The sequence below is a fragment of the Streptomyces doebereineriae genome, assembly GCF_031845645.1.
In the GTDB taxonomy this organism is placed as follows: Bacteria; Actinomycetota; Actinomycetes; order Streptomycetales; family Streptomycetaceae; genus Streptomyces; species Streptomyces canus.
In genome coordinates this window covers 115,344-230,686 of sequence record NZ_JAVREZ010000006.1, presented here as the reverse complement: position 1 = coordinate 230,686, position 115,343 = coordinate 115,344, and the positions used below count along the sequence as shown (strand labels likewise).

Sequence of the window (115,343 nt, the reverse complement as noted above, 5' to 3'; positions counted from 1 at the left end):
GCCGCCGAGGCCAGGCCCGTCTTGTTGAAGCGGAAGGCCAGGTTGACCGTCTGGATCACGAAGGTCTCGGTGCCGGTCGCGCCGCCGGTCATGATGTACGGGATCTCGAAGACCGACAGCGAGCCGGAGATCGAGAGGATCACCGTCAGAGTCAGGACCGGCTTGATGCCCGGCGCGATGATGTGGCGGAACTGGTGCCAGCGGTTCGCGCCGTCCAGCTCCGCGGCCTCGTACAACTCCCCCGGGATGGACTGGATCGCGCCCAGGAAGAGCACGAAGTTCAGGCCGAGATAGCGCCAGACCGATACGCCGGCCAGCGAGGTGTTCGCGGAGACCGGGGTGCCGAGCCAGGCGTGGTCGGTCTTCACCCCGAACAGGCTCAGCACCGAGTCGAGGGTGCCGCCGTCCTGGAAGAAGTAGAGGAACACGAAGCCGATCGCGACGCCGTTGATCAGGTACGGAAAGAAGAGCACGCCCTTGAAGAAGTTCCGGAAGCGGACGTTGAAGCTCAGGATCGTCGCGAAGTAGAGCGCGAGGACGATCTGGACCACGGAGGCGGCAAGGTAGTAACCGCTGACCCAGAAGACCTCGAAGAGATCCGGGCGGGTGAACACCTCCCGGTAGTTCTCGACGCCCGTGGAGTGCAGTTCGGGGCTGACACCGTCCCAGTCGGTGAAGCTGTACGCGATCATGTTGGCGATCGGCGCGTACGTGAAGGTGATCAGCAGGGCGAGCGGGGCGATCAGGAACAGCCAGGGGGTCACGCCCCGCCGGAGGCGGAGCCGGCGCGTGGGCGGTGCCGGGACGGGGGCGGCCGGGATCACCTCCACGGCCGCCTTCTGTGTGGTGTCCGTCATCAGGACCCCAGGTTCTTCTGGGTGTCCGTCCAGCGCTTGCTGAGGTCGGCGAGGAAGTCGTCGAGGCTGCCCTTGCGGGCCCCGCGGGCGAGGTCGACGAGCTTCTGGCGGTACTCCGGGGCGTAGAGGCCGACCTCGGACTCGTTGTCGATCTGCTTGACCTTCGCGCCCTGGGCGTCGTCCAGTTCGATGAACTTCACGCCCTGGTCGTCGTACGGCTGCAGGACCGACGGCAGCGGCGCGTCCTTGAGCGGGGAGAGGGCGAGATTGTCCTCGACATAGCCGGACTTGTCGGTGAACCAGTCGATCCAGGCCCGGGCCGCCTCCTTGTGCGGGGAATGGACGTTGACCGCCTGGTTGTAGTCGGGGCCGATGGTCGCGCAGAACTTCCCGTCCGTCTGGGCCGGGAAGGGCATGAAGCCGATGTCGTCGGGGTTCACGCCGGCCTTCTTCGCCGCGTCCTGGAACTGCACGATCGCCCAGGTGCCGAGCCACTGCGTGGCGATCTCACCCTTGGCGGTCCGGGGCTTGGACTCCTCCCAGTTGCTGGTGGTCGGGTCCTTCTCGATCAGCCCCTCGTGGACGATGTCGTACAGGAGCTGGTCACCGACGCGCAGGTCCGCGCCCTTCGCCCAGGGGTCCCCCTCGGCGAGCTTGTCCGTCGCCTTCGGGTCACAGGTCACCGCGCCGTCGACCTGCGTCCACTGCGACAGCGGCCAGCCGGCCGAGAAATTGGTGTAGTACGGGACCGCGTCGGTCTTCGCCTTGATGGCCTTGAGGTCGGCGACGAACTCGGCCGGTGTGGTGGGCCATTCGGTGACTCCGGCCTCCTTCCAGATCCGCTTGTTGTAGACGAACCCGGGACTCACGGCGACGGGGCTCTGCCCGTACACCTTGCCGTCGACGGCGGTGAAGTCGGTGAAGCGGTACTTCTTTGCGCGCTCCTCCTGGGTGCCCAGGGAGGCGAAGAACCTCGGGTAGTCGCTCTTCTTGATGACGGCCGGGATCAGCAGGACATCGCCGTAGTTCTCGGTGTTCATCCGGATCTTGACCTCGGCCTCGTAGTCCGTGATGCCCTCGAACTCGACCTTCACCTTCGGATAGGTCTTGCTGAACTCGGCGGCGTACTTCTTCAGCGTGCCGTCCTGCACGAGGTCGGTGCGGACGGTGAGGACCTTGATGGTGCCGGTGACCTTCGACGGGTCGGTGGGCGCCGCTGCGTCGGCGCCCTTCGTGGATCCTCCGGTGCCGGTGCACCCCGGGACCAGCAGGGCGGCACCCACGACCACGGCCAGGACTGTACGGCGGTTCATGTGCATCAGCTCCGTTCTCGGGACGGACGAGCACTTGCGGGTTGGCTGGTTCCGAACTCTGACAACGTTTTCTTAACCGGTAAAGTCCCTATCCCGCCAACGATGACGAGTTGTTTCCCGGCGCTGGACTCGATCGGTTTAGGAGCTTGCATGCTTCAGGCCACACCGCTCACCGAGGGATGGATCCTGCGGCACGAGGGGGGTGAACTCCCGGCCGTCGTACCGGGATGCGTGCACACGGACCTGCTGGCGGCCGGGGCGATCCCGGATCCCTTTCTCGGGCGGAACGAGACCGACCTGGCCTGGGTGGGGCGGCGGGACTGGACGTACGAGACCGAACTGCCGCCCGTGGACGGGCACGAGCAGACCGACCTCGTCTTCGACGGTCTGGACACCGTGGCCGAGATTCTCCTGGACGGCCAACTCCTGGGACGGACCAGGAACATGCACCGCTCGTACCGCTTCGACGTGACCGGCATGGCGGGACGGCTCGCCGTGCGGTTTGTCTCCGCCTACGCCGAAGCCGAGGCCGTGCGGGGCAAGCTGGGCGAACGACCCGCCGCGTATGCCGAGCCCTACCAGTACCTCCGCAAGATGGCCTGCTCCTTCGGCTGGGACTGGGGGCCGACGCTGGTGACGGCCGGAATCTGGCGGCCGGTGCGGATCGAGCGGTGGTCGACGGCCAGGATCGCCCGGGTGCGGCCCCTGGTGACCGTCGGCGAACAGGGCCTGGGCGTCGTGGAGTTGGCTGTCGAGGTCGAGCGGGCCCGGGTCGAGGCGCCGCTGAGGGTCGAGGCTTCCGTGGGTGGGGTGCGGGCGAGTGCCTCCCTTGACGGCACTGAGGGGGTCGTACGCCTCGAAGTGCCCGACGTGGGGCTGTGGTGGCCGCGTGGGTACGGTGAACAGCCTCTGTACGACGTCGAGTTGACACTTCTGCACGAGGACCGCCCGCTGGACGTGTGGCGGCGCCGGGTCGGCTTCCGTACCGTCGAGCTGGACCGTGCGGCCGACGCACACGGCACCGGGTTCACCCTCGTCGTCAACGGTGAGCGGCTCTTCGCACGCGGCGTGAACTGGATCCCGGACGACGTGTTCCCCTCCCGGATCACCCGTGAGCGGTACCGGGAGCGGCTGGGACAGGCGGCCGCCGCCGGCGTGGACCTGGTGCGGATCTGGGGCGGCGGGATCTACGAGAGCGAGGACTTCTACGACGCCTGCGACGAGCTCGGGCTGCTGGTCTGGCAGGACTTCCCGTTCGCGTGCGCCGCCTACCCGGAGGAACAGCCGCTGCGGGGCGAGGTGGAGGCGGAGGCCCGGGAGAACGTCGTACGGCTGATGCCGCATCCCTCGCTCGTGCTGTGGAACGGCAACAACGAGAACCTGTGGGGGTTCCGGGACTGGGGATGGGAGGCGCGGCTCGCCGGGGACTCCTGGGGCGAGGGGTACTACCTGGGCGTACTGCCTCGCGTGGTGGCGGAGTTGGACCCCACGCGGCCGTACACGGCGGGGAGCCCCTGGTCCGGGTCGTGGGAGCACCACCCGAACGATCCGGCGCACGGGACGCACCACTCCTGGGAGGTGTGGAACCGGGAGGACTACGCCGAGTACCGCCGTGAAGTGCCACGTTTCGTGGCCGAGTTCGGCTGGCAGGCACCGCCCGCGTACGCCACGCTGGCGCGTGCGCTGCCCGGGGAGGTGCTCGCGGCGGACTCCCCCGGTGTGCTGCACCACCAGAAGGCCGACGACGGGAACGGCAAGCTTCGGCGTGGTCTGGAGCGGCATTTCGCCTTTCCCGAAGGGGACTTCGACCGCTGGCACTACCTCATGCAGGTCAACCAGGCGCGGGCCGTGGCCGCCGGGATCGAGCACTGGCGGTCGCACTGGCCGGTGTGCGCGGGGACGGTGGTGTGGCAGCTCAACGACTGCTGGCCGGTGACGAGTTGGGCCGCGATCGACGGGGACGGGCGGGAGAAGCCGCTGTATCACGAGCTGCGGCGCCTGTACGCGGACCGGCTGTTGACGCTGCGGGGGCGGGTGTTGGCCGTCGTCAATCAGACGGCCGAGGAGTGGGCGGGTGCCGTGCGGCTGCGGCGGATGTCGGTCGCGGGGACGGTGATCGGCGAGGCGGACGTGGAGTTCCGTGCGGGGCGGCGGGCCGTCGCCGAGGTGTCGGTGCCGCGGGAGCTGGACCCGGTGGGGCCGAAGGAGTTCCTGGTGGCGGACGCGGATGGGCTGCGGGCCGTGCACTTCCCTGTGGCGGACCGTGAAATCCCTTACCCCCAGCCCGAGTTCGACGTGTCCGTGGCGCCGGGGGCCGTGACGGTGACGGCCCACACCCTCGTACGGGATCTGCTGCTCCAGGCGGACCGGCTGGATCCGGCGGCTCGGGCCGACCGGGGGCTGGTCACGTTGTTGCCCGGGGAGCGGGTGACCATCGGGGTCAGCGGCTGGAAGACTCCTGATCCGGACGCCGCTCGATCCGCCCTGTACTGCATGGAGCCCAGCCGATGACAGCCCAGCCGACGTCGCGCGTCACGATCAAGGACGTCGCCGCGCGTGCCGGTGTGTCCAAGGGGGCCGTCTCGCTCGCCTTCAACCACAAGCCGGGGCTGTCGGAGGCGACCCGGGACCGGATCTTCCTGGCCGCGCGGGAGCTGGGCTGGGCGCCGAACCTCACGGCACGGACGCTGGCAGGGTCGCGGGTGGACGTGGTGGGTCTCGCGATCTGCCGGCCGGCGCGGCTGCTGGGGCTCGAACCCTTCTACATGGAGTTCGTGTCGGGCGTGGAGAGCGTGCTGATCGAGCGGAACTGCTCGCTGCTGCTGCGGCTCGTGCGGAACGTGGAGGAGGAGGTCGGGCTGCAGGAGTCGTGGTGGCGGGGACGGCAGGTCGGGGGGTCGATCCTGGTCGACTTCCGTGCGGACGATCCGCGCGTCGCGGCGACCGAGCGGCTGGGCCTGCCGGTGGTGGCGGTGGGGCATCCCGCGTTCACCGGCAGCCTCACGTCCGTGTGGACCGACGACGCCACCGCCGTGACGGAGGCCGTGCGGTATCTGGCGGCGCTGGGGCACCGGCGGATCGCCCGGGTGGGGGGTGCGGCGGCGCTCGGGCACACGGCGATGAGGACGGCCGCGTTCGACGAGGCGGCGCGGAGCCTGGAGCTGGCGGGGGCCTGGCAGGTGACCACCGACTACTCGGGAGAGGCCGGGGGGCGGGCCACCCGGTCCCTGCTGACCGCCCCGCCGTCGGACCGGCCGACTGCGATCGTCTACGACAACGACATCATGGCGGTGGCCGGACTGGCGGTCGCGGCGGAGATGGGGCTGAACGTTCCGCGTGACGTCTCACTGCTCGCCTGGGACGACTCCCAGCTGTGCCGGCTCACTCATCCCACGCTCTCCGCGATGAGCCATGACGTGCACGGATTCGGTGCGGAGGCGGCTCGGACGCTGTTCGGGGTGATCACCGGGGAGGGGCCGGGATCGCACCCCGTGCCCACTCCGGTACTGACTCCGAGGGGCTCCACCGCGCCTCCGGCGGTGTGACCTTCGCCGCTCCGGTCTCCAGGGGTGGGCAGTCACGTTACTCATAAGTAGCATGGGTCTGAGCGCGCGCTCAGCGCATCGCAGCAGTGCAGATCCCGCATCTGGAGGAGAGCCATCGTGCCTCGTACCGTCAGGGACGTCGTCTTCGTCGACGGCGTCCGCACCCCGTTCGGCAAGGCGGGCCCGAAGGGCATCTACCACGAGACCCGCGCCGACGACCTCGTCGTGAAGGCGATCCGGGAGCTGCTGCGCCGCAACCCGGGTCTCGACCCGAAGAAGATCGACGAGGTCGCCATCGCCGCGACCACGCAGATCGGTGACCAGGGGCTCACCATCGGCCGTACCGCCGGGATTCTCGCCGGTCTTCCGCAGTCCGTCCCGGGCTACTCCATCGACCGCATGTGCGCCGGCGCTCTGACCGCCGTCACCACGGTCGCGGGATCGGTCGCCTTCGGCGCCTACGACATCGCCGTCGCCGGTGGTGTCGAGCACATGGGCCGCCACCCCATGGGCGAGGGCGTGGACCCGAACCCGCGGTTCGTCAGCGAGAAGCTGGTCGACGAGTCGGCTCTGTTCATGGGCATGACCGCCGAGAACCTGCACGACCGCTACCCGCAGATCACCAAGCAGCGCGCCGACGAGTACGCCGTGCGCTCCCAGGAGAAGGCCGCCAAGGCGTACGCCAACGGCAAGATCCAGGCCGACCTGGTGCCGATCTCGGTGCGCCGCACCAACCCGGAGGCCGGTGAGACCGGCTGGGGTCTGGTCACCGCCGACGAGCCGATGCGCCCGGGGACCACCCTGGAGAACCTGTCGGGCCTGAAGACGCCGTTCCGTGTGCACGGCCGGGTCACCGCCGGTAACGCGGCCGGTCTGAACGACGGCGCCACCGCCTCCCTCATCGCGTCCGAGGACTTCGCCCGCGAGAACGACCTGCCGGTGAAGATGCGCCTCGTCTCGTACTCCTTCGTGGGTGTCGAGCCGGAGGTCATGGGCTACGGCCCGATCCCGGCCACCGAGAAGGCGCTCGCCCAGGCGGGCCTGTCCATCTCCGACATCGGCCTGTTCGAGATCAACGAGGCCTTCGCCGTGCAGGTCCTGGCCTTCCTCGACCACTACGGCATCGCGGACGACGACGAGCGCGTCAACCAGTACGGCGGCGCGATCGCCTTCGGTCACCCGCTGGCCTCCTCGGGTGTGCGTCTGATGACGCAGCTGGCCCGCCAGTTCGAGGAGCAGCCCGAGGTCCGCTACGGCCTGACCACCATGTGCGTCGGCTTCGGCATGGGCGCGACGGTCATCTGGGAGAACCCGAACCACAAGGACGCCGGAGGCAGCAAGTGAGCACCACTGAGCTCTTGAAGGGTGCGGCCGAGCTGTTCCCGGACGAGGTAGTCACCCAGGCGCACGTGCGTCACCTGGACCTGCCGTTCAACGCGGGCCGCTTCGCGCTCATCACGCTGGACAACGGCTTCGACCACACCAAGCCGACCACCTTCGGCCCGGCCTCGCTGGCGAACCTCGACACCGCCATCGACCAGGTCGAGAAGGAGGCCTCGGCCGGCGAGATCGTCGGTGTCGGCATCACCGGCAAGCCGTTCATCTTCGCCGTCGGCGCCGACCTCAAGGGCGTCGAGCTGCTCAAGGAGCACAAGGACGCGCTGGCCATCGGCAAGGGCGGCCACGAGGTCTTCAAGCGCCTCGCGGGCATCGCGGTGCCGACCTTCGCGTACTACAACGGCGCGGCGATGGGCGGTGGCGTCGAGGTCGGTCTGCACTGCACCTACCGCACGGTGTCCGCGGCCCTGCCCGCCTTCTCGCTCCCCGAGGTCTTCCTCGGTCTGGTCCCCGGCTGGGGCGGCTGCACCCTGCTGCCGAACCTGATCGGCGCCGACAAGGCCGTCTCGGTGATCATCGAGAACTCCCTCAACCAGAACAAGCAGCTCAAGGGCGCTCAGGTCTACGAACTGGGCATCGCCGACGCGTTGTTCGAGGGCGCGGACTTCCTGGAGCAGTCCCTGCTGTGGACGGCGTCCGTCCTCAAGGGCGAGATCGTCATCGACCGCCCGGTGATCGACCGCGGTGAGGCCTGGGACCAGGCCGTCGCCAAGGGCCGTTTCATCGCGGACTCCAAGGTGCACGGGGCCGCTCCGGCCGCCTACCGCGCCCTGGACATCATCGAGGCCGCGAAGAACGGCGACCTCCAGCAGGGCTACGACGCCGAGGACAAGGCCCTCGCCGACCTGATCATGGGTGGCGAACTGCGCTCCGGCATCTACGCGTTCAACCTGGTGCAGAAGCGCGGCAAGCGTCCCGCGGGCGCCCCGGACAAGAACCTGGCCCGCCCGGTCACCAAGGTCGGTGTGGTCGGCGCCGGTCTGATGGCCTCCCAGCTCGCGCTGCTGTTCCTGCGCCGCCTCGAGGTGCCGGTCGTGCTGACCGACATCGACCAGGAGCGCGTCGACAAGGGTGTGGGCTACGTCCACGCCGAGATCGAGAAGCTGCTCGGCAAGGGCCGTATCAACCAGGACAAGGCCAACCGCCTCAAGGCCCTGGTCACCGGTGTGCTGGACAAGGCGGAGGGCTTCTCCGACGCGGACTTCATCATCGAGGCCGTGTTCGAGGAGATCGGCGTCAAGCAGACGGTGTTCGCGGAGGTCGAGGCGGTCGCCCCGGCGCACGCGATCCTCGCCACCAACACCTCCTCGCTGTCGGTCACCGAGATGGCGTCGAAGCTGAAGAACCCCGAGCGGGTGGTCGGCTTCCACTTCTTCAACCCGGTCGCGATCCTCCCCCTCCTGGAGATCGTCCGCGGCGAGCAGACCGACGACGCGTCGCTGGCCACCGCCTTCGCCGTCGCCAAGAAGCTGAAGAAGACCGCGGTGCTGGTCAAGGACGCCCCGGCGTTCGTCGTGAACCGCATCCTCACCCGCTTCATGGGCGAGATCCAGAACGTCATCGACGAGGGCACCCCGGTCGAGGTGGCGGAGAAGGCGGTGGAGCCCCTGGGCCTGCCGATGTCGCCGCTGGTTCTCCTGGAGCTGGTCGGTCCCGCGATCGGTCTGCATGTCTCGGAGACCCTCAACCGGGCCTTCCCGGACCGCTTCACGGTCTCCCCGAACCTCGCGGCCGTCGTCAAGGCGGGCAAGCGCGGCTTCTACGTCTACGACTCCGGCAAGCCGGAGCTGGACCCGGAGGTCGCCGCGCTGCTGAAGCAGGGCGACTCCGTGCTGACCGAGGAGCAGGTCCGCGACCGCGTCCTCGACGCCGTCGCCCAGGAGATCGGGCTCATGCTCGACGAGGGTGTCGTCGCCGAGGCCCAGGACATCGACCTCTGCCTGATCACGGGCGCCGGCTGGCCCTTCCACCTGGGCGGCATCACGCCGTACCTGGACCGCGAGGGTGTCTCCGAGCGCGTGAACGGCAAGAAGTTCCTGGCTCCGGGCGTGGCGTCGGTACCGGCGTAGCGACTGGTCGTACGACGGTGAAGAGGGCCTCCGCGGCGGCGGAGGCCCTCTTTTCACTCACCGGACGCGTCGGCCGCTGTCAGTCGCGCCTTCAACTCGGCGTTCTCCGTCTCCAGGTGCGCGATGCGCTTGCGGGCGAAGTACAGCTCCATGACGGCGTCCTGGAACTCCGCGACGAGCTGTTCGGGGGTCAGTTCCATCGTGGCCCCCCTACGCCGGTGCGAGCAGCGTGGGCTTGCCGCTGCCGCCCTTCCAGTACAGTGCGCCGTTCTGGGCGTAGAGGGAGCCGCCTCCGAGGTCGGCGGGCGCGTTGCTGGGCTCCTCAGCGATGTTCGCGAGCCGCACCGAGCCCTCGGCGAGGATCGCAGAAGCCGCCTGCGGCGCCACCTGGACGACGTGGAGCTGGGACTGTGGTGTGTCCCCGACACCGATACCGACACCGACGCGGCCGCTGCCCTTCACCACGAAGTCGTCCAGACCGGGGTTGTTGCGCAGGACGAGCAGGGCGCCTTTGGTCGCGCCGGTGGTGGCGGTCAGGAAGATGCCCTGGGCGGCGGTGCCGCCGCTCCGGTCCGTGACGCCGTGCGTCTGGAGGTCGATGGACAGGGCGGAGCCGTCGGCGTCCGACCGTAACCGTCGTGGGTGATCTTCACTGTGCCGCGGGCGTTCTCCACGCCGGTGACGTTCAGGGCAGAGGTCTGCGGGTTCACGGAGGCCACGTTGAGTGCGGCGCCGGACCCGGAAGTGGCCGCCATGACGGCGGTGACCGCGTGCGCGGTCGTCGACTGGGTCCAGAACCGAGCGGGCGCCGTGTAGTCGGTGTAGTCACCCACCGCGACCGCCTCCGTGCCGTTGGCGGCGACGGTCACTGCCCCCGCCGTGAACGCGCCGAGGAACAGTCTTCGTCCCACTGCCATGGGGATCCCCCTTGTCCGTACCGGATTGGATCACCATTCCATCACGGGCCCCGCACACACGTGCGACGCTTGGCTGTTCGAGTCAGGGCGGGCTCAGACTTCCTGCCAGGCCGCCAGCGCCAGTCCCGGCTCGTCCTTCTGCCGGGCGATCCGGAGCTCCCCGTCGGGGGTCACCGTCGCGGCGACGATACGGCCGTCCGCGTCCTCGGCGAGGGCCACGGCCGTGCCCACCGGCAACTGCGGCCCGGACTCCGTCCACCACAGGCCCGCCGACTCCTGCTCCGTCGGACACGCGGCGAAGGCGACCCGGCCGGAGGCCGAACGCTGGGCGAGCAGCGTGCAGTCGTGGCCGTCCAGGGTGCAGCGGAGCAGGGCCGCCGGGCCGGGGCCGGCCGCCGCGAGCAGGGGGGTCGGCTCGGTGTCCGGGCGCCAGGCGTAGAGCATGCCCTCGGGGTCCGCGAAGAACAGCGTGGTGTGTTCCTTGGAGGTGGACAGCGCGCTGAGGGTGCCCGGCTCGACGCGAACGGGCAGCGGGTCGGCCGGCACGGGAGGCGCGCCCGCTTCCTCCTGGAGCCAGCGCAGGATGCCGTCCGGGTTGGTGCCGTACAACTCGACCCGGCCCGACTCCCCTGTCACGGCGGCCAGTTCCTCGTGCACGTCGGAGCCCTTCAGGCCGGACCAGGCGTTCCAGCCGCCGCGTTCCTTCTGGATGAGGGCGTGCACGCCGTTGCCACGGTTGCCGACGAAGACATGCGCCCGGCCCTCCGCGTCGACGGCCACGGCGGGGACACCGGTGCGGGCGCCCGTCCTGTCGGGGTGGCCGACCGGGCTCCAGTCGAGGGCGGCGAGGTGGACGCGGAAGTGGGTGGAGTGCGCGAGGCCCGCTTCTTTGGCCTTGGTGGGGCGCCAGGAGACGAGGTGTGCGTAGCCGTCGGCGCCGTGTCCCACGGCGAGTCCGGGGTGCAGGCGCTGGTCGCCGCCGACCTTGCGCCAGGGCAGCCAGGTGCCGCCGCCCGGGCGGCGCTCCGCCCTGCACCACACGGCTTCGTCGCGGGTGGCGTAGACGCCGAGTCGGCCGTCGCGGGCGCGGATGAGCCAGTCGCCGTTCACTGTACGGACCATTGACACGGGCCCACTCTAATCGGGCGGTCGGCGCCGCCTTCGGGCGGGCCGGTCGTGGGACGCTGGACGCATGAGTGACGTGCTGCTGGTCGTCGTGGACGCCGCGAATGTCGTCGGGTCGGTGCCGGACGGGTGGTGGCGGGACCGGCGGGGGGCGGCGGAGCGGTTGCGGGACCGGCTGGCGGCGGACGGAGTGCCGGGGCGGGATGGTCCGATGGAGATCGTGCTGGTGGTGGAGGGTGCGGCTCGGGGGGTGGAGTCCGTGCCGGGGGTCCGGGTGGAGTCGGCGGTGGGGAGCGGCGACGACCGGATGGTGGAGCTGGTGGGGCAGGCGGGTGAGCGGCCGGTGCTGGTGGTCACCGCGGATCGTGAACTTCGGCGGAGAGTCGGGGAGTTGGGGGCGGAGGTGGCGGGGCCGCGGACGGTTCGTCCGTGAGCGCCATCCGATGTGCCGCGCTGTGTCGTGTTGCGGCTGGCGGCCCGGTGGGGGCTGGTCGCGCAGTTCCCCGCGCCCCTGGAGGTGGGTCCAGTGCACGTACCTCAGGGGCGCGGGGCTGTATCGATATGCGGCTCCGCCGCGTGGGCGCGACCGGCCACGACGCACCCGCGGCCGACAACGCACCCCTACCGCCGTTTCACATACAGCACCGCCCCATCCACCGTCCCCACCTCCTCGTACCCCACCGCCAACAACCGCCGGAGGCCCCGCACCCGTTCCGGCGCGTACGGCTTTCCGCGGGAGTCGTCCACCACCAGGGCCGCCGAGACCGCCTCCCGCCGGAACACCGTCCACGCACCCCGCACGGCATACCTCTCCCCCACCCGCCCGCCGTCCCGGCCCCCGCTGTAGTTCGTGAGGAGACCCGCCGTCAGATAGCGGGTGGCCGGGGCACGGTCCGCCAGCCAGTACGTCTCCGGGTGCATCCCCCAGATCAGGACCGGATCGCCCGACGGCGTACGGGACGACACCGCCTGCGCGACACGGTGTGCGTGGTCGAGGTCGGTGCGAGGGGCCAGCGCACCCCACGTCAGGAACAGCGCGCACGCGCAGGCCGATGTGAGCACCGCCGTGACCGTGCGGTCGTAAGGCAACGCGCGAAGCGCCCCCGTGGTCAGGAGCGCGACCGGCGGGAGGAGTTGGAGGTAGTAGTGGCCGAAGAAGTGGAGGCCGAGCAGCACCGCCCCCGCCGACGCGAGCAGCCACAGCCACAGATCGGTGGTCGGTGCGCGCCGGGCCCGTACGACGGGCGCGATGAGGCCCGCGCAGGCCACCGCCACGATCCCGGTGTTGGCCAAACCCCTTGCCAGTACGTGGAGTTCGGAGCCGGTCAGCGTCGCGTACGCCTCCGAACCCGTCACCGTCCAGAACAGGAAACCCGCCGGGTCGGTCAGCAGCGCCGCGCACAGTACTGGCGTCAACGCCCCCGCCACGAGCTGCCGCACGCCCCAACTCCCCGCGCCCGAGGCGACGTAAAGCCAGAGCACGGGCAGCAGCACCGCCCCGCCCGTCTGCTTCGTGAGGAACGCGCAGACGACCGCCGTTCCCGCCGCACCCCAGCGCCGCCGGTCCGCGCACCACATCGCGGCGGCCGTGCAGGGCAGGAGGAACACCTCGAAGGTCGCCGCTTGCGCGTCCTCGGGGTTCAGGCCGACGGAGATCAGCAGGTACAGCACTCCGGCGGTACGGCCGGACGTTTCGCCCCAGCGGCGGCGGGCCAGGGAGGCCAGCAGGGCGGCGGTGAGGAGTTGGGCCAGGACCGCCAGGACCCGCACCCCGGCCAGCGTGCCGGAGCCCGTCACCGTGAACGCGGCCTCGTAGAGCCACGGCACGAACGGCGGCTTGCGGTCGACGACCGTCTCGTAGAGCTGTCCGCCCTGCGCCAACAGCCGTGCCTGTACGGCGAGATAGCCCTCGTCCGGGTTCCAGAGGGGGCGCGTGAAGGACGGGACTCGCGTCACGCAGGCCAGGGCCGCGAGCGGGGGCAGCAGTCGGCTCCAGTATGCCGTACGGGAATCGGATACGGAACGTGACGGGAGCAGGAGCTCTGCGGGCATGAGCAGCACGCTATCCGGCCCCGCACATCCTGACCGAACAGGACATACAGGGCCGGGGAGGTGGAACGTATGTGTTACTCCGTGTTGTCGGCCGTCGCCGCTGTGCGCTGTCCGAGACGGCTGTGGCTACGGCCGTAGAGGAAGTAGACGAGGAAGCCGATGACCATCCAGAGCGCGAACCGCAGCCAGGTCTCGGTCGGCAGGTTGAGCATCAGCCAGAGGGAGGCCAGGACCGACAGGATCGGGACGACCGGCACCCAGGGGGTGCGGAAGGCGCGGGGCAGGTCGGGGCGGGACTTGCGGAGGATGACCACGCCGATGGCGACCACCACGAACGCGAACAGGGTGCCGATGTTGACCAGTTCGGCGAGTTCGCTGAGGGGTGTGAAGCCGGCGACGATCGCGATGATCACGCCGAGCAGGATGGTCGGACGGTGCGGTGTCCTGTACTTCGGGTGGACGTGGGAGAAGAACGTCGGCAGCAGTCCGTCGCGGCTCATCGCGAAGAAGACCCGGGTCTGGCCCAGGAGCAGGATCATGCAGACCGTCGTCAGGCCGACGGCGGCGCCGAAGCTGATGAAGCCCGCGAACCAGGGGTGGCCGGTGGCCTTGAAGGCGTCGGCCAGCGGGGCCGTGATGGACAGGTCGGTGTACTTCTGCATGCCCGTCACGACGATCGAGACGGCGACGTAGAGGGTCGTGCAGATGAGGAGGGAGCCAAGGATGCCGCGGGGCATGTCGCGCTGCGGGTTCCTGGTCTCCTCGGCGGCCGTGGCCACGACGTCGAAGCCGATGAACGCGAAGAAGACGACGGAGGCGGCGGTGAAGATGCCCATCACGCCGAAGTTGGAGGGCGCCCAGCCGAACATCAGCTGGATCAGCGGCGACTGGAGACTGTCGCCGGCCGGCACCTCCTGCGCCTTCGGGATGAACGGGTCGTAGTGGTCGCCCTCGATGAAGAAGGCGCCCGCGATGATCACGGTCAGCACGACCGTCACCTTGATGGCGACGACGATCGACGTCACGCGCGCGGAGAGCTTGGTGCCGAGCACGAGGATGCCGGTCAGCACCAGGACGAGCGCGGCGGCGAGGATGTCGAAGCCGAAGCCGTCGGCCCCGTCGCGGCTGCCGAGCGCCTCCGGCAGATGCCAGCCCGCGTTGTCCAGCAGCGAGGCGATGTAGCCGGACCAGCCGACGGACACCACCGCCGTGCCCAGCGCGAACTCCAGGACGAGGTCCCAGCCGATGATCCAGGCGGGCAGTTCACCGAGGGAGGCGTAGGAGAAGGTGTACGCCGATCCCGCCACCGGGACGGTGGAGGCGAACTCGGCGTAGCAGAGCGCGGCGAGCGCGCAGACGACACCGGCCACGACGAAGGCCAGAGCCACCGCCGGTCCGGCGTTGTTCTTGGCGACGGTGCCGGTCAGGACGAAGATGCCGGTGCCGATGATGACGCCGACACCGAAGACGGTCAGATCCAGCGCGGACAAGGACTTCTTGAGCGCGTGCTCTGGCTCCTCGGTATCGAGGATGGACTGCTCGACCTTCTTCGTCCGGAAGAGGGTGCTGCTCACGGGTACCTCCCACGCTGTGTCGTCCTCGACATGATCGAGAGGGGGCGTAGGTCGTATGCCCCGGCGCGGGGGGATTCACGCGAATGGGCCGGCCGTACCACTCGTGACAGTGGTACGGCCGGCCCATTCGGCCGTGTCAGTCGCGGGCGGGCTCCGCCTCGGCCGCGCTGTCGCTGTACCGCCCGTCCAGCTTGGAGACCAGGCCGGTGACCTGGCGGGCGATGTCGGGGGCGGTGAGCCCGATCTCCGCCATGACCTCGGCACGGGAGGCGTGGTCGAGGAAGCGCGGCGGGATGCCGAAGTCGCGCAGCGGGACGTCGACGCCCGCGTCACGCAGGGCCTGTGCGATCGCCGAGCCGACGCCGCCGACCCGGCTGTTGTCCTCGACGGTGACGACCACGCGGTGCCGCTCGGCGAGCGGGGCCATGGCCTCGTCGACGGGCTTGACCCAGCGCGGGTCGACGACGGTGGTGGAGATGCCCTGCTTGTCGAGGAGCGTGGCGATCTCCAGGCACATGGGGGCGAGGGCGCCGACCGAGACGAGGAGCACATCGGGCGTGCCGGTCCCCGATTCGCGCAGGACGTCCATGCCTCCGACGGTGCCCACGGCGGGTACGGCGGGACCCACGACGCCCTTGGAGTAGCGCACCACGGTCGGCGCGTCGTCGACCTGGACGGCCTCGCGCAGCTGGGCGCGCAGCTGTTCGGCGTCGCGCGGGGCGGCGAGCCGGAGCGTCGGGACGACCTGGAGCATCGACATGTCCCACATGCCGTTGTGGGAGGCGCCGTCGTCGCCGGTGACGCCGGCCCGGTCGAGCACGAAGGTCACACCGCACTTGTGCAGGGCGACGTCCATGAGGACCTGGTCGAAGGCACGGTTGAGGAAGGTGGCGTAGACGGCGAAGACGGGGTGCAGGCCGCCGGTCGCGAGGCCCGCCGCCGACACGGCCGCGTGCTGCTCGGCGATGCCGACGTCGTAGATGCGCTCCGGGAAGGTGTCCGCGAACTTCTTCAGCCCGACCGGCTGGAGCATGGCCGCGGTGATCGCGACGATGTCCTCGCGCTCCCGGCCCAGCTTGACCATCTCGTCGCCGAAGACGGAGGTCCAGCTGGCGGCGGAGGCCTTGATCGGCAGGCCGGTGTCGGGGTGGATGGGGCCGATGCCGTGGAAGCGGTCGGCCTCGTCCTGCTCGGCGGGCTCGTAGCCGCGGCCCTTCTCGGTGAGGCAGTGCACGATGACCGGCCCGCCGAACCGCTTGGCGCGGGCCAGCGCCGACTCCAGCGCCTCGAGGTCGTGGCCGTCGATGGGGCCGACGTACTTCAGGCCGAGGTCCTCGAACATGCCCTGGGGCGCGATGAAGTCCTTGAGGCCCTTCTTGGCCCCGTGCAGGGTCTCGTAGAGGGGCCTGCCGACGACGGGGGTGCGCTCCAGCAGGTCCTTGCCGCGGGCGAGGAAGCGCTCGTAGCCGTCGGTGGTGCGCAGGGTGGCCAGGTGGTTGGCGAGGCCGCCGATGGTCGGCGCGTAGGACCGCTCGTTGTCGTTGACGACGATGACCAGCGGCCGGTCCTTGGCGTCGGCGATGTTGTTCAGCGCCTCCCAGGCCATACCGCCGGTCAGGGCACCGTCACCGATCACGGCGACGACGTGGTCGTCCCGTTTGAGCACCTGGTTGGCTTTCGCGAGCCCGTCGGCCCAGCCGAGGACGGTCGAGGCGTGGCTGTTCTCGATGACGTCGTGCTCGGACTCGGCGCGCGAGGGGTAGCCGGACAGGCCGCCCTTGGAGCGCAGCCTGGAGAAGTCCTGCCGCCCCGTGAGCAGCTTGTGCACATACGCCTGGTGGCCGGTGTCGAAGAGCACCCGGTCCCTGGGCGAGTCGAACACCCGGTGCAGGGCGATGGTCAGCTCGACCACACCGAGGTTGGGGCCGAGGTGGCCGCCGGTCTTGGAGACCGCGCCGACGAGGAAGCTCCTGATCTCCTCCGCCAGCTGGTCCAGCTCCTCAAGGCTGAGCCGGTCCAGATCACGCGGTCCCCTGATGCGGGTCAGCAGCGGCACCCGTGCCTCCTTGCAGTAGAGCTGATCGAGCTTTGCCGGGCGTGTCGAGTCTAATGTTCTACGAGAACAAATCTTGCCCGGCACCTTGTGGGTGCCGGGCAAGAGGATCGACCCGAAGGGGCGCGATCAGGCGCTATCCGCGACCGGCCGCCTTCTGAGACTTTCGAGACACCGAGTCGATGACGACCGCTCCCAGCAGAACACCACCGGTGATCATGTACTGGATCGACTGGTTCATGTTCAGCAGGTCAAGACCCGTCTGGATCGACTGGATCACCAGCATGCCGAGCAGCGCCGACCACACCGAGCCACGCCCGCCGAACAGCGACGTACCGCCGATGACGGCCGCCGCGATGGCGAGCATCAGCGTGTTGCCGCCGCCGGCGCTCAGCGTCGCGCTCGCGGTCTGACCGGCGAAGAACATACCGCCGATCGCCGCGAATCCACCGGAGATGGCGAACACGGTGATACGGATCAACGGCACGTTGATACCCGCACGGCGGGCCGCCTCGATGCCGCCGCCGACCGCGAAGACCTTGCGGCCGTACGTGGTGCGACGCAGCACGAAGTCCACGATCACCAGCGCCGCCAGGAAGATCACCAGCGCGTTGGAGACACCGGCGGCGTCGTTCAGCACGTACGCGGCGAGGAAGGACGCCAGCGCGAGCACCCCGACGCGCAGCAGGATCTCGCTGGTCGGCCGGAACGGCACGTTTGCGGCCTTGCGGCGGCGCTGATCATTGATGTTGCCGACGAGGCTCAGTACGACACCGAGGCCCGCCAGCAGGTACGCGCCGATGATGGCCTGGTCCATGAAGAACGAGCTCTGGCCCAGCAGGTGGATCGGACCGGAGTCGGACGGGATGTTGATGGTGCCGCTGGAGCCCAGCAGCCACAGCATCAGGCCGTTCCAGCCGAGGAAGCCGGCCAGGGTCACGACGAACGCCGGTACGCCGATCTTCGCGAAGAACCAGCCCTGCAGCGCGCCGATGCCGATACCGACGAGGACCGCCAGGACCAGCGACAGCCAGACGCCCACGCCGTGTTCCACCGAGAACACGGCGAACAGGGTGGAGGCCAGACCGCTGACCGAACCGACCGACAGGTCGATCTCACCGAGCAGCAGGACGAACACCAGGCCGATGGCGAGCATGCCGGTGGCCGACATGTAGTAACTGATGTTCGAGACGTTGTCGGCGCTGAGGAAGCGGTCGTTCTGCAGCTGGAAGATCGTCCAGATGACGATCAGGCCGACCACGACCGGCAGCGAGCCCAGCTCACCGCCCTTGACCTTGCGCGTGAACTCGGTCCAGTAGCCCTTGAGGCCCTCTTCGCGGACCAGCAGCCGGGGGTCGACCACCGAGACCGGCGCGGCGGTGGGATCGTCGGAGGGGGCGACCGTCGACTGGTGCGCCTGCCCCTTCGTCCCGGCATCCGCCTTGGAAACCTTGGATGTGTCGCTCACTTCGCGGCCTCCGTGCTGCGACGCCCCGCACGACGGGTCACGGCGTTGTCCGTGGCACCCGTGATCGCGGAGATGATCTCTTCCTGACTGGTGTCCTTCACCGAGAAGGAACCGTTGTTCCTGCCCAGCCGCAGCACGGCGACGGTGTCGGCGACGGCCTTCACGTCGGCCATGTTGTGGCTGATGAGGATGACGCCGAGGTTGCGCTCGCGCAGCCGCTCGACGAGGTCGAGGACCTGTGCGGTCTGCTCGACACCGAGGGCGGCGGTGGGCTCGTCCAGGATCACGACCTTGGGGTCGCCGATCAGGGCGCGCGCGATGGCGACGACCTGGCGCTGACCGCCGGAGAGGCTCGCGATCGGGATGCGCACACTCGGGATGCGGATGGAGAGCGTGTTCAGCAGCTCGCGGGCCTTCTGCTCCATCGAGACCTCGTCGATGATGCCGCGGCGCAGCAGCTCGCGTCCGAGGTAGAGGTTGCCCACCACGTCGAGGTTGTCGCACAGGGCGAGGTCCTGGTAGACCGTCGCGACGCCGAGTCCCTGGGCGTCGTGCGGCTTGTTGATGCTGACCGGGCTGCCGTCCCACTCGATGATGCCCTCATCGATGGGATGCACACCGGCGATCGTCTTGACCAGCGTGGACTTTCCAGCGCCGTTGTCGCCGACGAGGGCGACCACTTCACCGGCGTGGACCTCCAGTTCGACATCGGTGAGGGCCTGCACCGCACCGAATCGCTTGGAGACTCCGCGCAACGCCAGCACGGGCGTAGCGGACACGTTAACCATCTCCTTCGCCGCCTGACCGGCGGGGATGCCGCGCTTGGGGTAAGGCGCGGAAGGGTGTGCTTTTAGCACTTACTTACGAGTTGTGCTGTCAGCACGGATTTACAAGTCGAACATGCGCGCGGCCGATGCCTCTTGGCAACGGCTGCGTCCGCCATGCTTCCGTCCGGCGCCCGCCCCGCAGCGGGGTATGAAGGCGGTGCGGGCGCCGGACAGGCTCTGTGCCTGCCTGTCGGGGCGGGTCCGTGGAAGGACTCGCCCCGGGGCTCAGCGGCTCTTACTGAAGGCCGGCCTTCTTGCACGCGGCGGCGTAGTCCGCGGTGCAGATGTCGGCGACGGTGTACAGACCGTCCTTGACGACCGTGTCGTTGATGTTCTTGACGGTCACCGAGACCGGGGTCAGCAGCTTGGCCTGGACCTTGTCACCGGAGCCGCTGGTGACCTCGGTGTCGGCCAGGGACTTGATGTCCTTGCCCTGGAGCAGGTTGACCGCGAGCTCGGCGGCGGTGTCGGCCTCCGGCTTGTAGGCCTTGTAGACCGTGGCGGACTGGGTGCCGGCGACGATCCGCTGGATGGCCGCGAGCTCGGCGTCCTGACCGGTCAGCGGGATGGTGCTGATGCCCGCGCCCTTGAGGGTGTTGGCGATACCACCGGCCATGCCGTCGTTGGCGGCGTAGACGCCCGCGATGTTCTTGGCGCCCAGCTGGGTGATGGCCGCGGACACCTTCTGCGCGGCGACGGTGTCCTTCCACAGGCCGGACTGCTCGTAGGCGATGTCGACCTTGCCGTCGAGGACCTTGTGCGCGCCTTCCTTGAACTGCGCGGCGTTCGGGTCGGCGTCGTCACCGTTGATCATGACGACCTTGGACTTCGGGGTCGCCTTGGAGCCGAGCGCGTCGAGCAGGGCCTGACCCTGGAGCTCGCCGACCTTGACGTTGTCGAAGGAGACGTACGCGGAGACCGGGCCCTGGGCCAGACGGTCGTACGCGACGACCTTGACGCCCTTGCTCACCGCGGAGGCGATGGAGGACTTGATGGCGGCGGAGTCCTGCGCCGAGACCACGATCACCTTGACGCCCTTGGTGACCATGCTGCTCATCTGCTGGGCCTGCTTGGCCGGGTCGGCCGCGGCGTTGGCGTAGGAGACGGTGCAGTCGCTGCACAGCTCCTTGACCTTGTCCTCGAAGTACGGCTTGTCGAACTTCTCGTACCGCGCCGTGACGTTGTCGGGCAGGAGCAGGCCGATCGACTTGCCGCCCGAGCCCGAGCTGCTGCTGTCGCTGCCGTTGTCGTCGTCGCCGGCCTTGCCACAGGCGGCGGCCGAGACGGCGAGCGCCGAAATCGCTACGGATACGGCCACACGACGCATGAGCGTGTTCACTTTTGAAACCTCCCTGACGAGGCCGCGTCGTTGCGGCCGAGGTGGCTGGAAGTCAACTCGGCCGCACGTGCGACGTCAAGAAGTAAATACTTAACGAGATGGCAACGGCGTCCTGCGTTCTCTAAGTGAAGGCAGGTGTCGCTGCATGCAGCGTGCTGTCCAAAAGGGTCGAATCACCCATCTCGCTGAGGGCGAGGGCGAGTGCTCCGAGCACCTCCGCACGACCTCCAAGTGCCCCGGGAAGCACGCTCAGTTGACGTGCCGCACTGGGGATCGCATAGCGGCCGACGGACTCCCTGATCGGCCCGAGCACCAGCTCACCGGCCTCGGCGAGATCACCGCCCAGGACGACTCGGCTCGGGTTCAGCAAGTTGCAGAGATTGGCGACTCCACTGCCGATATGTCGGCCGACGTCGGCGATCACCCGACGGCAGCCAGGATCTCCGTCCCGTGCGAGTCGAACAACGCCCTCCATGGTGAGATCGGTGCCGTGGCTGGACTGGAGGAGCGGGAGCACATAGCGCGCTGCCGCGAAGGTCTCCAGACAGCCGCGGTTGCCGCAACGGCAGACGGGCCCGGACTCATCAAGAGTAATATGCCCGATTTCTCCCGCTGTGCCACCCGGGCCCCGGTAGATCGTGCCGTTGATCACCAGTCCGGCACCCACACCGCTCGCGACCTTGATGTAAGCCAGGTCCCGCACTCCCCGGCCGCTGCCCCAGACCAGCTCACCGAGGGCGCCCAGGTTGGCGTCGTTGTCCACGTGCACGGGCACGCCCAGGCGCCCCTGGAGCTCCTCGGCGGGCTTGGTGCCGATCCAGCCCGGCAGGATGGCGGAGGAGCCCAGGGAGCCGGACTCCAGGTCGATGGGGCCGGGCACACCGAGGCCCACCCCGGCGATCTTCGAGCGGTCCACGCCGGTCGCCTCGATCAGCCGGTTGACCAGCTGTTCCGCCCGGTCGAAGCCCTGGGTGGAGGAGGCGTCCACGTCCAGCGGCTCGGACTCCTCGGCCAGCACCTGATGGGCGAGGTTCCCGACCGCGACGCGCAGATGGGTATGCCCGAAGTCCACCCCTATGACGATGCCGGCGTCCCCGCTCAGGGAGACCGCGCGGGCCCGCCTGCCACCCGCCGAGGTGGGCGTGACCTCGACGGTTCCGCCCTCCTTGAGCTCGCGGACGATGTTGGAGACGGTCGCTGCGGACAGTCCCGTGGTGCGTGCGATCTCCGCCTGCGTGAGCGACCCGGCCAGCCGGACGGCACGTACGACCCGCTCCAGGTTGGCTCGGTGCAGTGATGACTGCGACCCCGGAGTCTCCACGACGACCTCCTGCGCGCGGGACCGCAGCGATGAGGCCCCGTCTATGTCCAACTAGTGAACTCTAAGCTGAGCCGTTAGGGTCGCCTCCCGTCAAGAGGTTGAACAGTATCTGCGTTCTTGCCCATGCCGAGGGGGCGCCGCCCGTTCAAGATCCGGACCTTGAAGGGGTGACGCCCGTGCGGGCGGCCGAGGTCTACTTCAGGGCGCCCGCCGTCAGCCCGGCCACCACCTGTCGCTGGAAGATGATGTAGGCCACGAGGACCGGGATCATCGCCATCACCAGACCGGCGAACAGGCCCGACCAGTCGCCCTTGTAGCCCTGGCTGGCCGCGAGTTGCACCAGCCCCTGGGTCAGCACCCGTTTGTCCGGGTCGGTGTTGAGCACCGTCGGCAGCATGTACTGGTTCCACTGTCCCAGGAAGTTGAAGATCCCCACGCTGATCAGGCCCGGCTTGGCCATCGGCAGCATGATCTGGAAGAACGTCCTGGAATGCGAGGCCCCGTCCACGAAGGCCGCTTCCGCCACCGAGGTCGGCAGGGTGCGGAAGAACGCGGTCAGGAAGAAGACCGTGAACGGCAGTGAATAGGCGATGTAGACCAGGATCAGCCCGTGGATCGTGTTCAGCAGGCCCATGTTGTTCACGACGTAGAACAGCGGGACCAGCGCCAGCATGATCGGGAAGCTCATGCCGCCGATGAACAGGAAGTAGATGAAACGGTTGCCCGGGAAATCGAACCGGGCCAGCACATACGCCGCCATCGAGCCGAGCACCAGGGTGCCGATGAGCGAACCCGCCACCACCAGAATGGTGTTGAGGAAGTAATCGCTCATGTTGGCGTCGGTCCAGGCCCGCGACCAGTTGTCGAAGTGCAGCTTGTCCGGCAGCGCCCAGGGCGAGTTGAAGATGGCGCTGTCGTCCTTGAAGGACGTCATCACCGCCCACAGCAGCGGCATCACGACCATGAACGCCCACAGGATGAGCATTCCGTGCGAGAAGACGTTGAGGACGCCGCCCTCCTTCTTCTCCTTCCGGGCCGGGCCACTTCGAGTGTCGGTCTTGGCGACGGGAGCACCGGACTCGGCCGGTACGGGGGCAGGGGTTTCGGTCGTCTTCATCGGATCAGTACTCCAGCCGCTCGCGCCGGCCCAGCCGCATCACCAGGGCGGCGAACGCCAGCGTGACGACGAGCAGGGCGACGCCGATGGTGGTGGCATAGGCGGCCTGTCCGTCACGGAACGCCTTCTGGTACACGTACAGGACCATGACGGTGGTCGAGTAGTCGGGGCCGCCGGGCCCGGTCGTCATGATCTGTACGACCGCGAACGACTCGGCGCCGAGGGCCAGGATGCCCATGTAGACCCAGCCGGACTGCACGGTGTCCCACAGCAGCGGCAGGGTGATCCGGAAGAACGTGCTGGCCCGCCCCGCACCGTCGAGCAGCGCGGCCTCGTACAGGTCCGCCGGGATGGAGGCCATACCGGCGCTGAACAGGACCACGAAGAAGCCGACCGTGGACCACACCAGGACCGCCATGACGGCCCACAGGGCGAGGCTCGGGTCGCCCAGCCACAGCGGCTGGATGCTGCCGAGCCCGATTCCGCGCAGGATCGAGTTGATGGCACCGCTGTCCGGGTTGTACGCGAAGGCGAACAACAGGGCGACGATCGCGATCGAGAGGACCTGCGGGAAGAAATACACGATCTTGTAGAAGGAGGAGCCCCGGACACCGGTGACGACCGGGCCTCCCCTTCTCTTCCGCCCGCCGACATTGATCATGAAGGAGAAGAACAGCGCCAGGCTGATCGTCACCACCGGCAGCACGAGCGCGAAGATCAAGCTGTGCTGCAAGGACTTCCAGAAGATCGGGTCGTCCAGCATCCTCCGGTAGTTGTCCAGGCCGACCATCTTGAATTCGGGGCTCAGGCCGGTCCAGTCCGTGAACGAGTAGTAGATGGACTGGATGAACGGCCAGACCACGAATAGCGCGTACAGTCCCAGGGGCAGCGCCAGAAACCCCACGATGAACCGGTACTTGCCGTGCTGCATCGCCGCTCCGTTGCCGTTACTGGTGCTTGTAGTGCTTGATCGACGAGTCCTTCGCGGCCGCGTCGGCGTAGCCCTGGATCTTCTTGATGGCCTCCGCCGGCGTGAGCCGCCCGGCCATCATCTCGCCGAGGCCCGCCACACCGATCTGCTCCTTCTGGAGCTGGACGTACCAGTCCTGCAGACGCGGGTTGACCACGTTGTCGCCGGCCTTCTCCAGCGCGGCCACACCGGACTTGAGGCCCGGGGTGAGGGTGATGCCGTCGGTGCCGCCGTTGTAGGCGGTCAGGGACTTCACCTTGGACGTGAAGTTCTTCGAGGACGCCTCGCTGAGCATGATGCGCAGCTGCTCCATGCCGCCCGCGGTGTTCTTCGCCTTGGCGGGGACGATGAAGGGCTCACCGCCGGAGGCCCAGATGGTGCCGAAGGGCATCTTGTCGGAGGAGTCGATACCGGTGGGCGCGGAGACCGCGAGGTCGAAGTCCTTGGGGATGACGTTGGCCGACTCGTTCTCCACCCAGGAGCCGTTCGGGATGAACAGCGCCTTGCCCTGGGCCCAGGCGGTCTGCGACTGGATGTGGTCGAGGCCGGGGGTGCCCTTCAGGACGTAGCCCTTCTTGTAGAGCTCGTAGTAGGCCTCGAAACACGCCTTGACCGCCGGGTTCTTCCAGGCGTTCGGCTCCAGGTTGTCGATGGCGTCGAGGACCTCGACACCGCCGACCTTGGCGATCATCGGGTAGAGCGAGAAGGGGAGGTAGTACGGGTACTTGCCCGCGTACGTCCAGCCCGCCATGCCCTTCTTCTTGGCCTTCTCGCACACCGCGAGCATCTGGTCCCAGGTCTCCGGGTACTGCTCGTCGAGCGAGTCGAGGGCCTTCTGGGAGTACCAGACGCCGTAGACCGTGTAGGCGTAGTACATGATCCACACCGGGTCGCCGTCGAACTGGCCCATCTCGACGATGCCGGGGCGCAGGGTGTCGCGGACCTTCTTGCTCGGGTCGTCGTAGGAAGGGGCGTCCAGGAGCGGGGTGAGGTCGGCGAGCTGGCTCTTGCCGACCAGGACGCCCATGTCCATCTGCTCGGCGCCGGAGTTGTCGATGAGGTCCGGCGGGGTGCCCTGGTTGAAGCGGGGCTGGAGCGTGGACTGGATCTTCTGGGTGGCGGAGAACTTCACCTTGGCCTTGGGGAAGTTCGTCTCGTAGATCTTCACGGCGTCCTCGGCGTACTCCTTGCCGAAGCCGCCGTCGAACAGGACGAACTCCATCTGGGCGGTGTCGTTGACGGCCAGGGGGTTCTTCGCGGTCTTCTTGCCCGCCTTGGCCTTGTCGCCGCTGTCGTCGCCGCCGCTGCTGGCGCACGCGGACAGAAAACTCATCGTCGGGACGGAGATCAGACCGAGTGCGGCCGACCGCTTGATCAGATCGCGGCGGCCTACACCCGCGCTGCCGTTGTTGCTGTTCTCGGCGGAAGTGGATCCCATGCTCAAGTCCTCGCCTTCTCCAGGACTCAGGCGGTGAACCGGATCCTCCCCGGCACCGCGGTCAGGTCAAGCAGGTTCGTACAAGAGGGGTGAATCGCCGACAGGTATAGTCCACTTCCGGTGGGCCAAGCAAGATCGAACGCAATGTTGGCCTTGGGTGTTCTCTAGTTGAGACCTCGCGGAAATATGAGCGCCCTGTGCGAAGCTTGCCGGAAAAATCCGCGACATACGCCCCGAATGCCACACCCAACCCCCTTGACACCACTGTCCACTTGGGCCACTACTGATCCTTGCACGGATTGTTTGACAACGTTGTCCGTCCTTGTGCAGGGAGGGTACTCGCCGATGGATCGGTACAGAACTCGGCTCAGACGTAGTGCGGCGGTCGTGATCACGGCCGCCTTTTGCGTGACCGTGGGCTCGCAGGGCGCGGCGGTCGCCCTGCCCGAGGCCCCGGCCCCGGCGGACCGGGGGTTCACCTCCTCTTTCGAGGCCGGCGAACCGGCACCCGACTGGACCAGCAGCGTCGACGGCGACCGGGCTTCCGGCGTCGACGGCGGCTACAGCACCGGCATCCCGGGCAATGTCACCGACCAGGTCACGGACGTCCGGGCGAGCGCCGAGAACACCGGCGGCGGCGAGGTGAAGGAGAATCTCGTCGACGGCGAGCCCGGCACCAAGTGGCTGGCCTTCGAGTCCACCGGCTGGGCCGAGTTCGACCTGGCCAAGCCGCTCAAGGTGGTCACCTACGCGCTGACCTCGGCCAATGACTTCGCCGAGCGTGATCCCAGGGACTGGACGCTGAAGGGCTCGACGGACGGCAAGGACTGGAAGACCCTCGACACGCGCGCCGGCGAATCGTTCGGCGAACGGTTCCGGACAAAGTCGTACGACATCGCGGATCCGGCCGAATACCAGCACTTCCGGCTCGAGATCACGAAGAACAACGGCGCCTCCGGCATCCTCCAGCTGGCCGATGTGCAGCTGTCCACCGGCGGCGGCGAGGGGCCGGTGCCGCCGGACATGCTCTCGCTGGTCGACCGCGGTCCGAGCGGATCGCCCACCGCGAAGGCGGGCGCCGGATTCACCGGAAAGAGAGCCCTGCGTTACGCCGGACGGCACACCGCGGACGGGCGGGCGTACTCGTCCAACAAGGTCTTCGACGTGGACGTGGCGGTGGATCCGCTGACCCGGCTGTCGTACCGGATCTTCCCGTCGATGGCGGACGGCGACCGGGACTACGACGCGACGAACGTCTCCGTGGACCTGGCCTTCACCGACGGCACCTTCCTGAGCGACCTCGGAGCGCGTGACCAGCACGGATTCACGCTGTCACCGCAGGGACAGGGCGCCGCCAAGGTGCTCTACGTCAACCAGTGGAACAACGTGGTCTCGCGGATCGGGTCGGTCGCGGCCGGGAAGACCGTCGACCGGATCCTCGTCGCGTACGACTCCCCGAGCGGGCCGGCGAAGTTCCGGGGCTGGCTGGACGACGTGACGCTGGAGCGGGCCGCGCCGGAGAAGCCGAAGGCGCATCTGTCGGACTACGCGCTCACCACCCGCGGCACCAACTCCAGCGGCGGCTTCTCGCGCGGCAACGACTTCCCGGCGACGGCCGTGCCGCACGGCTTCAACTTCTGGACGCCGGTGACCAACGCGTCCTCGCTGAGCTGGCTCTATGACTACGCCCGCGCGAACAACGCGGACAACCTGCCGACGGTCCAGGCGTTCAGCGCGAGCCACGAGCCGAGCCCGTGGATGGGCGACCGGCAGACCTTCCAGGTGATGCCGTCGGCCGCCTCGGGCACCCCGGACACCGGCCGTGAGGCGCGGGAGCTGGCGTTCCGGCACGAGAACGAGACCGCGCGGCCGTACTACTACGGGGTGCGGTTCGAGAACGGGCTGAAGGCGGAGATGACGCCGACCGACCACGCGGCGGCCCTGCGCTTCACCTACCCGGGCGACGACGCGAGCGTGCTCTTCGACAACGTGACGGACCAGGCGGGGCTGACGCTCGACAAGGACGCCGGGGTGATCACGGGGTACTCGGACGTGAAGTCCGGCCTGTCCACCGGAGCGACCCGGCTCTTCGTGTACGGCGTCTTCGACAAGCCGGTGAAGGACGGTTCCGCCGCCGGGGTCAAGGGCTATCTGCGCTTCGACGCCGGTGCGGACCGGACCGTCACGCTGCGGCTCGCGACCTCGCTCATCAGCCTCGACCAGGCGAAGGACAACCTGCGCCAGGAGATCCCGGACGGCACGTCCTTCGAGACGGTCCGGGACCGGGCCCAGCGGCAGTGGGACCGGCTGCTCGGCAAGGTCGAGGTGGAGGGCGCCACGCAGGACCAGCTGACCACGCTGTACTCCAGCCTGTACCGGCTGTACCTGTACCCCAACTCGGGCTTCGAGAAGATCGGTTCGAAGTACCAGTACGCCTCGCCCTTCTCCCCGATGCCGGGCCCCGACACCCCGACGCACACCGGGGCGAAGATCGTGGACGGCAAGGTGTACGTCAACAACGGTTTCTGGGACACCTATCGGACGACGTGGCCCGCGTACTCGCTGCTGACGCCCACTCAGGCCGGCGAGATGGTCGACGGGTTCGTCCAGCAGTACAAGGACGGCGGCTGGTCCTCGCGCTGGTCCTCCCCCGGGTACGCGGACCTGATGACCGGTACCTCGTCGGACGTGGCCTTCGCGGACGCGTACGTCAAGGGCGTCGACTTCGACGCGAAGTCGGCGTACGACGCGGCCCTGAAGAACGCCACCGTCGTGCCCCCGTCGTCCGGCGTGGGCCGCAAGGGCATGGAGACCTCGCCCTTCCTCGGCTACACCAGCACCGACACCCACGAGGGCCTGTCCTGGGCGCTGGAGGGCTACCTCAACGACTACGGCATCGCGCGGATGGGACAGGCGCTCTACGCGAAGACCGGCGAGAAGCGCTACAAGGAGGAGTCGGAGTACTTCCTCAACCGGGCCCGCGACTATGTGAACCTCTTCGACTCGAAGGCGGGCTTCTTCCAGGGCCGGGACGCCGACGGCAACTGGCGTGTGGAGTCGTCGAGTTACGACCCGCATGTGTGGGGCTACGACTACACCGAGACCAACGGCTGGGGCTACGCCTTCACCGCCCCGCAGGACAGCCGGGGCCTCGCCAACCTGTACGGCGGCCGCTCCGGGCTCGCGGAGAAGCTGGACGAGTACTTCGCGACACCCGAGACGGCCTCGCCGGACTTCGTCGGCTCCTACGGCGGGGTCATCCACGAGATGACGGAGGCGCGGGACGTCCGGATGGGCATGTACGGGCACTCCAACCAGGTCGCCCACCACGTCAACTACATGTACGACGCGGCCGGTCAGCCGTGGAAGACGCAGCGCAATGTCCGTGAGGTGCTGTCCCGGTTGTACGTCGGCAGCGAGATCGGTCAGGGCTATCACGGTGACGAGGACAACGGCGAGCAGTCGGCCTGGTATCTGTTCTCGGCGCTGGGCTTCTACCCGTTGGTGATGGGCAGCGGCGAATACGCGGTCGGCTCACCGCTGTTCACCAAGGCGACGGTCCATCTGGAGAACGGGCGTGACCTGGTGGTCAGGGCGCCCAAGAACAGCGCGCGGAACGTGTATGTGCAGGGGCTGAAGGTCAACGGCCGTGCATGGACGTCGACTTCACTGCCCCACTCCTTGCTGGCCCGCGGTGGTGTCCTGGACTTCGACATGGGTCCCCGTCCGTCGAAGTGGGGCACGGGGAAGAACGCGGCTCCGGTGTCGATCACCCAGGACGACGAGGTGCCCACGCCGCGTGCGGACGTGCTCGTCGGTGACGGGGCGTTGTTCGACAACACCTCGGCGACGGACGCGGCCGTGACCTCGGTGGATCTGCCGGTGTCCAGGCAGGTCAAGGGCGCCCAGTACACGGTCACTTCGTCCTCGGAGCACACGAAGGCGCCGAGCGGCTGGACCCTCCAGGGCTCGGACGACGGGACCAAGTGGAAGACGCTGGACCGGCGGTCCGGGGAGTCCTTCGCATGGGACCGGCAGACACGGGCGTTCACCGTGAGGTCTCCGGGTACGTACGGGAAGTACCGCCTGGTGTTCGACGGCGAGGCGGTGGTGTCGGAAGTCGAACTGCTCGCCTGAGCAGCAGCGTTGGGGGTCTCATGCAGGGTGTCGATCCGGCCTGGCTGCCGGACGGGGCGTTCCGGCCGATCGGCACCCGGCGGACACTGATCCGTGGCTCGGGTCCGCTGGTGGACACGGTCCACGGGGAGGTGGCCAGGGCCTGCGAGCGGTTCGGGGGGAGCGTCTCGCGTGAACCCGGGTCGTACGACCTGGTGTTGGAGCTGGACGGTGACGACGGCTCCGAGGGGTTCGTGTACGAGCGGGGTGACGGGCGTACGACCGTCACCGCGTCCGGCGCGCGCGGGCTGCTGTACGGGTTCTTCCATGTCGTACGGCTCGGCGAGACGGCGTTCCTCGATGACGCCCGACGAGCTTCGTATCAACCCGAGTCGGCGCTGCGGATGCTCGATCACTGGGACAACGTGGCCGTGCATCCGGTCATGGGGCAGGTGGAGCGCGGGTACGCCGGCGGGTCACTGTTCTGGGAGGACGGGCGGGCGCGCGGGGACCTGGAGCGGGTGCGGGCCTACGGCAGGCTGCTGGCGGCCTGTGGGATCAACGCCGTCGCCGTCAACAACGTCAACGTGCACGCGACCGAGGCACGGCTGCTGACCGACCGGATCGGTGAAGTGGCGGACATCGCGGGCGCGTTGCGGCCGTACGGCATCCGGACGCATCTGTCGGTCACCTTCGCCGCGCCGGTCGTGCTGGGCGGGCTTGCGAGCGCGGATCCGCTGGACGAGTCGGTGCGGGCGTGGTGGGCCGAGGCGACCGCCCGGGTGTACGCGACGATCCCCGACTTCGGCGGGTTCGTGGTGAAGGCCGACTCCGAGGGGCAGCCGGGCCCGTTCGCGTACGGGCGCAGTCACGCGGACGGCGCGAACTTGCTCGCCGCCGCGCTCGCGCCGCACGGCGGTACGGTCCACTGGCGTGCCTTCGTCTACAACCACCACCAGGACTGGCGGGACCGCTCGACGGACCGGGCACGGGCCGCGTACGACCATTTCGTACCGCTGGACGGGGAGTTCGCCGACAACGCCGTCCTCCAGGTCAAGCACGGGCCGATGGACTTCCAGGTGCGGGAGCCGGTCTCCCCGATGATCGGGGCGATGCCCGGCACCCGGCTGGCCGTGGAGCTGCAGGCGACGCAGGAGTACACCGGGCAGCAGCGGCATGTGTGCTGGCTGGGGCCGATGTGGAGCGAGGTGCTGCGGTTCGGGATCGACGGGGAGTCCTCGGTGGGCGCGCTGGCGCGTGGCGGGCTCGTCGCCGTGGCGAACGTCGGGGACGACCCGTTCTGGACGGGTCATCCGCTGGCTCAGGCGAACCTGTACACCTTCGGCCGGCTGGCCTGGGATCCGAACGCCGACCCGCACCACGTCCTCGACGAGTGGATCCGGCTCACCTTCGGGCCCGGGCCCGGGCTCGCGGCGGGGCTGCGCTCGATCCTGGACGGCTCGTGGCGGACGTACGAGAGGTACACCGCTCCCCTCGGTGTGGGGTTCATGGTCCAGCCGGGGCACCACTACGGGCCGAGCGTCGACGGCTACGAGTACAGCCCCTGGGGCACCTATCACTTCGCCGACCGGGACGGCGTCGGTGTCGACCGGAGCGTGGCGAGCGGGACCGGGTACGCGGGGCAGTATGCGAAGCCCTGGGCCGATGTGTACGAATCGCCTCTCTCGTGCCCCGACGAACTGCTGTTGTTCTTCCACCACGTGTCGTACGGGCACATGCTGCACAGCGGCAAGACGGTGATCCAGCACATCTACGACACGCACTTCGAGGGCGTTGCGGAGGTCGAGGCGGCCCGGGAGCGGTGGGCCTCGCTGGTGGACCTCGTGGACCCGGCGCGCCACGCACGGGTGGCGGAGCGGTTCGAGGAGCAGCTCCGGAGCGCCCGCGAGTGGCGCGATCAGGTCAACAGCTACTTCTTCCGGAAGTCGGGGGTGGCGGACGAGCGGGGGCGGACGATCTACTGAGCACGGAGCACGGCGACGCCCAGCGGGTCGAGGGTGAGAGGGTCGCCCGCCTCCACCTTCTTGCCGCTGAGCAGGTCGGTCGCGGTGGTGTGGGCCGTCAGCCCGGCCGGCTGTGCCGAGTGGTTGAGGAGGAAGAGCAGGCGGGTTCCGTCGGGGGCGACCCGGGCGGCCGTCTCCAGGCCCTCGTGGTCGGCGTACGGGCCGATGAGGTCGTGGCGGGCCAGGACGCGGCGGACCACCTGGTCGACGCCCGGCTGGTCGAGGGCGGTGGCGACGTACCAGCCCTCGCCCCGCCCGTAGGCGTTGCGGGTGACGGCGGGGGTCCCCGCGTAGAAGTCGGAGCCGTAGGTGGCGACCGTCTGGGCACCCCGGGGCTGCACGATCTCGAAGACGAGCCGTCCTACTGAGGCGAGTTCCGGGATCGGCTGGGCGAACTCCGCCTGGCGGGAGTCCCATTCGTCGATCCGGATACCCATGAGCGGGGCGAGGGGACCGGGGACGTCGGTGAGGAAGGCACGGTCGTGTGCGTCGACTCGGCCGGAGAGGAAGGTGGCCAGGACCGTGCCGCCGCGTTCCGCGACCGCTTCGAGGCGGGCGGCGAGGTCGCCCTTGGCCATGTGCAGGGCGGGGGCGAGGACCACGTCGTACGGGGTGAGGTCGGCGGTGTGCGGGACGACGTCCACGTCGGCGCCGGCCTCGCGGGCGGCCCGGTAGTAGGCGTGGACCACCTCCTGGTACTTCACCAGCCGCGAGGGGCCGTCGGAGATCTCCAGGGCCCACCAGCTGTCCCAGTCGAAGAGCAGGGCGGTGCGGGCGGGAGTGCGGGCGTCGAGGGTCGCGTCGCCGAGCGTCTCCAACTCCGCTCCCAGTGCGGCAACTTCCCGGAACACCCGGGTGTCGTCGCGGCCCGCGTGGCCGATGACCGCCCCGTGGTACTTCTCGCAGGCTCCGCGGGAGGCGCGCATCTGGAAGTAGAGGGCCGCGTCGGCGCCGTGGGCGATCGCCTGGAAGGTGGCCAGGCGCAACTCGCCCGGCCTGCGCAGGGGGTTGACGTCACGGCAGGCCGTCGTGGACGGGGTCTGCTCCATGAGCCAGAAGGGGGCTCCGTCCTTGAGGCCGCGCATCAGGTCGTGGGCCAGGGCCGGCCAGGTCGGCGGTGCGTCCAGGGGCGGGTAGCTGTCCCAGGACGCGAAGTCGAGGTGGGGTGCCCAGCGGTGGTAGTCGAGGGGGCGAAACATGCCCATGAAGTTGGTCGTGACGGGGGTGACCGGATCATGGGTGCGGATCACCTCCTTCTCGGCGAGGAAGCAGCCGAGCAGTGCGTCGGTGGTGAAGCGGAAGTAGTCGAGCGTGATGCCCTGGAAGGCGGTGTGGTCCGGGCCCCGCCAGTGCTCGGTGAGGGCGCTGGGTGGCTCGATCTCCTCGAAGGAGGTGTAGCGGTGCGACCAGAAGGCCGTCCACCAGGCGTCGTTGAGGGCATCGAGGGTGACGTACTTGTTCCGCAGCCAGTCGCGGAACGCGTCGGCACACAGGTCGCAGTAACAGACACCGCCGTACTCGTTGTTGATGTGCCAGGCGAGCAACGCCGGGTGCTCCGCGTAGCGTTCGGCGAGCCGTGCCGCCATCGCGGTGGATAGTCGGCGGTACGCCGGTGAGCTGGGGCAGAAGTTGTGGCGCTGGCCGTAGCGGTGGCGGCGGCCCTCGAAGTCGGTGCGGTTCACCTCGGGGTACGCCTTGGCCAGCCAGGGCGGCAGGGCTGCCGTACCCGTGGCCAGACAGACCTGTCGGCCCTCGGCCGCCGCTCGGTCGAGGACGCGGTCGAGGACCGTGAAGTCGTAGGTGTCCTCGGCGGGTTGGGTGAGCGACCAGGAGAAGACGCCCACGGTGAGGGTGTCGATGCCGGCCCGGGTGAACAGTCGGTGGTCCGCGTCCCAGAACTCCTGCGGCCACTGCTCGGGGTTGTAGTCGCCGCCGTACGGGATCTTGGCGCTCGACGGGCTCATGCGGTGAAGTCCTCCTGGGTCTCGGCGATCACCGGACGGCTGCTGTGCAGCAGGGACAGCAGCAGCGGGGCGGCCAGCAGCGCGGGCAGGGCCTCGGTCAGTACGGCGGTCCCGGCGGCGGTCAGGACGAGCAGCGAGGCGGCGCCGAGCGTGGCGCTGACGTGCCGGAACAGGAAGTGTCCTGCGAGACGTGCGGTGTCCCTCGCCCGGAAGGCGAACAGGGCGGTGAGGACCAGCGCGTGCGCGCCCCAGAGAAGGGAGCCGGCGCCGATCACCGCGAGCAGCACCGCCCACCAGCCGGGCAGGCCGGTGGCGGTGAAGTGGGTCAGCGTGAAGGCGATGACCGTGAGCCAGGCCAGCAGGGGTGTCCACAGCTTCAGGGAGGGGACGGCGTTGAGGCGCCAGCCGCGCCAGTAGGCACGGGCCGGGTGGAGCTCGGTGAGGTCGCGGTCGCGGTGCCGGAGGGCGTACAGGGCGGCGGCCGTCGCCGGTCCGAGGGGCAGCAGGCATACGGCGGCGAGGGGGAGGTTGGCGGGGGCGGGGCCCAGCAGGAGCAGACCCGCAAGGCCCGGGGAGGCCGCGACGAGGAGCAGGGCCTCGACGGTGACGAGGGTGTGGATGAGGGCGGCGGCGCGGGAGAGGGAGCCGGTGCCGAAGGAGGGAGCGGCGGAGGGGGCGGGGTAGGAGGCGGGGGGTTCACGGTTCACCGGCGGCCGCTGCCCGGCAGGTGAGCGGCGTGGGGCGGTGCCGGGTCGGTCGTCGCCCACCGTGGATGTGACGCCGTGCCCGGGGGTGGCGGCAGGGACGCCGGGCGGCCGCACTCCTGACCCTCCCGCGCGGCTCACCGGCGCAGGACCGGGTCGGTCGGCGGCCGGGGCGGCTTGGGACCCCGCCCTGGTGCGAACGGCCGCCGCCCGCGCTCGGCTCATTCCGGTCACTGCGCCCCCGTTCCCAGCAGTCGGCGTTCGTCCCACCACTCCGGTGCCTCCTCCACGACCGGGGTCACCTCCACGAGCGTGATCTCGTGGCGGGCCAGCGTCAGGTCCAGTACGGTCCGGTCGTCCTCCACCGGCAGCCGCAGGTGCTGCCGGCCGGGCTCGGCGGCCTCGTGGAGTACGTCGAGCTGGTGGGGGCCGGGTGAGCGCGGGCTGCCCATCCGCTGCCAGGCGGTGCGGGCGTTGCCGTGCTCCTCGTCGACCACGGACCGCCGTACGAACGCCTCCCGCGCGCCCCGCACCGGCACGGACAGGCGCAGCCGGTGCCGGGACGGCCCGGGTGTCTGCCCGCTCGCGTCGACCGGCGCCCAGGCGAGGACGGTCACCCGGCCGTCGGGGTGCCGGGTGACCAGGTGGTCGGCGCCGCGGGTGAGGAGGTCGGGGCCCATGCGGGCCATGAAGGCGTACAGGTGGTACGTCGGCTTCTTCACCTGTCGGTGCGTGAGCAGACCGAAGCCGCCGTGGAAGAGAGCCGTGGGAGGCCCCGCCTCCTCGAACATGTCGCTGAAGGTCCAGTACGAGAAGGAGTCGGCGTGGTCGCCGCCGCGGGCGAGGACCGGTGCCAGGTATGCCGCGTGGAAGGCGGTGTCGTGGACCGGGTTGTCGGGGCGGTAGGAGGAGTTGAACTCCGTGATGTGGACCGGGAGTTCGGCCAGCCGTGTGCCCTTCAGACGCTCGCGGGGCGTGGCGAACTGGTCCAGGAGGTGCTGGGCGGGTTCCAGTGTCTGGTGGACGCCGAAGGGGACGTGCTGGGCGGGGCCCGAGGTGTAGGCGTGCTTCGACACGAAGTCCACGGGGACATCGCGCTGTTCGGCGAACTCCGCGAACCGGTCCAGCCATGCGTCCGCGCCGGGTGAGATCGCGGGTCCGCCGACCTGGAGGGACGCGTCCACCTCCTTCACCACGCCGGCTGTCACCTCGTAGAGGCGGTGGTACGCCTTCTCGTCCGCGCCCTGCCAGAAGTCGGGCAGGTTCGGCTCGTTCCACACCTCGACGGACCAGGTGCGCACCTCGTCGAGGCCGTAGCGGCCGATGAGATGGGTGAGGGTCGCCCGGACCAGGTCGGCCCACTCCCCGATGTCCCGGGGCGGGGTGACGTTCCCGTGCCACCAGAACACGGTCTGCTCCCCCGACGCCAACTCCGTCGGCATGAAGCCGAGTTCGAGGAAGGGCCGGATGCCGAGTTCCAGGTAGGCGTCGACGACCTGGTCGACGTATGTGAAGGAGTGCCGGATACGGCGGGTGCCCTGCCACTCGTAGGGCCGGTACACGCCCATGCCGTCGCTCAGCAGTCCGTGTCCCCGGATGTACCGGAAGCCGATCTCGCGCTGGAGCAGCCTCAGGGAGTCCTGGTAGTCGCGGCGCAGGGCGAGTTCGATCCGGCCCGTACCGACGCAGTGCCGCCAGGCGTCGGACAGGGGGCCGGACGGCTCGGCGGGGACGCGGAAGATCACCCGTTCTCCTTCTTGAACCGGTCGTGCGCCTTGTTGTGCAGGTCGACGAGTTGCTGCATGTTCTTCGCCTTCAACTCGGCGACGAACGCGTCCCATTCGGACATCGGGCGCTTGCCGAGCACGAACTGGAGGGTGTTCTGGATGGCGTGGTCCTTGAGCGGGGTGTCCCAGAGGGTCGCCTGCTCCTGCTCGAAGGACTGCAGCGGGTGGGCCGGGTCGACGGGCAGTTCCTTGCGCTGGGACATGACGTCCTGGAACTTCTTCTCGTCCGGGCTGAAGTTGGAGGACACCAGCTCCCAGCTGCCGCCGTAGGTGAACACGCCGTTGAAGAAGCCGTAGTCCTTCTGGAGGTCCTTCGGGGCGTCCGGGTCGGAGCCCATCAGTGAGATCCCGGGCTTCAGCGTGTACGTGCCGCCGGACTCGGTGTAGGTGACGCCCTCCACGCCCCACTTGCAGAACTTCTGGCCCTCGTCGGAGTACCAGAGCCAGTCCACGAACTGCATCATGGCGACGAAGTCGGCGCTCTTGAGGGCCTTACTGGAGATCATGACGCCGTTCTCCAGCCGGATGCCGCTCAGGAGGATCGGGCCGGCCGGGCCCAGCGGCACCGGGACCATCTCGATCTTCGAGCCCTTGACCTGCTTGCCCAGGTTGTAGCGGTAGTTCTGCACCAGCTCCTGCGGATTGGCGCTGATCACATAGGACTTCTCGGCCAGCAGCTTCTGCACGGCCTGGTCGTCCTGCTGGGTGAAGCTCTCGGGATCGAGGAGCTTCTCGGCGACGATCTTTCTCAGGTACTCGATCATCTGCCGGTAGGCGTCCTGGGCCGCGGTGAAGACGAACTTCTGCGCCTTGGTGTCGAAGCTGATGTTGTCGTACGTCCAGCCCGCCTTGACGCCGTACGCCTGGCCGAGGTAGCTGAACAACGCGCCGCACGGGAATGGGGTGTTGGTGCTCCAGCGGTCGGTCCAGGGGTATTTGTCGGGGTACTCCGCCTTGAGCGCCTTGAGGACGTCGTACACCTCGTCCCACGTCATGGGCAGGGCCAGTCCGTGCTTGTCGAGGATGTCCGTGCGGAAGGACAGCGAGTAGCCGGCCTTGGGCCTCTCGTGCAGGCCGGGCAGCAGGTAGTACTTGCCGTCGGACTGGCGGATGGAGTCGAGCTCGGGCTCCAGACTCCACTTCTTCACCTTGTCGCGGAAGTTGGGCATCAGGTCGACGTACTCGCTGACGGGGAGGATCGCGCCCGAGGACACGAACGCCACCTCCGCGGGGTGGTACGTCTTAGGGATCAGGAAGGGTGCGTCACCCGCGCCGATGAGGACGCTGCGCTTCTTCTCGTAGTCGGCCAGCGGGACGTCGAGGGGTTTGACGGTGATGCCGGTGCGCTTGGTGACCTCCTTCCAGAACAGCCAGTTGTTCTTGAGGGGGTAGACCGGGTTGTCGTTGTGCAGCATGGAGAAGGACAGCGCCTTGGTGGCCTTGAACTGCTGGCCGGCCCGGTACTCCTTCATCGCGCCGTTCTGCTTCTTGGAAAGGTCCTTGGAGTCGCCTCCGTCCTCGCCGCTGCCGCAGCCGGTGAGCGTGGCGAGGCCGATGAAACCCGCGGCGGCCAGGATCTGACGCCGCGACAGCTGTCCGGTGTTCTCCACGGATACTCCCTTGTTCCGTAGGTGAAATGACGGGCTGTCAGCCCTTGACCGCGCCGAGCATCACGCCCGAGACGAAGAAGCGCTGGACGAACGGGTACACGCAGATGATCGGCAGCGCGGTGAGCACGATCGTGACCGCCTGGATGCTCGCGCCGACCTGGCTGAGCTCCGCGGTGCCGGCGCCCGCGTTGCCGCCGCCGGTGGCGCCCGCGATGAGATTGCGCAGATAGACGGTGACCGGCATCAGGTCGGAGTGGTCCATGTAGAGGAACGCGCTGAACCAGGAGTTCCAGAAGGACACCGTGTAGAAGAGCACCATGGTCGCCACCACCGCCTTGGACAGCGGCAGCACGATCCTGAGCAGGATGCCGTAGGTGCTCAGGCCGTCGATCTGCGCGGCCTCCTCCAGCTCGGTCGGCAGGCTCTCGAAGAAGGCCTTCATCACCAGCAGGTTGAAGACGCTGATCGCGTTGGGCAGCGCGATCGCCCAGACGCTGTTCTTCAGTCCGAGCTCGGTGACCAGGATGTAGTTGGGGATCAGACCGCCGGTGAAGAACATCGTGAACACGGCGACGCCGACGAGCAGCCCGCGCCCCCTGAGCTGCTTCTTCGACAGGACGTAGGCGTAACAGGTCGTCAGGACCATGGCCACGACCGTCGACACGGCCGTGTAGAACACGGTGTTGCCGTAGTTCCGCCAGAACATCGAGTCCTGGAACACGATCCGGTACGTGGTGAGGTTGAAGCCCTTGGGCCACAGGGTCACTTCGCCGGCCCGGATCTGCCGCTCGCCGCTGAAGGACCGGGCGACGATGTTGGCGAAGGGATAGAGGGTCACCAGCACGACGAGGGTGAGGATCACCCCGTTGACGCCCTGGAAGACCCGGTAGGAACGGCTCGGCTTCACCACAGGCTGGTCCCCACTGTGCGGCGCGAGAGCGTGTTGGCGGTGGTGATCAGGACCAGGCCGATGACCGCCTCGAACAGCCCGATGGCGGCGGCGTAACTGAAGCTGTTGGACTCCACGCCCGCCCGGTACACATACGTCGAGATCACGTCGGCGGTCGGGTAGGTCAGCGGGTTGTACAGGAGCAGGACCTTCTCGAAGCCGACCACCATGAACGTGCCGACGTTGAGGATCAGCAGCGTGATCATGGTGGGGCGGATGCCGGGCAGGGTGACGTGCCAGATCTGCCGCCAGCGATTGGCTCCGTCGATGCGCGCGGCCTCGTAGAGGTCCTCGTCGATGGTGGTGAGGGCGGCGAGGTAGAGGATCGTGCCCCAGCCCGCGGTCTGCCAGATCTCCGAGCCGACGTAGATCGTGCGGAACCAGCCGGGTTCCTGGATGAAGCGGATCTCGTCGTGGCCGAGCCAGCCGAGGGCGTGGTTGACCGGACCGTCCGTGGCGAGCATCTGCAGGGTGAGGCCCGCGACGATCACGATCGACAGGAAGTGCGGGAGGTACGACACCGACTGCACGAACCGCTTCAGTGAGCGCCGGCGCACCTCGTTCAGCAGCAGGGCGAGGACGATCGGGATCGGGAAGCAGAACACGAGCGTGAGCCCGCCGAGCCACAGGGTGTTGCGGAACACCTGCCAGAAGGTCGGGTCGCTGAGGAACATGCGCACATAGCGCAGCCCCACCCAGTCCTCGCCGAACATCGAGCCGCCGGGCTCGAAGCGCCGGAACGCGATCACGTTGCCGATCATCGGCAGATAGCGGAAGACCAGGAAGAACAGCAGCGGCAGGACCGCCAGCGAGTACAACTGCCAGTCCCGGCGCAGAGACCGGCGCCATCCGCTGCGCGGCGCCGGGCGGGCGACTGCTGCGGGCGGGTCTTCGATGCCGGGTGGTGGAGAGGCCGACTTGACGGATGTGCTCATGCTCGGTCCTCTCAGACGGAGGCACGGAACCGAAACTTTCGAGCTCTTACCGGTAACTGCGCGGCAACTTAGAGGCACGAAGAAAGCGCTGTCAATGGGTCAGACGTGAGATACCTGAGGCACGTGTGGGGTAGGACAGGAGGGCCAAGACCCGGCGCCGTCCGCAAGTTTCACTGTTTGGACCGACTCATGCGAGGTGTCCTGTGCCTGCGTTCGACCTGCCGACGAGGGAGCTGGAGCGGTACCGTCCCGAGGTCCAGGAGCCCCCGGATTTCGACGGGTTCTGGCGTGACACCCTCAAAGCGGCAGCGCAGAGGGACGTGTTGGTGTCGGTGCGCCCGGTGGAGAGCGGGCTGCGGCTGACGCAGACCTGGGACGTGACCTTCCGCGGCTTCGCCGGCGATCCGGTGCGCGCCTGGTACAGCAGACCGGCCGGGGTGGGCGAGCCCCTGTCCGCGGTCGTCGAGTACGCCGGTTACGGCCGCGGGCGCGGCCTGCCGCACGAGCGGCTGACCTGGGTGAACGCCGGGTACGCGCATCTGCTGATGGACAACCGCGGGCAGGGTGACCAGTACGGCAACGGCGGGGCCACCCCCGACCCGCACGCCTTCGCACCGGGCGGCCCGGGACCGGCGGCACGCGGCCTGCTCGACCCCCGCGACTACCACTACCGGCGGCTGATCACGGACGCGGTGCGCGCGGTGGCCGCTGTGCGCGCGCTTCCGGGTGTGGACGCGTCCCGCGTCGCGGCCGTCGGCAACAGCCAGGGCGGCGGGCTGGCGCTGGCCGTCGCGGGACTGGTGCCGGACCTGGCGGCGGTCCTCGTCACCGCGCCCTTCCTGTGCGGCATCCGACGGGCCCTGGATCTGACCGACGTGAGTCCGTACGGCGAGATCAGCGCGTACCTCTCCGTGCACCGTGGCGCGCAGGAGGCCGCGTACCGCACCCTCGCGTACATGGAAGGCGTCTCCTTCGCACGGCGCGCTGCCGCCCCGGCCCACTTCGGGGTCGGCCTGCGCGACACGGTGTGCCCGCCGAGCGGGGCGTACGCAGCCTTCAACCGCTACGGCGAGCTGACCGGCGTGGACCCCCGCAAGGAGATCCACGCCTACCCGTACAACGGCCACGAGGGAGGCGACGCGGTGCAGGTGCGGCGCCAACTCGACTGGCTGGTCCAGGTGTTGGAGCCCGGCCCGGTCAGCTCACCGCCAGGGTGAACACGTACAGGTCGGTGTTGTTCGGCAGCTTCACGCCGGCGTTGCTCTTGCCTTCCGGCGCCTTGAACGACCGTCCAGTCGGTGAAGGCGAGCCCGATCATGCCGGTGCTGCCCGCGAAGGACAACTGGCTGACTGGTGAGCCCAGTTGGACGGTCCGGCCGGATGCCGTGGCGTTGCCGGGCCGACTGCTCGGCGAGTTCGGCCAGGTGCCCCAACTGATTTGACATCGTTGTCTGTTGACGCGGTAGAGTCATGTATAGACCACTCGACAACGTTGTCGCGCGTCGCGTCGTCATAAGCCATGCACCATCCGCGCCGGCCACCACCCCCCTGCGCCGGCACGGCTCGCGGACCCGGTGGCGCACAGCCCCACCGGGTCCGCCCTGAGCGGAAGGTTCGAGCGTGTTCTGACGGTGACTCAGCCGACCCGGCAGGGAAGGGTCGTGACCGTGTCGCCTGCGGAGCCGGTGACGACGTAACCGAACGTCGTACTCTGCCCCGGACTGAGCGAGCCGTTCCAGTTGGCGTTGTGGACCATCACGTCCTGGCCGGTGTAGGTGGCGTTGCCGTTCCAGAGACTGTCGACCTTCTGGCCGGTCGGCAGGGTCCAGTCGACCATCCAGCCCAGCATCGGGACGTCACCGGAGTTGGTGACGGTCACCTCGGACTGGTAGCCGCCGTTCCAACTGCCCGTGGTCTTACGGGTGGCCGTGCAGGTGCCGGGCACCGGTTCGCTCGGGTTGCCCGGCTCGTGGATGCCGGTGACCTCGCCGTTGCCGCCGTCGAAGACGACGTCGGAGCAGGAGTAGAAGGTCTCCGCGCTGTCCGAACGCTGCCAGACCATGTAGATGATGTGGCGGCCGGACTTGTTCGCCGGAAGCTGCCCCGTCCAGGAGTAGTTGGCCTCGACCGTGCCCGGACTGCCGTTGAGCGGCGGGTGGTCGACGCTGAGGAACGGCTGGGCCTCCATGTCGTCCCAGGTGAGCGTCTTCTTCGGGTCGAAGCCGTCCTTGGTGACGTAGACGTAGAACCAACCCGGGTGCGCGGCCCAGGCGTTGTAGGAGAAGTCGACCGTCTTGCCCGAGGTGAGGTGGGTGAGCGGCCAGTCGTCGCGGGCGGCGTTGAAGCCGGTGAAGTTGGTGTTGCCGCCGCTGCACAGCTCGCCGTCCGGCACGAAGCCGCGGGTGCGGCCGGCGCCGTCCGAGCGGAGCACGGAGAACCAGTTGTAGAACGGCGTGGTGCCGCTGACCGCCTGCGCGTTCTTGCAGGCCGGGTTGACCGGCTTGATCTCACCGGTGTCGGTCAGCCCGTCCTGCCAGCACAGGAAGGTGCGGCTGGCGGGCTTCATCGGGGTGCCGTGGGCCTCGGCCTTGCCGCCGGCGGTGACGACGAGGCTGAGGGCGGGGATGGTGGCGAGCAGGGAGAGGAGGACCAGGAAGAGGACTCTGGGGCGGGTCACCCTCGATAACTTTGTCAGGATCATGACAATCCAGTCCGTTCCTTGAGGTACGGGCCGTTGCGGGTGTGTGAGGTTGCCGTGGGGTGGGGGCGGCACGCGGGCGGGTTCCGGTCCGTCCGAATGGGAGCGCTCCCACCCCACTTCTGCGGAAGGTAGCGGTATGTGGCGCAGTTGTAAACGGGGGGCGCCGGGGTCAATGGCGTGGCGTGGCGTCGTCGGTTCGGGTGGCGGTGTCTTCGTACGTACGATCACGCCACGTGACGGCGTCCACATTGGCGTTCATGGGAGCAGTCAGCGTGGAGCTGGAACAGGACCAGAAACTCGCGGTGCACGAGTACTGGCTCAACGCGGACACCGTTGTTGGGGACTGAGCGGGAGTGAGTCCTGTTGCCAGGTCTCATGCTCGGCCGAACGCCCCGAACGGTGTTGGGCGTTCTGGTTGCCCGCGTTCGCTCCGCGTCCGGGCGGCACGGATCGTGTCCATGGTCCGGGCATGCGGGGGCGGGTTCCCTCACGCCCAGGACCACCTGGTCCGGCCTGGACGGTCCGATGCCCCTGCTCATCACTCCGGTGAACAGGGGGCGGTGCCGTCCGTCGCCGGACCGGGTGTCCCTGGGCGCGCCTTCCGATCGCCACGGCAGCAGCATCGTGGCGAGTGGTCTTACGGTTCTTCGTGGCGAGGGGCTTCTGCCAGTGCTGGGCGCCCCACTTCGAGGTGTAGGCCGGGTCGACGGCGATGACCGCGATGCCCGTCCGGTCGGCCATTGATGACAATCGGGCGCGAAGTCTGGCGGTGGGCATGCCGGAGATCAGCTGCCGGAAGCGTTTGCGGCGGCCGTGTTTCTCACCAGAACCCTCTTGACCGAACTTCCACGGCGGCAGCTCCAAACCCTCGCCTATTTACCCGCGCCATCCCACCCGGTCCACCACGACCAGCTGGTCACCGAGCTGCCGTTCCCCGTCGAGGTCGATCTCGACGCGCTCGTGGGGTTCTGAGCCCGGGGCCCGGTGACGGTCACACCGGGTAGGTCGCCTGGAAGGCCAGCCGCTCCTCCGCGCCTTCTCCTACGGTCGTCAGCGCGTCGTCGAACTCCATGAACTCCTCCCACACCGTCCGCCCGCTCGTCCCGGCGAGCCTCCTGACCACGAGGTCCTCCAGTTCGGGGACCCGCTTGTTCTTCCAGATCTTGTCGGCGACGCTGACCAGCAGGTCTTCGAGGCCTATGTCCGGGAGGGTCCAGGTCGCGTGGGTGGCGGCGAAGCGGGCGAGGTGCGCGGGGACGCCGTGGGCCAGGAGGAGGTCCTGGCCGGCCTTCTCGTGTGCGGAGCCCGGGCCGGAGAGTTCGCAGGCGTGCGCGGTCTTGCCGATGTCGTGCGTGGCGGCGCCGAACAGGACGGCGTCGCGGTCGAGTTGGAGCGTGGGGTGCTGTTGTGCCAGCCATTCCGTGAGCTCGTACGCCACGTCGTGCACCAGCCTCAGGTGGGCAGCGAGGCGGGGCGGGGCGTCGAGGGTCCGGAGGAGGCGAGCCGCCTCGTCGGGGAGGGGGCGGGGGCCGGGGTCGTGGAGGGCGCGGTGGAGGAGGTCGGGGGTGGTCACGCGGTAAGGGTAGGGGTGGGGGCGGAAGTTGGCGGGCGGCGCAGGGTGGGGGCGCAAGTCGGGGCTCGACACAGGGTGGGGCTGGGGTGACCTCTCAGGAGCGGTCGGATGGGCGGGGGTCGCGGTGGCGGGGCTCGTCGGGTCCCATCGGGGCTCACGCCTGGAGCCGGCCGGCCCAACGGCAGTCTCGGTCCTACGGCCCGCTCAGCCTCTCCACGGGATCGACGCCGTGGGCATCGCGGCGGAACGGCACGGTCGGGCTACGTCTGACCAGAGCCAGTTGCGGCTGTAGATCTTGTTCGTCGCTGATCTCGTATAACTCCCGCCGCAACCGGTGCGGGTGGAGAATCGGTGCCTCCTCACCGTTGGATATGGGCGTGCCGAAGAGCGCTGACCATGCGAGAACCAGTGCTCGACTGACCGTCTGGGGCTGTCTTGCCGGACTGGCCGTAGCCCTCCCCTATGAGCATTACACCGAGGCCGTACTTCCTGTGACCGCTCGCTCCCCCAGGCCGGCCTCCGTGGCCTTCGGGAGTTCGATCGTGAACTCCGTACGGCCCGGGGTGCTGTCCACCTGGATGCGGCCCCCGTGGGCGCCCGTGATCGCCGCCGCGATGGCCAGGCCGAGCCCGGATCCGCCGGACTTGGCGTCGGCGCGGGAACGGGACGTGTCTGCTCGGGTGAAGCGTTCGAAGACGGTGGGGAGAAGGGCGAGCGGAATGCCCGGGCCGTTGTCGCGGACTCGGATCACGCAGCGCTCGTCCGTCGACTCCACCGACGCCACCACCTTCGTGCCCGCCGGCGTGTGCATCCTCGCGTTGGACAGCAGGTTGGCCACCACCTGGTGCAGGCGGGCCTCGTCGCCGGTGACCAAAGCCGGGGTGTCCAGGCTCAGTTCGAGCTGCCAGTCATGGCCGTCGGCTGCCGCCCGCGCGTCCCACACCGCCTCCGCGACCAGCGCCGCCAGGTCGACCTCGCGGGACTGAAGAGGGCGGCCCTCGTCGAGGCGGGCGAGCAGGAGCAGGTCCTCCACCAGACCCGTCATCCGTGCCGACTCCGCCGAGACCCGGCGCCAGGCCAGCACCGGCTCGATCCGGTCGGTGCCACGGTTCATCAGCTCGGCGTATCCGGCGATCGAGGCGAGGGGCGTACGGAGTTCGTGGCTGGCGTCGGCCAGGAACCGCCGCATCCGCTCCTCGCTGCGCTGCCGTTCGGCGAGGGAGGACTCCACGTGGTCCAGCAGATGGTTGAGCGCGGCGCCGACCTGGCCGGCCTCGCTGCCGGGGTCGGTGTCCCGTTCCTGCACCCGGGTCAGGCCGGTGACCTCGCCGTGTCCGAGCGGGGCGCGGGAGACCTCGGCGGCGGTGGCGGCGACCCGGCCGAGGGGGCGCAGTTGCCGTCGTATGACCACCGTGCAGACGCAGCCGGCGGCGGCGAGCCCGGCCACGGCGACACCTGTCTCGATCATCACGAGTCCGCTGATCATGTCCTGGACGTCGTCCATGGGCAGGCCGGCGAGGACCCGGACGTCTCCGTCCACGAGGACGGTGACCCGATAGGTGCCGAGGCCGGGCACGGTCCGGGTGTGCATCGCGCCGTCGGCCCGGATCCCGGCCAGGGCGGCGCGCTGGTCGGTGCCGAGGTTCTGGGTGGGGGCGTCCTGGACGACGACGGCCGCGGAGACGATGGCGCCGTCCTCGTCGAGCCGGGCGGCGAGCATTCCGGCGGGCTGCCCGGTCTCCCTCAGGAACGTCAGGTCGTCCTCGATGTCCTGGTGCAACGAGGCCCCGCCCAGGGCCCGTTCGACGGTGCCGAGGACGCGGTCGTCCAGGTTGCCCATCAGATAGGCGCGCTGGAAGAGCGTGGTGATCAGGCCCATCGCGACACAGACGACGACCAGGGTGGCAGTGACGAAGACGAGCAGGCGGGTGCGGAGGGACCGGGTGCGCATCCTCGCGTTCGGTCGCCGGCTCATCTCCCGTCCTCCGCGGCCCTGATGGCGTACCCGAGGCCGCGCACGGTGTGGATCATCGGTGCCCGTCCCTTGTCGATCTTCCTGCGCAGACTGGAGATGTAGACCTCGACGAGATTGCCGCCGCCGTCGAAGGAGCTGCTCCAGACGTGGTCGAGGATCTGCGCCTTGCTGAGCACCTGTCGTGGATGGCCGAGCAGCAGGCTGAGCAGGTCGAACTCCTTCGCGGTGAGCTGGACGGGCACACCCGCCCGGCGCACTTCGAGGGTGTCCCCGGTCATGACGAGGTCGCCGAGCACGTGGACGGAGTCGTCGGTGCGGCCGTCCCGGGACGCGGCCCGGCGCAGCAGTCCGCGCAGCCGCAGCACGACCTCCTCCAGGGAGAAGGGCTTGGTGACGTAGTCGTCGGCGCCTGCCTCCAGGCCGTCGAGGCGGTGTTCGAGGGCGTCGCGGGCGGTGAGCATGAGGACGGGCAGCTTCGGGTTCTCGAGGCGCAGCCGGCGCAGCACCTGGAGGCCGTCCAGGTCGGGCAGCATCCCGTCGAGCACGACGGCGTGCGGTGCGCAGCCGCGCGCCGTACTCAGTGCGCTGCGCCCGTCGAGCGCCGGATAGGGACGCCAGCCCGCCTCGGTGACGGCGACGGACAGCACTTCGTTGAGTGCGGGCTCGTCGTCGACGATCAGCACTCTTACGCGGCCGGTTCGGGACCCGGGGCTGCCAGTCATGTTCCGATCGTGTCCCGGTGGGCTGAGGGAATCCTGTGTTCCACCTGAGGGTGGGTGATGACCTGCGGCGGCGGGGTACGGCGAAGGGCCGCACCCCCGTCACCGGGAGTGCGGCCCTCAGGCGCCCGAAAGGACTTACTTGCGGATCAGGCTGCGCAGCACGTACTGCATGATGCCGCCGTTGCGGTAGTAGTCGGCCTCACCGGGGGTGTCGATGCGGACGACCGCGTCGAACTCCACGCCCGTGTCGGTGGTGACCTTGACCGTGCGCGGCGTGGTGCCGTTGTTGAGCTCCTCGACACCGGTGAAGGAGAAGGTCTCCTCGCCGGTCAGGCCGAGGGACTCGGCGCTGGCGCCCTCCGGGAACTGCAGCGGCAGGACGCCCATGCCGATGAGGTTCGAGCGGTGGATGCGCTCGTACGACTCGGCGATGACGGCCTTGACGCCGAGGAGCGCGGTGCCCTTGGCGGCCCAGTCGCGGGACGAGCCGGAGCCGTACTCCTTGCCGGCCAGGATGGCCAGCGGGGTGCCCTGCTCGATGTAGTTGCGCGAGGCGTCGTAGATGAAGGAGACGGGGGCGTCGTCCTTCGTGAAGTCGCGGGTGTAGCCGCCCTCGGTGCCCGGCGCGATCTGGTTGCGCAGGCGGATGTTGGCGAACGTGCCGCGGATCATGACCTCGTGGTTGCCTCGGCGGGAGCCGTAGGAGTTGAAGTCACGACGCTCCACACCGTGCTCGGTGAGGTACTTGCCGGCCGGGGTGTCGGCCTTGATGGCACCGGCCGGCGAGATGTGGTCCGTCGTCACCGAGTCGCCCAGCTTGGCGAGCACGCGGGCGCCGATGATGTCGGAGACCGGGGTGGTCTCCATCGTCATGCCCTCGAAGTACGGGGGCTTGCGGACGTACGTCGACTCCGCGTCCCACTCGAAGGTGTTGCCGGTCGGGATCGGCAGCGCCTGCCACTGGGCGTCGCCCGCGAAGACGTCGGCGTAGGACTTGTTGAACATGTCCTCGCCGATGGCGTTCGCCACGACGTCGTTGACCTCGGCCTCGGAGGGCCAGATGTCCTTGAGGTAGACCGGGTTGCCGTCCTGGTCGATGCCCAGGGCGTCCTTGGTGATGTCCACCTTCATGGAACCGGCGAGGGCGTACGCGACGACCAGCGGCGGGGACGCCAGGTAGTTCATCTTGACGTCGGGGTTGATCCGGCCCTCGAAGTTCCGGTTGCCGGAGAGGACCGAGGTGACCGCGAGGTCGTGGTCGTTGACGGCCTTGGAGACCTCCTCCGGCAGCGGGCCGGAGTTGCCGATGCAGGTGGTGCAGCCGTAGCCGACGAGGTTGAAGCCGACCTTGTCGAGGTAGGGGGTGAGCCCCGCCTTGTCGAAGTAGTCGGTGACGACCTTGGAGCCCGGGGCGAGGGTGGTCTTGACCCACGGCTTGCGGGTCAGGCCCTTCTCCACGGCCTTCTTAGCGACGAGCGCGGCGGCGACCATGACGTACGGGTTGGAGGTGTTGGTGCAGGAGGTGATGGCCGCGACCGTCACCGCACCGTGGTCGACCTCGTACGTCGAGCCGTCGGGGGCGGTCACGGTGACCGGGTTGGACGGGGCGCCGTTCGGTGCGACGGCCGGGGCGTCGGAGGCCGGGAAGGACTCCTGGCCGGCCTCGTCCACGCTGTCGACGTAGTTACGGACGTCGACCTTGAACTGCTCGGCGGCGTTCGCGAGGACGATGCGGTCCTGCGGGCGCTTCGGGCCGGCGATCGACGGGACGACCGTCGACAGGTCCAGCTCCAGCTTCTCGGAGAAGTCCGGCTCCGCCTTCGGGTCCAGCCACAGGCCCTGCGCCTTGGCGTACGCCTCGACGAGCGCCAGCTGCTGCTCGGAGCGGCCGGTGAGCTTGAGGTACTTGATGGTCTCGTCGTCGATCGGGAAGATCGCGGCGGTCGAGCCGAACTCCGGCGACATGTTGCCGATGGTGGCGCGGTTCGCGAGGGAGGTGGCGGCCACGCCCTCGCCGTAGAACTCGACGAACTTGCCGACGACACCGTGCTTGCGCAGCATCTCGGTGATCGTGAGCACCAGGTCGGTGGCGGTCGTGCCGGGCTTGAGCTCACCGGTCAGCTTGAAGCCGACGACGCGCGGGATGAGCATCGAGACCGGCTGACCGAGCATCGCGGCCTCGGCCTCGATGCCGCCGACGCCCCAGCCCAGCACACCGAGGCCGTTGACCATCGTGGTGTGCGAGTCGGTGCCGACGAGGGTGTCGGGGTAGGCCTGGCCGTTACGGACCATGACCGTGCGCGCCAGGTGCTCGATGTTCACCTGGTGGACGATGCCGGTGCCGGGCGGGACGACCTTGAAGTCGTCGAAGGCGGTCTGGCCCCAGCGCAGGAACTGGTAGCGCTCGCGGTTGCGGCCGTACTCCAGCTCGACGTTCTGCGCGAAGGCCTCGTTGGTGCCGAACTTGTCGGCGATGACGGAGTGGTCGATGACCAGCTCGGCCGGGGAGAGCGGGTTGACCTTCGCCGGGTCGCCGCCGAGCTCCTTCACGGCCTCACGCATGGTGGCGAGGTCGACGACACAGGGCACGCCGGTGAAGTCCTGCATGATCACGCGGGCCGGCGTGAACTGGATCTCCTGCGACGGCTGGGCCTGGGAGTCCCAGCCGCCGAGGGCGCGGATGTGGTCGGCGGTGATGTTCGCGCCGTCCTCGGTACGGAGCAGGTTCTCCAGGAGAACCTTGAGGCTGTACGGCAGGCGGGCCGAGCCCTCCACCTTGTCCAGCCGGAAGATCTCGTACGACTCGTCGCCCACGCTCAGCGTGGCGCGGGCGTCGAAGCTGTTCGCCGACACGACAGTCTCCTTCATTTTTGTGCGCTTACCACCGCATCCTGCCGCCACGCCGTCTTGGCCGATCCGCTAAGGTAAGGCTAAGTTAGGTATGCCTTACTGCCAGACCCAGCGAAAGCGTGCGACTGCGGTACGCCTCGGCAGATATCTCGATGTCGAGATAACTCTAGTACATGAGGCCGGGATGGTCATGCCCGGCGTCCTTGTGATGTCCGCCGCCACGACCCCCGGGCGACGCGCTCGCGGTCATCAGTTCGCCAAGTCGGGGTAAACGGAGGGAGTTGGGAGCACCAGACCGACCCGAGGGGAGACCCACATGGGCCTCACGTTCCGCAAGAGCTTCCGGATCCTGCCCGGCGTGCGGCTGAACATCAACCGGCACTCCTGGTCCATCACCACCGGCGGTGGCAAGCACGGCCCGCGGCACACGCACAGCAGCACGGGACGTCGTACGACATCGATGGATCTGCCCGGACCTTTCGGCTGGCGTCGCACCCGTACCGCCAAGCGCCACTGAGGCTCCCTCAGGTCCGCGGGGGTCCTTCACTCGAATGGACCACCCGGAATGCGCCATCTCATATCTGAGATAGCCTCGAGCTCATGGCAGACGACTACCTCGTACGCATCGGCAAGCTCATCCGTGACGCCCGGCAGCACCGGGGCTGGACACAGTCGCAACTTGCCGAGGCGCTCGGCACCAGTCAGAGCGCCGTCAATCGCATCGAGCGCGGCAACCAGAACATCAGCCTTGAGATGATCGCCCGTATCGGTGAAGCACTGGACAGCGAAATCGTCTCTCTGGGCTACGCGGGCCCCATGCATCTGCGCGTGGTCGGCGGTCGCCGGCTGTCCGGCGCGATCGACGTCAAGACGAGCAAGAACGCGTGTGTGGCCCTGCTCTGCGCCTCGCTCCTCAACAAGGGGCGCACGGTGCTGCGCAGGGTCGCCCGCATCGAGGAGGTCTACCGCCTCCTGGAGGTGCTGAGCTCCATCGGGGTCCGCACCCGCTGGATCAACGACGGAGTCGACCTCGAACTCGTGCCGCCGGCCGAGCTGAACATGGACGCCATCGACGCCGAGGCCGCCGTCCGCACCCGCTCCATCATCATGTTCCTCGGTCCGCTGCTGCACCGGATGGACGGCTTCAAGCTGCCGTACGCCGGCGGCTGCGACCTCGGCACCCGGACCATCGAGCCGCACATGATCGCGCTGCGCCGGTTCGGTCTGGAGGTCGCGGCGACCGAGGGCCAGTACCACGCGCGCGTGGACCGGGCGGTCCGCCCCGGCCGTCCGATCGTGCTGACCGAGCGCGGCGACACCGTGACGGAGAACGCGCTGCTCGCGGCCGCCCGGCACGACGGTGTCACCGTCATCCGCAACGCCTCCTCCAACTACATGGTCCAGGACCTGTGCTTCTTCCTGGAGGCCCTGGGAGTGCAGGTCGAGGGCATCGGCACCACCACCCTCACCGTGCACGGTGTGCCGGACATCGACGTGGACGTCGACTACTCCCCCTCCGAGGACCCGGTCGAGGCGATGAGCCTGCTGGCCGCGGCCGTGGTGACGGAGTCGGAACTGACCGTGCGCCGGGTGCCCATCGAGTTCCTGGAGATCGAGCTGGCGGTCCTGGAGGAAATGGGGCTCGACCACGACCGTACGCCGGAGTACTTCGCGGACAACGGCCGTACCCGGCTGGTCGACCTCACGGTCCGGCCCTCCAAGCTGGAGGCGCCGATCGACAAGATCCACCCGATGCCGTTCCCCGGGCTGAACATCGACAACGTCCCGTTCTTCGCGGCCATCGCGGCGGTCGCGCAGGGGCAGACCCTGATCCACGACTGGGTCTACGACAACCGGGCGATCTACCTGACGGATCTGAACCGGTTGGGCGGGCGCCTCCAACTCCTCGACCCGCACCGGGTGCTGGTGGAGGGCCCGACCCGCTGGCGTGCCGCCGAGATGATGTGCCCGCCGGCCCTGCGCCCCGCCGTGGTCGTCCTGCTGGCGATGATGGCGGCCGACGGCACGTCCGTGCTGCGCAACGTCTATGTCATCAACCGCGGTTACGAGGACCTGGCCGAGCGGCTCAACTCGGTGGGGGCGCAGATCGAGATCTTCCGGGACATCTGACCGCGCCACGAGAAGCCTCGCGGCCGGCTTCACCGTGGTGTGCCGTACCCGTGGATCCCCGGGATGACGAGCTGTCCGCCGGTCTGTCCGGCCTGGTCGATGTCCGCGTCGACCAGGCTGAGTCGGAGCTTGAGGCCAAGGTTCCCGATCGTGTCGTAGAGCCACTCCGGCACGGTGTCAGGGGTGAGGTGCAGGCGGAGGACGGGCGGCGTGGGAAGGCCTTGGACGCCGGCGAGGGTGCCGGTCAGGCTTTCGACATACATGGTGATGTCGCCGTCTCGCAGCGTGGAGGTGGAGCCCGGTGCTCCGTCGATGTGCTGGATCTGCGGGCCGACGGGCACCGCCATCTTCAGATCACGGATCTCGACAGCGGCTGCGGAGAACTTGAGCACCCGCCTGGGGCCGGCGGCCGTGTCCACGGTCACCACTCCGTGGAAGACGAGGTCGTGCAGTTCGAGGCGGCTCCCCCTCATCTTCCACGGCTCGTCGGAGAAGCGGCCGGCACTCGTCTCCTCGGGTGCCTTGAGCTCGCTGATGTCGCAGGCGCGGGCGGTTCCCCGGGCGGTCCCGGACGTGGACTCCGGCGGGAGCGACGGCTCGGCAGCCCGGTGGCCGGCAGGTGGCGCCGGAGTCGTGGGCAGCAGCGGGTCGGACGGTGCGGTGGCCTCGGGTGTCGGGGTGACCGAGCTCGGCGAGGGGCTTGCGTGAGGAGCCGGACTTTGCTGCTCGGCCTCGTCGTCGAGGAGGCCCAGGGGGGCGAGGATGCCCGCGAGCCCCGTGGGGGCGGAGGTCGCGCCGGCTGAAGGAGTGGGGGTGGCGGTGGCGGTGGGCGGCGGGCTCGCCGACTGGTCGGCCGCGCGTTCCGACGGCTTGCCCGACCCGACGCCGGAGTCGGTGCCGGACGTGCTGGGATCAGCGGATGACGTGGGGCTGCTTGCGGGAAGCTCCGTCGCCGGAGTGTTCTCGGGGCGGTCGCAGTCGACGCCTGCGGCCTCATCCACTTCGGAAGCGGAATGAGCCGCGATCGCGCTCGTATCGGCGGCGGGCAGGCGTTGGCTTCCGAGGATGAGGGCCGTCGGCAGCGCGGTCAGCGCGAGAGCCCTCCCGACCGGCAGGCGAAGACGCGTCAGCGGGGACGTACGGGGACCGGCGTGCCGGCCTCTCGGCGGCCTGGCGAAGCGGGGTTCCGCGGCCTGGTCGCGGGTGTCGTGTGACTGGTCCGTCATTCCCCGGCCCCCTCTTCGGGTCCGGCAGCGGCCGACGCCCCCTCGGTGGCGCCGGGCATCTCCACCGGGCGTACGTCCACCGGACCCCAGGCCAGGGCCAGGAGTCCGCCCGTGGCCGCGAGCAGCGTGCCGACGAAGAAGCCGCCGAAGTTGGAGATGGGGAGCGACAGCACGCCGAGGAATACGGCGACACAGCCGGCGAAGAACCTGATGATCGGCTGGAACCACAGGAGTCCCGCCAGGACGATCAGGGTCAGGCCGATGACCAGGGAACCGGCCCCCGCCATGGTGGACATCGCCACGGACAGGCCGCCCAGGGACAGGTTGAAGTACGGGAAGTAGATGATGGGCGCGGCGGCGAGAAGGACCAGCAGGCCGGCCCAGAAGGGGCGGGTGCGCCGCCAGGTCCTGAAGTCCCGGCGAGCGCGGGTGAAACCGCTGTCACCGTGGGCGTACGCGGGTGCGCCTGCACTCGTCATGGGGCAGCTCCCAAGTCGTGAGTGGGGGGATGGAGTTCGTGAGGGGGGATGGAGTGCGTGAGGGGGCGGGGGCGCCCTGCACCCCGGGTCGTCGCCGGTCGCTTCCGCGCACCGGAGACGACGAGGGTGGGAGCGGCCTCAGAAGCAGTCGTGGCGGCCGGCCGTGATGTTCATGTGCAGGCCCGCCAGTTCGAACGTTCCCGCGGTCGTGGCCCAGACCTTCTGGTGGGCATCGATGATCTCGACCGAGTCCGCCTGCTGGGCGTAGCCGTCGGGGTCGACGTGGTCCTTGGGGTTGACCTGACCCTTGGTCATCGACCCGGTGGCGACGCCGATGTCGACGTTGCGGAAGGTGCCCGTCTTCGCCTGGAGGTCGGTCATGTCGATGTACAGGTCCTTGGCCTTGACCGGCGTACCCGACCCGCCTGCCTTGAGCGTCATCGTGTAGGTCCCGAGCACGGGTATGTCCACCGGGACGGACTGGCACATGTCGGTGACCGTCGCGTTCTTGATCGACGAGACGGAGACGGGCACGTGCTTGCCGTTCTTGGCGACGTCCACGGTGGCGTAGTTGCCGAATCCGGTGCCGCTCAGCTTGCCGGCCGAGACCTGGAAGTCGGAACCGGAGATGCTGAACGAAGCGGCCAGTGCGCCCTGAGCCATGGAGACGGCGACTGCCGCCGTGGCGGCCACCGTCGGGACCGCACCGACGGCGAAACGCTTCCAGTGGGTCTTGCCAATGCGCTGGGACATTGTGTGGCTCTCCATTGTCGAGGCGTACGAGACGACCGGACCCGGGCTCACTGACCCGGGTCCGGGGGCGGGAGAAGAACTACGGCCGGGTGCGGCCGTGGCGACGCCGACGGCTTCCGCAGGAGCATGTTGTCCACGCGTACGGAGGAAGCGGGCACGCCGAAAGTGGCACTCGATAGCGTTACTACCGAGTACCTGATAGTGGCACTATCGAGACGGGTGGGGCAACCCTTGGTAACGCGATACTGGTGGGACAGTTGAGCGTGAGGGAGCGCATGAGGATTTCAGAGCTCAGTCGGCGGTCCGGAGTGCCGGTGGCGACCATCAAGTACTACCGACGGGAAGGCCTGCTTCCCGAGGGCCGCGCACTGAACCCGACGGCGGTCGAGTACGGCGAGGAGCACATCCAGCGACTCCGCCTGATCCGTTCCCTCATCCAGCTCGGCGGACTGTCCGTCGCCCGTACCCGTGAGGTGCTCGAAGCGGTCGACCGTCCGCTGGACGCGTTCGAGACGCTGGGCGTCGTCCACCACGCACTGCCCGTACCCTCCGCCGACAAGGCCGGGAAGGGCAGTCAGGGCAGCGGGCAGGGGGGCGGTCAGGGCGACTCCTCGCCGGACAGCGCCGCCGACGAGACGACGTCGGACGAAGGATCCGCAGCGAGGGTCGAGACCCTCATCAACAGCATGGGCTGGCAGATCTCCGGCGGGTCGCCACACCGTCCGGCGCTCGCCGAAAGCCTCGCGGCGCTGACCCGCCTCGGCGCCGACTACACCACCGACGACCTCATCCCCTACGCACGGCTCGCCACCGCCACCGCGGACCTGGATTTCATGCGACTCGAAGGGATCGACGACCGCATCGCCCTCGCCGAGCGGGCGGTGTTCCTCACCGTGCTCTTCGAGCCGGTCGTCAGGCTCCTGCGACGACTGGCCCAGGAGGACGCGAACCATCGCCGCCACCATCGCCGCGCATCGGGTGGGAGTGAGCCTCCGGCGGAATGAGCGGGACGCGGCCCGGGGACACCCGCCGCGTCGACCCCCTCACTTGCACTGTGGAAACCGATCTGTTTTCCTATCTGGAAACAGATCGGTTTCCTACCGGTGCTCGGGCATGACCAGCGACAGAGGGAAAAGATGACCACCACCTACGACCGTGGGGCGCCCGCCTCCGGGAAAACAGACCCGGGCCGCCGCGGCTCACACGCCGTCCGCTGGTGGGTGCTCGTCGTGCTGGGCGTGGCACAGCTCATGGTCACGCTCGATGCGACCGTCGTGAACATCGCGCTGCCCGCGGCGCAGCACGATCTCGGTTTCAGCGACGGCAGCCGGCAGTGGGTCATCACGGGTTACGCCCTGGCGTTCGGCAGCCTGTTGTTGCTCGGCGGCCGACTCGGCGACCTGTTCGGCCGGCGTACCACCTTCGTCATCGGCCTGGTCGGTTTCGCGGCCGCGTCCGTCGCCGGCGGGGCGGCCGGCAGCTTCGAGATCCTCGTCGCGGCACGCGTGGCCCAAGGCCTCTTCGCCGCGCTGCTCGCGCCCGCGGCCCTCTCACTGCTCAGCGTGACCTTCACCCAACCGTCCGAGCGGGCGAAGGCCTTCGGCATCTTCAGTGCGCTGTCCGGTGCGGGCGGCGCGGTCGGACTGCTGCTCGGCGGCATGCTCACCGAATGGGCGTCGTGGCGCTGGGTGATGTACGTGAACGTCGTCTTCGCGGCGGTCGCGCTGGTCGGCGCGGTGCTGCTCCTGGCCAAGCCCGCGGTCACCGAGCGGCCCAAGCTCGACATTCCGGGCACCCTCGTGGTGAGTGCCGCCCTGTTCGCCGTCGTCTACGGGTTCGCGCACGTCGAATCCACCAGTTGGACCAACCCGGTCACGCTGGGCTCCATGATCGTCGGCGTGGTGCTGCTCGCCGTATTCGTGTGGGTGGAGTCGAGGGTCGCGCATCCGCTGCTGCCGCTGCGACTCGTGCTGGACCGGACCCGCGGCGGTTCGTTCCTGGCCGTGTTCGTCGTGGGCATGGGGATGTTCTCGATCTTCCTGTTCCTGACCTACTACCTGGAGGCCAGCGTCGGCTACTCGCCGATCAAGACCGGTCTGGCGTTCCTGCCGATGGTCGGAGGGATCGTTGCCGCGGCGACCACGGCGCCTTCACTGCTGCTGCCCAGGACCGGTCCGAAGATCGTGGTCTCCGCCAGCTTCCTGGTCTCCGCGAGCGGTATGGCCCTGCTGACCCGGCTCGCGCTGGACAGCGGCTACGTCGCCGACATCATGCCCGGGATGATCCTGCTGGGTCTCGGCCTCGGCGGGGTGATGACCACCGCGTTCCAGGGCGCGACGGCAGGTGTGCACCACGAGGACACGGGCGTCGCCTCGGCGCTGATCAACACCAGCCAGCAGGTGGGCGGCTCGATCAGCACGGCCCTGCTGACCACCGTCGCCTCATCGGCCACGGCCGACTACCTGTCCTCACACAAGGCCGGCGCGCTGACCGTGGCGCAGGCCGGGGTCGAGGGCTACACGGCCACCCTGGCGTGGGGCGCCGGGTTCTTCGTGGTCGGTGCGGTGCTCGCGGCGCTCCTGATACCGAACACGCCTCTGGCGCCGTCGGAAGGCGAGCCCGTCATCGCCCATTGAGCTGCACATCGCGGGAAGTTCCGTCAACTCGGCGCCAGATCGGCGAGGTTGGCCGATGCGCCGAGGCTGACGGACACGCGGGGCAGTGCGGCGCGCGCAGCCCGGCTCCTTCCGGGGGCGAGCGCCGTAAACCGATCAGTTTTCATTTGCTCGGAATCGGGTTAACCTCGCGGTATGACCACCGAGGCGAAGTCAAGTTCCAGGGAGCGGCTGCTGGAGGCGGCGGCCAGGCTCACCTACCGGGATGGTGTCGGCATCGGTGTCGACGCGCTGTGCAAGGCGGCGAGGGTGTCCAAGCGCTCCATGTACCAGCTGTTCGAGAGCAAGGACGAACTGCTGGCCGCGAGCCTGGAGGAACGCGCCGCCGCCTTCGTGGCCGGGCTCCTGCCGCCGGCGGACGACGGCCGCTCACCGCGCGAGCGGATCCGGCACGTCTTCGAGCAGTTGGAGTCGCAGGCCGGTGCCCCCGAGTTTCTGGGCTGCCGGTACCTCACTGTTCAGGTCGAGCTCAAGGACCAGAGCCACCCCGCGAGCCAGGTGGCCCACCGGATCAAGGCGAACCTGACCGGCTTTTTCCGTTCCGAGGCCGAACAGGGCGGCGCGAGCGATCCCGACCTGCTGGCCCGCCAGCTCATCCTGGTCTTCGACGGCGCCAGCGCCCGCGCGGGAATCCAGGCCGACAACCTGACCGGGCTCGTGGCACCCACGGTGACGACGCTGCTCGACACGGCAGGCGTGCGCTGACGCGATCCTCACGGGGTCACGCCCTCGCCCCCAGCCGAATCCCGTCGGCCGTAAGGGCGTTGATGAGCATGCCGTAGGCGACGGGATGCCGAAGCTGCGCTGCACCGCCGGTTCCGGGGCCTTCCAGACCAAGCCCGGAGCAAGCCCAGTGCATCGAAAGCGACTGACCGGCAGGCCGCCAATCTCTCCCCCGATCGACGCCCCGTACACGAAGTGACAGGCCCTGGTCAAAGGCTTCCCAAGTGCCGGACACTCCCTTCCACCCATGGTCGGGTCCCAACGAAGGCCGTACGTATGCCTGTTTGGGAGGACCCCGTGTCAGCACCGACCCGTAAGAGACGATGGCTCACGACCTGGGCCATCACCGCATCCGCCGCACTCGTCGCGATACCCGCAAGCGCCGCGTCCGGCCAGAACAACAGCCCCTTCGGCGCCCGCACGCTCGCCCAACTCGCCTCCGGACGAGCGGACTCGGTGGGCGCCATGAGCCCCAAGGCGAAGGACGGCGACGGTGACGGCGACGACGGCAACGAGGCCGACGAGATAGCCGAGGGCGCGGACCAGTACGCCGAGGCGCGCACCTCGCCCGGCATCGTCGCGCCGGGCGCCTACGGCGCCGCTTGGTCCGACCTGACCAAACTGCCGAGCAGCGGCGGCAGTTGGCGCAACGTCACCGACCTGCCGTACAACTCCGACGACTCGCGCTACCGCGACATCGACTCCAACTCCAGCGGCGGCTCCGGCAACGTCACCGGCCGGATGGCAGCGATCGCCGCCGACGACGACGGGTACGTGTACGCGGGCAGTGCGGGCGGCGGCGTGTGGCGGTCCCGGTCCGGCGGCGGACACTGGCAGCCGATCAGCGACCCGCTGCCGGCCCAGTCCACCGGCGCACTCGCGCTCGACGGGACCGGCCGGCTGTGGCTGGGCACCGGCGAGGCGACGACCAACGCGGACGCCTACCTCGGCAGCGGCGTCTACGTCCTGTCCCACCCGCACCAAGGCACCTTCTCCACCCGCAGCCGGGTCGGCGGCGACGAACTGGAGTCCACTTCGATCCACGAGCTGCGCTTCGGCGGCGGCAAGGTGTGGGCGGCGACCAGCGAGGGCGTGTGGAGCCACTCCACGAAGACGCTCAAGGGCGCCTGGAAGCTGGAGTTCGCGCCCAACCCCGACTATCTGCCGGGCCGTTCGGAGGCGGACGACCCCGACGCCCCGTACAAGAACATCGCCAACGACATCGCGATCGACCCGAAGGACCCGAGCAAGGTCGTTCTCGCGGTGGGCTGGCGCAGCGGTGACGACTACAACGGCTTCTACACCAAGGGCGCGGGCGGCGCCTGGACGCGGATCACCAGCGGCCTGGGCGACCTGCCCGCCGACGCGGACGACGTCGGCAACGTCACCTTCGCCCGCTCCGCCGACGGCTCCCGCTACTACGCCATCGACCAGTCACCGGAGCAGCTGAACACCAACCCGGACAGCGGCCTGGAGGGCATCTACGTCTCCAAGTCCGGCTCCCCCACCGGCCCTTGGACGAAGATCGCCGACTACCAGGGCCTGGCCGCCGACGGCTCCGCGCTGACCACCAGCGGCTACATGCCGGGGGTGCAGGCCTGGTACAACCAGTTCCTGACGGTCGACCCGGCGAACGCGGAGCACGTGTACGCGGGTCTGGAGGAGGTCTACGAGACCAAGGACGGCGGCAGTACCTGGTCGACCGTGGGCCCGTACTGGAACTTCTCCTTCCCCTGCTGGAACATCGACCCGGCCAAGCAGACCGGTGACTGCAACCCGACCACCCACTCCGACCAGCACGGCGTGGCGATCGGCAGCTACCACGGCAAGAGCTTCGTGTACGTCGGCAACGACGGCGGCGTCTACAAGCGGCCGGTCAACGGCTCCCAGGACACCTCCGGGCACGCCACCGACTGGACCTCGCTGAACGACGGCACCATCGACACCCTGCAGTACTACTCGGTGGGCATCGGCAAGGACCTGGACCACGGCGGCGTCTCCGTCACCGGCGGCCTGCAGGACAACGGCCAGTCCCTGTTGCGCAGCAACGACAAGGTGATGGGCTCCAACTTCGGCGGGGACGGCGGCGACACGCTCACCGACCCGGCCAACGGGTGCAACATGGCCGAGGAGTACGTCTACCTCTCCATCCAGGTGACCCAGAACTGTGCCGTCAACGACGGAAGCTGGATCGACGACGCCGCCAAGGCCACGTCGTACAACGTCGCCCCGGCCGACAACGCGACCGGCGAGGCCCGCTTCATCGCCCCGCTCGCGGCCGACGCCAAGAACCCCTCGACCTGGATCGCGGGCGGCCGCCACGTGTGGGTGCAGACCCACGGCTACGCCATCCGCAGCGGCAGCGAGTGGACCAGCCTGTACGACCTCGGCGAAGGCCGCACCGCGACCGCCGTCGCCACCTCCGGCGGCAAGGTCTACGCGGCCTGGTGCGGGCCCTGCAACAACCAGGGCTTCGCCCGCGGGATCTCCGTCGGCAACACGGACGGCACCGGCTGGCACGACATCGCCCTGCCGGTGGACGGGACCGTGCCCAACCGCTACCTCAGCGGCTTCGCCGTCGACCCGAAGAACGCCGACCACGTCTACCTCACGGTCAACGGCTTCTCCCGGCAGTGGACCGAGGGACCGGGCGCGGGCGTGGGTCACGTCTTCGAGTCCAAGGACGGCGGTACCACCTGGAAGGACATCTCGAAGAACCTCCCCGACGTGCCGGCCGACTCCGCGGTCGTCACACCGAACGGCGGTCTCGCCGTGGGCACCGACCTCGGCGTCGTCTACCGGGCGCCGGGACGTACGACCTGGCAGCGCGTCGGCAACCTCCCGGCGGTCGCCGTGCTCCAGGTGAAGCTGAGCCCCGACGGCAGCACGCTGTACGCGGCCACCCACGGCCGCGGCATCTACACGATCAAGGTGCGCGACTGCGGCTGACACGGCCTGACAGGGGTGGCCCCGGCTTCCGGGGTCACCCCTGCGTCGGGTACGGCAGCACGTCCACGTGCAGCGTGAAGGCGACCCGCGCCGCGCCCGCCACGTCCGGCGCCTTCGCCCGCGCGGTGACCTCGGCCGTACCGCCCCGGGTGCCCGCGCACCGCAGCGAGGCGCGAGCCGTGCCGTCCGCGTCCACCCGCCGGCCGGACACCAGGACGAAGGCCGGCGCGGAACTGAGCACGGCCGTCCAACGCCTGTCGTCCGCCCGGGGCTCCAGGACGAGCGACACGACGGCCCCCGGCCGCAGGCACAGCCGCTGGACGACCGCGTCACCGGGGCTGAAGTGAACCTCCGCGCGCCCGGACACACAGCTCGCGGCCGAGCCGGACGGGCTCCCTCCGGTCGGGCTCATGGACGAGGACGGGGACGGAACGGCGGACGCGCGAGTCGACGCACCCCCCGACGGCTCTGTCGCACCGCCGCTCCCTCCCGAAGGCCCCGAAGGCCCTCCCGCCGATGTACCGCACGCCACCAGGACGGCCACCCCGGCTGCCGCCCACACTCCGGCCCACCATCGCATTCCGGCACCTCCTGACCCTCGTACGGACACCAGCATGCCCCTTCGACGCGGATCCGGGCCCGCTCCGCCGTGGTCAGAAGCGCTCGTGGAACCGGTCGTCCTGTCCAGGACCTCGGTGGCCTCGCGGACCCGGACGCCGGCCTGCTCGATGGCCCCCGGGCGGGAAAGCGCGGCTTCGCGCGATGATCCGGGGCGCTCCCGCCGGTGTTGATCGCCTATCTTGGCGCGTATGCAGTCCTACACGATCGGCCAGGCGGCACGTCTGCTCGGAGTGAGCCCGGACACCGCGCGGCGGTGGGCGGACGCCGGCCGGGTGGCCACCCATCGGGACGACACCGGGCGACGCCTCATCGACGGGAAGGACCTGGCCGCGTTCTCGGTGGAATTGGCCAAGAGCGGTGGCGACGAGGAGACCTCGTACACCTCGGTCCGCAATGCCTTTCCCGGCATCGTCACGGCCGTGAAGCTGGGCGATGTCGCGGCCCAGGTGGAGATCCAGGCAGGCCCGCACCGGCTGGTGTCACTGCTGACGCGGGAGGCCGTGGAGGAACTCGGCCTGGAGGTCGGGGTGGAGGCCACCGCCCGCGTGAAGTCGACGAACGTGCACATCGACCGCGCCTGAGCGGGAGTCCTGCGGGGTCAGAGGGTGAGCAGTTCCTCGTGGAAGCCCCCGAACCGCCGTTCCGTGTCGACGAGATGGATCTCCAGGATCCAGTGGCAGCGGCGTCCGGCTTTGTCGGTACGGCGCAGTGGAGTGCCGTTGGCGGGCGCGATGTACGACTCCACGTCGGCGCCGTCGATCCACTCGTGCGGGAACTCGCCGACCAGGTGGCCCGCATGCCAACCACCCAGCTTCCAGCCGGACTTGGCGGCCAGCCGCTCAATCTCGGCGTACAGGCGTGCGCCGGTGATGTCCGGGTCGGCCTCGAAGCGGCTCCGGCCCTCGGCGAAGATCTTCGGCAGGTCGCCGCGCAGTCGGTGCTTGACCGGGTCGTCGCCGAGGACGAAGGTCCGGCCGAAGTCGGCCTCGTACTCCTCGAAGATCGGGCCGAAGTCGGCGAAGACGATGTCGTCCGCGCCGATCACCCGGTCCGGCGGGTTCTCCCGGTAGGGCTCGAGCGTGTTCGGTCCGGAGCGCACGATCCGCTTGTGCCAGTGCCGAGTGGTGCCGAACAGCTCGTTCGCCAGGTCCCGGATCCGGTTGCTGACCGCCCGCTCACCCTCCCCCGGCGCCACCAGCCCGCGCTCCTCGATCTCCGCGAAGAGCCGAACGGCCTTCGCCTGAGCGTCCAGCAGCCTGGCCGCGCGCGTGGGTTCGTCGTCCGCCATGGAGGCGAACGTAATCACCGGCATCGCCACCGGCAACGGAATTGCCGCATCCCGTACATACGCACATGCCACCCTGATGAATCAGACTCCAAGCTCATGCGATGCGACAGGAGACTTTCACCTCGCATCTGCGCCATTATCGTGGATCGTGGAAGGTCCGCCAGGACCGCAGGTGAAGGTGTCCGTCAGGACCCAGAGGGAGTGGACCCATGATGACCCGTACCGCGCGTCGGAACCGCCGGACCGTGCAGGTGGCCGGGGCAGGCGCCGCCGCGCTGCTGGCCCTCAGCGCCTGCTCGTCGTCCGACTCGGGCTCCTCGTCCACGACGTCGGGCTCGTCCGGGTCCTCCTCGGACAAGCTCTCCGGCACGGTGACCGTCTTCGCCGCGGCCTCGCTCCAGGAGAGCTTCACGACTTTGGGCAAGCAGTTCGAGCGGGCCCACCCCGGCACGAAGGTGACCTTCAGCTTCGGCGGCAGCGACTCGCTCGCCGCGAGCATCACCGGCGGCGCCCCGGCGGACGTGTTCGCCTCGGCCAGCCCCAAGACGATGAAGATCGTCACGGACGCCGGGGACGCCTCCGGCACACCCGCCACCTTCGTGCGCAACCAGCTGGAGATCGCCACCCTGCCGGGCAATCCGGACAAGGTCGCGTCGCTGAAGGACCTCACGAACCCGGACCTGAAGGTCGTGCTGTGCGACAAGGAGGTGCCCTGCGGCGCCGCCGCCCAGAAGGCCCTCGACGCGAGCAGGCTGAAGCTCACGCCGGTCTCCTACGAGCAGGACGTCAAGGCCGCGCTGACGAAGGTCGAACTGAAGGAGGCCGACGCGGCCGTCGTCTACAAGACCGATGTGCACGCCGCGGGTGACAAGGTGGGGGGCGTGGAGTTCCCCGAGTCCGCCGACGCCGTCAACGACTACCCGATCACCCTGCTCAAGGACGCGCAGCACACCGACACCGCCAAGGCGTTCATCGCGCTGGTGCGGTCCGCCGAGGGCCAGAAGGTCCTGACCGGGGCCGGGTTCCTGAAGCCGTGACCCGCGCAGACCGGTCCGAGGCCGCGGCCGAGACCCTCCGGGGCGGGCCGCGGCGCCGGCGTGTCCGGACCGGTGCGGCCGGCCGCGGTGTGCCGCTGCCGTTGCTCGTGCCGGCGCTGATCGGTCTGGCGTTCCTGATCGTGCCGCTGGTCGCGCTTCTTGTACGGGCGCCCTGGCGCAGCATGCCCGAGCAGCTGACCAGCGCCGATGTGTGGCAGGCGCTTCAGTTGTCCCTGATCTGCGCCACGGCCGCCACCGCGGTGAGCCTGGTCATCGGAGTTCCGCTGGCCTGGCTGCTGGCCCGCGTCGAGTTCCCCGGCCGCGGCCTGGTCCGGGCCCTGGTGACCCTGCCGCTCGTCCTGCCGCCGGTCGTCGGCGGTGTCGCGCTGCTCATGGCGCTGGGCCGCAACGGGGTCGTGGGCAAGTGGCTCGACGCCTGGTTCGGGATCACGCTCCCCTTCACCACGGCCGGGGTCGTGGTCGCCGAGGCATTCGTCGCGATGCCGTTCCTCGTCATCAGCGTGGAGGGCACCCTTCGGGCCGCCGACCCGCGGTACGAGGAGGCGGCGACGACCCTGGGCGCCTCCCGCTTCACCGCGTTCCGCCGGGTCACGCTGCCGCTGATCGCACCGGGCATCGCTGCGGGCGCGGTACTGGCGTGGGCGCGGGCGCTGGGCGAGTTCGGCGCGACGATCACTTTCGCGGGCAACTTCCCGGGCCGTACCCAGACCATGCCGCTCGCCGTCTACCTCGCCCTCCAGAGCGACCCGGAGGCGGCCGTCGCCCTCAGCCTGGTCCTCCTGGCCGTGTCCGTGGCGGTGCTGGCGGGGCTGCGCGATCGTTGGATGACGGCGGGATGAGCGATGTGGGTGGTGGCGGGGCGGGCGGGGTCGGAGGTGGAGGGACTGCTGGAGTCGGTGATGGAGGGACTGCTGGGGCCGGTGAAGGCAGGGCCTGCGGCAGAGCGGTCCGACGGCCGAGACCAGTGACAGCCGACCGGCGGGAACCGAGAACCGCCGGCCGACGGGGAGCGGAGCGCGTCCGATGACCGAGAAGACCCAAGCCGCCGCCTCCGGCATCCGCCCCGGCATCGCCCCCGACGGCCTCGACGCCCGTCTCGTCGTGGACCGTGGCGCCTTCCGCCTCGACGTTTCGCTCACCGTCGCCCCCGGCGAGGTAGTCGCCCTCCTCGGTCCGAACGGTGCCGGCAAGACCACCGCTCTGCGCGCACTCGCCGGTCTGACCCCACTCACTGACGGTCATCTGCGGCTGGACGGCACCGCGTTGGAGCGCACGCCGCCTGAATCCCGTCCCGTCGGCGTCGTCTTCCAGGATTATCTGCTCTTCCCGCACCTCACCGCCCTCGACAACGTCGCGTTCGGCCCGCGCTGTCAGGGCGCGACCAAGGCGGTGGCCCGTGCGCGGGCCGCGGTATGGCTGGAGCGCATGGGCCTCGCCGCCCACGCGGGCGCCAAGCCACGCAAGTTGTCCGGCGGCCAGGCCCAACGCGTGGCCGTGGCCCGCGCGTTGGCGACCAACCCCCGGCTGCTGCTCCTCGACGAGCCCCTGGCCGCCCTCGACGCCCGCACCCGGCTCGAGGTCCGTGCCCAACTGCGGCGCCATCTGGCGGAGTTCGAGGCCGTCGCCGTACTCGTCACGCACGACCCGCTGGACGCCATGGTCCTCGCCGACCGTCTCGTGGTCGTCGAGCACGGCGAGGTCGTCCAGGAGGGCGCCCCGTCCCACATCGCCCGCCATCCGCGCACCGACTACATCGCCCAGTTGGTCGGCCTGAACCTCTACCGGGGCGAGGCCGACGGCCACACCGTCCGCCTCGAAGCCGGGCCCGCGCTCACCACCACGGACGACCTCTCCGGACCGGTGTTCGTCGCCTTCCCGCCGAGCGCCGTGACCCTCTACCGTGAACCGCCCGCCGGCTCCAGCGCCCGCAACCACTGGCGCTGCGAGGTGGCCGGCCTGGAGACCCACGGCGACCAGATCCGTGCCGACCTCACCGGCGAGCTTCCCCTCGCAGCGGACCTCACCACGGTGGCCGCGGCGGAACTCGACCTGCACCCGGGCGCGGAGGTCTGGGCGGCGGTGAAGGCGGCACAGACGCACGCGTATCCCGTCTGAGACGGCTGTACGGGGTCCGAGCCGTCGCCTCTCCTGGCGAGGGGGACCGGCACGCTTGGCCGCACCGCATCCCCTGAACGCCCAAAACCCGCGACCGGTCCCCCTTCACCCGAACGGCCGCCCGGACGGGCTGCCCGCCCGGCCCGTTCCTAGCGTGAGGGCATGCAGCGTGCGCCCGCCCGGCCGCCGGACCGCCGGACCGCCGGACCCGCAGACCCGCAGGCCCGCAGGCCCGCAGGCCGCAGGCCGCAGGCCGCAGGATCACCGGACCACAGCACCACACCGCAGCACCGCAGCACCGCAGCACCGCAGCAGGAGCAGACCATGACCCCGGCCAGGAGGAGCGGACCATGACGTCGCCCACGCCCGACCACCCTTCCGTCACGACGTCGGCCGTCCGATGACGGCCGCGGACCCCACCCCCGCGCTGCGCTGCGCGAGCCGGCATTCCGGCCCGCGGGACGGCGAGGAGTGCGGGGCCCGCGCCCGCTTCGAGATCTCCTGTCACGCGCGGCCACCGCTGCTCGTGTGCCCTCAACACCTGGGCCCCGCACTGCTGTTGGCCGACGGTGTGCTGTGGCCTCCGGAGATCAGACTGGTGCGGTGAGCTGCCGACGGGTGAGCGGGTCCCGCCGGCACACGTGGGCCGCGCTCAGCCCTTCGTCAACGTGACGTCCTGCTGCGCGGCCGCGTGGAAAAGGGGCAGCGGCAGGCCGCCCTCGGGGCTGAGTTCCATGAGGGTGGCCTCGACGTGGGCCTGCCCCGGTTCCAGGGCGTCGGAGCCGGGCTTGCCCGTGTTCTCCCAGCTGTGCTCCACGCCGTCGCACACCGCGCGGGTACCGCCGATGCCCTGCCGGAACAACGGGGAGCGCTGGCTCACGGAGGAGCTCACGAACACGGGACCCGTGCTGCCGCTGCAGCGGTAGGTGCCGGACAGGGTCACGGTGCCGTCCTCGGCGATACGGCCGACGGGGCCGACGGTGACGGTCTCGGACGGGTCGGCGCTCGCAGGCAGCGCCGGGGCGGCCAGCAGGAACAGCGCGGCAGCGGTGGCGAGGGCGGAGCGCAGGAGCAGGGGGCGGACGGACATGGTGTGTCTCCCGGTCGAGTGGAATGAGGGCCTCCACTGCTACCGGGAACACGTGCCGACAGCCGTGATCGTCACTCCTTTGGTGGCGAGTCCGCACCGAGCGTCGTGGAACCGTCAGAGAGATGTCCGCGTGTTGTCACGCTTCACGCTGGACCGTTCCGATGAGTTCGAGACGGGCGCATGGTCTACCCATACGGATACGGACCCCATGGGGACGGTCCCACCAATGTGGAGGTGCGCCATGTGTTCTCACCGGTCTTCGTGCGCTTCGTCCGACAGCACCACCCCGCACATCGTCGCGGCCCATCCCGAGCAGGGCTGGAACCTGCTGTGCAACGGCGCGATCGTCTTCGACGACAGCGGCGAGCTGCTGCCCGACGGCCGGATCGTCGCGCCGCACCGGGTGCCGGCCGGACAGCTGGCCGTCGCCGCCTGATCAATGCGCGTCCCCGCGACGCCATAAGCCCCGCAGGGTCCCGACGCCCGCCGACGCCGGCACCAGGAACGCCACCCGAGCAACTTCCGACCCCCGGTGCGGGGCACGCTAGGGCAGCACCGCGAAGCCGTCGAGCTCCACCGCCGCCTGGTCGTCCCACAGCCGTACGACCTCCACGACCGCCATCGCCGGGTAGTCCCGGCCCGCAGACTCCCGCCAGATGCGGCCCAGTTCCGGGGCGTGAGTGCGGTAGGCGGCGATATCGGTGGCGTACACGGTGACGCGGGCGAGGTCGGACGGAGTGCCACCGGCGGCCGCCAGGGCGGTGAGCAGGTTGTCGAGCGCCTTCTCGAACTGCTCCGGCAAGGATTCCCCGACCACCTTGCCGTCGGCGTCGAGGGCGGTCTGCCCCGCGAGGAAGACCAGCCGGGACCCGGTGGCGACGACCGCGTGCGAGAAGCCGGTGGGCGGGGACAGTTCGGGTGGGTTGATGCGCTCGGCGGTCATGAAGCCTCCATCGTCTCTACGGCTCTACGGCTGCCCGGGCCTTCACGGTCGCCAGTTCCGCGTACAACTCCTTGGCGATGATGCCCCGTTGCACCTCGCTCGCCCCTTCGTAGATGCGCGGGGCGCGCACCTCCCGGTACAGGTGCTCCAGCAGATGACCGCGCCGCAGTGCGCGGGCTCCGTGCAGTTGGACCGCGCTGTCGACGACGTACTGCGCGGTCTCGGTCGCGAGCAGCTTCGCCATCGCCGCGCGCTTGGGCACGTCCGGGGCGCCTTCGTCGTACGCCGTCGCCGCCGCGTACACCATGAGGCGGGCCGCGTCCGTGCGCAGGGCCATCTCGGCGACCGTGTGCGCGACGCTCTGAAGGTCCCTCAACTTGCCGCCGAAGGCGTCCCGTCGGGAGGTGTGCGCGAGGGTCGCGTCCAGCGCCGCCTGTGCCATGCCGACCGCGAAGGCGCCGACGCTGGGCCGGAAGAGGTTGAGGGTGCCCATGGCGACCCGGAAGCCGCGGTCGACCTCGCCGAGGACGTCGTCGGCGCTCACCGGCACGGCGTCGAAAGCGAGGGTGCCGATGGGATGCGGGGAGAGCATGTCGAGGCCGGTACCGCTGAATCCGGGCCGGTCCGCGGGCACGAGGAAGGCGGTCACTCCCCGGGCGCCGACGTCGGGGGTGGTCCGCGCGAAGACGGTGTAGAAGTCGGCCTCGGGGGCGTTGGAGATCCAGCACTTCTCCCCGGTGAGCCGCCAGCGGGAGGGGCCGTCGGGGACGGCGGACAAGGACAGCGCGGCCGCGTCCGAACCCGCTCCCGACTCGCTCAGCGCGAACGCGGCCACCGCGCTGCCCTCGCTCACCGCCGGCAGCCAGCGCTCCCGCTGGGCCGGAGTGCCGTACGCGTGGACGGGGTGGGCGCCGAGGCCCTGGAGGGCGAGGGCCGTCTCCGCCTCCGTGCAGGCGTACGCGAGGGATTCCCGCATCAGGCACAGATCCAGCGCGCCGGAGGTGAACAGGCGCTCCAGGAGGCCCAGTTGGCCCAGCTCGGCGACCAGCGGACGGTTCACACGGCCCGGCTCGCCCTTCTCCGCGAGCGGGCGCAGCCGTTCCGCGGCGAGGGTGCGCAGCTCCGCACACCGGGCGGTCCGGGACGGTTCGAGCGAGAATGCGGGCATTGCCGGTCCCCTCTCTCGACAGGGCCCTACGACAGTATCGCGTGCCGTTGACTGTCGTCACCAACACGATACGCTCCTTGTGCGAGCCCACCATCGACGCCCACAAGGCGGCCCACGGCAAGGGGGCGACCCGCCATGAACGTCTCGGCCCACGTCGACACTTTCGCGCGCGACCACCTCCCGCCCCCCGACCAGTGGCCGGAGCTCCGTTTCGACCTTCCGGAGCTGCTTTACCCCGATCGGCTGAACTGTGCCTCCGAGCTGCTGACGGGCCCGCCCGACGACCGCCCGGTGTTCCACACCCCGGCCGGGGACACATGGACGTACGGCACCCTGCGTGCCCGCGTCGACCGGCTCGCGCATCTGCTCACCGGCGACCTCGGAGTCGTCCCCGGCAACCGTGTCCTGTTGCGCGGCCCGACCACACCCTGGCTCGCGGCCTGCTGGCTGGCGGTGCTGAAGGCGGGCGCGGTCGCCGTGACGGTGCTGGCCCAGCAGCGGCCGCACGAGCTGGCCACGATGTGCGAGATCGCGCGCATAGAGCACGCCCTGTGCGACATCCGCGCCGTCGACGATCTCGCCAAGGCCGAGATACCGGGCCTCAGGATCACGACGTACGGGGGCGACGCCCCCGACGACCTCCTGAACCGCGAGGCGCCCGGGATGCCGTACCCCACCGTGGAGACGGCGGCCGACGACGTGGCGCTGATCGCTTTCACCTCCGGGACCACCGGGCGGCCCAAGGGCTGTATGCACTTCCACCGGGATGTGCTCGCGATAGCCGACACCTTCTCCAAGCATGTGCTCAAGCCCCATGTGGACGATGTCTTCGCGGGCAGTCCCCCGCTCGGTTTCACCTTCGGCCTCGGCGGCCTGGTGATCTTCCCGATGCGCGCGGGCGCCAGCTCGCTCCTCCTCGAACAGGCCGGCCCCCAGCAGCTGTTGCCGGCCGTCGCCGAGCACCGGGTCTCGGTTTTGTTCACCGCTCCCACCGCCTACCGCGCGATGCTGGACGAACTCGACGCGTACGACATCTCGTCGCTGCGCCGCTGTGTCTCCGCGGGTGAGAACCTGCCCGCGGCCACCTGGCGTGCCTGGCAGGAGCGGACCGGCCTGGGGATCGTCAACGGCATCGGCGCCACCGAGCTGCTGCACATCTTCATCTCCGCCGCCGACGAGCACATCCGGCCCGGGACGACCGGGGTGCCCGTACCCGGATGGCACGCGCGCGTGGTCGACGAGACAGGTCGGGACAGGCCCGACGGCGAGCCCGGCCTGCTCGCCGTGCGCGGTCCCGTCGGCTGCCGCTACCTCGCCGATCCCCGGCAGCGCGAGTACGTGCGGGACGGCTGGAACATCACCGGCGACACCTACATCCGCGAGAACGATGGGTACTTCCGCTATGTGGCGCGCGCGGACGACATGATCATCTCCGCCGGGTACAACATCGCCGGACCGGAGGTCGAGGATGCCCTGCTGCGACACCCGGACGTGGTCGAGGTGGCCGTCGTGGGGCGGGCCGACGAGGCACGCGGTCAGGTGGTCGTGGCCTTCGCCGTCCTCAAGGAGGGCGCCGAGCGGGACGCCGAGGCGCTGCGCGCCTACATCAAGACCGAACTGGCGCCCTACAAGTGCCCGCGCGAGATCGTCTTCCTGGACGCGCTGCCGCGCACGGCGACCGGCAAACTCCAGCGGTTCAGGCTGCGCACCGATGGTGACCAGCAGTGATCCACACGAACTAAGATGATCAACGTGTCCGACCAGCATGCACCACGGTCTCTCATCGTCACGCTCTACGGAGCCTACGGCCGCTTCATGCCGGGCCCCGTGCCCGTCGCCGAGCTGATCCGGCTGCTGGCCGCGGTCGGCGTGGACGCCCCCTCCGTACGTTCGTCGGTGTCCCGCCTCAAGCGGCGCGGCCTGTTGCTGCCGGCCCGCACGGCACGGGGCTCGGCCGGGTACGAGCTGTCGCAAGAGGCCCGTCAGCTGCTCGACGACGGCGACCGGCGCATCTACGCGGTGACCCCGCCCGAGGACGAGGGCTGGGTGCTCGCGGTGTTCTCGGTGCCGGAGTCGGAGCGGCAGAAGCGGCACGTGCTGCGCTCACGGCTGGCCGGACTGGGCTTCGGCACGGCGGCCCCCGGGGTGTGGATCGCCCCGGCGCGACTGTACGAGGAGGCCCGGCACACCCTCCAGAGGCTGCGGCTCGACCCGTACGTCGACTTCTTCCGCGGCGAGCATCTCGGCTTCGCGGCGACCGTCGAGGCGGTGTCCCGCTGGTGGGACCTGGCCGCGATCGCCAAGGAGCACGAAGCCTTCCTCGACCGGCACGCGCGCGTGCTGCACGACTGGGTGGGCCGGGCCGACACCCCGCCCGAGGAGGCCTACCGCGACTACCTGCTCGCCCTCGACTCCTGGCGGCATCTCCCCTACTCCGACCCCGGCCTGCCCGCCCCGCTGCTCCCGGAGGACTGGCCGGGCCGGCGGGCGGCAGCGGTGTTCCGAGGCCTGCACGAGCGACTGCGGGACGCGGGCGCCACCTTCGCCGGTCTGTGATCCCAGGCACAGCACAGTCCCGACCGTTCCAAGAGGCTGTACCCCCTCAAGTCCCCAGTGTGAGGCGGGGCTTGGGGGCATCGGTGCGTCCGGTCTGCGGTCGGCGGCTGCCCGCGCGGTACGGGTCCGGCCAGACGACGCCGGGACCGTCGTACCCCTGCTCGGCGGCCGCGTGCAGGGTCCAGTGCGGGTCGTAGAGATGCGGGCGGGCCAGCGCGCACAGATCCGTACGCCCGGCCAGGATCAGCGAGTTGACGTCGTCCCAGGAGGAGATGGCGCCGACCGCGATCACCGGGACACCGGTCTCGTGACGGATCCGGTCGGCGTACGGCGTCTGGTACGACCGCCCGTACTCCGGGTGCTCCTCGGCCACGACCTGCCCGGTCGAAGCGTCGATCGCGTCGGCGCCGTGCGCGGCGAAGGCGCGGGCGATCTCGACGGCGTCCTCGGCCGTGTTGCCGCCCTCGGCCCAGTCGGTGGCGGAGATACGGACGGTCATGGGCCGTTCCTGCGGCCACACTCCCCTGACGGCGTCGAAGACTTCGAGCGGGAAGCGGAGGCGCTTCGCGAGCGAGCCGCCGTAGGCGTCCGTGCGCAGGTTGGTCAGCGGGGAGAGGAAGCCGGAGAGCAGATAGCCGTGCGCACAGTGCAGTTCGAGGAGATCGAAGCCGGCCCGGGCGGCACGCCAGGCCGCCGCCGTGAACTGCTCACGGATGTCGGTCAGTTGGGCACGGCCGAGCTCGCGCGGGGTCTGGTGGGAGGGCTTGTACGGGATCGGGGACGGCGCCACGACCGGCCAGTTGCCGTCCGGCAGCGGCTCGTCGATGCCCTCCCACATCAGCTTGGTCGAGCCCTTGCGGCCGCTGTGTCCGAGCTGCACGCCGATCGCGGTGCCCGGCGACTGCGCGTGCACGAAGTCGGTGATCCGTTTCCAGGCCACGGCCTGCCTGCCGTTGTAGAGGCCGGTGCAGCCGGGCGTGATGCGTCCCTCGGGCGAGACGCAGACCATCTCGGTCATCACCAGCCCGGCACCGCCGAGGGCCCGGGCGCCCAGGTGGACCAGGTGGAAGTCGCCGGGGATGCCGTCGGTGGCGGAGTACATGTCCATCGGCGACACCACGACCCGGTTGCGCAGCGTCAGACCGCGCAGCCGGAACGGGGTGAACATCGGGGGCGTGCCCGGCGCGCAGCCGAACTCGCGCTCCACGGCGCCGGTGAAGCGTGCGTCGCGCAGGCGGAGGTTGTCGTGGGTGACGCGGCGGCTGCGGGTGAGCAGGTTGAAGGCGAACTGGCGGGGCGGCTGGTCGAGGTACAGGCCGAGGTTCTCGAACCACTCCAGGCTGGCGCGGGCGGCGCGCTGTGTGGAGGCGACGACGGGTTTGCGCTCCGCCTCGTAGGCCGCCAACGCCTCTTCCAGTGAAGGCTGTTCCTCCAGGGAGGCGGCCAGGGCGAGGGCGTCCTCGACGGCGAGCTTGGTGCCGGAGCCGATGGAGAAGTGGGCGGTGTGGGCCGCGTCGCCGAGCAGCACGGTGCTGCCGTGCGACCAGTGGTCGTTGACCACCGTGCGGAAGGTGGTCCACGTGGAGTTGTTGGAGCGCAGCGGGCGGCCGCGGAGTGCTTCGGCGAAGATCTTGGCGCAGCTCTCCGTCGACTCCTGTGGGGTGACCTCGTCGAAGCCGGCCGCCCTCCAGACCTCCTCGCGCATCTCGATGATCACAGTCGAGGCGTCGGGCGCATAGGGGTAGCCGTGGAGTTGCATCGCGCCGTGTTCGGTCTCGGCGATCTCGAACCGGAAGGCGTCGAAAGGGAAGTCGGCGGCGAGCCAGATGTAGCGGCAGTGGTGCGGGGTCACATGGGGGCGGAACACATGGCTGTGGCGTTCGCGTGTCGTGCTGTTGACGCCGTCGGCGGCGATGACGAGGTCGTGCGTCTCTTCGAGGCCGGCCGGGGCCACCGTACGGAAGCGGAGGTCCACGCCGAGAGCGCGGCAGCGGTCGTGCAGTATCTCGAGGAGCCGTCTGCGGCCGAGTGCGGCGAAGCCGTGGCCTCCGGAGGTGTGCCGTACGCCCCGGTGCACGATGTCGATGTCGTCCCAGCGGACGAAGTCGGACTGCATCGCCTCGTAGACCACCGGGTCCGCGTGCTCGATGCCGCCGAGGGTCTCGTCGGAGAGGACCACGCCGAAGCCGAAGGTGTCGTCGGGGGCGTTGCGCTCCCACACGGTGACCTCACGCCCGGGATCGAGCCGCTTCAGCAGAGCGGCAGCGTAGAGCCCACCGGGGCCGCCGCCGATGATCGCGATGCGGGGGACGGAGAGGGACATGATCACCGTCCCTGCCATTTCGGCGGCCGCTTCTCCGTGAACGCCGCGTGGAACTCCCGGTAGTCCTCGCCGTTCATCAGGAGGGCCTGCGTCGAGGCGTCCAGTTCCACCGAAGCGGCCAACGGCATGTCCAGCTCCGCCGTCAGCAGGGCCTTCGTCTGGGCGTACGCCAGTGCCGGGCCGTCGGCCAGACGGCGGGCCAGGCGCGCGGCGGCCTCGTCCGCGCCGCCCTCCTCGGTCAGTTCGCTGATCAGGCCGATGCGCTCGGCCTCGGGAGCGCGGACCGGTTCCCCGAGCATGAGGAGCCGGGTGGCATGGCCGAGGCCGACCACGCGAGGCAGCAGATAGGCCGCGCCCATGTCACCGCCGGACAGGCCGACCCGGGTGAAGAGGAAGGCGAAGCGGGCCGAGGGGTCCGCGACCCGGAAGTCGGCCGCCAGGGCGAGGACCGCGCCCGCGCCCGCCGCCACCCCGTGCACCGCCGCGATCACCGGGAACGGACACTCCCGTACGGCCCTCACCACCTGGCCCGTCATCCGGTTGAAGTCGAGGAGCTGGGCGGTGTCCATGGCGAGGGTCGCGCCGATGATCTCGTCGACGTCACCGCCGGAGCAGAAACCGCGGCCCTCGCCGGCCAGGACCAGGGCGCGGACGGAACGCTCGCGGGACAGTTCGGCGAGCAGGTCGCGCAGGTCGGCGTAGGCGCCGAAGGTGAGCGCGTTGAGTTTCTCGGGGCGGGCGAGGGTGACGGTGGCGACCCCGTCGGTGAGGTCGACGCGCAGATGCCGCCAGTCGGAGGTGCGGGCGGCGGAGCCGGTGAAGGGACTCATGGCGTGCGGCCTCCCGTGCTCGGACGAAGTGCGAGTGGCGAGGATCCAGGCGCATCCAGGTGCGCTCTCCTCTCGAAGCTATCACCCCTCTTTGACTGTCGTCACGAGTGCGCGATAAAGGCATCCGGATGTGACCTGGCGCGGTCACATCCGTCACGGTTCGCCGACAGACCGGCAACGGCGGGATCAGCGGCGGGAGGCAAGCCGTTGCTACGGGTAAGCCGCCTGCCAACGGGGCCGAAGGTCCCGTACGGCGCCCGCCGGACGACGTATCCGACGGCGCCGTACCATTCATAAGGTTGAAAGCAGGACAGCCTGCTCATGAACGGACCCGCCTTGCAAGATCGCCCCCCGGCCTCCGCCTCCTGGCGCATCGCGCTGCCGCACTCCGCCGCGGCCGTGCCCGTGGCGCGCGCTCTGGTCCGCACCGCGCTGGCCGAGCTGGACCACGGGGCGGACTGCGACACCGCGGAGCTGCTGACGGCGGAGCTGGTGGCGAACGCCGTGGAACACACCTCCGGCGACACCCCGATAGAGCTGGTCGTGGAGTTGCTGCCGACCGGTTGCCAGGTGGAGGTGCACGACCCGGACCCGGCACCCCCGGGCCATCTGACCCAGCCGGACACCAGGGACCCGGACCCCTGGCAGGAGCACGGCCGGGGCCTGCTCCTGATCAGGGCGCTCAGCTCGTCGTGCGGGCACCGCCCGACCGAGACCGGCAAGGCGGTGTGGTTCCGTCTGCCGGTGGTGCCGTCTCAGTGGCACCCGGCGTGACGCTCAGGCCAGCGTCGCCACCAGGACGGCCTTGATCGTGTGCAGACGGTTCTCCGCCTCGTCGAAGACCACCGAGTGCACCGACTCGAACACCTCGTCCGTGACCTCCAGGGACTCCAGGCCATGGGTCTCGAAGATCTCCTGCCCCACCTTCGTACCGAGGTCGTGGAAGGCGGGCAGACAGTGCAGGAACTTGACGTCCGCGTTCCCCGTGGCCCGCAGCACCTCCGTGGTCACCGCGTACGGCGACAGCGCCGCGATCCGCTCGTCCCACACGTCCTTCGGCTCTCCCATGGAGACCCAGACATCGGTCGCGACGAAATCCGCCCCCCGCACACCCTCCTCCAGCGACTCGGTGAGGCTGATCCGCGCCCCGCTGTCCACGGCGAGCGTACGAGCCCGCTCGACGACGTCCTGCTCGGGCCAGTAGGCCTTCGGCGCGACGATCCGTACGTCCATCCCCAGCAGCGCGCCGGTGATCAGATACGAGTTGCCCATGTTGAACCGCGCGTCGCCGAGGTAGGCGAAGACGATCTCCCGGACCGGCTTCGCGGTGTGCTCGGTCATCGTCAGCACGTCGGCCAGCATCTGCGTGGGGTGCCAGTCGTCGGTGAGCCCGTTGTACACCGGCACCCCGGCATACGCGGCGAGCTCCTCCACCTTCTGCTGGCTGTCCCCGCGGTACTCGATCCCGTCGTACATACGACCGAGCACGCGCGCGGTGTCCCGTACGGACTCCTTGTGGCCGATCTGCGAGCCGGACGGGTCCAGGTACGTCGTCGAGGCGCCCTGGTCCGCCGCCGCGACCTCGAACGCGCAGCGCGTGCGGGTCGAGGTCTTCTCGAAGATCAGCGCGATGTTCTTCCCGTTCAGGTACCGCGTCTCGGCCCCCGCCTTCTTGGCGGCCTTCAGCTCGGCTGCCAACTCGACCAGCCCGAGGAACTCCTGCTCGGTGAAGTCGAGCTCCTTGAGGAAGTGGCGGCCGGCGAGGGCGGTCGGGACTGTCGCCATGGGGGCGCTCCAGAGGTACGTGAACAGCGGACCCTTGGAAGTCTATACGACGCTCAGCATTTATATACAGACTCCTGTACGACTATGCGATCGGGCGTTCCATAAGAGATCCCTCCTATACGGCCTCCCGCTCCACCGGACAGCTCATGCAGCGCGGCCCGCCCCTTCCCCGCCCCAGCTCGCTGCCCGGGATCTCTATCACCTCGATGCCCTGCTTGCGCAGATGGGTGTTGGTGGTGGCGTTGCGCTCGTAGGCGACGACGACACCCGGCTCGACGGCGAGGACGTTGCAGCCGTCGTCCCACTGCTCGCGCTCGGCGGCGTGCACGTCCTGGGTGGCGGTCAGCACACGGATCTCGCTCAGCCCGAGCGCGGCGGCGATCGCGCGGTGCATGTGCTCCGACGGGTGGTCGGTGACCTTGAGCTCCTTGTCACCGACGCCCGGTTCGATGGTGTACGACCTGAGCATGCCGAGTCCGGCGTACTGCGTGAAGGTGTCGCCGTCGACCATCGTCATCACGGTGTCGAGATGCATGAAGGCCCGCCGTTTCGGCATGTCGAGGGCCACGATCGACTGCGCGGAGCCCTCGGCGAACAGCTTGTGCGCGAGCATCTCGACGGCCTGGGGCGTGGTGCGCTCGCTCATGCCGATGAGGACGGCGCCGTTGCCGATGACGAGGACGTCCCCGCCCTCGATGGTGGACGGGTAGTCGGCCTGCCCCTCCGACCAGATGTGGAACGTTTCGTCACGGAAGAGCGGGTGGTGACGGTAGATCGCCTCGAAGTGGACCGTCTCGCGCTGCCGGGCCGGCCAGCGCATGGCGTTGACGGCGACGCCGTCGTAGATCCAGGCGGAGGTGTCGCGGGTGAAGAGGTGGTTGGGCAGCGGGGCGAGGAGGAAGTCGTCGAGGTCCATGACGTGGAAGCGCACGGAGGTCGGTTCCGGGTGAGCCTCCAGGAACTCCCGCTTGGTCATGCCCCCGACGAGGGCCTCGGCCAGCTCTGCGGCGGGCAGCGTCTCGAAGGAGGCCCGGAGGTGGTCGGTGGCCAGGGGGCCGTACTCCTTCTCGTCGAAGACGCGGTCCAGGACGAGGGACCGGGCCGCCGGGATCTCCAGGGCCTCGGTGAGCAGGTCGCCGAAGAGATGGACGGCGACCCCGCGGTCGCGCAGCACGTCGGCGAACCCGTCGTGCTCGGCGCGCGCCCGGCGCACCCACAGCACGTCGTCGAAGAGCAGTGCGTCCTTGTTGCTGGGGGTGAGCCTTTTGAGCTCGAGATCCGGCCGGTGAAGGATGACGCGGCGCAGCCGCCCGGTCTCGGAGTCGACATGGAATCCCATGCCTCCATCCTGACCAACGGGGAGCCTCTTGACCCCTCCGTCCGCCCTGCTTTCTTGTTCTCGTCCCCTTGACGACAAGCACCCCTCACCGTTATCGTCCAACAGACGAAAAGAGGGGGTTCAATGGCCGACATCACCCGGCGCCTCGGCTGGCGCCATCTGCGCGGCGCGCCCACGGCGCACATCCGGCACCACCGCGGCGGCACACTGCTGCACGACGGTCCGGGGCTCAGCTTCTGGTTCCGCGCACTGACGGCCGCGCTCTCCGAAGTTCCGGTGGACGACCGCGAGTTGGCCATGACGTTCCATGCCCGTACGTCGGACTTCCAGGACGTGGCGGTACAGGCGACGGTGACCTACCGGATCGGCGACCCGGCGCTCGCCGCCGCCCGCCTGGACTTCTCGATCGACCCGGACACCGGGGTGTGGCGGGGCGCACCCCTGGAGCAACTGGGCACGCTGCTCACGGAGACGGCCCAGCAGCACGCGCTCGACGTACTGACCCGGACTTCCCTGGCCTCCGCCCTGGTCGACGGCGTTTCGGCGGTGCGCGAGAGAATCACGGCGGGCCTGGACGCCGAACCGCGGCTGCCGGCCACCGGCATCGAGGTGGTGGCCGTACGCGTGATGGCGCTGCGCCCCGAGCCGGAGGTGGAGCGGGCGCTGCGCACCCCGGCCCGCGAACAGATTCAGCAGGAGGCCGACCGGGCGACCTACGAACGACGGGCCGTCGCCGTGGAGCGGGAGCGGGCCATCGCCGAGAACGAACTGGCCAGCCAGATCGAACTCGCCCGCCGCGAGGAGCAGTTGGTCGAGCAGCGGGGCACGAACGCACGCCGGGAGGCGGAGGAGCACGCGGCGGCGGATGCGGTGCGGGCCGAGGCGGAGGCGACACGGTCGGTACGGCTCGCTCGCGCGGAGGCCGAAGGGGCGCGCGCGGTGGGCGACGCGAAGGCGCAGGCGCAGGCCGCCTGGTTGCGGGTGCACGCGGACGTCGAGGTCGCCACGCTGCACGCCCTCGCCGGGACCCGGCTCGCGGAGAACCTGCCGAACATCGACAGCGTGACGATCTCGCCGGACGTGCTGACGGGGCTGCTGGCGAAGCTGGGCGCACGGGAGCCGGAGTGAGTCTCGCACCGCGAGCGGTCCTGGTTCACCGCACCACGGAGTACGAGGAGTTGGTGGCCCACCACGGCACCCACGGCCAGGCCGCCTTCTTCCTCTCCTCCCGGGGCCGGGACATCGCGGAGGTCGCCGAACGTCATGAGCGCACCCGGCGGGCGCTCGCCGAGGTGACCTCCGCGATTCCGCTGACCTGGCGTCAGGCGCGGGTGGAACGAGCCGACCTGGACCGCTTCCTGTTCGCGCCCGAGGACGTCGTGATCGTGGTCGGGCAGGACGGTCTCGTGGCGAACGCGGCCAAATACCTCTCCGGACAACGGGTGGTGGGCATCGACACCGACCCCGGCCGCAACCCCGGTGTCCTGGTGCGGCACCGACCGCGGGACACCGCCAAATTGCTGACGGCGGCCGGTGCGGGCGTCGACGAGTTGACGATGGTCGAGGCCGTGGCGGACGACACCCAGCGGCTCGTCGCGCTGAACGAGATCTACCTGGGCGCCGCCGGACACCAGACCGCCAGATACCGCCTGGGCCTGGAGGGCGACGGGGGTGTCGTCGAGGCCCAGGCCTCCTCCGGGGTGCTGGTGGGGACGGGGACCGGAGCCACGGGCTGGCTCCGGTCCGTGTGGCAGGAGCGGGGCGCCGCCCTACGGCTGCCGGCCCCGACGGAGACCCGCCTGGTCTGGTTCGTCCGCGAGGCCTGGCCCTCCCCGGCCACCGGCACCTTGCTGACCGCCGGCGAACTCCCCGCCCCCGCCCGCCTCCGCCTCACCGTCGAGTCCGAACACCTGATCGCCTTCGGGGACGGGATGGAGGGCGACTCGCTGGAGCTGACGTGGGGGCAGACCGTGGAGGTGGGGGTGTGCGGGGAGCGGTTGCGGTTGGTGGGGTGAGCCACGCCTCACAAACGAGGGTCCACCGGCTCCGACTCCAGCGCCAACACCCCGAACACCGCCTCGTGGACCCGCCACAGCGGCTCGCCCTCCGCCAGCCGGTCCAGGGCCTCCAGGCCGAGGGCGTACTCGCGGATCGCGAGGGAGCGCTTGTGGTTCAGGAACCTCTTGCGCAGCCGGTCGAGGTTCTCCGGGCGGGTGTACTCGGGACCGTAGATGATCCGCAGGTACTCCCGGCCGCGGCACTTGATGCCGGGCTGGACCAGCCGGCCCTCCGGGCTGCGGACCACCGCGCCGAGCGGCTTGACGACCATGCCCTCGCCGCCGCGGCCGGTCATCTCCAGCCACCAGTCGACGCCCGCCCGCACCGACTCCGGGTCGCCGGTGTCGACGTAGAGGCGCCGGGTGGTCTGGAGCAGGCCGGTGCCGTCGTGCTCCACCAGGCGGTCCAGCAGGGCCAGCTGCTCGTCGTGCGGGAGCGCGGCGAGGCTGCGGCCCTGGACCGCGAGGATCTGGAACGGCGCAAGGCGGACGCCGTCCAGGCCTTCGGTGGTCCAGCAGTAGCGCCGGTACGCGTCGGTGAACGCGCCTGCCGCGTCGGCCCGTTCGCGCTGGCGGGCCAGCAGGTCCGTCACGTCCACGCCCCGGTCGGCCGCACCCCGGAGCGCGGCCAGCGCGCCCGGGAAGACCGCGCCGGACGCGGCGCCGACGGCCGCGTACTGCGACCGCAGCAGGCCCGAGGCCTTCAGCGACCACGGCATCAGCTCGGCGTCCAACAGGAGCCAGTCGCCCGCGCCGGAGGCGCTGTTGGACGCAGTGAGTTCGGACCACAGGCCCGCCTCGCCGATCGCCTCGCGCAAGCGGTCCAGGATCGCCTCGGTCACCGACTCGTCGTCGAAGAACGGGCGGCCGGTGCGGGTGTAGAGGGAGCCGGTCGGGCCGTCCACGCCGAAGCGCTTGCGGGCCGTCTCCGCGTCCCGGCAGACCAGGGCCACCGCCCGCGAGCCCATGTGCTTCTCCTCGCACACGACGCGCTCGACACCGTCCTGCGCGTACTGCGCAAAGGCCTCGGCAGGGTGCTCCAAGTACCCCTCGAGGTGACTGGTGGCCGTCGGTGCCATGGTCGGCGGGAGGTACGGCAGCAGCCGCGGGTCCACCGCGAAGCGGCTCATCACCTCCAGAGCCGCGGCCGCGTTCTCCTCCCGGACGGCGACCCGGCCCGCCTGCCGGGTCTCGACCGCCCTGCGGCCGTGCACGTCGGCCAGGTCCAGCGGCCGGCCGTCCTGCCCGCCGGGCGCCTCCGACTTCAGCGGCTTCGTCGGCTCGTACCAGACCCGCTCCGCCGGTACGTCGACCAGCTCCCGCTCCGGCCAGCGCAGGGCCGTCAGCTTGCCGCCGAAGACCGCTCCGGTGTCCAGGCAGATCGTGTTGTTGAGCCACGTCGCCTCCGGGACCGGGGTGTGGCCGTAGACCACGGCCGCCCGGCCGCGGTAGTCCTCCGCCCACGGGTAGCGCACCGGCAGCCCGAACTCGTCGGTCTCTCCGGTGGTGTCGCCGTACAGCGCGTGCGAGCGGACCCGGCCGGAGGTGCGGCCGTGGTACTTCTCCGGCAGACCGGCGTGGCAGACGACCAGGCGGCCGCCGTCGAGGACGTAGTGGCTGACGAGTCCGTCGATGAACTCCCGTACCTCGGAGCGGAATTCGTCCGAGACGCTCTCCATCTGCTCGATGGTCTCCGCGAGGCCGTGGGTGTGCTGGACCTTGCGGCCCTTCAGGTAACGGCCGTACTTGTTCTCGTGGTTGCCCGGCACGCACAGCGCGTTGCCCGACTTGACCATCGACATCACGCGCCGCAGCACTCCGGGGCTGTCGGGGCCGCGGTCGACGAGGTCGCCGACGAAGACCGCGGTACGGCCGTCGGGGTGGACGCCGTCGGCGTAGCCCAACTTGCCGAGCAGCGACTCCAGTTCCAAGGCGCAGCCGTGGATGTCGCCGACGATGTCGAAGGGACCGGTGAGGTGGGTCAGGTCGTTGAAGCGCTTCTCGGTGACGACGGTGGCGTTCTCGACGTCCGCCACGCCGCGCAGGACGTGCACCTTGCGGAAGCCCTCGCGCTCCAGGCGGCGGATCGAACGCCTCAGCTCACGGATGTGGCGCTTGATGACCCGGATCGGCATGTCGGCCCGGTCGGTGCGGGCCGCGTTGCGCTCGGCGCACACCTCCTCAGGCACGTCCAGGACGATGGCGATGGGCAGCACGTCGTACTTCTTCGCCAGGTCGATCAGCTGCCGTCGGCTGTCCTCCTGCACACTGGTCGCGTCGACGACCGTGCGGCGGCCCGCGGCCAGACGCTTGCCCGCGATGTAGTGCAGGACGTCGAAGGCGTCCTTCGTCGCGCCCTGGTCGTTCTCGTCGTCGGAGACCAGGCCCCGGCAGAAGTCCGAGGAGATCACCTCGGTCGGCTTGAAGTTCCGGCGGGCGAAGGTGGACTTGCCGGAACCCGAGGCGCCGACGAGGACGACGAGGGAGAGGTCGGTGACGGGAAGAGTCCGTCCCGTGCGCTGGATCTCGGTCATGCCGCCTTCGCCTCCTTCTCGGTCCTGATCACAGCTGTGCTCAATTCAAAAATGGCCATCTGGGTGGGCGGTCCCACTTCCGGGTCGTCCGGTCCCACCGGCCTGAACTCCACGTCGTAGCCGTGTCGTTCGGCCACCGACGAGGCCCAGGCCCGGAACTCCTGCCGCGTCCACTCGAAGCGGTGGTCGCCGTGCCGGACGTGCCCGGCCGGGAGCGACTCCCAGCGGACGTTGTACTCGACGTTCGGGGTCGTCACGAGGACGGTCCGCGGGCGGGCCGCGCCGAACACCGCGTACTCCAGGGCGGGCAGCCGGGGCAGGTCGAGGTGTTCGATCACCTCGCTGAGCACGGCGGCGTCGTACCCCTTGAGCCGCTTGTCGGTGTACGCCAGCGAGCCCTGGAAGAGCTGGACGCGGGAGGCCATCCGCTCCCCCATGCGGTCCAGCTTCAGCCGCCGGGAGGCGATGGTGAGCGCCCGCACCGACACGTCGACGCCGACGATCTCGGTGAACTTCGGGTCCTTGAGCAGTGCCTGCACCAACTGGCCCTGTCCGCACCCGAGGTCGAGGACGCGGGCGGCGCCGGCCGCGCGCAGCGCCTCCAGGATGGCCTCACGGCGCTGGACCGCGAGCGGGGTCGGCTTCTCCTCGGTCTCGGTCTCCGCCTCGACGGCATTGTCGATCTCCTCGACCTCGCTGTCGTCGGCCTCGGCGAGCCGCACCAGCTCCAGGCGTTCCATCGCCTCACGCGTCAGCGACCAGCGGCGGGACAGGTAGCGGCTGGTGATCAGCTTCTGCTCCGGGTGCGCGGGCAGCCAGCCCTCACCGGCCCTGAGCAGCTTGTCGACCTCGTCGGAGGCCACCCAGTAGTGCTTGGCGTCGTCGAGGACGGGCAGCAGGACGTACAGATGACGCAGGGCCTCGGCGACGGTGAGCTGCGTGGACTCCAGTTCGAGGCGGACATAGCGCGAGTCGCCCCACTCGGGGAACTCGGTGTCCAGCGCGACCGGTTCGGCCGTCACGGTCCAGCCGAGCGGCTCGAACAGGCGGCGTACGAGTTCCGGGCCGCCGCGGGCCGCCACAGCGGGCACCTCGATGCGCAACGGCCGTGTCTGCGACGGAAGTTCAGGCTTGGCGCTGCACACCCCGCGCATCGCGCTGGAGAAGACCGCGCTCAGCGCCACCGCGAGCAGCGAAGACGCCGCGTAGGGGCGGTCGTTGACGTACTGCGCGAGCGCCGCGTCCGGGGCGCCGCCGCGCCCCTTGCCCTTGCCGCGCCTGACCAGCGCCACCGCGTCGACCTCCAGCAACAGCGCCGCCGTGCAGCGCTGATCGTCCGCCTCGGGATACAGGACGTGCGCCCTGCCGTAGGAGGTGGAGAACGCCTGCGCCTTCTCGGGATGCTTGTGCAGCAGGAAACCGAGGTCGGTGGCGGGGCGCTCGGGAGTGCCGGTGGTACTGATCGTCAGAAACATGCGAGTGGCCTCTCCGGCCGGTGGACGGGACATTGACGCCGTACGTGCGAAGGCCCCCGAGGACGGTGATCCCGGGGGGCCGGCAGGACGACGTCCTCAGCTTCGCACGATCCGTCCGACCTGCGCCTTCGATTAATCGAAAGGCGCCGAGCCGATTACGACAGCTGCGACTGGACCTGCGCGGAGATCAGCTCCAGGTGGTCCAGGTCGTCGAGGTCGAGGACCTGGAGGTACATCCGGCGCGAGCCCGCGGCGGCATAGCGGCCGAGCTTGTCGACGACCTCGGCGGGGGTGCCGGCCAGGCCGTTGGTCTTGAGCTCCTCGACGTCGCGGCCGATCGCGGCGGCACGGCGGGCGACCTCCTGGTCGTCCTTGCCGACGCAGGCGACGAGCACGTTGGAGAAGGTGATCGCGTCGGCCGCGCGGCCCGCCTCCTGGGCGGCGGCGCGGACCCGGCCGAACTGCGTCTCGCTGTCCTCGGGCGAGCCGAACGGCATGTTGAACTCGTCGGCGTAGCGGGCGGCCAGACGCGGGGTGCGGGTCGCGCCGTGGCCGCCGATCAGCACGGGGATCCTGCTCTGGGCGGGCTTGGGCAGTGCGGGCGACTTCGTGAGGTCGTAGTGCTCGCCGTGGAAGTCGAAGGTCTCGCCGGGCTCGGTGGCCCACAGGCCGGTGACGATCTCCAGCTGCTCCTCGAGGCGGGGGAACTTCTCCTTCGGGAACGGGATGCCGTACGCCGCGTGCTCCTCCTCGAACCAGCCGGCGCCCAGGCCCAGCTCGACGCGGCCGCCGGACATCTGGTCGACCTGGGCGACCTGGATGGCGAGGACGCCGGGGAGCCGGAAGGTGGCCGCGGTCATCAGGGTGCCGAGGCGTATGCGCCTGGTCTCACGGGCGAGGCCGGCGAGGGTGATCCAGGCGTCGGTGGGGCCGGGGAGGCCGTCGGCGTCGCCCATCTTCAGGTAGTGGTCGGAACGGAAGAACGCGTCGAAGCCCAGGTCCTCGGTGGCCTTGGCGACGGTGAGGAGGGTGTCGTAGCTCGCGCCCTGCTGGGGCTCGGTGAAGATACGGAGATCCATACCTCCATCCTGCACGCAGGGGTTCACCGTGGTCCCATCGGTCCCCGTGGCCGCACCAGTGACCGAGTCCTGTGGTGATCGTTGGCCCAGGCGGAGCCGGCTTGTCGTCGCCCCGGGGGGTCGGTGAGGAGGGGGCCGGCTGAGATCAGTCTTCGGCTGCGGGTGCGTCGTGGCGGCCCGCAGCCGAAGAACTCACCCCGCCTCCGGCAACTCATCCCCCCGATCCGCCAGTCTTCGCAGCATCTGCAGCACCCGGTCCCGCGACTCGTCCGCCGCGTCGATCGCCTCCATGCACTGCCAGTACGTCGTCTCGTCGTCCGCCGCGGACGCGAGGCCGACCAGGGCTATGCCCACCTCGCCGAGGAGGCCGCCGAGGTAGAGGAGCGCCTGGCGGGCGTCGCCGAGCTCGGTGAGCTGGGCGGCCCGCAACTCCGCCAGGGCGATGTCGGGGCGGTCGAGGACACCGCAACCGCGGCCCGCCAGCTCGGTCAACCCCAAGGCCTCGCCCCGGAGTTCGGGAGGCCCTGCGACCGCGAGGCGGCTCCCTATCGCCTGGGCCAGGGCCTGCGCCTGCCACACCTCCGCCATGACCTGAGGCGCCTCGCCGCCTCCGGCCAGGGCACGCCTGCTCGTCACGATGAGCCGCACCGCGTCCATCGGCTGCCCCCGTCTGTCCCGGCGTACCCCCGGGCACGTCCGCCCGAACCTGCTTGTCCACTACCCAGAGTGAGCTCGCTCGGAACGAAAAACCAGAGGTAGACGGAAATCTGTGGACAACAAATCGGTTTCGGAACAGCTTTTCATCACAGAGAGTGAAAGAGGACTGAACCCTTCCTCACGGTGCCGGAAACCTCCGCTCGTTCCGGTCGATCTTCGCGGCGAGCGCGGCCAGGGGATCGACGCCGAGCACCTCGCACAACTGGAGCAGATACGCGAGCACATCGGCGATCTCGTCCGTGACACGGTGCGCGGTGTCGGGGTCGTCCATGACCCGCGCCGACTCCTCGGGAGTCAACCACTGGAAGATCTCGACCAGTTCGGAGGCCTCCACACTGAGCGCGGCGACGAGGTTCTTGGGGGTGTGGTACGGCTGCCAGTCGCGGGCCGCCGCGAACTCGGCCAGCCGGCGCTGCAGTTTCGCCACGTCGAGATGTTCTGTCACGGCTCCAGGTGTACCACCGCGACCCCGTCCACCCCGGCGGCCCAGGAGGCGTCGCTCACCGCGCCGACGAGCCGGATGTGTCCGCGCTCGCACATCCGCACGGCCAGCCGCAGCAGTTCGGCCCGCTGCCGCGGGTCCAGGCTCCGGTCGAGGTTGTCGGTGAGCACGGTGAGCGTCTGCATCGCCGCGGGCACCTCACCGACCGGGTCGACCTCCAGTACCCCGGGCCCGGTGAGCAGCACCAACGCGAGCGCGAGGTACCTCAACTCGCCGTCGCCCAGCCGCCCGAGCGCCGTCCGGCTGCCGTCCCCGCGGTCGAGCAGCGCCCGGACCGTCCCGGTGGGAAGGGGCTCGGCCAGAACGTCGGTGACGGGGCCCGCGCATCCGGCGCGCGCTGCGGCGACGAGCTGCGCGTGGCGTCTGCCGCACTCCGTACGGGTGCGCCACAGGACGTCGGCGAGGTTGTCGCAGCCGCCGAGGAGCCGTCCGGAACCGGTCGGCACGGGCAGGCGCATGCGGCCGGGCCGTGGGTCGCAGCCGAAGACGGAGCGCAGGGCGACGACCATCTGCTCGGCGGCGGCGAGGACGCGCCGCTGTCCGTCCGTCTTGCCGGCCACGCGCAGCGGCAACAGTGCGGTGCCGAGCTGGTCGTCCGGCAGCGGGGCGCGGGTGACCGGCGCGGTCCCGGCCGTGTGCCAGGCGGCCTGCACGGCCCGGCGGGAGGGGTCGCGCAGGGCGGTCTCCAGCAGGACCAGCCCGCCGGAGGTCAACCGCTCCCCCACGATGCGCAGTTCGGGCGCGGCCTGGACCGCGACGTCGAGCCGGACCGGCCCTTCGGGCCCGTCGGCCGTGCAGCCGATCCGGAAGCCGCGGCGGCGCTGTGCGTCGGGGCGGGCCCGGTCGGGGACGCACGAGAGGGGGTGCGGGAACACCTCCTCGAGGCTCGCGCCGGCACCGAGCCGGGCGAGTGCCTCGTACGCCCTGAGCGCACTCGTCTTGCCGCTCCCGCTGGGCCCGGCGATCAGGGTCAGCGGCGCGAGCGGTAGTCCGGCCCGCCGGTGGACGGCGTACGCGGACAGCCGCAGTTCGGTGAGACACGGCCGGTCGGGGCGGCGCTCACCGCCCTGCGACCGCTCCGCGCGCGGAGGAGCCGACTGAGCGGGCACGACAGAGGATGTGGGGGACACACGCATATCCGGACCGTAGGACTCCGCCACCGGACGAACCGTTCCTCCGCAACGCCCTTCCTACGAACGAGCGAACCACCCCGAGGCTCACGACCCCGGCATGCCCGCGCCCTCCATCAGCCCTGTGACCTCGGTCCCGGCCGGTGTCAGCAGGAACACGTTGCGGTCCACGCGGTGCATCCCGCTCGCCAGGCCGAAGACGACGCCGGTGCTGAAGTCGAGGACCCGCTTGGCGACCTCCGTCTCCGCGCTGGTGAGGTCGAGCAGGACGGGTATGCCCGCCATCAGGGTCTCGGCGACCTCGCGGGCGTCCGCGAAGACGTTGATCCGCAGGACGACGAAGCGGCGCCGGGCCTCGGTCTCGGCCTCCGGCATGGACCGGTGGTCGATCGCGGACGGCCATGCGTCCCGCCCGCGCAACGGAACGACCTGGGCGAGCCCTTCCCACTGTTCATCGGTGACGTCGTACCTGTTCACCGGCTGCCCCCGCTCCGACTCGCCTTCAATGCCTGCACCAGCCAATTCTTACGCCAAGTCACCCGTTCGGCCCAACAGCGACACGGTGCGCGACCGCGTCGGCTCACACCGCCCACCGCCGCCCACCGTGCCGAAAACGGGTCTTACCCACCTCACACCGGTCTCTTGGCCGCCGGCGACGACTCGCTCACCGGGTCCGATTAGCGTCCGATGTCGTGCTCCTGGCAGATACTCAGCTGACGACACCCGGCCGGCCCACCCGGCCGGCGGTGTCCACGGCCCCCGAACCCCCGACGCAGTGGCATCGCGTCCTGACGCTGCTCGCGGACGTCAGCCTCTTCATCGGCACCCGTGACGTGTGGACGCAGGCGGCCGTCCACCGTCCGGCCGTGGCCACGGTCATCTCCGTCTGCTACGCCTCGATCCTCGTCTGCGGCGTTCTCGCGCTGGTGGTGCGCGGCCGGCGGCCCCTGGCGCGGGTGGACCTGTGCGTGCTGGTGACCGGGCTGACGCTCGCCGTGTGTGCGTTCGTCCTGTTCCACCGCGGCACCGACGAGTCCGTCCTCACCGCCCAGGCGGCGCGCGAACTGGTCGCCGGGCACGGGGTCTACGGCCACCCCTGGCCCTGGCTCTTCGGCGGCAACGGCATCGCGCTCACCCCGACCGTCACGGGCGGCTACGACACGACGTACGGCTATCCCCCGCTCGCCCCGCTGCTGACCGCCCCCCTGCTCTGGCTCGGCCACGGCGGTCTGCCCGCCATGGCGCTGAGCACGGGCGCGCTGCTCGTCGGCACGGTCGTGCTGTGGTGGCTGCTGCCCGCGCCGTGGCGGCCGGCGGCGACCATGGCGTGCCTGGGGTTCTCGATGATTTCCATGTACGGCCGTCTCGGCTATCCGGCGATCCTGGCGCTGGCCCTGCTGGTGCCGGTGGTGGTGCGCTGGCCCCGGATCGGGCGGGGCGGGCGGCTGGGTCCGGCCGGGATGGCGCAGGCCGCGTGTCTGGGCGCGGCCTGCGCGGCGCAGCAGTTGCCGTGGTTCCTGACGCCGTTCCTGCTCGCCGGGATCTACGCCGTACGACGTGGGGAGCTCGGCGCGCGGTCGGCGGGCCTGGTGGTGCTGCGGCTCGCCGGGGTCGCCGCCACCACGTGGCTGCTGATCAACACGTACTTCATCGTGAGCGAGCCGGGCGCATGGCTGACGGGGATCGCGCTGCCGCTGATCCAGGGCGCGGTGCTGCACGGCCAGGGCCTGGTGGATGTGTCGCTGTATCTCACGAACGGCAGCGACCGGGTCGACTGGTACGGGTACGCGAGTCTGCTGCTGTTCGCCGGTCTGCTGGCGTTGTTCGTGCTGTTCGTGCGCAGACTGGGCCCGGCGGCGGCCGTGCTGCCGTGGCTGGCCTTCTGGCTGGCGACGCGTTCGCAGGACGGCTACTACCTGATGATGACTCCGCTGTGGCTGGCGGCGGCGGTCACCGCGCCCGCGGCGGAGTTCGCGGGGGCCTGGCAGCCGTTCACGCGCCGACTGACCGGCCCGTACCGGCGTCCGGCGCGGATCGCCGCGGCCGTGCTGCTGCTGAGCCCGGCGCTGGCGAGCGCGGCGCTGGCGGCCACCGGCTCACCACCGCTGCGCATGGAGGTCACCTCCGTGCGCCACGGCGTCCGCACGCTCTCCCGGCTGACCCTGCGGGTCACCAACACGGACGACGACGCGCTCACGCCGCACTTCACGCTGACCCGGGGCCAGGGCATGTACCCGTACTTCTCGGTCCTGCGGGGGCCGGCCAGGCTGCCCGCCCACGCGACGGCGACGTATGAGCTCCGGCCGCCCGGGGGGACGTACGCGCTGCCGGAGCCGGGTCAGCGGATCCGGCTCCGGGTGTTCACGTCCTCGCCGCAGACGCTGTCGAGCGCTGACGTCACGCTGCCGACCGCGTGAAGCGGAGCGTGGCGGTGACCGTGGTCAGGCCGCGGATCATGCCCATCTGATTCCAGCCCAGACCGAAGTGGTCGCGGTCCACCGAGAACTCGGCGGTCAGCGTGACCGCGTCGGCGCTCGCGTCGCCGAGCTGTGCGGTGAAGGACTGGGGGCGGCTGATGCCGCGCGCGGTCAGCTGGCCGATCACATGCACCTGGCCGCCGTCGCGCAGTTCGGCGCTGCGCACCGCGAAGGTGATCTGGGGGTGGTTCTCGACGTCGAAGAAGTCGGCCCCGCGCAGGTGCTCGTCGCGCTTGGCGTTCTTGGTGTCGAGGGAGGCGGCGTCGAGGGTCACGGTGCCGACGGCGGACCCGTCGGCCCGCACCTCGCCCTGGCCGTCCACGGTGGCGAAGGCGCCCTTCACGGTGACCAGGCCCCACATGGTCTTGTGCTTCAGGGCCACGGTGGTGGCGGTCCGGTCGAGCTGCCAGGTTCCGGTTTCGACGGCGACGGTCATGATTCCTCACTCAGGTGGTCCAAATTTGGATGACATCACGCTAGCCGATACTTCAAATTTGGACAATGGCTACACTTGAATCCATGGCCGACCCGTCCGAATGTCCCTCCGTGTCCGAAGGGCTCCTGCCGCCCGAGCTGCATGCCTGGATGCTGCTGCTGGCCGCGACCGGAGCCGTGGAACAGGAGCTGCGCTCCGCCGTCAAGGACGGTCTGGACGTCTCGCACGACGAGTTCCTGGTGCTGTGCCTGCTGGGCGCGCGCCCCGCCGAAGGGGTGCGCATGACGAAGATCGCGGAACTCCTCGGCCGCCCCAAGACCCGGCTCACCTACCAGATCGCCTGTCTCCAGCACGCCGGTCTGGTCACCCGCAAGTCGGTGTGCGGCGACAAGCGGGGCGTCGAGGTGACCCTCACCGAGAAGGGCAGGCGCCTGCTGGCGGAGTCCTCCGGCACCCTCGCCGCGACGGTCAAGGAGGCGCTGACCCGGTTCATGGGCGCCGACCAGCGCGAGGCACTGCGCGCATTGCTGCCCGATCTCGCCCTGGAGGCGAGGCCGGAGTAGTCGCCGGTGCGGTTGCGGGTACCCGGGCCGGTGCCCGCGCAGACACCGAAGGAGGAGTTCATGGCGACCTCCGACCTGCCCGTTCCTGTCGTACGACGGCCCGACGCACCCCCGCCGGACACGGCGGCCCTGGAGCGCGCACTGCGCGAGCGGGTCGACGGCGAGGTCCGCTTCGACGCGGGGAGCCGGGCCGCCTACTCGACGGACGCCTCGAACTTCCGGCAGACCCCGATCGGCGTGGTCGTACCCCGGACACCCGAGGCGGCCGCGGAGGCGGTGGCCGTGGCCCGCGAGCACGACGCGCCGGTGCTGTCCCGGGGCGGCGGGACCAGCCTCGCCGGGCAGTGCACCAACACCGCCGTGGTGATCGACTGGTCGAAGTACTGCGACCGTCTGGAGTCCGTGGACCCGGACGCCCGCACCTGCGTCGTCCAGCCCGGCATCGTCCTCGACGAACTCAACCGCCGACTCGCCCCGACCGGGCTGCGGTTCGGCCCCGAGCCGGCCACCCACGCCAACTGCACGATCGGCGGAATGATCGGCAACAACTCCTGCGGGGCCACCGCGCAGGCCTACGGCAAGGTCGTCGACAACATCGCCCGCCTGGAAGTGCAGTTGTACGACGGCACCCGGTTCTGGTGCGGGGAGACCAGCGACGAGGAGTACGCCGGGATCGAGCGGCACGGAGATCTACGGGCCTCCCTGTACCGGCAGTTGCGCGCCCTGCGCGACACCTACGCCGACGAGATCCGCGCCCGCTTCCCGGACATCCCACGCCGGGTCTCCGGCTACAACCTCGACTCGCTGCTCCCGGAGCACGGCTTCGACGTCGCCGGGCTGCTGGTCGGCAGCGAGTCGACCCTGGTCACGGTGTTGCGGGCGGAGCTGGAACTGGCGCCGGTGGTCAAGGAACGCACCCTGGTCGTCCTCGGGTTCCCCGACATCGAGACGGCCGCCGACGCCGTCCCGACGATCCTGCCGTACGAGCCCATCGCGCTGGAGGGCATCGACTCGCGACTGCTCCGGGACGAGCGGATCAAGCACCTCAATCCGAAGGCCCGCGCCGAACTCCCCGAGGGTAAGGCCTATTTGATGGTCCAATTCGGCGGGGAGACCCTGCAGGACGCCGACGAACACGCCCACCGCATGCTGGACGGCCTGCACGAGTCCGAGCACGATCCCGAGGTCGCCTTCCTCGACGACCCGTCCCACGAGCAGGAGTTGTGGCAGGTCCGCGAGGCCGGACTCGGCGCCACCGCACACATCCCGGGCCGCCCCGACACCTTCGAGGGCTGGGAGGACTCGGCGGTCGCGCCCGAGCGGCTCGGCGACTACCTGCGCCGACTGCGGGGCCTGTACGACGAGTTCGGCTATCTCAGTGAGACCGGGCCCAGTCTCTACGGCCACTTCGGGCACGGCTGCGTGCACACCCGGATCCCCTTCGACCTGTACTCCGCCGACGGGGTGGCCGCCTACCGGCGGTTCATGGAGCGGGCCGCCGACCTGGTCGTCGAGTTCGGCGGCTCCTTCTCGGGCGAGCACGGCGACGGGCAGAGCCGGGGCGAGCTCCTGCCGCGGATGTTCGGGGACCGACTCGTCACCGCCTTCGAGCAGGTGAAGGCCGTTTTCGACCCGCTCGACCGGATGAACCCCGGAAAGGTCGTGGCGCCGTACGGGCTGGACGAGAACCTGCGCCTCGGCGGCGACTGGGCGCCGTACGACCCCCGCCATCTGCACTTCCGCTTCCCGCACGACGGCGGGTCCTTCGCCGAGGCCGCCAACCGCTGTGTGGGCGTGGGGAAATGCCGTCAGCACACCACCGAGGGCGGTGCGGTGATGTGCCCGTCCTACCAGGTCACGCACGAGGAGGAGCACTCCACGCGCGGACGGGCCCGGCTGCTGTTCGAGATGCTCGACGGGCACGGCGACAGCGCGCTGCGGGACGGCTGGCGGTCCGAGGCGGTCCGGGACGCCCTCGACCTGTGTCTGGCCTGCAAGGGCTGCAAGAAGGACTGTCCGGCGGACGTCGACATGGCCACCTACAAGGCGGAGTTCCTGTCCCACCACTACGAGGGCCGCTGGTGGCCCAGGCCCCGCGCCCATCTCTCCATGGGCTGGCTGCCCGCCGTGGCGCAGGTGGTCGGACGCACCCGACTCGGGCCCGTCGTCAACGCGTTGACCCACACCCCGCCCCTGTCCAGGGCCGCAGTGGCGATCGCGGGCGTGGAGAACCGCGAAGTCCCGCTGTTCGCCGGCGAGACGCTGCAGCAGTGGTTCGCCCGGCACGAGCCGTACGGCGACGGGGCGCGCGGCAGCGTCCTGCTCTGGCCGGACACCTTCACCAACCACTTCCACCCGCACATCGGCCAGGCGGCCGTGACTCTCATGGAGCACGCGGGCTGGCGGGTCGTCCTGCCCGAGGAGCCGCTGTGCTGCGGGCTGACCTGGATCTCGACGGGACAACTCGCCACCGCCGAGCGGGTGTTGGGCCGGACCGTGCGCAGGCTCGCCGAGCACGTCCGGGCCGGCGGTCTGGTGGTCGGACTGGAGCCCAGCTGCACGGCCGTCTTCCGGTCGGACGCGCCCGAGCTGTTCCCCGGCGACCGTGACGTACGGCGGCTGCGCGACCAGACGGTCACGCTCGCCGAACTGCTCACCGAGCACTCCCCCGGCTACGAGTCCCCGCACGTCCCGGAACGCTCCGCGAAGGCCCTCGCCCAGGTGCACTGCCACCAGCACGCGGTCCTGGACTGGCAGGCCGACCGCAAACTCCTGCACCGCGCCGGCGTCGACGCCGAACAACTGGACTCCGGCTGCTGCGGACTCGCCGGCAACTTCGGCTTCGAACCGGGGCACTTGGAGGTCAGCGAGGCATGCGCGGAACGCGTACTGCTCCCGCGCCTGCGCGACGAGCCCCCCGAGACGGTGGTCCTGGCCGACGGTTTCAGCTGCCGCACCCAGATCCACGAACTCGACAGCGGCGGCCACGAGGCGGTGCACCTGGCGGAACTGCTGGCATCCGCCCTGCCAGGTGCGCCGGGCAGCGCGTACGGCGTGGCGCCGGGCGCGAGGCCCAGTCCGCCGAGCCGGAAGGCAAGGGCTCTCGCCCTGGCCGGCACCGGCATGGCGGCCCTGGCCGCAGCGGGAACGGCAGCCAGGTTCCTCCGAAGCAAACGGTGACTGAAATGTTTTTTTGGGGGCGCGGGGAACTGCGCGACCAGCCACAGGCGCGCCGCAACCGCGAAACAACACATCGCGGCACCCCCATAGGCGCCCTCAGCCCACCAGCTCCACCAGCACCGCCCTGGCCCGCGCCACACGAGACCGCACGGTCCCCACAGGACACCCGCTCACCACAGCCGCCTCCTCGTACGACAGCCCCAGCATCTGCGTCAGAACGAACGCCTCACGCCGCTCGTCGGGCAACGTGGCCAACAGGTCGAGCAGCACTATCCCGTCGTCGAAGCCCGGCACACCCCGCGGCTGAGCGCGCTCGGCCGCGGCCTGCCAGTCCGAACCGTCGTACCGGCGGGGCCGAGCCGCGGCATGCCGGAAACCGTCGATCACCGCACGGCGGGCGATGGACAGCAGCCAGGCCCGCGCCGAGGACCGCCCCTCGAACCGGTGCAGACTGCCGAGCGCCCGCAAAAACGTGTCCTGGGCGAGGTCGTCCACGGCCTGGGGGTCGGCGCACAGGTAGGAGACATAGCGCAGCACGTCATGGTGCAGCGCGCGTACGAAGTGGTCGACGGCGTCGGCGTCACCGGCACGGGCGGCGAGCGCCCAGGCGGTGGCGGAGGCATCGGCGGACTCCCGTTGGGTGCGGAGGTCGGCCGGGGCGGGCGGGGTAGAAGTGATCACCAGGTGTCCTTCTCGGGTCAGCCGGGATCCGGGCCACCGCTGTGATGGCGGTGCCACCGATGTATTGGCGGTGCACAGGGGTGCGCGGCGGTCCGGTGAGGGGATGCGGCCGTACGGCGACCACGTGTGCGGGAAGCACATACGTGGGTGCACGACCGAGCCCGAGGCGCACAGGGGCTGCCTCGGGGTGCCGTCTGTCGTCAGGCGACAGCGGTCCCCAGGGGCGGTCCCCGGTGGGTGATCGCGTGGACGAGAAGGAGAAGCCGGGGCTCCCGCTCCGAGCGGGGCCGGCGCGCCCGCAGACGCGGGCGGTGCGGGGTGGCGGGCAGGGCGAGCAACAGCCGCAGCGGGGCCGCGAGCCGTCCGGCGACGGACCGCAGGATGCGGAACGCGGCCCTCTCGCCGTACGCCAGCCAGAGGCCGGTCAGGAGCGCGGCGAGCAGGTGGGCGGCGTACATCCCGAACGGCATCCAGAACGAGAGAGCACCGACGCCCGCCGACGTCCCCATAGGGGAGACATCCATGGAGTCCATGCCACTCGTGTGCATGGACTCCATGTGCATCGCGCCGACGGCCTGCGCCGCCGATGTGGGCTGCGCGAGGGAGAACGCCGAGTGCAGGGCCGTCTGGGCAGCGACCACGACGGCGACGATCAGCGGCAGTCCGCGTTCACGGCCGGTCAGACACCAGCCCGCGCACCCGGTCGCGACCAGGCCCGCGGCCAGTGTCCACCCGGGCACGTGGGTGCCGGACATGAGGACGTGGCCCAGGGCGGCGAGCAGCACACAGACGGCCGCGAACACCGCGGCCCGTACCGTGCGAGAACACCACCCTGCTGTCATGGCGCCTCATCCTTCCATCCGGGCACCGATCACCACCTGTGGGTACGGAAATCCACCGGTTCCGGCTCACTGCGTACGACGGCTCCGTACGACGGCGAAGGCTCCGGCCGCCAGCCCCAGCACGCCCACGACCAGCCCGGCGACGCCGAGACCACGGGCGGTGGAGTCGCTCGCGGAGACCTTCGACGCCTTGGACACGACGGTGGAGGTCTGCGACGCGGTGGCCGACGTGGTCCCGGCCGCCGTCAGCTTGAGGACCGGCGCCGGGTTCTCCGGCTCCTCGTCGCCCTGGGCGGCCTCCTCGATCCAGCGGACGACCTTCCCGTCGGAGTAGGTCTGGAGGGTCTTGAAGGTCAGCTGCGCGGTGTCGTCGGGGAGTTGGCCGAAGGCGACGTCGAAGTCCTCGTAGTGGCCGGGGCCGATCTTCCCGCCGGTCCAGGTGATCTCGGAGACCGCGTCGGTGATCGTGCCGTCGTCCGTCTTGACCGGCGTCTTGAGCTTGGTGTCCGTGACCTTCGCGGTCCACCCGTCGTGCGGGGAGACGAGCACGCCGAGCAGCGGGTGGTCGGTGGGCAGGAACAGCTGGACCTTCGTGGTGCTCGCGGTGTCGCTCTCGTCGGGGACCCGGAAGGTCAGGGCACCGTCGGTGGCGCCCTTGGCGTAGCTGTCGGGGTGGACGGTGACGTGCGCGGAGGCGGCGCCCGCGGCGGTCAGTACCGCGGCGGCGGCGAGGGCGCCGCCGAGGCCGATGCGGCGCAGGGAGGTGCGTGCTGAGGACATGGGTGAGGGATCTCCGTACTGACAGGAAAGGGGTGAAAGGGTCAGATCGCGTACGGGATCGTGGTGGGCGGTCCGCGCCGGTGGACCGTGTGGCGGAGCAGGAGGGGACGAGGTGCGCACGGACCGTCGGCGGGCGGGCGTACGGGGTCCGGGGCGAGCGGTTCGCGGTACCCCCGCCACCAGGCCGCGAGGCCCGGTACGAGCGTGACCGCCCGGCGCAGCAGGGACCACAGGGCCGCCTCGCCGCGACGGAGCCACCAGGTGAGCACGAGAGCGGCCGAGACGTGGGCGGCGGTGGCATGCGGGGTCAGGGCGTGGGAGTGCGGTGCCGCCATATGCGCCATGCGCACGCCGTGCATGGTCATCGTGTGCGTCGCCGACATGTGGTGCATCGCCATGCCGTGCGGCGTTCCCATGGAGCGCGGGCGTGCCGCGCCGAAGGCCAGGTGCAGCCCGCCCTGGGAAGTGAGTGTCGCCCCGCCGATGGCCCCGAGCGACCGCTCCCGGCCGCCGAGCAGCCAGCCGGTCACGAACATCAGCACGAACCCGGCCGCCTGCGCCCACACCGGCGGCGCCATCCCGGTCGCCAGTGCGTGACCCCCGGTGGCCAGCAGCACGCACAGCGCGGCGAACACCGCCGCGCGCAGGCTCCGGACCGCTGGGGACGCTTTCATGGCGCCCGATACTCCCACGTGTGGCCGGGGCTCCGCCCACGGGTCCGGGTCAGTAGATGTCACGCACATAGCGCTTGTCCGTGGCGAGTTGCTTCACATAGGCCGCCGCGCCCGCCTCGTCCAAGCCGCCGTGGAGGACCGCGATGTCCCTGAGCGCCCGGTCCACGTCGTTCGCCATGCGGGAGGCGTCGCCGCACACGTAGAAGTGGGCGCCGTCCTGGAGCCAGGACCACAGCAGCGGGCCGTGTTCACGCATCCGGTCCTGGACATAGACCTTCGCGCGCTGGTCACGGGAGAAGGCGGTGTCCAGGCGGGCGAGGGTGCCGTCCGCGAGGAAACCGGTCAGCTCCTCCTCGTAGTAGAAGTCGGTCGCCTTGTGCTGTTCGCCGAAGAACAGCCAGTTCGGGCCCCGGTGGCCGAGGGCGCGGCGCTGCTCCAGGAAGCCGACGAAGGGGGCGACGCCGGTGCCGGGGCCGACCATGACCATGGGCGTGCCGGAGTCGGCCGGCGGGCGGAAGTGCGGGGAACGCTGGACGTGCACGGGCACCGGGGTGTCCGCGGCGGCGTCGGCGAGGAAGGGCGAGCAGACACCCTGGCGGGGCCGGCCGTGCAGGTTCTCGTAGCGCACGACGGAGACGGTCAGCGAGACGAGGTGAGGGTCGGTCAGCGGGCTGGACGATATGGAGTACAGACGCGGCTGGAGGCGTCCGAGGGTCTGCGTCCACTCCTGCGGGCCGGCCGTCACGCCGTACTCCGTGATCACGTCCACGGCCTGCCGGCCCCAGCCCCACTTGGCGAGCTCGTCCTTGTTGTCCGGACGCAGGAGCTTCTTCAACTCCCGTGGGTCCCGGGTGCGATCGGCGACGAACCGGAGCAGGCCGGGGGTGATCCTGGTGATGTCGAGGTGCCGCAGGAACGCCTCGCCGAGCGGGACCTCTCCCACGCCGTTCACGTCCACCGCGGCCCCGGCGTCCAGGCCGGTCACCGCCAGCCACTCCTCCACCAGGCCCGCCGAGTTGAGCGGCCGGATGCCGAGCGCGTCCCCGGCGTCGTAGAGGAGCGGGCTCTCGCTGTCCCGGGTGTCGAAGGTGAACCTGCGGACCTCCTTGCCGGCGCCGGGCAGGCTCAGGAGGCGGTTGCCGGTGAGGCGGGCGAGGACGGGGACGGGCTTCCTCGAGCGGGGCGGGGCGGCGGGGGCCGTTCGGGGCGCGGCCGGGGCTGCCGGGATCACCGTGGGGGCGGAGGGCCCGGTGCCGGCCGCCGGGGTGTCGGACAGCGCCGTCACCACCTGGTCCAGCCAGCCGTGCGCCGCGTCCTCGAAGTCCGGTTCGCAGTCCGTGCGGGGGGCCAGCCGCAGCGCGCCCAGTTCGTCGAGGCGCTGGTCGAGACGGCGGCCGTGCCCGCAGAAGTCGTCGTACGACGAGTCGCCGAAGGCCAGCACCGCGTACCGGCGGCCCTCCAGGCGGGGGGTGCCGGGGTCGGCCAGGGTCTCCCAGAAGCCGCTGCCGTTGTCGGGAGCGTCGCCGTCGCCGAAGGTGCTGGTGATGAGCAACAGGTCGGCGCCGGGCGGCAGTTCGCCGAGGTCCGCCTGGTCCATGCCGACCATGGAGGTGCTGTGGCCGGAGGTGGTGAGCCGCTCGGCGGTGGCGGCCGCGAACTCCTCGGCGGTGCCGGTCTGCGAGGCCCAGAGGATGACGACCTCACGGCGCAGCAGTGTGGCCGAGGGCTGTGTGGCCGCCGCCCGTGAGTACATCCCGGCGAGTGTGCCGTTCACCCACAGGGCGTGCTCGGGGCTGAAGGGCGCGTCGGGCGGCAGGACCGGCACGCCGGGCACCCCGGCGGGGACCCCGGCAAGGAAGCCGACCAGGTACTGACGTTCCTGCGCGGTGAGGACGGGCGGCGGTGCGGGGTCGAGGCCGAAGACGGACGCGGCCATGGACGCGGGGGGAACAGCCTCAGCGACCTCCAGCGCAGCTTCCGGAGCCGGAGCCACCGCGGCCGCCGGAGCCCGCAAGGTCACCGGCGCGGCCACCTTCGTCAGCGACACCGCGCACACCTTGAACTCCGGCTGGAACGACAGCGGGTCCACCGCGTCACTCGTCACCGCGTTGACGCTCAGGTACTCCCCGAACAGGTCGTTCCAGTGGAAGGGCGCGAAGCAGCACCCCGGCCGCACCCGGTCCGTCACGACGGCCGGCAGCACGGCCCGGCCGCGCCGGGAGGCCACCTCGACGGAGTCACCGTCGGCCACACCCAGGGCCGACGCGTCCTGGGGATGCAGTTCCACGAAGGGCCCGGGGTTCAGCTTGTTCAGCTTCGCCACCTTCGCCGTCTTGGTCAGCGTGTGCCACTGGTGCTGGAGCCGCCCCGTGTTGAGGACGAACGGATAGTCGTCGTCCGGCATCTCGGCCGGCGGGATGTGCGGGCGGGCGTAGAAGATGCCCCGCCCGCTCGCGGTGGGGAACTTCAGCGCACCGTCCTCCCCCACGTACCGGATGGGGTTCCGGTCCGGCCCGTCCGGACTCGCCGCGGGCCACTGCACCGGCGTCTCCCGCAGCCGCTCGTACGAGACCCCGCGCAGATCCCAGCCCGTCTTCGGGTTCCAGGCCTGCTTGATCTCCTCGAAGACGTCCTCCGCGCTGTCGTAGGAGAACCCCTTCTCGTAGCCCATCTCGCACGCGACGGCCGCGATGATCCGCCAGTCCGCCATCGCCTCGCCGGGCGGGTCGGCCACCGCCGGGGTCAGCGTGAGGTTGCGCTCGCTGTTGACGAAGACGCCCTCGCCCTCCGTCCACAGCGCGCCGGGCAGCACGACGTCGGCGTACGCGTTGGTCTCGGTGTCGGCGAAGACGTCCTGCGTGACGACGAACTCGGCGGCCTCCAGGCCCTCGATGACCGTGCGGCGGTTGGCGACGGAGGCGACCGGGTTGGTGCAGATGATCCAGCAGGCCTTGATCTCGCCGTCGGCCATCTTCTGGAACATCTCGACCGTGCCCTTGCCGACACCGTCGGTGCGCAGGGTGTCCGGGGGCAGCTCCCAGAGGTCCTCCATGAAGGCCCGCTCGTCGTCGACGAGGACGGACCGCTGGCCGGGCAGGCCCGGGCCCATGTAGCCCATCTCGCGGCCGCCCATGGCGTTGGGCTGGCCGGTGAGGGAGAAGGGGCCGCTGCCGGGGCGGCAGATGGCGCCCGTGGCGAGGTGGAGGTTGACCAGGGCGTTGGTGTTCCAGGTGCCGTGGGTGGACTGGTTGAGTCCCATGGTCCACAGGCTCATCCACTCACCGGCCGATCCGATGAGCCGCGCCGCCTCCCGGATGTCCTCCTCGGCGAGGCCCGTCATCTCGGCCACCGCGGCGGGCGAGTAGTCCGCGAGGAACTCCGGCATCGCCTCCCAGCCCTCGGTGTGGGCGGCGACGAACTCGGGGTCGATGTGGCCCTCGGCGTGCAGCAGGTGCAGCAGGCCGTTCAGCAGCGCGAGGTCGGCACCCGGCTTGATCTGCAGGAACAGGTCCGCCTTCGCGGCCGTGGCGGTGCGCCGCGGATCGACGACGATCACCTTGGCGCCCGCCGACTTGACCCGCTCCATCATCCTGAGGAACAGGATGGGATGGCAGTCGGCCATGTTGGAGCCGATGACGAAGAAGAGGTCGGCCTTCTCGAAGTCCTGGTACGAGCCGGGCGGGCCGTCCGCCCCGAGCGACAGCTTGTAGCCGGTGCCGGCGCTGGCCATGCACAGCCGGGAGTTCGACTCGATCTGGTTGGTCCGCACGAACCCCTTGGCCAGCTTGTTCGCCAGGTACTGCGCCTCCAGGCTCATCTGGCCGGAAACGTAGAGCGAGACCGCGTCGGGGCCGTGCTCGTCGATGATCTCCCGCAGCCGCCGGGCCGTCTCGGTGATCGCCACGCCGACGGCTTCCGGCACCGGCTCCTCACCCCGCTCGGGCCGTACCAGGGCCGTGGCCAGCCGCCCGGGCGCGGCGAGCAGGTCGGCGGTGGTGGCGCCCTTGGTGCAGAGCTTGCCGAAGTTGGCGGGGTGCTCCTTGTCTCCGGACGCCTTCAGGACCGTACGCCGTCCGTCCGGGCCGGTGCCGATGTCGAGGACCAGGCCGCAGCCCACACCGCAGTACGAGCAGACCGTCCGCACCACGGGCACGCCTCCCTGAGCTCAATCGATTCGATCTCCTCCGACCGTACGAAATGCCCATTACGTAGATGTCTCCCGAGCCGTTCATCAGGGGTTACACCGCCCGCACACCTCACCGGCCAGTGTTGTGAGCGCCTAAGTGTGCCGGAGGAGCCCCGAACCGAGGCGCCACAGATTTGGAACGGTTCCATTTCTTGAACCATTCGTGTTTGTGGGGGTAGGTTGGTCGCATGACCGCCCCCCGGATTCCGAACACCGCCGACGAGCTGCGCGGTGCCGGCCTGCGGGTGACGGCCGCGCGCGTCGCCCTGCTCGAGACCGTCCGGGCCGGTGACCACCTCGCGGCCGATGCGCTCGCCACGGGAGTGCGTGACCGTCTCGGCCACATATCCCTCCAGGCCGTGTACGAGGCCCTGCACTCGCTCACCGCGGCGGGTCTCGTGCGCCGCCTCGAGCCGCCCGGCAGCCCGGCGCGGTTCGAGGGACGCGTCGGGGACAACCACCATCACCTGGTCTGCCGGTCGTGCGGGGCCGTCGTCGACGTCGACTGTGCCGTCGGTCACGCGCCCTGCCTGACAGCTTCGGACGACCGCGGCTTCTCGATCGACGAGGCCGAGGTCATCTACTGGGGCCTGTGCCCCGACTGTTCCCCCCAAAGGCTTACTTCAGCACCGTGATCCACCCAGTTCGGAAGGACTGAAATGTCTGAGAACCCCGATGCAATCGTCACCGACGCCAAGACTGAGGGCACCGGTGGCTGCCCGGTCGCGCACGGGCGCGCCCCGCACCCGACCCAGGGCGGTGGCAACCGTCAGTGGTGGCCGGAGCGGCTGAACCTGAAGATCCTCGCCAAGGACCCCGCCGTGGCGAACCCGCTCGGTGCGGACTTCGACTACGCCGAGGCCTTCCAGGCCCTTGACCTGGACGCCGTGAAACGGGACATCGCCGAGGTGCTGACCACCTCGCAGGACTGGTGGCCCGCGGACTTCGGCAACTACGGCCCGCTGATGATCCGGATGGCCTGGCACAGCGCCGGCACCTACCGCATCAGCGACGGCCGCGGCGGTGGCGGCCGTGGCCAGCAGCGCTTCGCGCCGCTGAACAGCTGGCCGGACAACGGCAACCTGGACAAGGCCCGCCGTCTGCTGTGGCCGGTGAAGAAGAAGTACGGCCAGTCCATCTCCTGGGCCGACCTCATGATCCTCACCGGCAACGTCGCCCTGGAGACGATGGGCTTCGAGACCTTCGGCTTCGCCGGCGGCCGTGCCGACGTCTGGGAGGCCGACGAGGACGTGTACTGGGGTCCCGAGACCACCTGGCTCGACGACCAGCGCTACACCGGCGACCGTGAGCTGGAGAACCCGCTCGGCGCGGTCCAGATGGGCCTCATCTACGTCAACCCGGAGGGCCCCAACGGCAACCCGGACCCGCTGGCCGCGGCCCGCGACATCCGTGAGACGTTCCGCCGCATGGCGATGAACGACGAGGAGACCGTCGCCCTCATCGCCGGTGGCCACACCTTCGGCAAGACCCACGGCGCGGGCCCGGCCGACGCGGTCGGCAACGACCCCGAGGCCGCCTCGATGGAGGAGCAGGGCCTGGGCTGGAAGTCCACCCACGGCACCGGCAAGGGCGGCGACGCCATCACCTCCGGTCTCGAGGTCACCTGGACCACCAAGCCCACCCAGTGGAGCAACGACTTCTTCGACATCCTCTTCGGCTACGAGTGGGAGCTCACCCAGTCCCCCGCCGGTGCCAACCAGTGGGTGGCCAAGGACTCGCAGGAGATCATCCCGGACGCGCACGACTCGTCGAAGAAGCGTCGTCCGACCATGCTCACCACGGACCTCTCGCTGCGCTTCGACCCGATCTACGGCGAGATCTCGAAGCGCTTCCACGAGAACCCGGACCAGTTCGCGGACGCCTTCGCCCGCGCCTGGTACAAGCTGACCCACCGTGACCTGGGCCCGAAGTCCCTGTACCTCGGCCCGGAGGTCCCGGCGGAGACGCTGCTGTGGCAGGACCCGCTGCCGCAGGCCGAGGGCGAGACCATCGACTCCGGCGACGTGGCCTCCCTGAAGGCCAAGGTCCTGGAGACGGGCCTGACCGTCTCGCAGCTGGTGTCGACGGCCTGGGCCTCGGCGTCCACCTTCCGCGGCAGCGACAAGCGCGGCGGCGCCAACGGTGCCCGCATCCGCCTGGAGCCGCAGCGCGGCTGGGAGGTCAACGACCCCGAGCAGCTCGGCCAGGTCCTGCGCGTCCTCGAGGGCGTCCAGGCCGAGTTCAACACCGGTGCCAAGAAGGTGTCGCTGGCCGACCTGATCGTCCTCGCGGGTGCCGCGGCGGTCGAGCAGGCCGCCAAGGACGCGGGCTACTACGTGGAGGTCCCCTTCACGCCGGGTCGCGTGGACGCCACCGAGGAGCACACCGACGTGGAGTCCTTCGCGGCGCTGGAGCCGGTCGCGGACGGCTTCCGCAACTACCTCGGCAAGGGCAACCGCCTGCCGGCCGAGTACCTGCTGCTCGACAGGGCGAACCTGCTCACCCTGAGCGCCCCCGAGATGACCGCCCTCGTCGGTGGTCTGCGTGTTCTCGGCGCCAACCAGGGCGGCACGGCGCACGGCGTCTTCACCGACCGTCCGGGCGTCCTGACCAACGACTTCTTCGTCAACCTGCTCGACCTGGGCACGGCGTGGAAGTCCACCTCGGAGGACCAGACCGCCTTCGAGGGCCGCGACGCGGAGACGGGCAAGCTGAAGTGGACCGGCACCCGTGCCGACCTGGTCTTCGGCTCCAACTCCGAGCTGCGCGCGCTTGCGGAGGTCTACGCGAGCGACGACGCGAAGGAGAAGTTCGTGAGGGACTTCGTCGACGCGTGGGTCAAGGTCTCGAACCTGGACCGCTTCGACCTGGTCTGATCGACTGAACGGCACAGGGGCCGGTCCACGTGGACCGGCCCCTGTGCCATGCCTGGGCAAGCCATGTCTAGGCGAGCGTGGCCACGAACTTCCCGAGCCGCGCGATCCCCTCGCGCAGTTCGTCGGCCGAGGCCGCGTAGGACAGCCGTACATGGGTCTCGGCGGTCCCCACCCCGAAGTCCCGCCCCGGTGTGAGGGCCACGTGCGCCTCCTGGAGCGCCCGTCCGCAGAACTCCCACGAGCCGAGCCCGGTGCCGCTGACGTCGAAGTACACGTAGAACGCCCCGTCGGGCGGCACGGGCACCGGCAGCCCGATCTGCTCCAGCCCCTCGAGGACCAGCGCCCGTCGCCGCCCGAACTCGGCCCGCCGCTCCTCGCACACGGCGAGCGACCCGGGCGTGAAACACGCGAGCGCGGCGTACTGGGCGGGGGTGGAGGCACAGATCATGTAGTTCTGGGCCAGCCGCTCCAGCGCGGGCACCAGCGCCTCGGGCACGACACACCAGCCCAGCCGCCAGCCGGTCATCCCGAAGTACTTCGAGAAACTGTTGATGACGACGGCTTCCTGGTCGTACGACAGCACACTGCGCGGCGGCCGCCCCCGCGCGTCGTGGTCGCCGAGGTCGAGGTAGATCTCGTCGACGATCCGCCAGGCGTCCCGCTCCCGGGCGAGCTCGCAAATGGCCGCCAGTTCGTCGGCCGGGACGGAGGTGCCGGTCGGGTTGGAGGGGCTGGCGACCATGATCCCGCGGGTGCGGTCCGTCCAGTACGACCCTACGGAGGCCGTATCCAGCTGGTACCGCGACTCGGCACTGGTGGGCACGAGGGTGACCCGCGCGCCGAAGCTCTCGGCGATCTGCCGGTTGCAGGGGTAGGAGGGGTCGGCGATGAGCACCTCGTCCCCCGGGTCGACGAGGGCGGCGGCGCCCAGCACCAGCGCCGCCGACGCCCCCGCGGTCACGACGACCCGGCCCGGATCGACGTCGACGCCGTGCTGATCGCCGTAGAACCGCGCTATGGCCTGCCGTAGTTGGGGCAGCCCGAGCGCTCCGGTGTAGCTCATGGGCCTGCTGCCCACGGCCTCCCGCAGCGCGTCCAGCACGGCCGGCGGCGCCCCGAAGTCCGGTTCCCCGAGACTGAGTTTGACGACGCGGTGCCCCTCGGCCTCCAGCGCCGCGGCGTGCTTGCCGAACTCCATGGCGTAGAACGGCGCGACGGACTGGGCGCGCTGCGAGATCCTCATGGGGCCGGCCTCCCGGGGTCACTCGGTCGAGGGCTCCAGAAGAAGCCCGAGGGGAAACTTACAGGTCAGGCTGCGCGGCAGTCGGCCGTCGGCGATCTCCACGATCGTACGGACCTTGGCCGGGGCCGGCGCAGCCACGGGTCGGCTCTTGGGGGGAGAGAAGGATCGGGGGAGAAAAGTCTCCCTGCCACGGGCGTCACCGGCGATGCCAGACTGCCGGGCATGACCGGCCGCGGCGGTGATCCGCACGGTCGTCCAGGTCCTGCGGCGACGACGGTCCCGCCTCCTGCCGTGCCGCTGTGCGCGGCGTGATCCGTCCGCGATGCGAAGGCGTACCCATGTCCAGTGAAGTCCCCGAGTCCGCCGTTCCACCCCCCGCCGAAGCCGGCGAGTCCTCACCGGCCCCCAGTCGGCGCACCTTCATCGCCACCACTGGCGCGGTCGGCGGTGCCGTCGTCGCGGGCGGTGTGACCGGGGGGACATATCTGCTCAGCCCGCAGGAGACTGCCGCCGCCGATACATCGCCCTCCAGCCGTGTGTCCCTGACGGTGAACGGCACGCGGCGCACTGTCCGGGTCGACAACCGCACCTCGCTGCTGGATCTGCTGCGCGAGCACTTCGACCTCACTGGCTCCAAGAAAGGCTGTAACGCCGGGGCCTGCGGGGCGTGCACGGTCCTGGTCGACGGGCAGCGCGTGAACTCCTGCCTGACGCTCGCGGTACGCCTGGAGGGCGCCGCGGTCACCACGATCGAGGGCCTGGCCGACGGCGGTCAACTGCACCCGCTGCAGCAGGCGTTCGTCGAGCAGGACGCCTTCCAGTGCGGCTACTGCACCCCCGGCCAGATCATGTCCGGGGTGGGCTGCATCAAGGAGGGGCACACCGGTTCGCCGGAGGAGATCCGGGAGTGGATGAGCGGCAACATCTGCCGATGCGGCTGCTACGTGAAAATCGTGCGGGCCCTCGAGCAGACCGCCGGCCGGAAGTAAGGAGCCGCCGACATGCATCCCTTCTCCTTCACCAAGGCCGCGAACACTCGTGAGGCCCTCGACGCGGGCCGCCACGGCGGCCGTTACATCGCCGGCGGCACCACCCTCGTCGACCTGATGCGCGAGACCGTCGAGCGTCCCGAGACCCTGGTCGACATCAATGACCTGCCGATGCGCGAGGTCACGGTCACCGAGCGGGGCGGCTTGCGCATCGGTGCGCTGGTGACCATGTCCGAGGCCGCCGCCCACCCCAAGGTGCGCTCGCTGTACCCCGTCATCTCCCAGGCGCTGGAACTGAGCGCTTCCGCCCAGCTGCGGAACATGGCCACCATCGGCGGCAACATCATGCAGCGCACCCGCTGCACCTACTTCCGCGACGTCACCGCCGACTGCAACAAGCGCGAGCCCGGCTCGGGTTGCGCCGCGCTGGCGGGCTTCAACCGTACGCACGCCATCCTCGGAACCTCCGAGCACTGCGTGGCAACCCACCCCTCCGACGCGGCCGTGGCGTTCGCCGCACTGGAGGCCCGGGTGCATCTGCTGGGACCGGACGGGGAACGCCAGGTCCCCTTCGCCGACTTCCTGCTACGCCCGGGCAACACTCCGAATCGTGAACAGGCCCTGCGGCGGGGCGAGTTGATCACCGGAGTGGAGGTTCCCGCGCTTGCGCGCCCGCTGAAGTCCGGATATCTGAAGGTACGCGACCGGCAGTCCTATGAGTTCGCCCTGACGTCGGCGGCCGTGGCACTGCAGGTGCGGGGCGGGGTGATCCGGGAGGCGAAGGTCGCCGCCGGTGGCGTGGGCACCGTCCCGTGGAAGCTGCCCGCCGTGGAACGGCACCTCCTGGGCGAGCGTCCCTCGGAGTCGCTGTGGACGGCCGCTGCCGCCAAGGCGCCGGAAGGCGCTCGTCCCCTTCAGCACAACCGGTTCAAGGTCGAGTTGCTGAAGCGGACCGTGGAACGTCAGCTGCGCGTCGTAGGAGGTGGCAAGTGAGTCCCCAGCCGCAGGCAGCCGTGGGCGCGCCGCTGTCCCGGGTGGACGGCCGGCTCAAGGTCACGGGCAAGGCGCTGTACGCCGCCGAGTTCGATGTCGACGGCGCGGTGCACGCGGTCGTCGTCGATGCGAGTATCGGCCGCGGCCGCATCACCTCCATCGACACCCGTGACGCCGAACAGCACCCGGGCGTGCTGCGGGTGATCAGCCACCGCAACGCGCCGAAGCTGCCGTACCGCGACAATTCCGGCTCGAACAACCCGCCCGGGCGCAGGCTGCGGGTGTTCCAGGACGACCGGGTGCTCTTCCACGGCCAACCGGTCGCCGTCGTCGTCGCCACTACTCTGGAGGCCGCCCAGCACGGTGCGAGCCTGGTCGAGGTCGGGTACGAAGCCGAACAGCCCTCGACCGACCTTCACGAGGGGAAGCCGGGGGAGCCGGCGACCTACGCGCGCGGCGACGCGGATGCCGGGCTGCGCGACGCGGCCGTACGCCTGGACCTCACCTACCAGTTGGCGCGCAACCATCACAACCCGATGGAGCCGCACGCCACGATCGCCCGCTGGGACGGCGACAAGCTCACCGTCTGGGACAAGACCCAGTGGGTGATGGGCACCCACGACGAGATCGCCGCCGTGTTCGACCTGCCCGCGGATGCGGTGCGGGTCATCAACCCGTTCGTCGGGGGCGGCTTCGGCAGCGGGCTGCGCTGCTGGCCGCACACGATCGTCGCCGCTCTGGCGGCGCGGGAGACGAAGCGCCCGGTCAAGCTGGTGCTCAGCCGTCGGCAGATGTACTTCGGCACCGGTTTCCGGCCCTCCTACGAGTACCGGCTGCGACTGGGCAGCGACCGGCGCGGCCGGCTGTCCGCCGCGATCCACGAGATCGACGCGGAGACCTCGTCGTACGAGACGTTCACCGAGGGGGTCATGGCGCCCGGGCAGATGCTCTACAGCATGCCCCACGTCAGCCAGGCGTACCGGCAGGTGCCGCTGGATGTGAACACGCCGATCTGGATGCGCGGCCCCGGCTTCGCATCGGCGTCGTTCGTGATCGAGTCCGCCATGGACGAGCTCGCCCACAGGCTCGGCCTCGACCCGATCGAGCTGCGCCGGCGCAACGAACCGTCCGAGGACGAGGCGAAGAACCTGCCGTTCTCGACCCGGCGGCTGCGGGAGTGCTACACGGTCGGTGCCCGGGAGTTCGGCTGGGACCGCCGTGACCCCAGGCCCCGTTCGACGCGTGACGGGAACTGGTTGATCGGGCTGGGCATGGCTGCCGGCGTCTACGATCCCGGGCGTTTCCCCGCGCAGGCCCGGGCCCGCCTCGATGCCGACGGCACCGCTGTGGTCGAGGCGGCCACCACTGACATGGGACCCGGCACCTACACCTCCCAGACCCAGGTGGCCGCCGACGCACTCGGGCTGACCATGCGTACGGTGACCTTCCGGCTCGGCGACTCCCGTTATCCGCAGACGGGCCCGCACGGCGGCTCGTCGACCATGGCCAGCGTCGGCTCCGCCGTCGTCGACGCCTGCGACCAGGTGCGCAAGCAGGCGATCGAACTGGCCGTAGCGGACCGCGAGTCGCCGCTGTACGGGGTGGACGCCGACGATGTGGTCGTACGTGGCGGCCGGCTGCACGTGCCGGGCAACCCGGCGCGCGGCGAGACATACCGGAGTCTGCTGGCCCGCCACGACCGCTCCCACCTGGAGGCACGCGGCACCTACGCGGGGCCGCCGACTCCCGAACGGGACTCCTACCACGCCTACAACGCGACCTTCGCCGAGGTCGCCGTCGACGCGACGCTGGGGCTGGTGCGCGTGCGGCGGATGCTCGGCGTGTACGACGCGGGCCGGATCATCAGCCCCAAGCTCGCCGAGAGCCAGGCGTTCGGCGGCATCGTGGGCGGCATCGGCACGGCTCTGCTGGAGCACACGGTCACCGACCACCATGACGGGCGGATCGTCAACGCCAACCTCGCCGACTACCTGGTGCCCGTCAACGCCGACGTCCCCGAGGTCCGGGCGATCTATCTGGACGGCGAGGACAACGCGGGCAACGCGCTGGGAGTGAAGGGGCTCGGCGAGGTCGTCCAGGTGGGTGTGGCGGCCGCGATCGGCAACGCGGTCTTCAACGCCACCGGCCGCCGGGTCCGTGAACTGCCCATTACCGCCGAGGCGTTGCTCTGAGCCGCGTGCTCCCCAGCGGACCGGGCACTCCTTCCTCGTCCGGCAGCCGGTCCCCCGTCCGGCTGCCGGGCCCGCCAGGGCCGCCACCGCGTGATGACGCTCCCCCACGGCGCGGTGGCGGCCCCTCATCCCTTGCACGAAGGACCCGTTCATGCTGAACATCGCGGACACACTGCACCTTTGGTGCCGCGAGGCACGCCCCTTCGCCCTGGCCACCGTCGTCGACGTCACCGGCAGCGCACCGCTGCCGGTCGGTACGTCGGTCGCGGTGGACGCCGACGGCAACGCGGTCGGCAGCATCTCCGGCGGCTGCGTCGAGGGCGCGGTCTACGAACTGTGCCGACAGATGCTCCGGGACCGGGAGGCCCCGCGGCGCACCTGGTTCGGGTACTCCGACGACGACGCCTTCGCCGTCGGTTTGACCTGCGGCGGCGAACTCGACGTCCTCGTGCAGCGCATCGATCCCGCGGTCAATCCGCACCTCGCCGCCGCCCTCGCCGACGTCGTGGAGGGCCGGCCTGTCGCCGTGGCCCAGGTCGTGGCCGGCCCCGGTGACCTCGTCGGCTCCACCCTGAGCGTCCTCGCCGGCGGCAGCGTCACCTACGGCAGCCTGGACGGCGGGCCGACGGAGAATCTGGTGGCCGAGGAGGCACGGTCCCTGCTGCGGGCGGGGCGTACCGCCCGTGTCACGGTCGGCGGGAACGGGGATGGCTGCCCCGAGCCACTGACCGTCCTCGTCCACGTCCACGCGTCCCGCCCCCGCATGCTGATCTTCGGTGCCGTCGACTTCGCCGCCGCACTCAGCCAGGCGGGCCGCTTCCTCGGCTACCGGGTCACCGTGTGCGACGCCCGCCCCGTCTTCGCCACGCCGGCCCGCTTCCCGCACGCCGACGAGGTCGTGGTCGACTGGCCCCACCGCTACTTGTCACAGACGGCCGTGGACTCTCGCACCGCTGTCTGCGTCCTCACCCACGACGCCAAATTCGACATCCCGCTGCTGCGGCTCGCCCTCGGCCTGCCGGTGGGCTATGTCGGCGCGATGGGCTCCCGGCGCACCCACGAGGAGCGGCTCCGGCTGCTGAACGAGGCCGACGTCTCCGAGGAACACCTCGCCGGCCTGCACTCCCCGATCGGCCTCGACCTCGGCGCCCGCACCCCCGAGGAGACGGCCGTCTCCATCACCGCGGAGATCATCGCCCACACCAACCGGGGCACGGGCCTGCCCCTGTCCCGGGCCACCGGTCCGATCCACCGGCTTACGGAGACGGCGATTTCATAGGCGCAGCGGCGGGACACGGTCAAATCCCGGAGAAATTCCTCCCCTTCGCAGATCGCCCCGAAAAGAGAATGCCACCGAATGTCATCCACGACCGACGGCCGACCCCACAGATTGCCCTTCGTCGTCCTGGTGCTGTCCGCCGGAACTTTCCTCATGGGCACCACCGAATTCGTCATCGCGGGCCTGCTGCCCGAGATCGCCGACGATCTGAATGTCAGCGTGTCCCACGCGGGTCTGCTGATCACTGCCTTCGCAGCAGGCATGATCGTCGGCGCGCCGGCGATGGCCATCGCGACGCTGCGCCTGCCCCGGCGCTCCACGCTGATCCTCGCGCTCGCCGTCTTCGCCCTCGGCCACCTGGTCGCCGCGCTCAGCTCGTCCTTCGCGCTCGTGCTCGCGGCCCGCGTGTTGACCGCGCTGGCCACCGGGACCTTCTGGTGCGTCGGCGCGCTCGTGGCGACGACCGCGGCAGGACCGGCAGCGACGTCACGGGCCCTGGGCATGCTCCTGGGAGGTCTGACCGTAGCCACCGTGGCCGGCGTACCACTGGGCGCGTGGCTGGGGCAGCTGTCGGGCTGGCGCGGCCCCTTCTGGGTACTGGCCGTGCTGTCGGCAGGCGCGGCGGCGGTCATCGGCCGGTACATCCCCGACGACGAGCGAAGCGAAGCGCCTTCCGTCCGGGCGGAGTTCGCCGCGCTGCGCGATGTCCGGGTCTGGCTGACGCTCTGTGCCATGACCCTGCTGATGGGCGGTGTCCTGGCGACGTACACCTACATCTCGCCTCTGCTCACCGAACGGGCCGGCATCCCCGAGGGAGCCGTGCCCATGGTCCTGACCGGCTACGGCCTGGGCGCCCTGCTGGGTACCACGGTCGGCGGGCGCCTGGGCGACCGCCGTCCCCTTGCCACGCTCATCACTTCCGCCGGCACGACCACGCTGGTCCTGCTGTTGTTGACCTTCGGCTCCACGAACCCCGTGGCGGCCGTCGTCCTGGTGACACTCATGGGGATGTCCGGCTTCGCCGCGACCCCGGTGCTCGGCGCCCTGGCCCTGCGCTTCTCCCGTTCCGCCCCCACCCTTGTCTCCGGCCTCAGCGGCTCGGCGCCGAACGTGGGCATAGCCATCGGCTCCTGGACGGCGGGCATCGCCCTGACCTCACCGCTGGAGCAGGCAGGGCCCCCACTCGTCGGCACCGTGGCGGCCGCCCTGACCCTCCTGCCGCTGACCGCACTCGTGCTGATGCGCGCCACCCGCTCGCCCACGGGCGGTACCTGACGCTCACGGAGCAACAGAGGCTGAGGTACAGCCCGTCGGGATCCCCCGGTGTAAGCACGCCACCGGTCAGCGGAGGGACGCAGAGGGCGAAAGGTTCTGCTCGGTGGCCCAGCTGGCGAGGATGCGCAGTCGCTCGTGGGTGGGAGAACCGGGGGCGGCGGTCCAGACCGTCAGGTGCTGGTCGGGATCGGTGTTGGCGGTCAGGGTGTCCCAGTCCAGGACGAGTTCGCCGACGACCGGATGGTTGAGGGTCTTGGTGCCCACGGTGCGGGCCGCGACCCGGTGATCGCCCCACCACTGGGCGAACTGCTCGTCACGTGTGGACAGTTCACCGACCAGCTCGATCAGCCGGGGATCCTCGGGATACTTCGCCGCCTCCATCCGCACCTGCGCCACGGCGATCCGCGCCGAACCCTCCCAGTCGGCGTACAGGCTGCGCATCGCCGGATCGGTGAAGATGAGCCGCGGGTAGTTGCGGTGCTTCTCCGCGATACGGGAGAAGTCCGTGACCAGGGCGGCGGCCAGCGCGTTCCACGCCAGAATGTCACCGCGCCGGCCCTGCACGATGGCCGGCGTGGCGGTGAGGTCGTCCAGCACGCGTTGCAGCTGAGGCTGTACCTTCTGCCTGCCGTGGCGGCGGGTGCGGGTGGTGGTCTTCCCGGCGAGCTGGAAGAGATAGCCCCGCTCGTCGTCGTCCAGGTGGAGGACCCGGGCGAGGGTGTCCAGCACGGGAGCGGACGCCTGCATACGACCCTGCTCGAGGCGCGTGTAGTAGTCCGTGCTGATCGAGGCGAGCTGGGCGACCTCCTCACGGCGCAGCCCGGCCACCCGGCGGGGCCCGCCGGTCTCCGGCAGCCCGACCGTGCGGGGGCTCAGTTCGGAGCGGCGCTTCTTGAGGAACTCACCGAGCTCATTGAGAGGAACGTTGCTGGTCATGCTTCCCATCCTGACGAGGCCGGCAGGCTCTGGTCGGCGGCCCAGGAGGCGAGGATGCGCAGCTGGTGGTGCGCGGGGGATCCCGGGGCGGCGGACCAGACCGTCATGTACTGGTCGGGGTCGGTGCCGGAGGTGAGGGTGTCGCAGTCGAGGGTGACCTCGCCCACTACCGGATGGATCAGGGTGTTCGTGCCGGTGGTGCGGGCGGTGGCCCGTCGGTCGCCCCACCACTGGGCGAACTGCTTGTCACGCATGGACAGTTCACCCACGAGGGCGATCAGACGATGGTCCTCGGGACACTTCGCCGCCTCCCTCCGCAGCTGCGCCACCGTCACCTGCCCCGCCGTCTCCCAGTCGGCGTACAGGCTGCGCGTCACCGGATCCGTGAACAGGAGCCGCGGATAGTTGCGGTGCTTCTCCGGAAGACGGGAGAAGTCGGTGACCAGAGCAGCCGCAAGCGCGTTCCACGCCAGGATGTCCCCGCGCCTCCCCTGGACCAGAGCCGGGACCGAGGTGAGGTCCTCCAGCACCCGCTGCAGCTGCGGCTGGATCCTCTGCACGCCGCGGCGCCGCGTGCGCACGGTGGTCCTGCCCGCGAGCTGGAACAGGCGGCCGCGCTCGGCGTCGTCCAGATGGAGGACCCGGGCGAGGGTGTCCAGCACGGGAGCGGACGCCTGCATACGACCCTGCTCGAGACGCGTGTAGCAGTCCGTGCTGATCGAGGCGAGCTGGGCGACCTCCTCACGGCGCAGCCCGGCCACCCGGCGGGGCCGACTGGTCGACGGAAGTCCGACCGTGTGCGGGCTCAGTTCGGAGCGGCGCTTCTTGAGGAACTCTCCCAGTCCATTCAGGGTGGCATTGCTGGTCATGCTTCCCAGCATTACATCGATGGCACCTGGAGAAGGGGGGAGAATTTCCTCCCTGGATGTTTCTCTCCCGGGATGGATTCCTCCGCTTTTCCCGCCCGCCCTCGCGTGTGAGGCTCGATGTCGAGCAGCCGTCCCGGATTGCCGGCTGCGGTTCCGGACCCTCGTACCGAAGGAAGCACCCCATCATGCGCGGAGCAGTCATTCACGCCCCCGGCGACGTGCGCTTCGAGACCCTGGACGACCCGAGGATCAGCCGGCCGACCGACGCGATCATCCGCACGGTCGCCACCTGCGTGTGCGGCTCGGACCTGTGGCCCTACCGCGGGGCGGAGCCGGTGGCCGAGCCCCACCCCATGGGACACGAGTACGTCGGCATCGTCGAGGAAGTCGGCAGCCAGGTCACCCACGTCAGGCCGGGCCAGTTCGTCGTCGGGTCGTTCGCCACCTCGGACAACACCTGCCCGAACTGTCTGAACGGCTGGCAGTCCTCCTGCCTGCACCGCGAGTTCATGAGCACCTGCCAGGCCGACTACGTGCGCATCCCCAATGCCCACGGCACCCTCGTCGCCACCGACGAGCACCCGGGCGGCGAGTTCGTGCCCGGCCTGCTGGCGGTCTCCGACGTGATGGGCACCGGCTGGTACGCCGCCCTCGCCGCCGAGGTGAAGGCGGGCTCCACCGCCGTCGTGGTCGGTGACGGAGCGGTCGGTCTGTGCGGTGTCATCGCGGCCAGGGAACTGGGCGCGGAGCGGATCATCGCCATGAGCCGCCACGAGTCCCGGCAGAAGCTGGCCCTCGAGTTCGGCGCCACCGACATCATCAGCGAACGCGGCGACGAAGGCATCGCCCGCGTCAAGGACCTCACCGGCGGCATCGGCGCCGACTCGGTTCTGGAGTGCGTCGGTACCGCCGAGTCCATGCGGCAGGCCCTGCACTCCGCCCGCCCCGGCGGCAATGTGGGCTTCGTCGGCGTCCCGCACGAGGTGTCGGTCGAGGGCCAGGAGCTGTTCTTCTCCCAGGTCGGCCTGCGCGGAGGTCCCGCCCCCGTGCGGCGCTACCTGCCCGACCTGATCGACCGGGTCCTGTCCGGCCGGATCGACCCGGGCAAGGTCTTCGACCTCACCCTCCCCCTGGACCAGGTCGCCGAGGGCTACAAGGCGATGGACGAGCGCCGCGCCATCAAGGCCCTCCTGAAGCCCTGACCGCAAACCGTCCCGCCATCGGGGCCGGCACCTCTGCCCGGCCCATCCCGACAAAGGACTCACCGTGACCACTTTCGCCCTCATCGGGGCCGGACCCGGCCTCGGGCTCTCCACCGCCCGCCGCTTCGGAGCCGCCGGCCACAGTGTCGCTCTCATCGCCCGCGACACCCAGCGCCTGGCGGATCTCACGGCCGAGCTGGCCGGAGACGGCATCGAGGCCCGTGGTTTCGCCGCCGACGTCCTCGACATCGAGTCGCTGACCGCGGCCCTGTACGCGGCCGGTACCTCGCTGGGGCCCGTCGAAATTCTTCAGTACAGCCCTGCGCCCCGTGCCGACTTCATGAAGCCGGTCCTGGCCACCGGCGCCGACGACCTCGACGCTCCCCTTGCCTTCTCCGTCAAGGGGCCCGTCACCGCGGTGAACGCCGTCCTGCCCGGCATGCGCGCACTCGGCCGCGGCACCCTGCTGTTCGTCAACGGCTCCAGCGCCGTACGCCCCAACCCGAACGTCGCCGGCACCTCGATCGCCTTCGCCGCCGAAAGCGCCTTCGCCCGCATGCTCCACGACACCCTCGCCGCCGAGAACATCCGCGTCGCGCAGCTGATCGTCCCCGGCGCCATCCGGCCCGACGCCGGACACAGCAGCCCCGACGCCCTGGCCCGGCGCCTGTACGACATCCACACCGAGCGCGACGGATTCCGCCATTACTCCGAGCCACTGCCCGACTGAATCCCAGGACGCCCTGTGATGCCGACCGCCCTTCCCGCCCTGGCGGCCCGTGGCGCCGTAGCCGCGGCCCTGTTGCTCGCCGTCACCGCCTGCGCCGACAAC

94 protein-coding genes and 2 pseudogenes (2 of these 96 cut by a window edge) are annotated in these 115,343 nt (G+C 70.1%); 40 read left to right on the top strand and 56 right to left on the bottom strand.

Annotated features, from left to right (window positions below):
• Together RNB18_RS19710 and RNB18_RS19705 are read right to left on the bottom strand one after the other, a co-directional pair.
• Positions 1 to 857 carry the 5' portion of a carbohydrate ABC transporter permease gene (locus RNB18_RS19710; protein ID WP_311715385.1) on the bottom strand. Its footprint begins 85 nt before the window's first position, so the window shows 857 of its 942 coding nt (coding positions 1-857); it begins with the start codon at positions 855 to 857; its stop codon lies off the left edge, out of view.
• On the bottom strand, positions 857 to 2,170 hold the full coding sequence (locus tag RNB18_RS19705) for an ABC transporter substrate-binding protein (RefSeq protein WP_311715384.1): 1,314 nt from the start codon (positions 2,168 to 2,170) through the stop codon (positions 857 to 859). The genes RNB18_RS19710 and RNB18_RS19705 overlap by 1 nt, the downstream gene beginning before the upstream one ends.
• A gap of 150 nt (positions 2,171 to 2,320) precedes the next feature.
• Here RNB18_RS19705 and RNB18_RS19700 point away from each other — a divergent pair, with 150 nt between their 5' ends.
• The 4 genes from RNB18_RS19700 (at position 2,321) to RNB18_RS19685 (ending at position 9,182) form a co-directional block, all read left to right on the top strand.
• Complete coding sequence (locus RNB18_RS19700) at positions 2,321 to 4,681, top strand: glycoside hydrolase family 2 protein (RefSeq protein WP_311715383.1); 2,361 nt, start codon at positions 2,321 to 2,323, stop codon at positions 4,679 to 4,681.
• A complete protein-coding gene (locus RNB18_RS19695) occupies positions 4,678 to 5,715 on the top strand; it encodes a LacI family DNA-binding transcriptional regulator (RefSeq protein WP_311715382.1) in 1,038 nt (345 codons plus the stop codon). Before RNB18_RS19700 ends, RNB18_RS19695 begins: the two co-directional genes overlap by 4 nt.
• 117 nt (positions 5,716 to 5,832) lie before the next feature.
• The gene (locus RNB18_RS19690; protein ID WP_311715381.1) at positions 5,833 to 7,059 is read left to right on the top strand and encodes a thiolase family protein; all 1,227 of its coding nucleotides are present in this window, start codon (positions 5,833 to 5,835) and stop codon (positions 7,057 to 7,059) included.
• Positions 7,056 to 9,182, top strand: a complete 2,127-nt coding sequence (locus tag RNB18_RS19685; protein WP_311715380.1) for a 3-hydroxyacyl-CoA dehydrogenase NAD-binding domain-containing protein — start codon at positions 7,056 to 7,058, stop codon at positions 9,180 to 9,182. The genes RNB18_RS19690 and RNB18_RS19685 overlap by 4 nt, the downstream gene beginning before the upstream one ends.
• Before the next feature lie 53 nt (positions 9,183 to 9,235).
• On the opposite strand, the gene RNB18_RS19680 is transcribed toward RNB18_RS19685, so the two are convergent.
• From RNB18_RS19680 to RNB18_RS19665, 4 genes and pseudogenes are all read right to left on the bottom strand, one after another.
• On the bottom strand, positions 9,236 to 9,382 hold the full coding sequence (locus tag RNB18_RS19680; RefSeq protein WP_306975184.1) for a hypothetical protein: 147 nt from the start codon (positions 9,380 to 9,382) through the stop codon (positions 9,236 to 9,238).
• A gap of 10 nt (positions 9,383 to 9,392) precedes the next feature.
• On the bottom strand, positions 9,393 to 9,647 hold the full coding sequence (locus RNB18_RS19675; protein WP_311715379.1) for a hypothetical protein: 255 nt from the start codon (positions 9,645 to 9,647) through the stop codon (positions 9,393 to 9,395).
• Positions 9,648 to 9,677: 30 nt separating this feature from the next.
• Positions 9,678 to 10,099 (bottom strand): annotated as a pseudogene (locus RNB18_RS19670) (hyaluronoglucosaminidase); the annotation flags it as partial.
• Between the two features lie 93 nt (positions 10,100 to 10,192).
• Entirely contained in the window at positions 10,193 to 11,221 is a 1,029-nt protein-coding gene (locus RNB18_RS19665) for a hypothetical protein (protein WP_311715627.1), read from the bottom strand.
• Between the two features lie 70 nt (positions 11,222 to 11,291).
• Here RNB18_RS19665 and RNB18_RS19660 point away from each other — a divergent pair, with 70 nt between their 5' ends.
• The gene (locus RNB18_RS19660; protein WP_311715377.1) at positions 11,292 to 11,657 is read left to right on the top strand and encodes an NTP pyrophosphohydrolase; all 366 of its coding nucleotides are present in this window, start codon (positions 11,292 to 11,294) and stop codon (positions 11,655 to 11,657) included.
• Between the two features lie 188 nt (positions 11,658 to 11,845).
• Here RNB18_RS19660 and RNB18_RS19655 read toward each other — a convergent pair whose 3' ends face one another.
• From RNB18_RS19655 to ngcE, 10 genes are all read right to left on the bottom strand, one after another.
• Positions 11,846 to 13,276: an ArnT family glycosyltransferase gene (locus RNB18_RS19655; RefSeq protein WP_311715376.1), complete on the bottom strand. Its 1,431-nt coding sequence runs from the start codon at positions 13,274 to 13,276 to the stop codon at positions 11,846 to 11,848.
• Between the two features lie 74 nt (positions 13,277 to 13,350).
• Positions 13,351 to 14,850 carry an amino acid permease gene (locus RNB18_RS19650; RefSeq protein ID WP_311715375.1) on the bottom strand — a complete coding sequence of 500 codons (1,500 nt, stop codon included), beginning with the start codon at positions 14,848 to 14,850 and terminating at the stop codon, positions 13,351 to 13,353.
• Positions 14,851 to 14,986: 136 nt separating this feature from the next.
• Positions 14,987 to 16,906 (bottom strand): 1-deoxy-D-xylulose-5-phosphate synthase, encoded by a 1,920-nt coding sequence (dxs, locus tag RNB18_RS19645; protein ID WP_311715374.1) that lies wholly within the window; start codon positions 16,904 to 16,906, stop codon positions 14,987 to 14,989.
• Between the two features lie 133 nt (positions 16,907 to 17,039).
• Positions 17,040 to 18,371 (bottom strand): sugar ABC transporter permease, encoded by a 1,332-nt coding sequence (locus tag RNB18_RS19640; RefSeq protein WP_311715373.1) that lies wholly within the window; start codon positions 18,369 to 18,371, stop codon positions 17,040 to 17,042.
• Positions 18,368 to 19,159 (bottom strand): ATP-binding cassette domain-containing protein, encoded by a 792-nt coding sequence (locus RNB18_RS19635; RefSeq protein ID WP_057611193.1) that lies wholly within the window; start codon positions 19,157 to 19,159, stop codon positions 18,368 to 18,370. The genes RNB18_RS19640 and RNB18_RS19635 overlap by 4 nt, the downstream gene beginning before the upstream one ends.
• Positions 19,160 to 19,433: 274 nt before the next feature.
• On the bottom strand, positions 19,434 to 20,525 hold the full coding sequence (locus tag RNB18_RS19630) for a sugar ABC transporter substrate-binding protein (RefSeq protein WP_311715626.1): 1,092 nt from the start codon (positions 20,523 to 20,525) through the stop codon (positions 19,434 to 19,436).
• A 133-nt stretch (positions 20,526 to 20,658) separates the two neighbouring features.
• The gene (locus RNB18_RS19625) at positions 20,659 to 21,858 is read right to left on the bottom strand and encodes an ROK family transcriptional regulator (RefSeq protein WP_311715625.1); all 1,200 of its coding nucleotides are present in this window, start codon (positions 21,856 to 21,858) and stop codon (positions 20,659 to 20,661) included.
• Positions 21,859 to 22,051: 193 nt separating this feature from the next.
• Positions 22,052 to 22,975, bottom strand: a complete 924-nt coding sequence (locus tag RNB18_RS19620; protein ID WP_311715372.1) for a carbohydrate ABC transporter permease — start codon at positions 22,973 to 22,975, stop codon at positions 22,052 to 22,054.
• Between the two features lie 4 nt (positions 22,976 to 22,979).
• Positions 22,980 to 23,906 (bottom strand): carbohydrate ABC transporter permease, encoded by a 927-nt coding sequence (locus RNB18_RS19615; protein ID WP_266509283.1) that lies wholly within the window; start codon positions 23,904 to 23,906, stop codon positions 22,980 to 22,982.
• A gap of 16 nt (positions 23,907 to 23,922) precedes the next feature.
• Positions 23,923 to 25,383 carry an N-acetylglucosamine/diacetylchitobiose ABC transporter substrate-binding protein gene (gene ngcE / locus RNB18_RS19610; RefSeq protein ID WP_311715371.1) on the bottom strand — a complete coding sequence of 487 codons (1,461 nt, stop codon included), beginning with the start codon at positions 25,381 to 25,383 and terminating at the stop codon, positions 23,923 to 23,925.
• 408 nt (positions 25,384 to 25,791) lie between these two features.
• Between ngcE and RNB18_RS19605 the strand changes: the two genes are divergently transcribed.
• Both RNB18_RS19605 and RNB18_RS19600 read left to right on the top strand, forming a co-directional pair.
• A complete protein-coding gene (locus RNB18_RS19605; RefSeq protein WP_311715624.1) occupies positions 25,792 to 29,520 on the top strand; it encodes a GH92 family glycosyl hydrolase in 3,729 nt (1,242 codons plus the stop codon).
• 20 nt (positions 29,521 to 29,540) lie between these two features.
• Positions 29,541 to 31,484 carry an alpha-glucuronidase gene (locus RNB18_RS19600; RefSeq protein ID WP_311715370.1) on the top strand — a complete coding sequence of 648 codons (1,944 nt, stop codon included), beginning with the start codon at positions 29,541 to 29,543 and terminating at the stop codon, positions 31,482 to 31,484.
• Here the strand turns inward: RNB18_RS19600 and RNB18_RS19595 are convergent.
• From RNB18_RS19595 to RNB18_RS19570, 6 genes are all read right to left on the bottom strand, one after another.
• Positions 31,478 to 33,487, bottom strand: a complete 2,010-nt coding sequence (locus tag RNB18_RS19595; RefSeq protein ID WP_311715369.1) for a beta-galactosidase — start codon at positions 33,485 to 33,487, stop codon at positions 31,478 to 31,480. The genes RNB18_RS19600 and RNB18_RS19595 overlap by 7 nt on opposite strands.
• Complete coding sequence (locus RNB18_RS19590) at positions 33,484 to 34,194, bottom strand: YesL family protein (RefSeq protein ID WP_311715368.1); 711 nt, start codon at positions 34,192 to 34,194, stop codon at positions 33,484 to 33,486. Before RNB18_RS19590 ends, RNB18_RS19595 begins: the two co-directional genes overlap by 4 nt.
• A gap of 227 nt (positions 34,195 to 34,421) precedes the next feature.
• Positions 34,422 to 35,933, bottom strand: a complete 1,512-nt coding sequence (locus RNB18_RS19585) for a GH39 family glycosyl hydrolase (RefSeq protein WP_311715623.1) — start codon at positions 35,931 to 35,933, stop codon at positions 34,422 to 34,424.
• Positions 35,933 to 37,588, bottom strand: coding sequence for an ABC transporter substrate-binding protein (locus RNB18_RS19580; RefSeq protein WP_311715367.1), 1,656 nt, complete (start codon positions 37,586 to 37,588; stop codon positions 35,933 to 35,935). Before RNB18_RS19580 ends, RNB18_RS19585 begins: the two co-directional genes overlap by 1 nt.
• A 37-nt stretch (positions 37,589 to 37,625) precedes the next feature.
• A complete protein-coding gene (locus RNB18_RS19575; RefSeq protein ID WP_311715366.1) occupies positions 37,626 to 38,498 on the bottom strand; it encodes a carbohydrate ABC transporter permease in 873 nt (290 codons plus the stop codon).
• Positions 38,492 to 39,472 carry an ABC transporter permease gene (locus RNB18_RS19570; protein ID WP_311715365.1) on the bottom strand — a complete coding sequence of 327 codons (981 nt, stop codon included), beginning with the start codon at positions 39,470 to 39,472 and terminating at the stop codon, positions 38,492 to 38,494. Before RNB18_RS19570 ends, RNB18_RS19575 begins: the two co-directional genes overlap by 7 nt.
• Before the next feature lie 203 nt (positions 39,473 to 39,675).
• Between RNB18_RS19570 and RNB18_RS19565 the strand changes: the two genes are divergently transcribed.
• Both RNB18_RS19565 and RNB18_RS19560 read left to right on the top strand, forming a co-directional pair.
• Positions 39,676 to 40,689, top strand: coding sequence for an acetylxylan esterase (locus RNB18_RS19565; RefSeq protein ID WP_311715364.1), 1,014 nt, complete (start codon positions 39,676 to 39,678; stop codon positions 40,687 to 40,689).
• Positions 40,690 to 40,770: 81 nt separating this feature from the next.
• Positions 40,771 to 40,914: a hypothetical protein gene (locus RNB18_RS19560; protein ID WP_311715363.1), complete on the top strand. Its 144-nt coding sequence runs from the start codon at positions 40,771 to 40,773 to the stop codon at positions 40,912 to 40,914.
• A 194-nt stretch (positions 40,915 to 41,108) separates the two neighbouring features.
• On the opposite strand, the gene RNB18_RS19555 is transcribed toward RNB18_RS19560, so the two are convergent.
• Both RNB18_RS19555 and RNB18_RS19550 read right to left on the bottom strand, forming a co-directional pair.
• A complete protein-coding gene (locus RNB18_RS19555) occupies positions 41,109 to 42,173 on the bottom strand; it encodes a lytic polysaccharide monooxygenase auxiliary activity family 9 protein (protein WP_311715362.1) in 1,065 nt (354 codons plus the stop codon).
• A gap of 318 nt (positions 42,174 to 42,491) precedes the next feature.
• Positions 42,492 to 43,001, bottom strand: a pseudogene (locus RNB18_RS19550) (IS200/IS605 family accessory protein TnpB-related protein); the annotation flags it as partial.
• A 6-nt stretch (positions 43,002 to 43,007) separates the two neighbouring features.
• On the opposite strand from RNB18_RS19550, the gene RNB18_RS19545 reads away from it, so the two are divergent.
• Complete coding sequence (locus tag RNB18_RS19545) at positions 43,008 to 43,145, top strand: hypothetical protein (protein ID WP_311715636.1); 138 nt, start codon at positions 43,008 to 43,010, stop codon at positions 43,143 to 43,145.
• Positions 43,146 to 43,164: 19 nt separating this feature from the next.
• On the opposite strand, the gene RNB18_RS19540 is transcribed toward RNB18_RS19545, so the two are convergent.
• From RNB18_RS19540 to acnA, 4 genes are all read right to left on the bottom strand, one after another.
• Entirely contained in the window at positions 43,165 to 43,746 is a 582-nt protein-coding gene (locus RNB18_RS19540; RefSeq protein ID WP_311715361.1) for an HD domain-containing protein, read from the bottom strand.
• Between the two features lie 469 nt (positions 43,747 to 44,215).
• Complete coding sequence (locus tag RNB18_RS19535; RefSeq protein ID WP_311715360.1) at positions 44,216 to 45,721, bottom strand: sensor histidine kinase; 1,506 nt, start codon at positions 45,719 to 45,721, stop codon at positions 44,216 to 44,218.
• Complete coding sequence (locus RNB18_RS19530; RefSeq protein WP_311715359.1) at positions 45,718 to 46,443, bottom strand: response regulator transcription factor; 726 nt, start codon at positions 46,441 to 46,443, stop codon at positions 45,718 to 45,720. The genes RNB18_RS19535 and RNB18_RS19530 overlap by 4 nt, the downstream gene beginning before the upstream one ends.
• Positions 46,444 to 46,578: 135 nt before the next feature.
• Positions 46,579 to 49,296, bottom strand: coding sequence for an aconitate hydratase AcnA (gene acnA / locus RNB18_RS19525; protein ID WP_311715358.1), 2,718 nt, complete (start codon positions 49,294 to 49,296; stop codon positions 46,579 to 46,581).
• A 313-nt stretch (positions 49,297 to 49,609) separates the two neighbouring features.
• Between acnA and RNB18_RS19520 the strand changes: the two genes are divergently transcribed.
• On the top strand, positions 49,610 to 49,810 hold the full coding sequence (locus RNB18_RS19520; protein WP_057611210.1) for a DUF4236 domain-containing protein: 201 nt from the start codon (positions 49,610 to 49,612) through the stop codon (positions 49,808 to 49,810).
• A gap of 83 nt (positions 49,811 to 49,893) precedes the next feature.
• Positions 49,894 to 51,423 carry a helix-turn-helix domain-containing protein gene (locus RNB18_RS19515; RefSeq protein ID WP_311715357.1) on the top strand — a complete coding sequence of 510 codons (1,530 nt, stop codon included), beginning with the start codon at positions 49,894 to 49,896 and terminating at the stop codon, positions 51,421 to 51,423.
• A 29-nt stretch (positions 51,424 to 51,452) separates the two neighbouring features.
• On the opposite strand, the gene RNB18_RS19510 is transcribed toward RNB18_RS19515, so the two are convergent.
• The 3 genes from RNB18_RS19510 to RNB18_RS19500 form a co-directional block, all read right to left on the bottom strand.
• On the bottom strand, positions 51,453 to 52,649 hold the full coding sequence (locus RNB18_RS19510) for a hypothetical protein (RefSeq protein WP_311715356.1): 1,197 nt from the start codon (positions 52,647 to 52,649) through the stop codon (positions 51,453 to 51,455).
• Positions 52,646 to 53,128 carry a DUF6114 domain-containing protein gene (locus RNB18_RS19505; RefSeq protein WP_311715355.1) on the bottom strand — a complete coding sequence of 161 codons (483 nt, stop codon included), beginning with the start codon at positions 53,126 to 53,128 and terminating at the stop codon, positions 52,646 to 52,648. The genes RNB18_RS19510 and RNB18_RS19505 overlap by 4 nt, the downstream gene beginning before the upstream one ends.
• A gap of 138 nt (positions 53,129 to 53,266) precedes the next feature.
• Entirely contained in the window at positions 53,267 to 53,881 is a 615-nt protein-coding gene (locus tag RNB18_RS19500) for a DUF6230 family protein (protein ID WP_311715354.1), read from the bottom strand.
• Between the two features lie 275 nt (positions 53,882 to 54,156).
• Between RNB18_RS19500 and RNB18_RS19495 the strand changes: the two genes are divergently transcribed.
• The 4 genes from RNB18_RS19495 to RNB18_RS19480 all read left to right on the top strand — a co-directional run bounded on the left by RNB18_RS19495 (position 54,157) and on the right by RNB18_RS19480 (position 60,228).
• Complete coding sequence (locus RNB18_RS19495; RefSeq protein WP_311715353.1) at positions 54,157 to 54,885, top strand: MerR family transcriptional regulator; 729 nt, start codon at positions 54,157 to 54,159, stop codon at positions 54,883 to 54,885.
• Between the two features lie 132 nt (positions 54,886 to 55,017).
• Positions 55,018 to 56,517 carry an MFS transporter gene (locus tag RNB18_RS19490; RefSeq protein ID WP_311715352.1) on the top strand — a complete coding sequence of 500 codons (1,500 nt, stop codon included), beginning with the start codon at positions 55,018 to 55,020 and terminating at the stop codon, positions 56,515 to 56,517.
• A 174-nt stretch (positions 56,518 to 56,691) separates the two neighbouring features.
• Positions 56,692 to 57,261: a TetR/AcrR family transcriptional regulator gene (locus RNB18_RS19485; protein WP_311715351.1), complete on the top strand. Its 570-nt coding sequence runs from the start codon at positions 56,692 to 56,694 to the stop codon at positions 57,259 to 57,261.
• A 315-nt stretch (positions 57,262 to 57,576) separates the two neighbouring features.
• Positions 57,577 to 60,228, top strand: coding sequence for a WD40/YVTN/BNR-like repeat-containing protein (locus RNB18_RS19480; protein WP_311715350.1), 2,652 nt, complete (start codon positions 57,577 to 57,579; stop codon positions 60,226 to 60,228).
• 34 nt (positions 60,229 to 60,262) lie between these two features.
• Here the strand turns inward: RNB18_RS19480 and RNB18_RS19475 are convergent, their stop codons facing one another.
• Positions 60,263 to 60,640: an acetyl-CoA synthetase gene (locus tag RNB18_RS19475; protein WP_311715349.1), complete on the bottom strand. Its 378-nt coding sequence runs from the start codon at positions 60,638 to 60,640 to the stop codon at positions 60,263 to 60,265.
• Between the two features lie 397 nt (positions 60,641 to 61,037).
• Here RNB18_RS19475 and RNB18_RS19470 point away from each other — a divergent pair, with 397 nt between their 5' ends.
• Positions 61,038 to 61,430, top strand: coding sequence for a TOBE domain-containing protein (locus tag RNB18_RS19470; protein WP_311715348.1), 393 nt, complete (start codon positions 61,038 to 61,040; stop codon positions 61,428 to 61,430).
• 17 nt (positions 61,431 to 61,447) lie between these two features.
• Here the strand turns inward: RNB18_RS19470 and RNB18_RS19465 are convergent, their stop codons facing one another.
• On the bottom strand, positions 61,448 to 62,137 hold the full coding sequence (locus RNB18_RS19465) for a M24 family metallopeptidase (protein WP_311715347.1): 690 nt from the start codon (positions 62,135 to 62,137) through the stop codon (positions 61,448 to 61,450).
• A gap of 212 nt (positions 62,138 to 62,349) precedes the next feature.
• Between RNB18_RS19465 and modA the strand changes: the two genes are divergently transcribed.
• From modA to RNB18_RS19445, 4 genes are all read left to right on the top strand, one after another.
• Positions 62,350 to 63,174, top strand: a complete 825-nt coding sequence (gene modA, locus RNB18_RS19460; protein ID WP_311715622.1) for a molybdate ABC transporter substrate-binding protein — start codon at positions 62,350 to 62,352, stop codon at positions 63,172 to 63,174.
• Entirely contained in the window at positions 63,171 to 64,034 is an 864-nt protein-coding gene (locus RNB18_RS19455) for an ABC transporter permease (RefSeq protein ID WP_311715346.1), read from the top strand. The genes modA and RNB18_RS19455 overlap by 4 nt, the downstream gene beginning before the upstream one ends.
• 184 nt (positions 64,035 to 64,218) lie before the next feature.
• The gene (locus tag RNB18_RS19450; protein WP_311715345.1) at positions 64,219 to 65,310 is read left to right on the top strand and encodes an ABC transporter ATP-binding protein; all 1,092 of its coding nucleotides are present in this window, start codon (positions 64,219 to 64,221) and stop codon (positions 65,308 to 65,310) included.
• A 400-nt stretch (positions 65,311 to 65,710) separates the two neighbouring features.
• Complete coding sequence (locus RNB18_RS19445; protein WP_266509228.1) at positions 65,711 to 65,917, top strand: hypothetical protein; 207 nt, start codon at positions 65,711 to 65,713, stop codon at positions 65,915 to 65,917.
• A 45-nt stretch (positions 65,918 to 65,962) separates the two neighbouring features.
• Here RNB18_RS19445 and RNB18_RS19440 read toward each other — a convergent pair whose 3' ends face one another.
• The gene (locus RNB18_RS19440) at positions 65,963 to 66,400 is read right to left on the bottom strand and encodes a DUF6299 family protein (RefSeq protein ID WP_311715344.1); all 438 of its coding nucleotides are present in this window, start codon (positions 66,398 to 66,400) and stop codon (positions 65,963 to 65,965) included.
• 241 nt (positions 66,401 to 66,641) lie between these two features.
• Here RNB18_RS19440 and RNB18_RS19435 point away from each other — a divergent pair, with 241 nt between their 5' ends.
• A complete protein-coding gene (locus RNB18_RS19435) occupies positions 66,642 to 66,836 on the top strand; it encodes a DUF5999 family protein (protein WP_057611223.1) in 195 nt (64 codons plus the stop codon).
• Positions 66,837 to 66,944: 108 nt separating this feature from the next.
• Here RNB18_RS19435 and RNB18_RS19430 read toward each other — a convergent pair whose 3' ends face one another.
• Together RNB18_RS19430 and RNB18_RS19425 are read right to left on the bottom strand one after the other, a co-directional pair.
• Positions 66,945 to 67,343: a RidA family protein gene (locus tag RNB18_RS19430; RefSeq protein WP_266558392.1), complete on the bottom strand. Its 399-nt coding sequence runs from the start codon at positions 67,341 to 67,343 to the stop codon at positions 66,945 to 66,947.
• Positions 67,344 to 67,359: 16 nt separating this feature from the next.
• Positions 67,360 to 68,511, bottom strand: a complete 1,152-nt coding sequence (locus RNB18_RS19425; RefSeq protein WP_311715343.1) for an acyl-CoA dehydrogenase family protein — start codon at positions 68,509 to 68,511, stop codon at positions 67,360 to 67,362.
• 135 nt (positions 68,512 to 68,646) lie between these two features.
• Between RNB18_RS19425 and RNB18_RS19420 the strand changes: the two genes are divergently transcribed.
• Positions 68,647 to 70,239, top strand: a complete 1,593-nt coding sequence (locus RNB18_RS19420) for an AMP-binding protein (protein ID WP_311715342.1) — start codon at positions 68,647 to 68,649, stop codon at positions 70,237 to 70,239.
• Positions 70,240 to 70,254: 15 nt separating this feature from the next.
• A complete protein-coding gene (locus RNB18_RS19415) occupies positions 70,255 to 71,067 on the top strand; it encodes a PaaX family transcriptional regulator (protein WP_311715341.1) in 813 nt (270 codons plus the stop codon).
• A 46-nt stretch (positions 71,068 to 71,113) separates the two neighbouring features.
• Here the strand turns inward: RNB18_RS19415 and RNB18_RS19410 are convergent, their stop codons facing one another.
• Positions 71,114 to 73,390, bottom strand: coding sequence for a bifunctional salicylyl-CoA 5-hydroxylase/oxidoreductase (locus RNB18_RS19410; RefSeq protein ID WP_311715340.1), 2,277 nt, complete (start codon positions 73,388 to 73,390; stop codon positions 71,114 to 71,116).
• 2 nt (positions 73,391 to 73,392) lie between these two features.
• Positions 73,393 to 74,220: an enoyl-CoA hydratase family protein gene (locus RNB18_RS19405; protein WP_311715339.1), complete on the bottom strand. Its 828-nt coding sequence runs from the start codon at positions 74,218 to 74,220 to the stop codon at positions 73,393 to 73,395.
• Between the two features lie 321 nt (positions 74,221 to 74,541).
• Here RNB18_RS19405 and RNB18_RS19400 point away from each other — a divergent pair, with 321 nt between their 5' ends.
• A complete protein-coding gene (locus RNB18_RS19400) occupies positions 74,542 to 74,994 on the top strand; it encodes an ATP-binding protein (RefSeq protein ID WP_311715338.1) in 453 nt (150 codons plus the stop codon).
• 3 nt (positions 74,995 to 74,997) lie between these two features.
• On the opposite strand, the gene argF is transcribed toward RNB18_RS19400, so the two are convergent.
• Together argF and RNB18_RS19390 are read right to left on the bottom strand one after the other, a co-directional pair.
• The gene (gene argF, locus RNB18_RS19395; protein ID WP_311715337.1) at positions 74,998 to 76,005 is read right to left on the bottom strand and encodes an ornithine carbamoyltransferase; all 1,008 of its coding nucleotides are present in this window, start codon (positions 76,003 to 76,005) and stop codon (positions 74,998 to 75,000) included.
• Between the two features lie 115 nt (positions 76,006 to 76,120).
• Positions 76,121 to 77,344 carry an arginine deiminase gene (locus RNB18_RS19390; RefSeq protein WP_311715336.1) on the bottom strand — a complete coding sequence of 408 codons (1,224 nt, stop codon included), beginning with the start codon at positions 77,342 to 77,344 and terminating at the stop codon, positions 76,121 to 76,123.
• Positions 77,345 to 77,467: 123 nt separating this feature from the next.
• On the opposite strand from RNB18_RS19390, the gene RNB18_RS19385 reads away from it, so the two are divergent.
• Both RNB18_RS19385 and RNB18_RS19380 read left to right on the top strand, forming a co-directional pair.
• The gene (locus RNB18_RS19385; RefSeq protein WP_311715335.1) at positions 77,468 to 78,472 is read left to right on the top strand and encodes an SPFH domain-containing protein; all 1,005 of its coding nucleotides are present in this window, start codon (positions 77,468 to 77,470) and stop codon (positions 78,470 to 78,472) included.
• Positions 78,469 to 79,359 (top strand): NAD(+)/NADH kinase, encoded by an 891-nt coding sequence (locus RNB18_RS19380; RefSeq protein ID WP_311715334.1) that lies wholly within the window; start codon positions 78,469 to 78,471, stop codon positions 79,357 to 79,359. Before RNB18_RS19385 ends, RNB18_RS19380 begins: the two co-directional genes overlap by 4 nt.
• A gap of 8 nt (positions 79,360 to 79,367) precedes the next feature.
• Here the strand turns inward: RNB18_RS19380 and RNB18_RS19375 are convergent, their stop codons facing one another.
• The 7 genes from RNB18_RS19375 to RNB18_RS19345 all read right to left on the bottom strand — a co-directional run bounded on the left by RNB18_RS19375 (position 79,368) and on the right by RNB18_RS19345 (position 87,315).
• Complete coding sequence (locus RNB18_RS19375) at positions 79,368 to 81,935, bottom strand: polynucleotide kinase-phosphatase (RefSeq protein WP_311715333.1); 2,568 nt, start codon at positions 81,933 to 81,935, stop codon at positions 79,368 to 79,370.
• Entirely contained in the window at positions 81,932 to 83,410 is a 1,479-nt protein-coding gene (locus RNB18_RS19370) for a 3' terminal RNA ribose 2'-O-methyltransferase Hen1 (protein ID WP_311715332.1), read from the bottom strand. Before RNB18_RS19370 ends, RNB18_RS19375 begins: the two co-directional genes overlap by 4 nt.
• A 155-nt stretch (positions 83,411 to 83,565) precedes the next feature.
• Positions 83,566 to 84,489: an LLM class F420-dependent oxidoreductase gene (locus RNB18_RS19365; protein WP_311715331.1), complete on the bottom strand. Its 924-nt coding sequence runs from the start codon at positions 84,487 to 84,489 to the stop codon at positions 83,566 to 83,568.
• 192 nt (positions 84,490 to 84,681) lie between these two features.
• Complete coding sequence (locus RNB18_RS19360; protein WP_266509164.1) at positions 84,682 to 85,146, bottom strand: DUF6099 family protein; 465 nt, start codon at positions 85,144 to 85,146, stop codon at positions 84,682 to 84,684.
• Positions 85,147 to 85,324: 178 nt separating this feature from the next.
• Positions 85,325 to 85,651, bottom strand: coding sequence for a nucleotide pyrophosphohydrolase (locus RNB18_RS19355; protein WP_311715330.1), 327 nt, complete (start codon positions 85,649 to 85,651; stop codon positions 85,325 to 85,327).
• Positions 85,648 to 86,844: an AAA family ATPase gene (locus RNB18_RS19350; RefSeq protein ID WP_311715329.1), complete on the bottom strand. Its 1,197-nt coding sequence runs from the start codon at positions 86,842 to 86,844 to the stop codon at positions 85,648 to 85,650. The genes RNB18_RS19355 and RNB18_RS19350 overlap by 4 nt, the downstream gene beginning before the upstream one ends.
• An 81-nt stretch (positions 86,845 to 86,925) precedes the next feature.
• Positions 86,926 to 87,315 carry a cell division protein SepF gene (locus tag RNB18_RS19345; protein WP_176742435.1) on the bottom strand — a complete coding sequence of 130 codons (390 nt, stop codon included), beginning with the start codon at positions 87,313 to 87,315 and terminating at the stop codon, positions 86,926 to 86,928.
• Between the two features lie 215 nt (positions 87,316 to 87,530).
• Between RNB18_RS19345 and RNB18_RS19340 the strand changes: the two genes are divergently transcribed.
• Complete coding sequence (locus RNB18_RS19340; protein ID WP_394817643.1) at positions 87,531 to 89,255, top strand: hypothetical protein; 1,725 nt, start codon at positions 87,531 to 87,533, stop codon at positions 89,253 to 89,255.
• Here the strand turns inward: RNB18_RS19340 and RNB18_RS19335 are convergent.
• Positions 89,236 to 89,751 (bottom strand): YceI family protein, encoded by a 516-nt coding sequence (locus RNB18_RS19335; RefSeq protein WP_311715328.1) that lies wholly within the window; start codon positions 89,749 to 89,751, stop codon positions 89,236 to 89,238. The genes RNB18_RS19340 and RNB18_RS19335 overlap by 20 nt on opposite strands.
• 83 nt (positions 89,752 to 89,834) lie before the next feature.
• On the opposite strand from RNB18_RS19335, the gene RNB18_RS19330 reads away from it, so the two are divergent.
• Both RNB18_RS19330 and RNB18_RS19325 read left to right on the top strand, forming a co-directional pair.
• Complete coding sequence (locus tag RNB18_RS19330; RefSeq protein WP_311715327.1) at positions 89,835 to 90,314, top strand: MarR family winged helix-turn-helix transcriptional regulator; 480 nt, start codon at positions 89,835 to 89,837, stop codon at positions 90,312 to 90,314.
• 60 nt (positions 90,315 to 90,374) lie between these two features.
• Positions 90,375 to 93,494: an FAD-binding and (Fe-S)-binding domain-containing protein gene (locus RNB18_RS19325; RefSeq protein WP_311715326.1), complete on the top strand. Its 3,120-nt coding sequence runs from the start codon at positions 90,375 to 90,377 to the stop codon at positions 93,492 to 93,494.
• Between the two features lie 96 nt (positions 93,495 to 93,590).
• Here RNB18_RS19325 and RNB18_RS19320 read toward each other — a convergent pair whose 3' ends face one another.
• The 5 genes from RNB18_RS19320 to RNB18_RS19300 all read right to left on the bottom strand — a co-directional run bounded on the left by RNB18_RS19320 (position 93,591) and on the right by RNB18_RS19300 (position 100,618).
• Positions 93,591 to 94,175: a sigma-70 family RNA polymerase sigma factor gene (locus RNB18_RS19320; protein WP_311715325.1), complete on the bottom strand. Its 585-nt coding sequence runs from the start codon at positions 94,173 to 94,175 to the stop codon at positions 93,591 to 93,593.
• Positions 94,176 to 94,375: 200 nt separating this feature from the next.
• Positions 94,376 to 95,017 carry a hypothetical protein gene (locus RNB18_RS19315; protein ID WP_311715324.1) on the bottom strand — a complete coding sequence of 214 codons (642 nt, stop codon included), beginning with the start codon at positions 95,015 to 95,017 and terminating at the stop codon, positions 94,376 to 94,378.
• A gap of 66 nt (positions 95,018 to 95,083) precedes the next feature.
• A complete protein-coding gene (locus RNB18_RS19310) occupies positions 95,084 to 95,797 on the bottom strand; it encodes a YcnI family protein (protein WP_311715323.1) in 714 nt (237 codons plus the stop codon).
• Between the two features lie 41 nt (positions 95,798 to 95,838).
• Positions 95,839 to 96,471, bottom strand: coding sequence for a hypothetical protein (locus RNB18_RS19305; RefSeq protein WP_311715322.1), 633 nt, complete (start codon positions 96,469 to 96,471; stop codon positions 95,839 to 95,841).
• A 49-nt stretch (positions 96,472 to 96,520) separates the two neighbouring features.
• Positions 96,521 to 100,618, bottom strand: a complete 4,098-nt coding sequence (locus tag RNB18_RS19300) for a molybdopterin-dependent oxidoreductase (RefSeq protein ID WP_311715321.1) — start codon at positions 100,616 to 100,618, stop codon at positions 96,521 to 96,523.
• Between the two features lie 227 nt (positions 100,619 to 100,845).
• Between RNB18_RS19300 and RNB18_RS19295 the strand changes: the two genes are divergently transcribed.
• Both RNB18_RS19295 and katG read left to right on the top strand, forming a co-directional pair.
• The gene (locus RNB18_RS19295; protein ID WP_311715320.1) at positions 100,846 to 101,292 is read left to right on the top strand and encodes a Fur family transcriptional regulator; all 447 of its coding nucleotides are present in this window, start codon (positions 100,846 to 100,848) and stop codon (positions 101,290 to 101,292) included.
• A 24-nt stretch (positions 101,293 to 101,316) separates the two neighbouring features.
• Complete coding sequence (gene katG / locus RNB18_RS19290) at positions 101,317 to 103,533, top strand: catalase/peroxidase HPI (protein ID WP_311715319.1); 2,217 nt, start codon at positions 101,317 to 101,319, stop codon at positions 103,531 to 103,533.
• Positions 103,534 to 103,600: 67 nt separating this feature from the next.
• Here katG and RNB18_RS19285 read toward each other — a convergent pair whose 3' ends face one another.
• Entirely contained in the window at positions 103,601 to 104,776 is a 1,176-nt protein-coding gene (locus RNB18_RS19285; RefSeq protein WP_311715318.1) for a pyridoxal phosphate-dependent aminotransferase, read from the bottom strand.
• A 338-nt stretch (positions 104,777 to 105,114) separates the two neighbouring features.
• On the opposite strand from RNB18_RS19285, the gene RNB18_RS19280 reads away from it, so the two are divergent.
• The 5 genes from RNB18_RS19280 to RNB18_RS19260 all read left to right on the top strand — a co-directional run bounded on the left by RNB18_RS19280 (position 105,115) and on the right by RNB18_RS19260 (position 111,504).
• Positions 105,115 to 105,765: a (2Fe-2S)-binding protein gene (locus RNB18_RS19280; protein WP_311715317.1), complete on the top strand. Its 651-nt coding sequence runs from the start codon at positions 105,115 to 105,117 to the stop codon at positions 105,763 to 105,765.
• A gap of 12 nt (positions 105,766 to 105,777) precedes the next feature.
• Positions 105,778 to 106,758 carry an FAD binding domain-containing protein gene (locus RNB18_RS19275; RefSeq protein ID WP_311715316.1) on the top strand — a complete coding sequence of 327 codons (981 nt, stop codon included), beginning with the start codon at positions 105,778 to 105,780 and terminating at the stop codon, positions 106,756 to 106,758.
• A complete protein-coding gene (locus tag RNB18_RS19270) occupies positions 106,755 to 108,950 on the top strand; it encodes a xanthine dehydrogenase family protein molybdopterin-binding subunit (RefSeq protein ID WP_311715315.1) in 2,196 nt (731 codons plus the stop codon). The genes RNB18_RS19275 and RNB18_RS19270 overlap by 4 nt, the downstream gene beginning before the upstream one ends.
• A gap of 151 nt (positions 108,951 to 109,101) precedes the next feature.
• Entirely contained in the window at positions 109,102 to 110,229 is a 1,128-nt protein-coding gene (locus RNB18_RS19265) for an XdhC/CoxI family protein (RefSeq protein ID WP_311715314.1), read from the top strand.
• Positions 110,230 to 110,307: 78 nt separating this feature from the next.
• Positions 110,308 to 111,504 carry an MFS transporter gene (locus tag RNB18_RS19260; protein WP_311715313.1) on the top strand — a complete coding sequence of 399 codons (1,197 nt, stop codon included), beginning with the start codon at positions 110,308 to 110,310 and terminating at the stop codon, positions 111,502 to 111,504.
• A 66-nt stretch (positions 111,505 to 111,570) separates the two neighbouring features.
• Here RNB18_RS19260 and RNB18_RS19255 read toward each other — a convergent pair whose 3' ends face one another.
• Together RNB18_RS19255 and RNB18_RS19250 are read right to left on the bottom strand one after the other, a co-directional pair.
• Entirely contained in the window at positions 111,571 to 112,440 is an 870-nt protein-coding gene (locus RNB18_RS19255; RefSeq protein ID WP_311715312.1) for a helix-turn-helix domain-containing protein, read from the bottom strand.
• Positions 112,437 to 113,309, bottom strand: coding sequence for a helix-turn-helix domain-containing protein (locus tag RNB18_RS19250; protein WP_311715311.1), 873 nt, complete (start codon positions 113,307 to 113,309; stop codon positions 112,437 to 112,439). Before RNB18_RS19250 ends, RNB18_RS19255 begins: the two co-directional genes overlap by 4 nt.
• 185 nt (positions 113,310 to 113,494) lie before the next feature.
• On the opposite strand from RNB18_RS19250, the gene RNB18_RS19245 reads away from it, so the two are divergent.
• From RNB18_RS19245 to RNB18_RS19235, 3 genes are all read left to right on the top strand, one after another.
• Positions 113,495 to 114,511, top strand: a complete 1,017-nt coding sequence (locus RNB18_RS19245; protein WP_311715310.1) for a zinc-dependent alcohol dehydrogenase family protein — start codon at positions 113,495 to 113,497, stop codon at positions 114,509 to 114,511.
• A gap of 64 nt (positions 114,512 to 114,575) precedes the next feature.
• Positions 114,576 to 115,241, top strand: a complete 666-nt coding sequence (locus RNB18_RS19240) for an SDR family oxidoreductase (protein ID WP_311715309.1) — start codon at positions 114,576 to 114,578, stop codon at positions 115,239 to 115,241.
• 18 nt (positions 115,242 to 115,259) lie between these two features.
• On the top strand, positions 115,260 to 115,343 hold the 5' end (the start) of the coding sequence (locus RNB18_RS19235; protein ID WP_311715308.1) for a cyclophilin-like fold protein. 441 nt of this gene lie beyond the right edge of the window; only the first 84 of its 525 coding nucleotides appear in the window; the start codon lies at positions 115,260 to 115,262; the stop codon falls past the right edge of the window.

Bases quoted from the DNA above. Each gene is read 5' to 3' on its own strand.
- RNB18_RS19705 (WP_311715384.1), bottom strand. From the start codon at position 2,170: ATGAACCGCCGTACAGTCCTGGCCGTGGTCGTGGGTGCCGCCCTGCTG.
- RNB18_RS19700 (WP_311715383.1), top strand. From the start codon at position 2,321: ATGCTTCAGGCCACACCGCTCACCGAGGGATGGATCCTGCGGCACGAG.
- RNB18_RS19695 (WP_311715382.1), top strand. From the start codon at position 4,678: ATGACAGCCCAGCCGACGTCGCGCGTCACGATCAAGGACGTCGCCGCG.
- RNB18_RS19680 (WP_306975184.1), bottom strand. From the start codon at position 9,382: ATGGAACTGACCCCCGAACAGCTCGTCGCGGAGTTCCAGGACGCCGTC.
- RNB18_RS19665 (WP_311715627.1), bottom strand. From the start codon at position 11,221: ATGGTCCGTACAGTGAACGGCGACTGGCTCATCCGCGCCCGCGACGGC.
- RNB18_RS19660 (WP_311715377.1), top strand. From the start codon at position 11,292: ATGAGTGACGTGCTGCTGGTCGTCGTGGACGCCGCGAATGTCGTCGGG.
- RNB18_RS19655 (WP_311715376.1), bottom strand. From the start codon at position 13,276: ATGCCCGCAGAGCTCCTGCTCCCGTCACGTTCCGTATCCGATTCCCGT.
- RNB18_RS19635 (WP_057611193.1), bottom strand. From the start codon at position 19,159: ATGGTTAACGTGTCCGCTACGCCCGTGCTGGCGTTGCGCGGAGTCTCC.
- RNB18_RS19630 (WP_311715626.1), bottom strand. From the start codon at position 20,525: ATGCGTCGTGTGGCCGTATCCGTAGCGATTTCGGCGCTCGCCGTCTCG.
- RNB18_RS19620 (WP_311715372.1), bottom strand. From the start codon at position 22,975: ATGAAGACGACCGAAACCCCTGCCCCCGTACCGGCCGAGTCCGGTGCT.
- RNB18_RS19615 (WP_266509283.1), bottom strand. From the start codon at position 23,906: ATGCAGCACGGCAAGTACCGGTTCATCGTGGGGTTTCTGGCGCTGCCC.
- ngcE (WP_311715371.1), bottom strand. From the start codon at position 25,383: ATGGGATCCACTTCCGCCGAGAACAGCAACAACGGCAGCGCGGGTGTA.
- RNB18_RS19600 (WP_311715370.1), top strand. From the start codon at position 29,541: ATGCAGGGTGTCGATCCGGCCTGGCTGCCGGACGGGGCGTTCCGGCCG.
- RNB18_RS19595 (WP_311715369.1), bottom strand. From the start codon at position 33,487: ATGAGCCCGTCGAGCGCCAAGATCCCGTACGGCGGCGACTACAACCCC.
- RNB18_RS19570 (WP_311715365.1), bottom strand. From the start codon at position 39,472: ATGAGCACATCCGTCAAGTCGGCCTCTCCACCACCCGGCATCGAAGAC.
- RNB18_RS19555 (WP_311715362.1), bottom strand. From the start codon at position 42,173: ATGATCCTGACAAAGTTATCGAGGGTGACCCGCCCCAGAGTCCTCTTC.
- RNB18_RS19535 (WP_311715360.1), bottom strand. From the start codon at position 45,721: ATGAGCCGGCGACCGAACGCGAGGATGCGCACCCGGTCCCTCCGCACC.
- RNB18_RS19530 (WP_311715359.1), bottom strand. From the start codon at position 46,443: ATGACTGGCAGCCCCGGGTCCCGAACCGGCCGCGTAAGAGTGCTGATC.
- RNB18_RS19520 (WP_057611210.1), top strand. From the start codon at position 49,610: ATGGGCCTCACGTTCCGCAAGAGCTTCCGGATCCTGCCCGGCGTGCGG.
- RNB18_RS19515 (WP_311715357.1), top strand. From the start codon at position 49,894: ATGGCAGACGACTACCTCGTACGCATCGGCAAGCTCATCCGTGACGCC.
- RNB18_RS19510 (WP_311715356.1), bottom strand. From the start codon at position 52,649: ATGACGGACCAGTCACACGACACCCGCGACCAGGCCGCGGAACCCCGC.
- RNB18_RS19505 (WP_311715355.1), bottom strand. From the start codon at position 53,128: ATGACGAGTGCAGGCGCACCCGCGTACGCCCACGGTGACAGCGGTTTC.
- RNB18_RS19500 (WP_311715354.1), bottom strand. From the start codon at position 53,881: ATGTCCCAGCGCATTGGCAAGACCCACTGGAAGCGTTTCGCCGTCGGT.
- RNB18_RS19495 (WP_311715353.1), top strand. From the start codon at position 54,157: ATGAGGATTTCAGAGCTCAGTCGGCGGTCCGGAGTGCCGGTGGCGACC.
- RNB18_RS19490 (WP_311715352.1), top strand. From the start codon at position 55,018: ATGACCACCACCTACGACCGTGGGGCGCCCGCCTCCGGGAAAACAGAC.
- RNB18_RS19485 (WP_311715351.1), top strand. From the start codon at position 56,692: ATGACCACCGAGGCGAAGTCAAGTTCCAGGGAGCGGCTGCTGGAGGCG.
- RNB18_RS19475 (WP_311715349.1), bottom strand. From the start codon at position 60,640: ATGAGCCCGACCGGAGGGAGCCCGTCCGGCTCGGCCGCGAGCTGTGTG.
- RNB18_RS19470 (WP_311715348.1), top strand. From the start codon at position 61,038: ATGCAGTCCTACACGATCGGCCAGGCGGCACGTCTGCTCGGAGTGAGC.
- RNB18_RS19465 (WP_311715347.1), bottom strand. From the start codon at position 62,137: ATGGCGGACGACGAACCCACGCGCGCGGCCAGGCTGCTGGACGCTCAG.
- modA (WP_311715622.1), top strand. From the start codon at position 62,350: ATGACCCGTACCGCGCGTCGGAACCGCCGGACCGTGCAGGTGGCCGGG.
- RNB18_RS19450 (WP_311715345.1), top strand. From the start codon at position 64,219: ATGACCGAGAAGACCCAAGCCGCCGCCTCCGGCATCCGCCCCGGCATC.
- RNB18_RS19445 (WP_266509228.1), top strand. From the start codon at position 65,711: ATGACGGCCGCGGACCCCACCCCCGCGCTGCGCTGCGCGAGCCGGCAT.
- RNB18_RS19440 (WP_311715344.1), bottom strand. From the start codon at position 66,400: ATGTCCGTCCGCCCCCTGCTCCTGCGCTCCGCCCTCGCCACCGCTGCC.
- RNB18_RS19435 (WP_057611223.1), top strand. From the start codon at position 66,642: ATGTGTTCTCACCGGTCTTCGTGCGCTTCGTCCGACAGCACCACCCCG.
- RNB18_RS19430 (WP_266558392.1), bottom strand. From the start codon at position 67,343: ATGACCGCCGAGCGCATCAACCCACCCGAACTGTCCCCGCCCACCGGC.
- RNB18_RS19425 (WP_311715343.1), bottom strand. From the start codon at position 68,511: ATGCCCGCATTCTCGCTCGAACCGTCCCGGACCGCCCGGTGTGCGGAG.
- RNB18_RS19420 (WP_311715342.1), top strand. From the start codon at position 68,647: ATGAACGTCTCGGCCCACGTCGACACTTTCGCGCGCGACCACCTCCCG.
- RNB18_RS19415 (WP_311715341.1), top strand. From the start codon at position 70,255: ATGATCAACGTGTCCGACCAGCATGCACCACGGTCTCTCATCGTCACG.
- RNB18_RS19410 (WP_311715340.1), bottom strand. From the start codon at position 73,390: ATGTCCCTCTCCGTCCCCCGCATCGCGATCATCGGCGGCGGCCCCGGT.
- RNB18_RS19405 (WP_311715339.1), bottom strand. From the start codon at position 74,220: ATGAGTCCCTTCACCGGCTCCGCCGCCCGCACCTCCGACTGGCGGCAT.
- RNB18_RS19400 (WP_311715338.1), top strand. From the start codon at position 74,542: ATGAACGGACCCGCCTTGCAAGATCGCCCCCCGGCCTCCGCCTCCTGG.
- argF (WP_311715337.1), bottom strand. From the start codon at position 76,005: ATGGCGACAGTCCCGACCGCCCTCGCCGGCCGCCACTTCCTCAAGGAG.
- RNB18_RS19390 (WP_311715336.1), bottom strand. From the start codon at position 77,344: ATGGGATTCCATGTCGACTCCGAGACCGGGCGGCTGCGCCGCGTCATC.
- RNB18_RS19385 (WP_311715335.1), top strand. From the start codon at position 77,468: ATGGCCGACATCACCCGGCGCCTCGGCTGGCGCCATCTGCGCGGCGCG.
- RNB18_RS19375 (WP_311715333.1), bottom strand. From the start codon at position 81,935: ATGACCGAGATCCAGCGCACGGGACGGACTCTTCCCGTCACCGACCTC.
- RNB18_RS19370 (WP_311715332.1), bottom strand. From the start codon at position 83,410: ATGTTTCTGACGATCAGTACCACCGGCACTCCCGAGCGCCCCGCCACC.
- RNB18_RS19365 (WP_311715331.1), bottom strand. From the start codon at position 84,489: ATGGATCTCCGTATCTTCACCGAGCCCCAGCAGGGCGCGAGCTACGAC.
- RNB18_RS19360 (WP_266509164.1), bottom strand. From the start codon at position 85,146: ATGGACGCGGTGCGGCTCATCGTGACGAGCAGGCGTGCCCTGGCCGGA.
- RNB18_RS19350 (WP_311715329.1), bottom strand. From the start codon at position 86,844: ATGCGTGTGTCCCCCACATCCTCTGTCGTGCCCGCTCAGTCGGCTCCT.
- RNB18_RS19335 (WP_311715328.1), bottom strand. From the start codon at position 89,751: ATGACCGTCGCCGTCGAAACCGGAACCTGGCAGCTCGACCGGACCGCC.
- RNB18_RS19330 (WP_311715327.1), top strand. From the start codon at position 89,835: ATGGCCGACCCGTCCGAATGTCCCTCCGTGTCCGAAGGGCTCCTGCCG.
- RNB18_RS19325 (WP_311715326.1), top strand. From the start codon at position 90,375: ATGGCGACCTCCGACCTGCCCGTTCCTGTCGTACGACGGCCCGACGCA.
- RNB18_RS19315 (WP_311715324.1), bottom strand. From the start codon at position 95,017: ATGACAGCAGGGTGGTGTTCTCGCACGGTACGGGCCGCGGTGTTCGCG.
- RNB18_RS19310 (WP_311715323.1), bottom strand. From the start codon at position 95,797: ATGTCCTCAGCACGCACCTCCCTGCGCCGCATCGGCCTCGGCGGCGCC.
- RNB18_RS19305 (WP_311715322.1), bottom strand. From the start codon at position 96,471: ATGAAAGCGTCCCCAGCGGTCCGGAGCCTGCGCGCGGCGGTGTTCGCC.
- RNB18_RS19295 (WP_311715320.1), top strand. From the start codon at position 100,846: ATGACCGCCCCCCGGATTCCGAACACCGCCGACGAGCTGCGCGGTGCC.
- katG (WP_311715319.1), top strand. From the start codon at position 101,317: ATGTCTGAGAACCCCGATGCAATCGTCACCGACGCCAAGACTGAGGGC.
- RNB18_RS19285 (WP_311715318.1), bottom strand. From the start codon at position 104,776: ATGAGGATCTCGCAGCGCGCCCAGTCCGTCGCGCCGTTCTACGCCATG.
- RNB18_RS19280 (WP_311715317.1), top strand. From the start codon at position 105,115: ATGTCCAGTGAAGTCCCCGAGTCCGCCGTTCCACCCCCCGCCGAAGCC.
- RNB18_RS19275 (WP_311715316.1), top strand. From the start codon at position 105,778: ATGCATCCCTTCTCCTTCACCAAGGCCGCGAACACTCGTGAGGCCCTC.
- RNB18_RS19265 (WP_311715314.1), top strand. From the start codon at position 109,102: ATGCTGAACATCGCGGACACACTGCACCTTTGGTGCCGCGAGGCACGC.
- RNB18_RS19260 (WP_311715313.1), top strand. From the start codon at position 110,308: ATGTCATCCACGACCGACGGCCGACCCCACAGATTGCCCTTCGTCGTC.
- RNB18_RS19255 (WP_311715312.1), bottom strand. From the start codon at position 112,440: ATGACCAGCAACGTTCCTCTCAATGAGCTCGGTGAGTTCCTCAAGAAG.
- RNB18_RS19250 (WP_311715311.1), bottom strand. From the start codon at position 113,309: ATGACCAGCAATGCCACCCTGAATGGACTGGGAGAGTTCCTCAAGAAG.
- RNB18_RS19245 (WP_311715310.1), top strand. From the start codon at position 113,495: ATGCGCGGAGCAGTCATTCACGCCCCCGGCGACGTGCGCTTCGAGACC.